This is a genomic window from Nocardia sp. NPDC051750, assembly GCF_044453135.1.
Lineage (GTDB): Bacteria > Actinomycetota > Actinomycetes > Mycobacteriales > Mycobacteriaceae > Nocardia.
This window is the reverse complement of sequence record NZ_JBITCK010000007.1, coordinates 324,777-440,119: the sequence shown is the minus strand read 5'-3', so window position 1 is coordinate 440,119 and position 115,343 is coordinate 324,777. Positions and strand designations below refer to the sequence as shown.

The following is a 115,343-nucleotide window of genomic DNA, read 5'->3' as shown; positions in this document are numbered from 1 at the left end:
CCGAGATCGCGCAGGGTCCGCAGGAATCCGACACCGAGTCCGAGCCCCAGCACCGCACCGACCAGCGCGCCGAAGATCGCGATCAGCATGGACTCCAGATAGATCGCGCGCCGGACCTGCGACCGCTGGGTGCCGACCGCACGCAGCATGCCGATCTCCCGGCGCCGCTCCACCACCGAGAGCGCCAGCGTATTGACGATCCCCAGCACGGCGATCACCACCGCCAATCCCAGCAGGCCGTACAGGATCGCCAGCATATTGTTGATCTGTTTCGCCCGCTCGCCCTTGAATTCCTCGCGGTCCTGTACCTGGACGATCACGAATTCCTCGGTGGCGCGTTCCAGATCGGTTCGCATCGCCGCGAGATCGGTTCCGGGCGCGGCCTTGACCAGCACCGCGGCGTCGGTCCGCAGGGACGGTGGCATCGCCTTCTCATAGACCGCGGGCGGCACGATCAGCGGCCCCAGCACCGGCGAATCCGCGTACACACCGGACACGGTCAGCGGGATCTCCGTGCCGTCCAGGGTGCTGATCACCAGCTGTTCACCGGCACCGACTCCGTGTTCGTTCGCCTCGTCCTCGCTCAGCAGAATATCCGAATCGCCCAATTCCGCCGTACCGCTGAGTGTTTCGATGGTGATCACTTGATTCAACGGCCCGTCGGGTGAGGTGCCGAATTCGTCGTCGTCACCGATCTTCAGCGCTACCCCGCGCAGTCCGACGACCTCGGCGGCTGCGGGTACTTTCGCCCGGACCGCGTCGCTCGCACCGGTCGGCACACCCATCATCTGCGGCCCGGCGAGGACGTAATCTGCTTCGACACCCTGGTCGACGAGCCGGGAGATACTGACCTTCGCCGATTCACCGAGCATCCCGATCGCGGTGACCAGCATCAATCCCAGGGTCAGCGCGAATGCGGTGGCGGCGGTCCGGCGCGGATTGCGGATCGCGTTGTTGCGCGCCATCTGCCCGATCGCCCCGAACGGCCGGAGCAACCAGCCCAGAGCCGCCAGCACGGGTCGCGACAGGGCCGGCGCGGCGAACAGCACCGCGAGGATCAGCCCCAATGCCCCGACGCCGACGACCGCTGCCGCTCCGCCCCCGGTGTTCCGGGCGCCGAGCACCACCAGCACCACACCCACCACCGCCAGCGCCGCGCCGGCGATCGTCCGGGTCCGCAGCGAATCCCCGGCGGAGGCGAATTCCTCCCGCATGGCCTGTACCGGCGGAATCCGGGAGGCGCGCCGGGCGGGCGCGTACGCACTCACCACGGTGACCAGCAACCCGACTACGAAGGCCACCAGCACCGTCCGCGGCAGCACCGTCATCTGTCCGGTCGGCAATCCGAGGTCGAAAGCATTCAGGAGCGCGGCCAGGCCGTAGGCGAGTCCGATACCCGCGAGCAGCCCGAGCACACTGCCGAGCACGCCGACGATCAATGCCTCGGCGACCACCGATCTGCCCACCTGCCCGCTGCCGGCGCCGACCGCCCGGAGCAGCGCCAGTTCCCGCAATCGCTGTGCCACCAGCATCGAGAAAGTGTTGTAGATGATGAAAGTGCCCACGATCAGCGCGATCGCGCCGAAGGCGAGCAGGAAGTAGTTCAGGAAGTTCAGCGCCTCGGAGAGCTCGGCCTTCATTTCCGCGCGGACCTGATCGCCGTTCTGCGCCTTGTAATCCGGGTAGAGCATGGACAACCGGTCGCGCACCGTATCCGCGGGTACCCCCTCGGCCGCGATATCGAGATAGGCCACATGTGTACCGTCGGTGAACAATTCCCGGGCTTGCGCCTCGGTGAACTGCACACCGATGAAACCACCGGTATCGGTGGCCGGGGCATAGAGCCCGGTGAGGGTTACGTCGATCGGACCGCCGTGCGAGGGCACCAATACCTTCGTACGCTCGCCCACCGCCAGCCCGGCGCGTTCGGCCGCGCCGGTGTTGAGCGCGATCTGGCCCGGTTCGACCGGGGGGACTCCGGCGACGAACGGGTCCGGTTCGGCGACCGCCCGTTCGGGCGGCAGATAAGCCTGCCCCCAGCTGGGCGCGCCACCGGTCTGCACCGCCTTCTTACCGGTCGGGTCGAGCAGTACCACCGACCCTTCGATCCCCGGCGCGACCGTCCGGACCCCGTCCATGGCCGCCACATCGTCGGCCACGTCCTGTGGAATGCCGGCCGACTGCCGTTCCTCGGGGCTCAGCCGTACGTCGACCCCTTTGGCCTCGTTCGCGAAAATACCGTCGAAGGTGCGCTGCAACGTATCGGTGAAAACGAACGAACCCGCGATGAAGGCGGTGCCGAGCACCACCGAGAGCAACGTCAGCGCCAACCGCACCTTGTGCGCGGCGAGATTACGCAGGGCGACCGTACGCATCGGATGTGCGGCCACTAGCGCGCCTCCCGCATCCCGCGCCGGGTACCCGCGCTCCGCGCATGCCCCGGGCGGTCCGGCGAACAGCTTCGTGATCGCAGGGTCACCGGACCTCCAGTGCCTTCATCCGGTCCAGCACCGTATCCGCGGTCGGGTCGCGCATCTCGTCGACGATGCGGCCGTCGGCCAGGAAGATCACCCGGTCCGCGTACGCCGCGGCGGCGGGTTCGTGGGTGACGATGACCACCGTCTGACCGAATTCGTCCACCGCGGCCCGCAGTATCGACAGCACCTCGCCGGAGGACCGCGAGTCCAGGTTGCCGGTCGGTTCGTCACCGAAGATGATCTCCGGCTTGCCGGCCAGGGCCCGCGCGCACGCGACCCGCTGCTGCTGGCCGCCGGAGAGTTCGCTGGGCCGGTGGCCGAGCCGGTCGGTGAGGCCGAGACGCTTCAGCACGGTCTGCAACCACTCCGCGTCGGGCTCCCGGCCGGCGATATCGAGCGGCAGCGTGATGTTCTCCAGCGCGGTGAGCGTCGGGACCAGGTTGAATGCCTGGAACACGAAGCCGACCCGGTCCCGGCGCAGGGCCGTCATCTCTTTATCGGACAGGTCGGTCAGTTCGGTATCGCCGATCCGCACCCCGCCCGAGCTCGCGGCGTCCAACCCCGCCAGGCAATGCATGAGGGTGGATTTTCCCGAGCCGGACGGACCCATGATGGCGGTGAATTCCCCGCGGGCGAGATCGACCGATACCGCGTCCAGGGCGGTGACCCGGGTATCCCCGGAACCGTAGACCTTGGTGAGTTCGATGGCACCGGCGGCGACCGCGGACCCGGGACGGGCCGAGTCCGTGTCGACAGCGTGAGCAGTCATGGGTCCAGTCTGTCGGGCCGAAGCGCCCCGCGCCATCCGGGGTAACCCTGACCCGGAGTCCCCTGCCGTCATACCCGGGTAGCGGGGCGTGTGACGTTACCGCGACCATCAGCGCCCGGCCCACGTCGAACCGGGCGTGCCCGACAGCAGAGCCGAGTCCAGCGAGGCCGTGGAAGGCCTGATCGAGCTCGAACAAACGTGCTCAGCGCCGGCGCTGAGTCTTGCGAAACCCTTGGAGGTTTGGACCCGGCCCTGCTTTCGACCCTCGAAGCACATGCGGCGAAGCCGCAAGTCCCGAGGGCTGAAAGCCGGGGCAGGGCGACCGAGCCCTCGCGCACCCAAAACACAGCTCAGTTCAGGGGGGCCGACTTCCACCAGGTGACCATCTCGGGGATGGTGCCGACGATGCCGTCGGTGTACATCAGGTACTGCGCCCGCTCCGGATGGTTGGTGAACACCGTGACCATTTTCGGGCCGTCGCTGTCCCACTTGTAGTTGGTGTAGGTGCGGTCACCATGGGTGTCGCTCGATTTCTCGGCCGTGGCGGGCAGGCCCTTGACCACCGAATCCACATCGGCGGCCGAGTCGTAGACATAGAACCGATAGAACGGGTCGTCGTTGTCGCCGCCGCCGTAGCAGCGCCACTGCCAGGCCCATTTGCCGAAATCGGGTTCGCCGTCGTCCGGGCTGGGGGTGTAGCCGTCATCGGTTTCCCAGCATTTCGCCGCGTGGTACCCGATTTCCCCCTCCTGGTTCGGGGGGACCATCTGGGGGAACTCTTTGCTGATGGCGTCCGAGTTCGCCGGAACCGGCGCGACGCTGGTCTGGGTGCTGGTTTCGGCGGCCCCGGTCTCCTCGCCTTCGCCGCCACCACTGCTGGCCGCGAGCGCCACGACACCGATCACCACCCCGATCAGCACCACCAGCCCGACACAGATGGCCGCGATGAGCCCCGTATTCGATTTGGCCGGCGGCGGCCCGCCGTGCGGCATCGGCGACATCGGCTGCGGGTAGTTGGTGGGCTGGGTGTACGCACCCGAACCGCCGCCGAACTGACCGCCCGCGCTCGGGTAACCCGGCCCGCTCCCGTAAGGCTGCTGATGCATATCGCTGTTCGGCCGCTGACCGATATCGACCGGGGGCTGCTGCTGGAAGCCACTGCCGTACGGCTGCTGCCCCTGTTGGGCCCCACTGGTGTACGGCTGCTGCTGCATCCCACTGGCATACGGCTGCGCCTGCATTCCGCCGGCATACGGCTGCGCCTGGGTGCCGCTGGCATAGGGCTGCGGCGCCGCGGTGCTCGGATACTGGGTCGCGCCACTGTTGTACTGGGTGTTCGGGGGCTGGTAGGTCGGTGCCACCGCGGTCGGCGGCAGGGCCGGCGAGATGCCGGGCGCCCCTGGGGAAGTCAGCGCGAATTTCGCGGCTTCGGCGAACTCACTGCACGAGGTGAAGCGGTCGTCGGGACGTTTGGCCATCGCCTTGGCCAGCACCGCGTCTATCGACGGCGGAAGTTCCGGCCGCGCCGCGCTCAGCGACGGCGGGGGCGCCTGCAGGTGACCCTGGATGACGCCCGCGGGATTGGTGGACGTGAACGGTCCGTTGCCGGTGAGCAGCCAGTACAGCGAACAGGCCAGGGAGTACTGGTCCGAGCGGTGATCGAGATCGGCGCCGGTGAGCTGTTCGGGTGAGGCATAGGCCAGGGTGGCGGTGAACGTGCCGGTCTGCGTGAGGTGCCCGGTGTCGTCACGGAGCCGGGCAATACCGAAGTCGGTGAGGTAGACCCGTTCACCGCGGCCGCCGGTCGACCGGGCCAGCAGGATATTGGCCGGTTTGACGTCGCGGTGCATCACCCCCATCCCGTGCGCGTAGTCCAGTGCGGACGCGGTTTCGGCGATGATCTGCACCGCGCGTTCTGGCGGCAGATTCTGCGGATCGACCGACGCGGCATCGATCCCATCGATGTACTGCATGGAGATCCACAGCTGCTCGTCCTCGAGGCCGCGGTCGTACACCGTCACGATGTTGGGGTGGTCCAGGCGGGCGACCAGATCGGCCTCCCGTTCGAATCTGGCACGCACCTCCTTATCGAAGAACATCTCCCGATTCAGCAGTTTCAGCGCCGTCATCCGCGGCAGCCGCGGATGTTTCGCCAGGTAGACCGAGCCCATCCCACCCCGGCCGAGCTGCCGGTCGATGACATAGCCGGCGAAAACATCGCCGTTGGCCAGCATGTCCACTCCAATTCCCGCCGCGCTACCGGGACCCACCGGCGCGCGGACGTAGACGAAAAGCGTGACCGGACCGCATCGGTTCGGTCACGCGAAATCATCGAAACCATAGCAGGAGGCGATACCTCACCGGCGGCTCTCTCCGGCCGCATACCCGCCCGCAATACGACGGCTACACCGAGGACGGCTCCGCGCACCGGGCCGGAACTGCCCGCCTGCGCTACGTCTGTGCGCGTCCTGGGTATCTCCACGATCGCCCCGGTCCTGAACGCACCGCCCACCTCGGCCTTCGATCCGGCCGTACCCACCGCCTACTCGGTGCTCGCTACGGCCGTGCCCGTACCGCGGATGGGCTCCACCCCACCGTGCCTGTCAGGGCGTACCACCGGGGTCCGCCGGAGGGCGGCCCGCGTCGGGTGACGGTGGAATCCCGCCCGGGCGGCGGCGGAAACTCGGCAGATCGATGACCGCCGGTTCGGCCGGCTCCGAACGGGGCGGCTCAGGAGGTCGCGCCTGTTCGCCCGGAACGGGGCGGCGGGGGCCGGGCCCGGGATGCCGGAATTCGTTCGGGGCAAGTGGTGGATCGCCCGGCGGCGGCCGGTGACCGGCCGCGCCGTGCCGCGGCCCGGGCTCTCCGGCCCGGCGGAACTCGCTGGACGGATGCGGTGGCGCCACCGGGCCGGGCCGGCGGTACTCGGTGGACGGATGCCGCGGCGGCACAGCGCCGGCCTGCCGGTATTCGGTGGACCGGTACGGGGGGCCGCCCCGCACACCGGGCTGACCGAATTCACCGGAGCCGTGGGGACCACCGGGCCCGTGCCGCGTGGGCGGCCGTTGGCCGGGACGCAGTCGCACCCCGGGCCCGGGCGCCCGGCCGCCGCGCGGTCCCGGCGCCCGCAGCGTGTACTGGGCCGCGGCGGCGAACTCGGCACAGCTGAGAAACCGCTCGGCCGGGTTCTTGGCCAGCGCGCGTGCCATCACCTCGTCGAGCCCGGGCGGCAGGCCCGGCCGGATCCGGCTCAGCCGGGGCACCGGCGCCGTGAGATGCGCCTGGATGAGTTCGGCCGGATTGGTGCCCGGATACGGACCGGATCCGGTGAGCAACCAGAACAGGGTGCAGGCGAGCGAATACTGGTCACCGCGATGGTCCAGCTTCGCACCGGTCAGCTGTTCGGGAGCGGCGTAGGCCAGGGTCGCGGTGATGGTGTCGGCCGCGGCGATGGTGGTTTCGGCGTCCCGCACTCCGGCGATACCGAAATCGGTGAGCAGCACCCGTTCCGGCTGACCGATGGGCGGCTTCGCGAGCAGGATGTTGCCCGGTTTCACATCCCGGTGCAGCACACCGTTGGCGTGCGCAAAGTCCAGTGCGATACCGGTCTCGGCGACGATCTGGACCGCCCGTCGCGGGTCGAGCACGTGCAGGTCCACCAGCGAGGCATCCGATCCCGGCACGTACTGCATCGAGATCCACAGCTGTTTGCCCTCGGCGCCGCGGTCGTAGACGGTGACGATATTGGGGTGCTCGAGCTTCCCGGCCAGTTCGGCTTCCCGTTCGAAACGCAACCGGATCTCCCGGTCGGAGTACAGGTCCGGGTTGAGCAGCTTGAGCGCGACCAGCCGGGGCAGTCGCGGATGTCTGGCGAGGAAGACCATGCCCATTCCACCGACACCCAGACGCCGTCGGATGGCATAGCCCGCGAAGTCCTCACCAGGCTGGAGCATCGCCGAAATCCCCCTCGTCGGGTCGTGCACGATTCTACCGGTGTATCTTCCCGCACCGCCCGGGCGCAACACGAGGGCCCGGTGTCGGTAGCGGCCGATACTCTGACCGTATGCGCATTGGAGCACACGTCCGGATGGACAGCGACCCGATCGGGTACGGCGAGCAACTCGGCGCCGATGTCGTACAACTGTTCGTGGTGGATCCGCAGAGCTGGGACAAACCCGCACCCCATCCCGCCACCGAACAGATCCTGGCCAGCTCGATCGATGTGGTGGTGCATTCCTCGTATCAGATCAATGTGGCCAGTACCAACAACCGGTTGCGGATGCCGTCGCGCAACGCGGTGGCCCTGCAGGCACAGGCGGCCGCCGATATCGGCGCGTTCGGGCTGGTCGTGCACGGCGGGCACGTCCGTTCCGACGCGGAGATGGAGGCCGGTTTCGTCAACTGGCGCAAACTTTTCGAGCGCCAGCAGGACAAGGGCGGTTTCGCGGTGCCGATCCTGATCGAGAACACCGCCGGCGGAAATCACGCCATGGCCAGGCATTTCGATACGATCGCGAAACTGTGGGACGCGGTCGGCGAATACGGGGCCGGTTTCTGCCTGGACACCTGCCATGCCTGGGCGGGTGGCGAAGACCTCGTCGGCGTGGTCGAACGGATCCGGGCGATCACCGGCCGGATCGACCTGGTGCACCTGAACTCCTCCCGCGACACATTCGATTCGGGTGCCGACCGGCATGCCAACTTCGCGACCGGCACCATCGACCCGGAACTGCTCTCCGAGGTCTGCCGCACGGCAGACGCCCCGGTAGTCCTGGAAACCCCCGCCGAGGGAATGGCCGACGACCTGGCCTATCTCCGCGAACACATCGGCTAGTCGCCCGACGATGCGCCCGGCCGGATGGCCGCTGGGGGCGGCCGCCGAGCAAGGTCCTCACCGGTGACGCGGAACACTATTCGGTGATCGAACAGCCCCCGCGCCTGGCCTCCTGAATCCCGGCGCAGATCCTCTGTGCGGGGCCTCGCTGGGCGCGGTACAAGCCTCCCCGAGTGGCCTCGGGCTGCGACGATCCATTCTTGGTCCGCCCGGGCAGCGGCGTAGGGCGGGCACGCCGGAGGCGCCACCCGGCCCCGGGTCCAGCGAGGCCCATTGCACCGGCCGGTCCCGCGATGAGCGACACTGGGTCCTATGCAATACCGGCCACCCACAGATCTGCCCGTCGAGACATCAGCAGTTTCGGTGGCCCACGTCGGCTCCTGCGACGGCCTCGGCCTGCGCCGGACCGCGTTCGCTGCGCGGGTCCTCGCGCGCAGCGGTGGCTGCCGGGGAGCTGCCCGGTGAGGCGCCACCGTACGGCACGTGGGCCGCGCGGCCGCCGCCGCGACGAACTACGCGCCCCGGCGCACCGCCGCCCGACCGTTCATCCGACCCCTGCCGCGCTCACCGATAAGCCGTGTGGCGGCGTGATGTGCGTCCGGCCGTGCCCCGGACCGCCGGACGAGCGCCCCTGATCCTCCGGCTCCCGGCACGGGCGACCCGTTGGGCCGGGAGCGGCGTCACCGCATGCCGGGCATGCTCGCGAACAGCACTTCGAAGACCGTCGGGTTGTTCTGGTAGATCCGAGTGGACGGGATGAACGGGTGTACCTCCGCGGTATCGGTGACCACGTAGTCGGCGTGGCTGCCCGGTACCCGGTCGAGCACTCCCTCGCAGCGTGGGCCGCCGGTGGCGGCGACCTTGGGTAGGTCCTCGGGGTATTTGTAGGCTTCGGCGCCGTACATGAAGCCGGCGTTGAAGGACGCGCCGGGGACCCGGCCGCCGACCAGATCCTCGGCCAGTGGCATCGCCGTCGCCAGCCCGCGGATCGTGCAGTCCAGGGCGGGCCGGTATTCGTTGAGCAGTTCCGCCGTGGGCCGGAGCAGGTCGAGCGCGGTCACCAGGCTCTGCTCGTTCTCACCCAGTACCGCCCCGGTGGTGTCTGCGAGGCCGATCGTTTCCAGGAGCAGCGAGTCGAAGTTCTGTTCGTTGTCGGTGAGGGTGTTGCTGAGGGCCGTGGCATTGTCGACGGTGCGCAGCAGGTCGGGGGCCGTATCCGCGTAGAGGTTGGTGACCGCGGCCGCGGACTGGAAGTCGTGGCGCAGCGCGGGCATGCTCGGGTTGATCTCGCGCAGCAGCTTGTCCGCATTCACCAGGAGATCGCCGAACTGGGCGCCGCGGCCCTGCAGGGCGGTGCCGAGTGCGGTGAGGGTGGCGTTGAGTTTGGCCGGTTCGACCATGTCCAGTACTTCGGTGAGCCGTTCGAACAGCGTGTTGAATTCGACGGTCACCGATTCCCCGCGCAGCACCTGTCCGGGTTCCAACCGGCCCGCGGGCTGGGCGGGTTCCACGAAGTTCACGTACTTGGCGCCGAAGACCGTGGTGGACCGGATATCCACGAGCGCGTTGGCAGGGACGAGCCGCATCAGGTCGGGGTTCATATCGAGTTCGATCCGCACCTCCCCGTTCGCGGATTCGACCGTGCCGACACGGCCTACTTCCGCGCCCCGGAATTTCACCTTGGCGTCGGGATCCATGACCAGACCACTGCGTGGCACCACCACGGCGACGTGTTTTTCCGGGGTGAAGCCCCCGAGGAAACTCGTCAGCGATACAACCACGACGAGCACCAGCAGCGCGACCAGGGCCAGCGCCGCCAGTTTGTACTGCACGGCTGCCCAGATCTTGCGCAGTGTCGTGTGTCCATCGGACTGGGTGTGTATGGGTACCACCACTCACCTGCCTTGCGACGTTCGGCACCCCGGCGTGCCGAACTGAACCGGAATTATGTCCAGACAGTTGTCCATGTTATGGGTGATTCGACCCGGGCGGTACGGTTTTCGCCGATTGCGTCCGGATTCCGCTGTATCACGCCATTTTCGCAGGTAGAAAGTGAAAAAGGCCCACTCACCACTGGGTGAGCGGGCCTCGATCATAAGCCGTTACGGCATCGGTTACAGCGCTTTCTCGATCGCCGCGATCAGCGTGTCCGCATCCGGTGCGGTCGTGGGGCGGAACCGGCCCGCCACCGCCCCGTCCCGTCCGATCAGGAACTTCTCGAAGTTCCACTGCACATCACCGGCGGCGCCTTCGGCGTCCGGGGTATCGGCGATCTCCCGGTAGAGCGGATGCCGGTTCTCACCGTTCACATCCGCCTTCTCGAGCAGCGGGAAGTCGACCCCGTAGGTGGTCGAACAGAACTGCTCGATCTCCTCGGCGCTGCCCGGCTCCTGTCCCATGAACTGATTACACGGGAACCCGACCACACTGAATCCGCGGTCACCGTAGGTCTTCTGCAGTTCCACCAAACCGGTGTACTGCGGTGTCAACCCGCATTTCGATGCGACGTTGACCAGCAGCACCACCCGGTCGCCCACCAGTTCACCCAGCGTGGCGGCCGAACCGGACAGTGTGTTCACCGGAATATCTCGGACGTTCATTCGTAGCGCACCTGCCAACTCTTGATTCCGTTGATCCACCCCGAACGCAACCGTACCGGATCCGACACGGATTTCAGGTCGGGCATGGCTTCGGCGATCGCGTTGAACATCAGGTCGATTTCGAGGCGGGCCAGGTTGGCGCCCACACAGTAATGCGTGCCGGTACCACCGAAACCGACGTGCGGGTTGGGGTCGCGCAGGATATCGAAGGTGAACGGATTCTCGAAGCCGGCCTCGTCGAAATTGGCCGAGCTGTAGAACAATCCGAGGCGCTGCCCCTTCTTGATCTCCTGCCCGCCCAGGACATGATCCTCGGTGGCGGTGCGCTGGAACGCGGTCACCGGAGTGGCCCACCGCACGATCTCGTCCGGCGCGGTCCGCGGGCGCTGCTCCCGGTACAGCTGCCACTGTTCCGGGTTGTCCACGAACGCCTTCATCCCGTGGGTGATTGCGTTACGGGTGGTCTCGTTGCCCGCGACAGCGAGCAGGATGACGAAGAAACCGAACTCGTCCGAGGCCAGGCCGTCCCCGTCGACATCGGCGTTGATCAGCTGCGTCACGATATCGTCGGCGGGACAGGAGCGGCGCTGCTCGGCCATGTTCCAGGCGTAGCCCAGGATCTCTGCCGACGCGACCGTCGGATCGCCGTATTCGGGGTCGTCGTAGTTGAGCATCTGGTTCGACCAGTCGAAGACCTTGCGGCGGTCCTCCTGCGGCACCCCGAGCAGTTCGGCGATCGCCTGCAGGGGCAGTTCGCAGGCGACCTGGGTGACGAAATCGCCGCCACCGGTCTTCTTCGCCTCGTGCACGATCTTGTGCGCGCGCTCGGTGAGCGCATCGCGCAATCCCTCCACGGCACGGGGCGTGAACCCCTTGGAGACGATCCGGCGCACCTTGGAATGCTTCGGCGGGTCCATATTCACCAGCAACGCCTCGGTCAGCGCCATCTGGTCGGGGGTGATGTCACCGGGCAGGCGGACGATGGAACCCTTCTGCTGCGATGAGTACAGCTCCGGATTGCGGGAAAGTTCCTTGACGTCCTCGAGGGTGCTGACGACCCAATACCCGCCGTCGTTGAAACCGCCCGATGCCTCGTCGGTCTGGGCATTCCACCAGACCGGCGAGGTCCGGCGCAGTAGCGCGAATTCCTCGACCGGGCTGCGGTCGGCCCACAGGCCGGGGTCGGTGAAATCGAAGCCAGGGGGCAGTGCGGTTGCCATCAGGCGTCCTTTCCTTCTTCCGGCAGCGGACGCAGCGGCGCTTCCGGCTGCACCTCGACCAGCACCAGATGAGCTCCACGCGGCGTACCGACCACCGCGGACACGGCGCGGGCCAGATCGGCCGCGCGCAACATGTACGGATGGCGAGCGAGACCCCAGGACTGCCAGGACTCCAGCAGCGGTCCCACCACTTCGGGCGTGGCGTTCATCCCCATACCCGTCACCGTCGGTCCGGGCCGCACGAGAGAGGCCCGGATACCGGTCCCCTCGAGTTCCATCCGCAATTGCTCGACCATGGCCTCGACCCCGGCTTTGGCCGCACTGTAGGCGCCGTTCCACGGTCTCGGGTGCGGCGCGCAGTCGGAGCTGATCAGCACCACATCGCCGCGCCGGCGTTCCAGCATGCCGGGCAGCACCGCATGCGCCATCCGGTGCGCACCGATCAGATGAATCTGCACCTGATGGGCGAAATCCGCGGGTTCCATGTCCTGGATCAGGCCGAACTCGATATCACCGGCGCCGGAGACCAGGATCTCGGCCGGCCCGATCGCCGCCTCGGCCGCAGCCACGAAGTCGTCGACCGACGACTGATCGGTGACATCGAGCCGATGCGCGAACGCGGTGCCGCCGTCGGCGCGAATCTTGCCGGCCAGATCCTCCAGGATTTCCACCCGGCGCGCGCCGAGCGCCACCGGATGCCCCTGGGCGGCCAGTTCCACCGCGGTGGCCGCGCCGATACCGGACGACGCGCCGGCCACGATGGTGGGCCGCTTCTCGGGGTTGGGTTCGAACCGGGGCATTACCGCACCTCCACAGAGATCGGGAGCTTGGCGAAGCCCCGCACATTGCTCGAGTGCACGCGCTCGATACCGTCCTCGCGCACCCGGTAGGACTTGACGCGCGAGGAGAACTCACGCAGGGCGACCGTGGCCTCCAGCCGGGCCAGGTGGGCGCCGAGGCAGAAGTGCACCCCCGCGCCGAAGCTGGCCAGATTGCCTTTTTCGGCCCGGTCCAGGTCGTAGGTATCGCCGTCGTCGAAGACCTCGGCGTCCCGGTTGGCCGAGCCGATCAGCAGCAGCACCTTGGAGCCGGCCGGGATCACCTTGCCGTGATATTCGAGATCCTCGGTGGCGGTCCGGGCGACCATCTGGCTGGAGGTGTCGTAGCGCAGGGTCTCCTCGACCCAGTCCGAGACCCGGTCCTGATCGGCGGCGACCTTCGCGTACTGGTCCGGATTGTGACCGGCCCAGTAGAGCGCGTTGCCGAGCAGTTTGGTGGTGGTCTCGTTCCCGGCCACGACCATCAGGAACATGAATCCGATGATCTCGTCGTCGGTGAGCATGTCACCGTCGATCTCGGCGTCCAACAGGGCCGAGGTGAGATCTTCGGTGCGGTTCGCGCGGCGCTCGGTGACCATGTTCGCGTAGTAGACGACCAGGTTCAGCGAGGCTTCGATCGCCGAATCCGGGACATCGGTCACACCGTCTTCGCGGTGCATGACCATATCGGCCATCCGGCGGATCTCGGCGCGGTCGGCGGCGGGTACGCCCATCATCTCGGAGATGACATCCATCGGCAGCTTGCCGGCGACCTCCTCGATCCAGTCGAACTCACCGCTCTCCAGGGCGGGCAACAGGTATTCGAGGGTCAGCTCATGGATCCGGGCTTCCATATCCGCGACGCGTTTCGGGGTGAAACCCTTGAACACCAGGCGCCGCATCCGCATATGCCGTGGATCGTCCATGGCCAGGAAGGACATGGTGCGGTGTGCGTCGGGGCCCCACGCGGCAGGATCGAGCGATACGCCGTTGGCGTTGGACAGCTGCGTGGCCTGGCGGAACCCGTTGGTCACGTCGGCGTGCCGGGACAGGGCGTAGAAATCGAGCTCCGCGTTGTAGTACAGCGGGGCCTCCGCGCGCAGCCGGGCATACGTCGGGTACGGGTCCTCGTGGAAGACGTAGTCGTACGGGTCGAATGTCACCGGCTCCAACGATGCTGCCGTCATCGGATCCACCTCTGTTTCGATAACGAGTTCTCGCCGGACGGGAGCGAAGCGCCGCCGGGGGGAGACACATAGCTGGACATGTGTCTGGACGGTACCAGCGGCACGCCGTCGCGACAATGATCGTACGGGAATTGACCGGCCATCTGCGCGAATACAGCAGGCACCCAACAGCGACGAACCTTCGGCCCCATGGCACGCCACCATCGGGCACGATCAGCGTGGATAACGAACGGATAGAACCAGTTCTTGCACTCCCCGAAGATTCCGGACTATATTCCATACACCTGTCCAGACAGTATTGGGGTCTTTTATGAACAGTCTTCTGCCCGGCGACAGTTCCCGACTGCTGATCGGCGGGAGCCTCCTCGCCGGCGGCAACGGCGTGTTCGACAATGTGAACCCGGCGACCGAGGAGGTCATCGGGACCGCGGCCGACGCGGACGCGGCCGATATGAACGCCGCGATCGCCGCCGCCCGGACAGCCTTCGACGAGACCGACTGGTCCCGCGACCACGCGTTCCGGGTGCGCTGCCTGGAACAGTTGCAAGCAGGCCTGAAAGCGCACGCCGAGGAACTGCGGGAGATCACCATCGCCGAGGTCGGCGCGCCCCGCATGTTCACCAGCGGTCCGCAGCTCGAGGGCCCGATCGAGGATCTGAGCTTCGCCACGAAACTGGCGGCGGGCTACGAATGGGAAACCGAACTCGGGGTGGCCGCGCCGATGGGTATCAGCACCCACCGGGTCGTGCGCCGGGAAGCGGTCGGCGTGGTCGGGGCGATCACCCCGTGGAACTTCCCGCACCAGATCAACTTCGCCAAACTCGGGCCGGCGCTGGCCGCCGGGAACACGGTCGTGCTCAAACCCGCTCCCGATACCCCCTGGTGCGCGGCCGCGCTCGCCTCGATCATCACCGAGGAAACCGATATTCCGCCCGGGGTGCTCAATATCGTCACCTCCGCCGACCACAGCCTGGGCGCCCAGTTGTCCGGCGATCCGCGGGTCGACCTGATCAGCTTCACCGGGTCCACCAACACCGGCCGCGCGGTGATGGCCTCGGCCGCCGCGAACCTGAAGCGAACCTTCCTCGAGCTGGGTGGGAAATCGGCATTCATCGTGCTCGACGACGCCGATCTCGGCACCGCGGTCAGCTACGCCGGTTTCTCGCTGTGTGTTCATGCCGGGCAGGGATGCGCCCTGGCCACCCGGCTCCTGGTGCCCCGCGCCCGGTACGAGGAGGCCCTGGAGGCCGCCGCGGCCACCATGCGCGGTATCCGGCCCGGTGATCCGAACAATCCGGGCACGGTCTGCGGCCCGGTGATCTCCGACCGCCAGCGCACCCGTGTACTCGACTACATCGACAGCGCCCGCGCCGACGGCGGCCGGATCGTGGCCGGTGGCGGCCGCCCGGCCGAACACGACCGCGGTTTCTTCGTCGAACCCACCGTCATCGCCGACCTGGACAACAGCGCCAAGGCCGCCCAGGAGGAGATCTTCGGGCCGGTCCTGGTGGTACTGCCCTACGACGGCGACGACGACGCGATCCGGATCGCCAACGATTCGCCCTACGGCCTGTCCGGCGCGGTCTGGGGCAAGGACCCCGAGCGGATCCGCCGGGTCACCGACCGGGTGCGCACCGGAACGCTGGGCGTCAACGGCGGTATGTGGTATAGCGCCGACGCCCCGTTCGGCGGGTACAAACAGTCCGGGATCGGCCGCGAGATGGGCGTCGCCGGATTCGAGGAGTACCTCGAAACGAAACTCGTCGCCACCGCGCAGTAGGCGCGGACACAGGCAGCGCAGTAGACCTGAAAATACTTCCCCACCAGGCTTTCCCTAGCAGCGAGGAGCTCGATCCCATGGCTCGTTTCACCGGCAGGTCCGCCATCGTCACCGGAGCCGCACGCGGTATCGGCGAGGTCTACGCGCAGTCGCTGGCCGCCGAAGGCGCGTCCGTCGTCGTCGCCGATCTGAATGTCGAGGGCGGTACGGCCGTCGCCGAGAAGATCGTCGCCGACGGCGGCACCGCGTCGTTCCATCCGGTCGACGTCTCCGATCCCGAATCGGCCAAGGCGCTGGCCGATTTCACCGTCGAGAAATACGGCAAGATCGACCATCTGGTCAACAACGCCGCCATCTACGGCGGGATGAAACTCGATCTGCTGCTCACCGTGCCGTGGGACTACTACAAGAAGTTCATGTCGGTGAACCTCGACGGCGCGCTGGTGATGACCCGCGCGGTCTGGGAGAACATGGCGGCCAACGGCGGCGGTTCGATCGTCAACCAGTCATCGACGGCCGCCTGGGTGTACAGCGGTTTCTACGGGCTGGCCAAGGTCGGGATCAACGGCCTGACCCAGCAGCTGGCGACCGAACTCGGCGGGTCGAATATCCGGATCAACGCGATCGCGCCCGGCCCCACCGATACCGAAGCCACCAAGACGACCACGCCCGAGAGCATGGTCAAGGATATGGTGAACCGCCTGCCGCTCAAGCGGATGGGCACGCCCGAGGATATGGCCGGCGCCCTGCTGTATCTGCTCTCCGATGACGCCAAATGGGTCACCGGGCAGATCTTCTGCGTCGACGGCGGTCAGGTGATCCGCTGATGAGCGCGGGCGGCAGCACCCGAGTCGGCTTCATCGGCCTGGGCGATATGGGCGCGCCGATGGCGAAGAAGCTGCTGGACTGGTCCGGTGGGCTCACCGTCTGCGATACCCGGCCCGAGGCTCTGGAGCCCTTCACCGACGCGGGCGCCGAGGCTGCCGGCAGCCCGGCCGAACTCGCGGCGAAATGCGGCGTCGTCTGTATCGCGGTGGTCAACGACCAGCAGGTACGAACAGTCCTGACCGGTGAGAAGGGCGTGCTGAGCACCGCCGCACCGGGCACCGTGGTCGCGGTACATTCCACGATCGGCGACGAATCGGCGGTGGAATTCGCCCGGCTGTGCGCCGAACGCGGCGTGGATCTGGTCGACGCGCCGATCAGCGGTGGCGCCGCGGGGGCGAACAACGGCCGGCTGGCGGTGATGATCGGGGGCTCCGAGCAGGCCGTGGCCACGGTGCGGGAACCCTTCGGCTGCTTCGCCGACCTGGTCGTCCACGCCGGCGAGGTCGGGGCCGGTACCCGGATGAAGCTGGCCCGCAACCTGCTGCATTTCATCTCGTTCACCGCCGCTACCGAGGCGCAACGGCTGGCCGAGGCCGCCGGGCTCGATATCACGAAACTGGGCAAAGTGGTCCGCCACTCCGACGCGGTGACCGGCGGGGCGGGTTCGATCATGCTCCGCGATACCACCGCGCCCATCGAAGAGGGCGATTTCTGGTTGCCGATCCTCACCCACGTCCGCCAACTCGGTGAGAAGGACCTGTCCCTGGCGCTGGAACTCGGCAGCCGGATCGGTGCCGAACTGCCGCTGGCCGAACTCGCGCTGACCGGGTTGGGCGACGGCCTCGGTGTGGGCCAGGGCGAGATCGCCGCCGCGCGGCAGGGTGCGGTCTCCGCTCAGCGAGACGGCGACAGCACCGGGCAGGCGCCGCGTGACACCATCGCCGAGCACAGTGTCACCGCTGCCGGGCAGCAGACTGCAGCCGCCGGGCAGCACGGTGCGACCACTGCGGCTCCGCAGGGGCCTGCGGTGCAGAACGACAGTAAGGAATCCGAATAATGGCCGACGCCACCACCCTCCGCCCGCTGTCCGCCGGCGAGGTCACCGAGTGGGACCGCACCACGGATGTCGTGGTCGCCGGGTACGGAATCGCCGGGGTCTGTGCCTCGATCGAAGCTGCGCGGGCCGGGGCGAGCGTACTGATCCTGGAACGCACCAGCGGCTGGGGCGGGGCGGCGGCGCTGGCCGGCGGGTTCATCTATCTCGGCGGCGGAACACCGCTGCAGCGCGCACTGGGTTTCGAGGACAGCCCGGAGAACATGGAGAAATTCATGGTCGCCGCGCTGGGTCCCGGTGTCGACCGAGACAAGATCGCCGACTACTGCCGCGGCAGCGTCGAGCACTACGAATGGCTGGTAGCCAACGGCGTTCCCTTCAAAGAGGAATTCTGGGGCGAACCCGGCTGGGAACCCCCGCACGACGAGGGCCTGATGTATTCCGGCGGAGAAAATGCCGCCCCGTTCAACACCGTCGCCGATCCGGCGCCGCGCGGCCATGTGCCGCAGATGAGCAACAAGCGGACCGGATCCAAGGGTGGCGGCTACATGCTGATGAAACCGCTCGCCGAAACCGCCGAAAAACTCGGTGTCGCGGCCGAATACGACACCCGAATCCAACGGCTGGTCGTCGACGGCGACCGGGTGGTCGGTGTGGTCGCCAAACAGTACGGCAAAGAGCTGACCATCCGCGCCGAGCGCGGGGTCGTGCTGGCCACCGGTAGTTTCGCCTACCACGATCAGATGATCGAGGGGTTCGCACCGCGCCTCATCGGGCGTCCGGGCGCCGCCATCGAGGAGCACGACGGTATCGCGATCCGGGTGGCCCAAGCCCTCGGCGCCGACCTGGCGCATATGGACGCCACCGAGGTCGCCTTTTTCGGTGACCCGCAGATGCTGGTGCGCGGCATCCTCGTCAACGGCCGCGGGCAGCGCTACGTCCCGGAGGACACCTACCCCGGCCGGATCGGCCAGATGACCCTGTTCCACCAGGACAACCAGGCCTATCTGATCATCGGCGAGGCCGCCTACGAGGAATCGCTGACCACCGAGACCTCCACCCCGTTCTTCCGCCAGCCGCCGACCTGGGCCGCGGAAACCATCGCCGAACTCGAATCCGATATGGGCCTGCCCGAACTCGCCCTGCAGACCACCGTCGAGCTGTACAACAAGCACGCCGCGAACGGACAGGACCCGCTACTCGGGAAGAAGCCGGAGTGGACCAAACAGCTCGAGGGCCCCTTCGCCGCGTTCGATATGCGTGGATTCACCGCGGGATTCACCCTCGGTGGCCTGCGCACGGATCTGGATTCGCGGGTACTGCACGTCGGTGGTGCACCGATCCCCGGGCTGTTCGCCGCGGGCCGCTGCACCTCCGGTGTCTGCGCGGGCGGTTACGCCAGCGGAACCTCACTGGGCGACGGCAGCTTCTACGGCCGCCGGGCCGGGATTGCCGCCGCGAAGAACTGAAACGGTACATTCAGACACATGTCCGAAGGTGAACCTGCCGTCGTCGAAGCGACCCGTCGCCGCCTGTCCGCGAAACAGGCCGATACGGTCGACAAACTGACGAAGGCTGCGGTGGAGGTGCTGGCGCGCGAGGGGTTCGCGGGGATGACCATCCGGATGGTCGCCGCCGCGGCCGGTGTCGGCACCGCCACCGCATACACCTATTTCTCGTCGAAGGAACATCTGGTCGCCGAGATCTTCTGGCGGCGGCTGGTGGCCACACCGGCGCCGGCCCTCGAAGATCCCGACCCCACGGTGCGGGTGGTGGCCGAATTGCGCACCATCGCCCTGCTGGTCGCCGATGAGCAGGAGGTCTCCGGGGCGGTCACCAGCGCCCTGCTGGGCCGCGACCCCGATGTGGCCCACCTGCGGGCGCGGATCGGCCTGGAGATACGCACCCGGATCGAACGCGCCCTCGCCCCCGATCCCGACCCTGATGTGGTGGTCTCCCTCGAACTGGTCTACGCGGGCGCACTGGTCCGGGCGGGCATGGGCTATGCCTCCTACGCCGATATTGCCGACCTCATCGAAAAATCGGCGCTGTTGATCCTGCGCTGAACAGCGGAAGAAAGTTGCGGAAGCTGCTATGGACCGACCCAAACAACTCGACTCGTCCCTGGTACCCACCGTCATCAAGTACATGTCCAAGGTCAACACATGGGCGTACAAGCGTACCGGTGGCCGGATCGGCGGAACCTGGCGCGTCGGGTCGGGGTTCCGCAAACCGGTCCCCACGCTGCTGCTGGAACACACCGGCCGCAAATCGGGTAAGCAGTTCACGATCCCGCTGCTGTACCTGCGTGACGACGCGAACATCGTCATCGTCGCCTCCCAGGGAGGACTCCCGAAGAACCCGCAGTGGTACTACAACCTCCTCGCCGCCCCGGACACCACGGTCCAGATCGGCAAGGACCACCTCCCGGTCCGAGCCCGGGTCGCCGACGACGCCGAACGCGACCGGCTGTGGCCGAAACTGCTCGAACTGTACGCGGATTTCGACAACTACCAGTCGTGGACCGACCGCAAGATCCCCGTCTTCATCCTGGAACCCCGCGCCTGACGATCCCACACGTCCAGCGGCAGAGCGCTGATATCCTGCGCCACACTGCTTTTACCTGGTGGCAAAGCCAGAATCCCCGGACTCCGGGACCTGCCGGCGCTACGGGGCAGCGGGGACGTTGGCGCGTTCGGCGCCGAGTGTGGTGTCCGGGCCGTGGCCGGTGTGCACGACCGTCTCGTCCGGGAGCGCGAACAACCGGTCGTTGATGGAGGACAGGATGGTCGGATAGTCCGAGTAGGACCGTCCGGTCGCACCCGGGCCACCCTCGAACAACGTATCGCCGCTGAACACCACACCGGCGTCCGCCAGGTGGAGGCAGCAGGATCCCGGTGAATGGCCCGGTGTGTGCACTACCCGCAGCTGCGCGCCGCCTACCTCGACGGTCTCGCCGTCGGACAAGGCACGGTACTCGACGCCCGGATGGGTCTGTGCCCAGAGCACATCGTCGTCCGGATGGAGATGGATCGGGGCGCCCGTGGCCGCCGACAGTGTCGGCGCGACCGTCACGTGATCGTTGTGGGCGTGGGTGCAGACGATCGCCGTCACCCGGCGGCCGGCCACTGCCTCCAGGATCGGCTGCGCGTCATGCGCCGCATCGATGATAAGGACCTCGCTGTCGTCGCCGACCAGCCAGATATTGTTCGCCACATCCCAGCAACCGCCGTCGAGACAGAACTGCCCCTCGGTGACGACCCGTTCCACGCGCACAGTCACAGGACCACCACCGAGCGCAGCACCGCTCCGCCGTGCATCGTATGGAACGCCTGCTCGACGGCGTCCAGGCCGATCCGCTCGGTCACGAATTTGTCCAGTGGCAGCCGGCCCTGGCGGTACAGGTCGATCAGCATCGGGAAGTCGCGTTCGGGCAGGCAGTCGCCGTACCAGGAGGATTTCAGGGCGCCGCCGCGGCTGAAGAAATCGATCAGCGGCATCTCGAGCGTCATATCGGGAGTCGGCACACCGACGAGTACGACGGTGCCGGCCAGGTCGCGGGCGTAGAAGGCCTGCTTCCAGGTTTCCGGGCGGCCGACCGCGTCGATCACCACGTCGGCGCCGAAACCGCCGGTGAGCTCCTGGATTGCGGCGACCGCGTCCGTGGCGGAGGCGTCGACGGTATGTGTGGCGCCGAGGTCGCGGGCCCAGTCGAGCTTGCTGGCGTCGGTGTCCACGGCGATGACGGTGCCCGCCCCCGCCAGCCGGGCGCCGGCGATCGCGGCGTCGCCCACCCCGCCGCAACCGAATACGGCCACCGAATCGCCACGGCCGACATTCCCGGTGTTCACGGCGGCACCCAGACCCGCCATGACACCGCAGCCCAGCAGTCCGGCGACGGCCGGGTCGGTATCCGGATCGACCTTGGTGCACTGCCCCTCGTGCACCAGGGTCTTATCGGCGAACGCGCCGATACCGAGTGCGGGCGTCAGCTCGGTTCCATCCTCGAGCGTCATCGGGACACTGGCATTGAAGGTGTCGAAGCAGTACCAGGGACGCCCGCGTTTACAGGCCCGGCACCGGCCGCAGACCGCACGCCAGTTCAGGATCACGAAATCACCGGTCTCGACGTGGGTGACCGCCGAACCGACCGTTTCCACCACACCGGCCGCCTCGTGGCCGAGCAGGAACGGGAACTCGTCGTTGATCCCGCCTTCGCGGTAGGTCAGGTCGGTGTGGCACACCCCGCAGGCCTGGATCCGCACCACCACGTCATGCGGGCCGGGATCGGGAATGACGATCGGGACCAGTTCGACCGGGGCGCCGGAACTGCGGGCGATAACACCTCGAACCTGCTGGGGCACTATGTCTCCTCTCGGGCGGCCGTGCTCTGTGCACATGAGCGAGGGGCCCCGCGTCGTTACGCCGCGCTACCGCCTCCGTGCCCGACTCGCTCATGTGGTGGTGATGCACGTTGCCGCATACGTTATCTGCCCGGGCGGGCCGCCGCGCACGCCCCGGCGGTTTCGCGAGGTGCTCATCGGCGGACCCGGCGGTGGGACCGGTCGCTGAACGCAGTACGGCGGGGCGCCCATCGGACGCCCCGCCGTACTCTCGGCAAACACTCAGAGAACTCCCCAGGCTTGCAAGATGTAGGTCACATTCGCGGCAATCGACGTCACGAGATTCGCCAGATTCAGGACCGCGGACCCGGCTTCGATCATCTTCTGTTTTCCTCCTGATCCGTCCCGACCGGAGCCCAAAGTACCGAGGAAGGTCGAGTCGGGCAAACGTCCAATTACCGAGCCGGGCCGGTCATCAGCGACCGAAAATCGCCCGCTACCTTTCGGTCACGTATCCATAATAGTGATCGGACACGTGTCCCACTCAGTGCGCACGGCGCGGTCGAAGTGTCTCCGCGATATGAGAAACGGCCGGTCGGCCGATCGCGCGACAACCCCACTTCCGATCCGGCCCGGGGCAGCGAGAGGCGAACCCGGTCAGCCCGCGATACCGACCTCAGGCTCGGGCCCGGGACCGTCGGCCCGCAATTTGAGCAGCGTCAAGCCCGCGGTACAAGCGAGGATGAGACCGACAACACTGATCACCACGTGCAGCGTCGCGATACCGTAGCCCGCCGCGCCCAGCCCGCCGGCGAAAACCAGCCAGCCACATACTCTGCCCACCGTCGAGCCGGTACCGGGCGAACCGGAATCCACGGGCTCCACATCCGCCTCCCGCATATCGGATACCTCCACTGCGCCTGGCAGGTCGGTGGCGGTGGTCTGGTCTCCCATCATCTACTCCTCGATGGCGCCGATCCGGAAATCACGTCGCGCCTACCACTGCAGTACATCGGCACCGGACAAGTCCGGCGTCCCATGTGTCACTTCAGCAACATAAGCTACGGCCACAACCCGACGATTGTTACGCAACACAAGCCCGCGACACGCGGCCGATATCAATTCGATATCTGAAACATGGCCCTGAGCGTGCGCTATACACCGGTAACCAGCGGAATCGGCAGGGCGGGGGCTGGTTCCGGCAGACACCCTCGATTAAGGTGAGGCCACTGACATATCACAGGAGCGTCACCGATGGACAGCAAAACGAAGGTCGCCGGTCCACTGGCCGCCGCGGGCGCGGTATCCCTCGGGCTGGTGTTCATCGGCGCGTGCGGGATCGGTCAGGAAGACACGTATGTACCACCACCACCGATCCACTCCGGCCCCCAGGCCGTCGAGCAGGCGGGCTACGCGGACCCGACCTCCACCACGGTGGCCCAGGTCCTGATTCCGCCGTCCCCCAGCTGGCGGATGGCCCCCGAACCGCCGCCACGGCGCACGCTTCCGCCGGAATACCAGATCTCGGTCACCTCCTCGGCGCCCCAGTCGACCGGCCCCGGTGATTCGCCGGACGAGGACGAGTCCACCACTCGCCGCCCCACGCTGTCGGCCACACCGGGTCCGGACTCGGCCACCACGTCACTTCCCGCTCCGGAAATCGAACCCGCACATCGCGAATCCCCGGTCCCCACTCCCGTCCCCGGTGTGCCGACCGAAAGCGCCGCGGAGCCGGCACCCGCACCCACCTCCGAACCGCCGGCCACGCCCGAACCGACAACCGGACCCGCGACTCCGGGCAGACAGCCCACTCCGGGCACGGAACCGGCCCGCACCACCCTGGTTCCACCGGCATCGGAAACCGAGCAGACCGCGCCCTACGTGTTCCCGTCTCCGACAGCCGAGACCACCTCGCCGGCAGCCACCACTCCCGAGACCACCGCGCCGCAGACGGCCGCTCCCGACACCTACGCCCCGGAATCCACCGCGCCCGGTACCACCCCCGTCCCGCCTGTCACCATCGTTCCGACGGCGCCCCTGAACTTCGGCTACTGACCGGCGCGGCCGCCGGATCGAGCGTGCCTGCGGGGCCGACGTTCACCCCGATCGAGCCGTGGGCCGGCCACGACCGTGACGAACGGATCCGGTAACTCGCACGCGAGCAGCAGACACGCTGTCAGAGTTCGGCGTAGGCCACCGCCCGCTGCGCGCCGGTCACCATGGGCCGCAGCGAGTTCGTGAATCGCTCGGCGTCCACGGCGGCGATATCGACAATTTTGCCGGTGTGGATCGCATACCGGCCGTCTCCCGCGATATCGATCCAGCACAGCACCCCGAACGGATCGGTTCGGGCCGGGCGGTGCACGGAGACGACGAGTTGGCCGATACCGTCACGCGGCTGCTTCAAACGCATCCGGATACGGGTCGGCACCGCGGGGCCGGAGACCGGCACGGTCACTCTGTCGCGGCTGTCGCGGAGAACCTCGGCACGCGGTGCACGCAACCGCTCACCGGTCCCGGCGGGGGCACCGGGCAGCGCGGCGATCACCCGCACGGGCAGCGAGGTGGCCGCGCCTGCCGCGATACGTATTTCACCGCCGCGGTCAGGTTCGGTGCCCTGACGCTGGGTGGCCACGACCCCGATATGACCGGCCGACGCACCCAGAACCCGGGCGAGGGGCGCACCGGTACCGTCCTGCCCGAATACGGCCACGCTCACCTCCGGTCCGGCCAGCACCCGTAACGCGGCCTCCAGATCGGCGTCGAGGGTGTTGGCGCACCAGTGCCGTAACGCCGGCAGTTGCGCGGTGCGCTCGGCGGAATCCCGGGCCGACAACCGCACCGCCAGCGGGTAGGGGATGCGGTCGCCGACCGTCCGTTCCCAAGCCAGGGCGAACTGGTCCGGGGTGAGGATCCAGTTCACTCCGCTTCGGTCCACTCACCCAGGACCGGCGGCGTGGTCGGATCCAGGGCACCGATCAATTGCCCACCCGCGTCGGACGGTTCCAGGAAGGTGAGGTCTTCGTCGGCGAAGTGCAGTTCGTCGTCTTCGTCGGTGCTCCGTTCCACGCGGACCGGGGCAACCGGCGCACCGGAACGAACGGTATCGGCCGCCATCGCCCCGCCCATCATGCCGCCGATCGCGCCCGCACCCATTCCGGTGATCGCCTCACCACTCGAATGATGTTGCTGCTCCTGACGTTTGCGGTCGTCATCGGCGCTGGACGCGGCCGGACGGACGGGGGCGGCGAATACCGGACCACCCGATGCCGTAGCGGGCGCCACGGGTGGGCCGGCGGCGGACGGAACCGTGGCCGGAGCGGTGGGGGCGGAAGCCGGCAGTTCGGTTCCGGCGGTGGTGGTCGCCTGCGGCTGGTCCACCGGGGCCGGTGCCGCCGCCGCGGGGGACGGGGTACCGGCGACCACCGGCACGCCGGGACGGTCCGGATCGTCTTTTGCCGGCCCGGGGCTCTGCTCCCCTGCCGGAGCAGTCACGGCTTCCGGCGTGGCGAACGAGACCGTTTGCCCCACCGGCATATTCGGGCCAGGGGTGGTAGCGCCGGGGGCAGCGGGCGCCGCCGGTGCTCCCGAGGGACCGGACTGCTGATCGGACAGGCCGGGGAAAGCGGGCACCTGTGCACCGGTCGGGATGAAAGCACCGGTATAGACGCTCTCCATCACCCGGACGGCGTCGGCACGTTCGTCGTCGGCTGCGCGCTGTGCCGCGATATTGCCGGTGGCCGCATGGGGATCCAGCAACGCCGCCGCGAGATCCGGTTCGGCACCGGATGGTTCGGCAACACCGGCGCGCAGCGTTTCCGCGGCATCGCCGGCCTGCCCGAGCCGCCCGGCGACCGTGGCCAGGACATCGGCGAGTTGCCGTCCCGCGGCCTCGAAATCCCGGACCGCCGCCCCGGCCATCCCCGCGGCCGCGCCGCGCCAGCCGTCGGCGATGGCACCGCGGATCTCGGTATGCGCCTCCGCGACAGCGTCGTTCAGTCCGGTGGCCGCACCCTGCCAGAGCTGGCGGCCGGTCTGCAGCACCGACGGGTTCAGCAGCGAGACACCGGCGTGGATCTGATCGTGGGTGAGGTTGTCGAATATTTCGACGGTCGGCGCATAGTCGGGGTCCACGCGATCATGGGCGCCACGCAACCCGGTTCGCGGCAGCTCACGCACCGGACACCCCCGACACCGTGGCCGAGGTGGTGCCGAGCGCGGCCGCCACCTCGGTATCGGCCTGCTGGTACGCGGCCGCGGCGATCCGGAAGGTATGCGCGAGCTGCCGTGCCGCGCCCGCGTAATCACGCAGGGCCGCGATGGCGTCGCCGGCCTTCCCCTCGAACCCGCCGCGCAGCGCCGCGCCGGAGGCGAACCCGCCGAACCCCGGCAGGGTGAGCGCCCCGGTGAGGGATTCGATCTGCGCGTCCACCTGATCGGCGAGCTGCTCGTAGCGCACCGCGCACCGTTCGGGCGCTCCCTCCGCGACCAACACCCCGTCGATCCACAGCTGCCCGTCTTCGACGGCCGAGCCGAGCGCGGCAATAGTATTCGGCTGCATCGCCGGACCCCCTTCCTGTTTCCGCTTCCACTCAGCGTGCTTGTTCCGCTGTCGCTCAGCGTCCGTGGTTCGCTGTCGCTCAGCGCGTCTCACATCCGCCGCGCCGACCCCGCGACGTTCTCCTGCGTCCACTGCACGATATCCGCCGTGACCCGGCCGCGCACGCGCTCGTGCAGCAGATCGTGCCCGGCATCCGGATATTCGCGCAGTTCCACCGAACTGTGCCGGCGCGCCCACTCGCGAACCGCCTCGATCGGCGCCCGCCGGTCGTCGACTCCGTGCACAGCCAGCACTCGCGGCAGCGGCGCGGCCTCTTCCGGTGCGCTACCGAGCGCACGCGGCGGCGTCCCGCACAGCACCAGGCCGGTCAGCGCTCCCGCATCCAGCGCCGTGCCGACCGGGTACTCGACGGGTGTTGCCTGGTCCCCGGCGGCGGGAACCGGCCGGGCGGCACCGAGGGCGGCAAGTGCCGTGATGGCGCCGAGCGAATGTCCCATGAGTGTCAGCGGGAGATCCGGTGTCCGATCCCGCACCAGTTCCACGAAACGCACCGCGTCGTCCACCAGAGCGGCCAATCCGGCCGGCCGGTCGGGATCGCCCTCACTGAGCCCTTGCCCGGCCGCATCCAGCGTCCAGACCGCGAGGCCCGCGGTATTCAGCCGGCGCGCGAATTCGTGATAGTGCCCACTGTGCTGCCCCGAACCGGGCAATAGCGCCAGAGCAGCGCGGGCGCCGTCGACGGGCCGGTCCCGATAGTGCAGCCGGCCGCACGAGCCATCGAAAAACCCCATGACCGAATTCTGGCAAAGAAATATGCGGGACGACCACATCCTGCCTCGCCGTGGAGGCTCTGCCGAGGCAGCGCTCACGGGAACGCGCGCCGGAGTGTCACCGGCTTTGCGGGCGACGCTGTACCGCGCGGGTAGCCGGGTGCCTACACCGACGCGGGTGCCGGCTGCGGATTCGTTGCGGGAGCGGGCTACGGAGCGGGAGCAGGCTGTCCGGGAGCGGCCGGTGCCGACTGCGGTGCAGGTGCGGGGGCCGGCGGCGGGACAGCCGCGTCCGGTACCGGGACGGGCGCGGCGGCCGGCGCGTCCGGAACGGTGAACAGTCCGACCGTGGGCGTCATCACACAGAGCGCGCCGGGGTAGGTGATGGTTCCCCACATCGAGGCGAGGACGGTACCCGGCCCGCTGTTCACGGTCCGGGACAGCGACGGCGTACCGAACTCGGTGACATCGCTGAGCGTATCGAGCCCGGCGCGACCGTTGTTGATATTGATCCAGGCGACCACAATGCCCGAGGCCTGCGGGATTCCGGAGTGCCGGGGAGTGGCGTGGAAGGTCAGCGTGCCGGGGACGCCGTGCAGGTTCGAGCTGGGGCCGTTGGAGGTACCGGCCGCGAAGGTGGTGGTGATGACCCCGTTGCTACCGCAGCCGAAGGTGGGGGCCGCGTAGACGAAGGGGGCGTAGAGGGAAACATCGCTGATCTCGCTGGCCGCCACGATGTCGTGGTAGCTGCGCAGGGCGTCGACCCCGGGACGAGCTGCCGGATCGCCGGCGGTCTGCTCGGTGAGCGCGATCAGCGCCGCTTCGCCGGGCGTGGGTTCGGGGGCGGCTGCCGCCGGCGTGGTGAATGTGAGCGCGGCGCTGATACCGAGGGCGGCCGCCGTGGCCGCGGTACGCGCGACGATTCCGTTGTGCACTGCTGAACTCCCTATATCCGCTCGCGGCGATGGCGTGCCGGACCCGCCGGCTATCCCCCGCCCACCGCTGCAAGGTACCAGCCTCAGGTGGACACCGCCTGGTCACACTCTCCTCTCGGCTGGGCTGATCGACGGTCCATCACGGGTGCATGTGATGCACTCGACGCGGCACGATTGGTCATGGGTGTAAATTCGATGCGGGACAATCGAGACATATTTGGAGATGTGTATGAAATTAACTCTGTCTCCCGACGAGGTCGCCTTCCGCGACCAGCTGCGGAAGGTCTACTCCACGGCGATCCCCGCCGAGATCCGGGAACGCGTGAAGTACGGTCACGAGCTGTCCCGCGAGGACGTCGTGACGGCGCATCAGGCCCTCAACGCGCACGGCCTGGCCGTGCCGAACTGGCCGGTGGAATGGGGCGGTAAGGACTGGACCCCGATGCAGCGGCATCTGTGGCAGGACGAGATGCAGCTGGCCAGCGTGCCGGATCCGCTGACCTTCAACGCCACCATGGTCGGCCCGGTGATCGCGCAGTTCGGCTCCGAAGAACTCAAGAAACGCTTCCTGCCCGCCACCGCCAACCTGGACATCTGGTGGTGCCAGGGCTTCTCCGAACCCGATGCGGGCTCGGACCTGGCCTCACTGCGCACCACCGCGGTCCGCGACGGCGACTCCTACATCGTCAACGGCCAGAAGATCTGGACCACCCTGGCCCAGTGGGCCGACTGGATCTTCTGCCTGGTCCGCACCGACCCGAACGCCCCGAAGAAGCAGGCCGGGATCTCCTTCCTGCTCTTCGACGTGAAATCGCCCGGCGTGACCATCCGCCCGATCAAACTCATCGACGGCGGCTACGAGGTCAACGAGGTCTTCTTCGAGAACGTGCGCGTCCCCGCCGACCAGCTGGTCGGCGAGGAGAACATGGGCTGGACCTACGCCAAGTTCCTGCTCGGCAACGAACGCACCGGTATCACCGCCGTCGGCCGGACCAAGGTGAAGATCGGGGTGGCCAAGGAATACGCGGCCGCCACCAAGTCCGGTTCGGGAACCCTGCTCGAGGATCCGCTGTTCGCGGCCCGGATCGCCGAACTGGAGAACGAGCTGCTCGCGCTGGAACTGACCCAATTGCGGGTCGTGTCCAATTCGGCCGAGGGTAAGCCGAACCCGGTCTCGTCGGTGCTGAAGATGCGCGGTTCGGAACTGCAGCAGGCCGCGACCGAACTCCTGCTCGATATCGCCGGACCGGATGCCCTGCCGGTCGGCGCCGGGGATATCGCCTCGCCGGAATGGGCGCAGCGCACCGGTCCGAGCTATCTCAATTACCGCAAGACAACCATCTACGGAGGTTCCAGCGAGGTGCAGCGCACCATCATCGCCTCCTCGATCCTCGGATTGTGAGGTCAGGTTATGGATTTCGATCTCACCGATGAACAGGTCATGCTCCGCGATACGGTGCGTGACCTGCTCAATCGCCACTACGACCCGGAAGCCCGGATCGCCGTCACCGGTACCGACCTGGGCTGGAGCCGGGAGGTCTGGGGTCAGCTCGCCGAACTGGGTGTGCTCGGACTGAGCTTCGCCGAGAAGGACGGCGGGATGGACGCGGGTCCGGTGGAGACCATGCTGGTGCTCGAGGAGATCGGGCGCCGGCTGGCGCCGGAACCGCTGCTGGACGCGGTGCTGGTGCCGGGCGGTCTGATCAGTGCGGCCGGTACCGCCGACCAGCGGCAGCGGATCCTGCCGGAGGTGGCCGCCGGGTCGAAACTGCTCGCCTTCGCGCACGGGGAGCCCGGTACCCGCTGGCCCGATCACGCCATCGAGACCACCGCCACGGCTCAGGGCGATGCCTACGTCCTGACCGGTGTCAAGAATCCGGTACCGCACGGTGACTGCGCCGACGAACTGGTGGTCAGCGCGACGCTGCCGGGCGGCGGTCTCGGATTGTTCCTGGTTGCGGCGGACGCCACCGGAGTGACCCGGACCCCGTTCGCGACGGTCGACGGCCTGCGCGGGGCCCAGGTGGAATTCGCCGGGGCGCCGGCGGAACTGCTGGGCACCGCCGACGATGCCACCGCGACCGTGAACGCGGTGCTCGTCCAGGCCCAGGCGGGTCTGTGTGCCGAGTCGGTCGGGGCGATGGAGGAGTCGCTGCGGCTGACCACCGACTATCTGAAGACCCGTAAACAGTTCGGGGTGACGCTGTCGAAGTTCCAGACGCTGACCCAGCGCGCCGCGAATATGTACGTCTCGCTCGAACTGGCCCGCAGTATGAGCTACTACCTGACCGCCTCGCTGGTCGACGCCCCGGGCGACCCGGTGCTCGCCTCCCGGGCCCGGTTGCAGCTGAGCCGCTCGGCCCGGCACATCGGGCAGGAAGCGATCCAGATGCACGGCGGTATCGGGGTCACCTCCGAATACCCGGTGGGTCACTATGTGGCCCGGCTGACCGCGGTCGAGCGCACCCTCGGCAGCAGCCTGGAGCATCTGCGGATTCTCACCGCCCGGGTCGGTGACTACGCGCAGCCGGAGCTGTAGTCCGCACTCCGGCCGGACCCCGCCGATCGCTCAGCGGGTGTCCGGCCGGAGCAACTCGGTGACCTCCGCGTCGGCGAGTTGATGGAAATCGCGATAGGCGCCGCCCACCCCGGCCAGGGCCGACGGTGCCAGCGGGCACACCACTTCGTCGGCTTCGGCTCGAATCCGCGGTAGGGCTTCCGGGGCCGAGACCGGCACCGCCACCACGAGCCACCGGGGTTCCTGAGCGCGGGCCACCCGGCATGCCACGACGACGGACGCACCCGTGGCGATACCGTCGTCGACGATCACCACGGTGCGACCCCGCAGCGGGATGGGCGCGATATCGCCCCGCCAGACCACGCTGCGCCGCGCCAATTCTTCGCGCTCCTCCGCTTCGATCGCGTCCAGTCGCGCGGGATCCAGCCCGGTCTGGCGCACGACATCGGTGTTGATCACCCGGACCCCGTGTTCCCCGATCGCCCCCGCCGCCAGTTCGGGCTGCCAGGGCACCCCCAGTTTGCGGATCAGCAGGATATCGAGGTCGCCGCCGATCACCTCGTGCACTGCCGCCGCCACCGGGACACCGCCGCGCGGCAGGCCCAGCACCAGCGGATCCGCCGTACGCAGGTGCGTCAGTTCGCTTCCCAGCGCACGCCCGGCAGACACGCGATCGGCATAGAGCATTACCCTCCGACGCTACTCGTCTCCGGCGCGCCCACGGTGAACCTGCGCAGCGCGAGGCTCGGATTTTTCCGGCGGACCTGCTCCAGCAGGTCCGGCTCGAGCCGGGCCAGGGCCATTCCCGGTTCATCGGCCAGTTCCTGGAGCACCCGGCCGGCCGGGTCGATGATCATGGAGGAACCGGCGCCCCGCGGCCCGCACTGGTCGGCCGCCGCCAGATAGACGGTGTTCTCGATCGCCCGGGCCCGCAGCAGCGTGGTCCATTGGTCGACCTTGCCCGGACCCGGGATCCACTGCGCCGGGAGCAGCAGCACCTGCGCGCCGGCGGCGGCCAGCCGCCGGAAGCCCTCCGGAAAGCGCAGGTCGAAGCAGGTTTGCAGGCCGAACGTCAGACCCTCGGCGGTGAACAGGGGCGGGTCGGTGAGCGGCCCGGGGCGCACGACCTCCGATTCGCGCTGCCCGAAGGCGTCGTAGAGATGCACCTTGCGGTAGTGCGTGCGCAGCGCACCGTCGGGACCCAGGACGACCAGGGTGTTGTAGATCCGGCCGTCGTCCGGTTCGGTCGTCTCGACCATTCCGGCCACCAGGTGCACGCCGGTGGCGGCCGCGAGCTCGCCCAGTGCGGCGACGAACGGCCCGTCGAGCGGCTGCGCGGCCGCGCGCAACCGCTCGTCCAGCCGGCCCAGGGCGAACATCGAGTACTCCGGGGCGACCACCATCCGCGCGCCCTGGTCGGCCGCGGTACGCACCTGGCCGGTGAGCGCCGCAAGGTTCGCGTCGATATCGATATGGGGTGCGAACTGGACCACGGCGAGATCCGTAGCGTCCGCAGGCGGCTGATCGGCGGCGTCGGCATCCATGCTGACACCGTATGGCCCGGTGCGGCGGACGACCAGGCCGTACCAGTAAACTCCTGGTCAATGAGCACCAATCAGGGCGACGACAGCCTCGGCGGAGACCCTGGCGACATCACAGCCGAAAACGCCGAATCCGCCGGACCGTCCTTCGCCGATCTCGGGATCGATGACCGAATCCTCTCGGCCATCGCCGATGTCGGCTACGAATCTCCCTCCCCCATCCAGGCGGCGACCATCCCCCCGCTGCTGGAAGGCGCGGATGTGGTGGGTCTCGCGCAGACCGGTACCGGGAAGACGGCGGCCTTCGCGATCCCGATTCTGATGGGTCTGCTGGAGGAGCGTCCCGTCGGCAAACAGCCCGCCGCCCTGGTGCTGGCGCCGACCCGGGAACTCGCCATCCAGGTCGCCGAGGCATTCGGCCGTTATGCCACGCATATGCCCAACACCCATGTCCTGCCGATCTACGGCGGCCAGAGCTACGGGGTGCAGCTCTCCGGTCTGCGCCGTGGCGCGCAGGTCGTGGTGGGCACCCCCGGCCGGGTGATCGACCATCTGGAGAAGGGCACGCTGGATCTGTCCCAGCTGCGCTACCTGGTGCTCGACGAGGCCGACGAGATGCTGAAGATGGGTTTCCAGGAGGATGTCGAACGCATCCTCGCCGATACCCCGGCGCAGAAGCAGGTGGCGTTGTTCTCGGCCACCATGCCGGCCGCGATCCGCAAGATCTCCAAGCAGTATCTGCGCGAACCGGTCGAGATCACGGTCAAGTCGAAGACCAGCACCGCCACCAATATCAGCCAGCGCTGGGTACTGGTATCGCACCAGCGCAAACTCGACGCGCTGACCCGGATCCTCGAGGTCGAGGCGTTCGAGGCCATGATCATCTTCGTGCGCACCAAGCAGGCCACCGAAGAGCTGGCCGAGAAGCTGCGGGCCCGTGGATTCTCCGCCGCGGCGATCAACGGTGATATCGCCCAGGCACAACGCGAGCGCACCATCGGCCAGCTGAAAGCGGGCACGCTGGACATCCTGGTGGCCACCGATGTCGCGGCCCGCGGCCTCGATGTGGACCGCATCTCGCATGTGGTGAACTACGACATCCCGCACGACACCGAGTCCTATGTGCACCGGATCGGCCGCACCGGTCGCGCCGGCCGTAGCGGCGAGGCTCTGCTGTTCGTTGCGCCCCGGGAACGCCATCTGCTCAAATCCATCGAGCGCGCCACCCGCCACCCGCTGACCGAGATGCAGCTGCCGAGCGTGGACGATGTGAACGCGCAGCGGGTCGCGAAATTCGGCGACGCCATCACCGAGAATCTCAGCTCGGACAATCTGTCGCTGTTCCGCAAGCTCATCGAGGACTACGAGCAGGAGCACAACACACCGCTGGCCGATATCGCCGCGGCCCTCGCGGTCGCCGGACAGGACGGCGAGAGCTTCTTCCTCGAACCCGAACCGGAGCCGGTGGAACGCCCGCGCCGGGAACGCGCACCGCGCCAGTTCGACGAGGGCGGATTCGAGGATCGCGGCGGCCCGAGCCGGCATCGCGGCACCGGCGCCGAACTGGCCACCTATCGCATCAGCGTCGGCAAACGGCATCGGGTGGTGCCGGGCGCGATCGTGGGCGCGATCGCCAACGAAGGCGGCCTCCGGCGCAGCGATTTCGGGCATATCAGTATCCGGCCCGATCACAGCCTGGTGGAACTCCCGGCCCAGCTGCCGCCGGAGACCCTGGAAGCGCTGCGGCGCACCCGGATCAGCGGTGTGCTGATCCAGTTGCAGCTCGATTCCGGCCCGCCCGGACATCGCTCGATCGGCCGTGGCCCCCGCCGCGACGGTCCGAAACGCCAAGAGCGCCGCAAACCGCGCTCGTAGAATCCACGGTCCGTACCACCAGGTCGGAGGCGGTGATTACAGTGGGCCGCGTCCGGTGCGCGCGCCCGCGCCCGCCGGGTGTGTCACTGGGTCGCAGGAGGGCCGTGGGTGTTCGTTGTCGGTGATCGGGTGGTGTGTGGCGCCACGGATCTGGAGCGCGCAGCGCGCTGTGAATTCGCGCTGCTGCGCGCACTCGACGCCGAACTGGGCACCGTCGCCCCCGCCGAGAGCGGGACACCCACTGATACAAGCGGTTTCGGTCATTTCGCCGCACTGGTGAGCAACGCCGCCGGGCATGCGGAGTTCGACCGGCTGCGCACTGAGATTCGACTGCGGCACGGCGCCGGCGTGGTGGAGCTGCCCCCGCCCGGCGACCACGCCGACCCGCTCGGCGCACTCGCGGCCGCACACACCGCATCCGTCGCCGCGGTACGCGCCGGGGCCCCGGCCGTTCTCGGCCCGGTCTTCTTCGACGGTGACTTCTTCACCCGCGTGGACCTCGTCACGCGGACTCCGCTCGGGCTCCGGCTACACGGAGCCGCCCCCGGGCCGGCACAGAGGGTGGCCACTGCGCTGCGGCTCAGCGCCGGTGCACAAGTCCTCGAGGCGCTGTCCATACCGGTCGATCTGCGGCTGCAGATCCACGCCGGTACCGAAACCCACACCGTCGACCTCGCCGACGCGCAACCGGTGTACCGGGCCGGCCGGCGGCGGATGCAGCAGATCCTGGACGAGCATTCGACCGAACTCCTGCCGGTGCAGTGGGGCGATCCGCGCTTCCGGGCCTGCGGCCGCTGCACCGTCTGCACCGCTGCCGCCGCCGAGGCCCGCGATCTGCTGCTGGTCGCCGGGATGGATCCGGCCACCCGGAGCCGATTACGAGCGGCGGGAATCAGCACCATCGACCGGCTCACCACCCGCACGGTAACCCCGCCGGAGATCCCCGGGCACGTCCTCACCCGGCTGCGAGCCCAGGCGGTTGTCCAACTCCGGCAGGAACATTCCGGCCGCGGCGAATGGCTACCGTCCGACCCCGCCGCCCTGGATATGCTTCCCCCCGCCACGCCGGGTGATCTGGCACTGCACACCCGGCAGGTGGCCCCGGATCGACTCCGGGTAGTGGTGGCCTCCCGCGAAGCCATCCGGCTGACCTGCGAACTCCCGCTGGAACCACCGGCCGGGCAACGCACCCCGCAGCACCACACAACCCTGCGCGACGGAGCCCGCCGGGCCTTCACCGATCTGCTCGCCGCACTGACCGAACCGCTGCTGGCCGACCCCGACCTGCATATCTTCCACTACACCGCCGACGCCCGGACCCTGCTGCTGCACACCAGCGGACGCCTCGGGACCGGGGAAGAAACCGTGGACGCGCTATTGCGGACGGGCGCCCTGGTGGACCTCTACCCGATCGTGCGCGGCGCACTGGTGCTCGGCACACGCTCCTACGCCCTGCACGCGGTGGTGCCCGTCCTCGGCGGTCACACCAGCGAATCGGAGGGTTCCGCCGTACTGTGGCTTGCCGACCGGTTGCGCAAGGAAGCCACCGAATCCGCCCCGCCGTATCCCCGCGCACGCACCGGCGCCCTGGACCGCCTGCTCCGTGAAACACCCTCGGCGCGTTCATCGCCCACCGAAGCCGCGCTGGCCGAGTACGCTGCCGGGCCGGTGACTCGCCCCCATACCGCACAGCCGGCGCCCACCCCCGAAACCACGTCGGGTACCGGAACAGCGGCACAACCGGCCCCTCACCCTGGGACGACCTCGGGACCCGAATCAGCGGCACGGCCTGCCTCTTCGCTGGAAACCACCTCGGGGACCGAAACGTCCGAGTCCGAACAGGAGTTGCGAAGCGCGCCGCCGGACCCGCACCGTATCGCCGCGCTGACCGCCGCCCTGCTCGGATACCACCGCCGGGAACAGCAGTCGGCCTGGTGGGCACATATCGATCGGCTGACCCACCCGCTGTCCGAGTGGTCGCCCGATCCCGGGGTGATGGTGGCCGATACCTGTGTGGTGGATACGAAATGGCATATCGGCCCGGGGGACACGATGCGCCGTTTCCTCCGGCTCAGCGGCCGGCTCACCGGCAACGGTCTCGCCCCCGGCACCGCCGTGTCCATCATCTACGAACCCGTTCACCGCGCTCCCCGGCCGATCCGGACTACCGGACCGGCCACGGTCCTCGGCTGTTCGATGGATGCCGATCTCACCGATACCGTGCGTCTGGAGGAAACTCTGGCCCCCGGGGCCGTGGCACACGACGAACTCCCGGTCGCCCTGGCACCGGCCCTGCCCGGCCTCCCGGTCACCGCGGCGGAGGCACTGGAGGATATCGGCGAGCAGCTCCTCATGACCCTGCCCGCCCTCCCGGACACCGCGGTATTCGACCTGCTCACCCGCCGCCCACCTCGCCTGCGCCCCGCCCTCGGTTCCGTAACACGCGGACCAGTTGTCGCCCCACCTGCAGGTTCCGGCCCCACAGCCGGCCCGATCACCGCTCCCGGTCAACACATCGTTCCCGAATCCGACCGGCCTTCCCCCGCCGACTCGGCCGCCTGCCCTCGCGCCGCCACATCCGCGGCCGAATCCACCGCGCCGGTCGTACCGGGCCACGAATCCGCACCCGAGGCACCGGGCCGGCGGCCCGCCGCGCCGATATCCGGTCATTCCGCTCGGCTCGCGTCCGGGGACGATCACTCGACCGCGAACACCGCACCCACGACACCCACATTCGAATCCGCGACGCCCGCTACGTCAGGACCCGGATTCGCGTCCGATGCGCCCGGGGCCGGCGTCCCGCGAACCGCCGCACCGGTGTCGGTGCACCCGGGTCTGCCGCCGGCCGACGGCGGCCCGGCGGCAGCGATCACCGCGACATTGCGCGAGCTGGATCGCTCCTACCTCGCCGTGCAGGCGCCCACCGGCACCGGGCGCACGGCCATCCTGGCCGACGTGCTTGCCGAACTGGTCATCCGGGACAACTGGCGGATCGGTATCGTCGCGCCCACCTCTGTCCCGGTGGAGAACCTTCTCGACGCGATAGTACGGGCCGGTGTGCTGCCGGAACTGGTCGCGAAAAGCGATGCGGCGGCCGTGGCGCCCGAATGGCTGGTGCTCGACAGTGCCCGGTATCCACGGTTCCTGTCCAATGCGATCCGCGGTTGCGTATTGGGCGGCACCCCGGATGATTTCACCGATCCCGCCCGCGTGCCGCGGGACGCGCTGGATCTGCTGGTGATCGCGGATGCGAACACCGTGTCCCTGGCGATGGCCGCGGCGCTCTCGGTGAGTGCCCGTAATCTGCTGCTGACCGGCGACCCGGCCGAGCGGTATCGGCCGGAAGCGGGCCCGCATCCGCAGCCGGTGGACGTTCCGGCCCTCACCTGGCTGACCGGCGGACGGCGCACCCTGCCGGCTTCCCACGGCTATTTCCTGGATCGAACCCACCGGATACATCCACAGGTGAGCGACCCCGTCTCCCACCTCTATTTCGACGACCGGCTGCGGGCCGCCCCGGTGCCCCCGCATGCGGACGTGACCCTCGAACCCGGTATCACCACCGTGCTCGTCGAACACCACGGCAACACCACCGCGGCCGAGGCCGAGGCCCGGGAGGTACTCCAGCGGATTCGTGATCTGCTGGGCCGCCGCTGGTACGATGGGTCCCGTATCCGGCAGCTGCAACCGCACGATATCGTCGTCGTCTCACCGCACCGGGCACAGGTGAGCCTGATCCGAACCCACTTGTCCCGGGCCCGTATCGACGAGGTGCTCGTGGGCACGCCGGAGCTGTTCCGCGGCCGGGAAGCCGCCGTCGTGCTGGTGTCACCGGCCACCTCCAGCCCCGAGGACGCGCCCGGCCCGGTCGGCGCCCTGCTGTCGGACGCTCTGGTGCACGATGCCCTGTGCCGGGCCCGCCGGCACGCGATAATTGTCCGCTCCCCCTTGCTGACGGAATTCCTCCCGGAGACACTCGGCGAATTATCGGCGCTCTCGCGTTTTATCCGGCTGTAATCAAGGAATTCGGAATCGGACCAGGCCCCGCAAGAATCGGAAGTCCGGCCGGAACAACGCCGAAAACCCCGGCTGCCGATATTTTTCGCGAACTGCGGAATATCGGCCGGCACATCACCCGAAACATTTCCCTTCACCCCGATAGGTGGGTACCGCGACACGTGAGCCGTCGCTGTCGATCAGATACAGCCGATCGAAACGTTCACACAGCTCACCGGCCTTGGCGTGGCGGAACCACACGCGGTCGCCGATTTCCGGCACGCCCGCACCCGACAGCGGTGTCTGCACCTCCCCGGCGCCCTCGGTGCCGAGTAGTCGCAAACCTTTGGGCCACACAGGTTTCGGCACTCTGCTCGACCCCGCAGGACCGGACGCGATATATCCACCGGCGAAAACGGTGGCGATATCGGAAGCGGGCCGGCGCAGTACGGGAAGTGCGAAATACAGCGCGGGCCGCGGCCGGAAGGAACGGTAGTCGTCGAACAGGGTCGGTACGTAAAGCCCGGAGCCGGCAGTGATCTCGGTGACCCCCGCCGCCGCGGCACTGAGCTCGACCGAACCGGTCCCCCCACTGTTGACGATCTCCAAGGGTCCGGTGATCGCCGTGACGGCATCCAGCACGGCGGCCCGGCGTCGCTCGATCTCCCGCGCCGAGGCCTTCTTCACGAGACGTACCGCGAGCGACGAATCCGGTAGTCCGGCGATCTGCGCCTCGTAGGTCATCAGCCCGACCACCCGGAACCCGGCCGCTCGGGCTCGGTCCGCCAACGCCGCGGCCTGTTCCGGTGTGCGTACGGGCGAGCGGCGCACACCTAGATGAAGAGGTCCGATGCGCAGCGAAGCGTCCACATCCAGGCAGATCCGGGGGGCCACCGTATCGCTGCCCACGGCCGCGCGGATCAGGTCGAGCTGGGCGGCGTCGTCCACCATCAGCGTGATCGCGTCGAGCAACCCGGTGTCACCGGCGAGTTCGGCGAGTGCAGCGCGGTCGGCGGTCGGGTATCCCAGCAGCACATCGCGGGCACCGGCCCGGGCCAGCCAGATGGCCTCGGGCAGGGAGTAGGACATGATGCCCGCGAAACCACCCGCGGCCGTCAGTTCGGGGCCCAGTACCTCCGCGAGCACCGCCCGGCAGCGCACCGATTTGCTGGCCACCCGCAGTGGCCGGCCGGCGGCGCGGCGTACCAGGTCCGCGGCGTTGGCGCGGAGAGTGTCCAGGTCCACGGCGGCCAGCGGCGGTTCGAGATCGGCGGTGGCCGCCTCCAACGAGGCAATCGGCGAGGTCGCGCTCACCCCGCCCACTCAACCATTGGACTGGTCACACGTCCAGCTCTATCGGGAGATCAGGCGTCGACTGCCCGGGTGACCAGGTTCGACACCAGGTCGTCGAAGGCCACCAGGATCGCTTCGTCGTCACAATCGGCCAGCCACCGCAGCACCGACCCCTGCACCACGGTGATGACATAGCCGGCCACCGAATCGATCGGCTCGATCCAGCGCGTACCGGAGCGATCCGCACACATCTCGAGCCACTCCACCACGTGACTCTCCTGCACGCGCTGGCGTTCCGAAATCACCGGATCGGGAACATAATCGGCGCCCGAGTCCCAGTGCCGGCACAGCGTCTGCACCGTCTTCTCGTAGGCGTGGATCTGCTGTAACGGCCGGGACTTGACGAGCGGCCAATAGGCACTCACCCCGGCATGTAACAACACCCGCAAGGCCCGGACCCCGGTGATATCCAGCACCGCGTCAGCGTTATCGACCGCTGCACGCACGGCCGATCGCATCCGGCCCTCCGCTATTTCTCCACGTACGCCCAACGCAAGCTCCCTCGGCAAACATCTCGCACACTTCGGTACCGATAAGCACCGACACCGAAGCGGCCGGCCGGATCGGTAGACACAGAGTCGGGAAATTGCGGCCCAACCAATCCGTCATCTCAATATTAGAAACGTTTTCGGGGTTTGAGAACAGTAACGCCGGGAAACCCGTACCCGAAGCCTGTTTTGTGACCCCTCCGCAACCGGGAAGTGTCCATACGGCATCCCGGCGATCGCGGCGTCGCCGTCGACCTGCCGCCACCTGGGCAGAGGCCATCGGCAAGTCTACGACCGCACCCGGATGATCTCCGACCGCTGTGCGCGATCACACAACGCGGGCCCGACCCGGCCGGTTAGCCTGATGCGGTGACCAGCTCTCCCCTCGCCGATCATCTCCGGATCAGCGGCACCTTCAACTTTCGAGACCTCGGCGGTCTGCCCGTCCGCGGCGGCGGGACGATCCGACCCGGAGTCCTGCTCCGCTCGGCCCAGCTCAGCCGCCTCGACGACACCGGCCACGCGACCCTTCGGGAACTCGGCGTCGGCGCGGTACACGACCTGCGCGGACATCGAGAGATCGAACGCGCCGGCGCCGACCGGCTGCCGCCGGAGGTCCGGCTCCGCGTCACCCCGTACGACGACGGGAAGGGCACCTCCCCGCCACACGAGGCCGGCGCGGGCCGCCAGGACAGCCCGGGCGCGGCGCTGGCCTACATGATGGACGTGTACCGGAAGTTCCCGGCCCGGCCCGAGGCGCATGCGGCGATCCTGTCGATGGCCCAAGCCATCGTCGCCGACCGTGGCGCGGTCCTGGTGCACTGCGCGGCCGGTAAGGACCGCACCGGCTGGACCGTGGCCACTCTGCTGCAGGCGGTCGGGGTCGACGAATCGGACATCCTCACCGACTATCTGCTCAGCAACCACGCCGTGGCGGAACTGCGCTCCTCGCTCAAAGACGAGTTCGGCGCGGACCTGCCGCAGGCGGTACTCGAAGTGCGCGAGGAATACCTGCGCGCGGGCCTGGCGGCGAGCACGGAGCTGCACGGCGATTTCGATTCGTACCTCACCGCGGTGGGCTTCAGCCCGGATCTCCGGGCACGGCTGCGCGACCGGCTGGTCGCCTGAGCTCAGGCGCTCCGCCGGACCAGCCCGTCCCGGCCGATACTGACCTGGTCGCCGGTGCGGAACCAGCTGCCGGTGAACCGGTCGGCGGTGCGCTGCGGATCGTTCCAGTACCGCCGGGTCACATTGGGTCCACGGCAGAGCAGCTCACCGTGCCCCGATGCGGCCCGCGGCCCGCACAGCGCCAGTTCGGTGCCGCCGAACGGAAAACCCAGCACCGTGCTGTCCACACCGTCGGCCGGGCCCGCGGTGGGCCCGAGGGCGAGGCCGATCCCACTGGTCTCGGTGGCCCCCCATACCGACCATTGCCGTGCCGACGGGAAGATCTCGCAGACATCCTGCGCGAACGCCGGACCGGCCGCCCGGCCCTCGGACCCGGTGGTGAGACGGTGATCGGCCGTGCTGATCCGGATCACACCCTCGGTCCGCAATCCACCGGCCCGGCCCGCCGCGAGTTCCGGGAGCAGTCCACCGAGGATGCGAGCGCTCCCGGCCACGGTATCGACCTGTTCGGTGGCGATGGCCCGGGCGACCCCCGCGGCGCCGTGCGCCAGGACCACCGTGCCGCCGACGGCGAAGGTCGGCAGGAGCTGATCCACACACCCGCTGGCATGGGCGAGCGGCTGCAGAACCAGATTGCGCATCCCGTCGGTGGGCAGATCGAGCGCCGCCACCATCGACCGGATGGCCGACAGCAGATTCTCGTTGGTGAGTTCGACACCGGTCGGTGTCCCGTCCGCGCCGGCGCCGGCGGTGTAGCAGAGCAGCGCCAGATCATGGAGCGCCGCGCCGTCGTCGATGAACGCGGCGCCGTCGGGAAGATCCGCCGACCACGGCCCGGCACCGCGGGTCGCGCCGCATCCCCGCTGCGGTGAACCCAGTACGAAATCGGCATCGCTGTCGGCGAGGACCTGCTCGGCCACCCCGCCCGCCAGCCCGTCGTGCACCAGCACCGGCACCGCGCCACTGAGCAGCGCGCCCAGGAACGCCTGTACCCAGCGCACCCCGGGCGGCATATGCACGGCGACCCGGTCGCCGTAGCCGATCCCGTGCTCCTGCAGCCCACCGGCGACCCGCGACGCGGAATGCCAGAGTTCGCGGTAGGTGAGCCGGCCCCGGCCGACCTCGACCACCGCGTCCCGGTTGGCGAACGCGTGGACCTGCAGGTCGAGCAGTTCGGTCAGGGCGGGGCTGAGATTGCCGTACCGCAGGATGCCGTCCGCGCCACGGGAGAGCGGCGCCGCCGACCCGAGGTCGGCGACAGGAAATTCCACGAGTTCGAGCCCGTCGCCATGGGAACCGGGCATCGTGAGGGGAAACGGACTGACCGATGGCCCGATGGTCGTGGTCGTACCGGCTTGCATCGAACCTCCGCGCAGTCGAACAGTGAGGCACCTGTGATTACGAACAGTCAGGCACCTGTGACTATATGACCCAGATCACAAAAATGGGTGCGGAGTTCAGGAATCAGGCCGAATCGAGATCCAGAAGTCTCTTACCGGCAACTTCCCCGCAACTCAGCGACCGAGATAGGTCGCGTTACCGGGCCCCACCTCGAGGAAACTGCGGACCGCGCGCGGCAGATCCTCGGTCTCGAAGAGTTCGCCGGAGACCTGCGGCGTCACCGAATCCGCGTGCGCGACGCCGCCGGAGCGCCAGGCCTCGACGATCTGTTTGGTGGCCGCATGCGCACGCGTCGGCCCCTCGGCCAGCCGATGGGCGAGCGCTACCGCGGCGGCATCCACATCCTCGTGGATCTGGTTGACCACACCCCACTGCAGCATCGTGGCCGCGTCGTACAGGTCGCCGGTCATCACCAGCTCCCGCGCCCGCCCCGACCCGGCCCGCTCGGCCAGCCGCTGCGGCCCACCCATCGACGGGGTCAGCCCGACCACGATCTCCACCAGCCCGAACTTCGCCTTGGGCGCGGCCAGGATCAGATCGCAGGCCAGGGCGATCTCGAACGCGGCAGTGAGCGTGAGCGCGTGGGCGGCGAACAGCACCGGGCACGGCAGCGCCTCGATCGGATGGCTGATCCGGTCGAACAGCTCCTGCCACAACTGCGCACCCTGTTCGGCGGTCAGCCCGTCGAAACTGTGCACATCGACGCCACCGGAGACAACCTTGCCCTCCGCCCGGATCAGCAGCGCGCGCGGCGGGCGCGCGGAGAGTTCGGCCATATCCGCGGCCAGCGCGTCGAACATCGCCGTGTCGAACAGGTTGAGCGGCGGCGCCGCCAATGTCAGGGTGGCGACCTCGGCGCCGCCGGAAGTAACCGAACGTTCCAGTCGAGTGGGTTTGGTAGCGCTCATGGAAGCAGCTTATGGCCCACCCCTGCCAGACTGATGACATGACCGAAACGGAACAGGGCAGCTACGTCGAACCGGGCGAATTCAAGCGGGATACCAACTACATCACCACGCGGATCACCGCCGACGGCCGCGACGGTTACCCGGTGGAACCGGGTCGCTACCGGCTCGTGGCCGCCCGGGCCTGCCCGTGGGCGAACCGCACGCTGATCGTGCGCCGCCTGCTGGGCCTGGAATCGGCGATCTCACTGGGCCTGTGCGGCCCCACCCATGACAAGCTCAGCTGGACCTTCGACCTCGACCCCGGCGGCGTCGATCCGGTCCTGGGCATCCCCCGGCTCCGCGACGCGTACCTGGCGCGGTTCCCCGACTATCCCCGCGGTATCACGGTGCCGGCGGTGGTCGATGTGCCGACCGGTCAGGTCGTCACCAACGACTACGCCCAGATCACCCTGGACTTCTCCCTCGAATGGACCGAACACCACCGGGCCGGAGCCCCGCAGCTCTACCCGCAGCACCTGCGGACCGAAATCGACGAGGTGAACGCCAGGGTCTTCCGCGAGGTGAACAACGGCGTGTACCGCTGCGGTTTCGCCGGCTCCCAGGACGCCTACGACGCGGCCTACGACCGGCTGTTCACCGCCCTGGACTGGCTCACCGACCGCCTCGCCGGGCAGCGCTATCTGGTCGGCGACACGATCACCGAAGCGGATGTCCGGCTGTTCACCACCCTGGTCCGCTTCGATCCGGTCTACCACGGCCATTTCAAATGCAACCGGAGCAAACTCACCGAAATACCGGTGTTGTGGGCTTACGCCCGGGACCTGTTCCAGACTCCGGGCTTCGGCGACACGATCGACTTCGCGCAGATCAAGGACCACTATTACAAGGTCCACACGGATATCAACCCCACCCAGGTGGTCCCCAAGGGCCCGGACCTGTCCAACTGGCTCTCCCCCCACGGCCGCGAAGCACTCGGCGGCCGCCCCTTCGGCGACGGCACCCCACCGGAGGCCCCGTCCCCGGCCGAGGTGGTGCCGGCCGGACACGGCCCGCTGTGAATCGCGAACGACGGTAGCCCGCACTCCGTGAGTGGGTGCGGCGGGCCCGCATCGGAACCCTGGGAGCGGGTAATCCGTTGTCAGTCCGTACGAACGTAGGGTCCGTGCCATACAGTGCACAGTGCCCGCAAAGGAGGATGACGCCGTGCGTAACGGGGCAGTGGAAAAAGCCGTGATCGAGGCTCTCGACCATGGTTCCCGGCTACAAGCACCCGCCGTCGCCAAGTACGTCGCGCGACTGCGGCGGGCCCATCCCGAGGAGACGCCCGCACAGATCGTCGAACGCCTGGAGCGCCAATATCTGCTGGCGGTGACCGGCAGCGGTAGCGCGGTCGGAGCGTCGGCCGCGGTGCCCGGGGTCGGTACGATCGCCGCCCTCGCCGCGGTGAGCGCCGAGACCACCTTCTTCATGGAGGCTTCGGCGCTGTTCACCCTCGCGGTGGCCGCGGTGCACGGGGTCAAGCCGGAGGACACCGCGCAGCGGCGAGCCATGGTGCTGGCCGTGGTTCTCGGTGACAGCGGTATGGAGATCGTGCAGAAGAGTGTCGGGAGTTCGGCGAAGAACTGGGGCACCGTCTTCGCGAACAAGATTCCGGGCCTGTCCGGGATGAACGATTCCCTCCTCAAACGATTCATCGTCCGGTTCCTCACCAAACGTGCGGCGCTGATGGCGGGCAAGATCGTGCCCGCCGGTATCGGTGCCGTGATCGGCGGTGTCGGTAACCGGGCCCTGGGCAAGGCCACGATCAACAACGCCCGCAAGGCATTCGGCACGGCGCCCCACCGGTTCGCCGACGAAATGATCGTGGACGCCGATATCGCGCCCGCACTCGATATCGCGCCCGCGCCGGAGAAGCCGGGCAGCGCGCCGGCACCGCACGATCCGGAACTCCGGTCGCCGGAACCCGCGCCGCTGCCCATCGAGCACCGCCGGCCCCCGGCCGATCCCCGATGACTCCGGCGATCACGGTCCGCGGCCTCACCAAGCGCTACCCGGACTTCGCTACCGGCGCACAGGATGTGTCGTTCGATATCGCGTCGGGGACGTGCGCCGCACTTGTCGGGCCGCCCGGCGCCGGAAAGTCCACGGTGGTGTCGGTCCTGCTGGGGCTGCTTCCACCCACCGCGGGATCGGTGACTTTGGCCGGCGGGCGCGGCAGTTCGGCGGTCGGCGCCGTCCTCGCTCCCCGCGGGCTGCACCCCCGGCGCACCGTCCGCGACCATCTGCGGGTTTACGCCGCCGCCGGCGGTTATCCGGACCGCCGGGTAGCGGCCGTGCTGGAAACCACCGGCCTGGCCGATCGCGCCCGCACCGTTCCCGACGACCTGACACCCGGCGAAGCGACCCGCACCGCACTGGCGACCGCACTGCTCGGCGACCCGCGCCTGCTGATCCTCGACGATCCGGCGGCCGGTATGCAGCTGGGCGAGATTTCCTGGTTGCAGGGTTTCCTGCGCAGCCACACCCGCCGCGGCGGCACCGTCCTGTTCACCGCGCAGAGCCTGGTCACGGCGCTGCCGATCGCCGACCATCTGGTCGTGCTGAGCGCCGGAACGGTCGCCTATCAGGGCAGCCCGACCCGGCTGCGCCGACGCAACCCGGACCGGCTGGTGGTCGCGTCATCGTCGTCGATCGCGGTGGCCACGGCGCTGGCGGCCCGCGGCTTCACCGACGCGGTCATCCGGCCCGATGATCAACTCGCCGTGGCGGGCGCGACCGAGGACGATATCGTCGAGGCCGCCCGCGCGGCGAAGGTCCGGCTGGACGGGATCATGGCCGACCATATCCATCCCGACCGGGTGCTCGCCTCGCTCACGCACGCCGCGGCGGCCCGGCCGGCCGGCCCCGGTATGCCGTCCGCCTCTCTGCCGTACGGGGTTTCTCGATGATCGACCTGGTACCCGCGGAACTGATTCCGCCCGTACGCTCCGAATACCGCAAAGCCGTCACCCTGCGCTACCCGCAAGTCCTCGCCGGGCTGGCGCTGGCGGTGGCGGTCGTGGCTCCCGCCATGAGCGCGTATCTGGCGGGACCACGCGACCCGCAGAGCGATCCGGTGACCGGTACCGCGACCATCGGGCTCTACCTGGCACTGTTCGCTGTGATCATCGGATCGGCGGTGTTCGGCGCGGCGGGCGCGGCCGGCGAACACCAGCACGACACCCTGGTGATCACCGCCCTGTTCACCGTCGACCGGGACCGGCTGGCCGGAGCGAAGTTCCTTGTCACCGGCCTAGCGGCACTCGCGACCGGGCTGGCCGTCGAGATCGTCGCTGTGCTCGTCATGCTGCTGTTCGGACGGGACAAATTCGAGTTCACCGGTTCGTTGTTCGCGGTCCTCGGGGGTGGGCTGGTGGCCGCTGTCTGCTGGGCGGTGATCGGCACCGGGATCGGCTTGCTGCTGCGGTCGCCGGCGCTCGCGATCGGGTCGGTACTCGGCTGGATGCTGCTCGCCGAACCGCTGCTCTGGGTGGTGACCGCGGGTATCGGTATCCCGGGGGCCTCGACTCTGCTGCCCGGATCGGCCACGCTGAGCACCGTTTTCTCCGGGTCCTTCACCGACAGCGATCTGATCGCCCCGGCGCCCGCGGCGATCGTGGTGCTGCTGCTGTGGGCCGTCGGTATCGGCGCCGCGAGCTGGTGGTCGCTGCGCCGAGCCGAACTCTGACGCGACCCAGTACACCCGGCGGGAACAAGTCCCTGTCGGTGAGCGTCGTTATGGTCGACGGCAGGTGCAGTGGGAGGCGGTATGAGCGGGTCAGGCCCGGAGGCGGCAGCGAAGCGTAACCACGCAGGGCCCCCGCACATACCCAATGGACACAGCATGAGCGGGTCAGGCCCGGAGGCGGCAGCGAAGCGTAACCACGCAGGGCCCCCGCACATACCCGATGGACACGAGATGAGTGGCAGCAGTGCGCGGGTGGGGTGGATCCGCAGGCTGTGGTCGGAATGCCGGCAGCACCGCGGCACCCTGGCCGGTATCGCGCTGGCGCTGATAGCGGGTGCGGCGGCCGAGATCGTGGCCCCGCTGCTCACCAAATGGGCGGTGGATTCGGCAACCACGGGCGCGACCCAGGTCATCGGCATCGTCGCCGCGCTGCTGGCAATGCTCGCGGCCGGCCGGTTCGCCGCCTCGTTCGGGCGGCGCATGCTGGCCGGGAAACTGTCCCTGGATGTTCAGCACGGGCTGCGGCTGCAGTTGCTCGGATCGCTGCAGCGGCTCGACGGCGCAGGTCAGGACGCCCTGCGCACCGGCCAGGTGGTTTCCCGTTCCATCACCGACCTGCAGCTGGTGCAGAGCCTGCTGGCCATGGCCCCGCTGTCGGGGATGTCGCTGCTGCAATTCGTCCTCGCCGCCGGCGTCATGCTGTGGCTGTCACCACCCCTGGCCGCGGCCGCGCTGCTGATGGTGCCGCTGGTGATCGCGGTGGTGTACCGGATGCGGCCCCGGTTACATGCGGCTACCTGGTCTGCCCAGCAGCGCGCCGCCGAACTGGCCCAGCACGTGGAGGAGACGGTCACCGGGGTCCGGGTGGTCAAGGGATTCGGCCAGGAAGCCCGCATGGTCGATGTGCTGGAGCAGCACGGACGGCGGCTGTTCGGCGAACGGATGCGCGCTGCCGGGATCAATGCCCGCTTCTCGCCCACACTGGCCGCGATCCCGCAGGCCGGGTTGGTGGTGGTGATCGCGCTCGGCGGCTGGCTGGCGTTGCACGGCTCAATCGGCCTCGGCACCTTCCTCGCCTTCAGCGCCTATGTCACGACCATGACCACCACCGCTCGCACCATGGCCTCGGTGATCATTCTGGCCCAGCTCACCCGGGCCGCTGCCGAACGCGTGTACCAGGTGATCGATGCCGGTCCGGCAGTGGCCGACCCACCGCATCCGGTCCCCGTACCGGACGGGCCGCTGGGGATCGAACTCGACTCGGTGACCTTCGGCTTCGACCCCCGCCAGCCGATCCTGCGGGATCTCGATCTCCAGGTGCGGCCCGGCGAGACAGTGGCGGTGATCGGCCCGGCGGGATCCGGGAAGACCACCCTGTCGCTGCTGCTGCCCCGGTTCTACGCCCCTGACTCCGGCCGGATCCGGCTGCTGGGCGCCGACGCGGAGACGGTCGATATCGCCGAGGTCGCCGCGGGGCAATTGCGCGCGGCCGTCGGGGTGGTGTTCGACGACCCGTTCCTGTTCAGTTCGAGCGTCGCGGCCAATATCGCGCTGGGCCGGCCGGAGGCCACCGACGCCGAGATCCGGGAAGCCGCCCGGCAGGCCGCCGCCGACGAATTCATCGAGGCGCTGCCGGACGGCTACGACACCGTCGTCGGCGAACGCGGTCTCACACTGTCCGGCGGCCAGCGGCAGCGCATCGCCTTGGCCCGGGCGCTGCTGGCCCGGCCGCGCATCCTGGTACTCGACGACGCCACCTCGGCGGTGGACGCGGTGACCGAAGCCGCCATTTTCGGGGCACTGCCCGACCGGGGGGCACGCACCACGATCATCCTGGCGCATCGCGAATCCACCCTCGCCCACGCCGACCGGGTGATCCGCCTGCCGGACCCGGAGACGGCGGTGGCCGCCGGTCCGGTCACCGCGGCCGACCGGGTACCGGTCACGAACTCGACGGACCGGCTCGCCGCCGCCGCGAACCTGAGCGAAACACCCGAACTCCGGCGCGAAATCGAACGCCTACCAGCGGCTGACGAACAACCCCGGCTGGATCCGGCCCGGCTGCGGAAACCGGATCCAGGGTTCCGGCTGGCCCGGCTGTTGCGGCCGGTGCGCACGCTGGTGCTGGCCTCGGTCGCACTGCTGGCCCTGGACGCGCTCATCGGGATCGGGTTCCCGCCCCTGGTACGGCATGCGATCGATAACGGCGTGGCGGGATCGGACCCCTCCGCCCTCCTCGTGTCCGCGCTGCTGGGGACAGCGCTGGTCCTGGCCGGCTGGATAGTGGCCGCGGCGACCACCCTGCTCACCTCCCGGACCGGGGAGCGGGTGCTGTACGGACTGCGGATCCGCAGTTACGCCCACCTGCAGCGGCTCGGGCTGGACTACTACGAGCGGGAACTGTCCGGCCGGATCATGACCCGGATGACCACCGATGTCGACGCGCTGTCCACCTTCCTGCAGACCGGTGTCTCGACCGCCATGGTGAGCGCGTTGTCGCTGGCCGGGATCGCGGTGGCGCTCCTGGTGATCGACCTGCGGCTGGCCCTGGTGGTATTGCTCGGAGTACTCCCGCCGCTGATCATCGCCACCGTGATCTTCCGCCGGGTGGCCTCGGTCGCCTACACCATCTCCCGGGAACGCGTCTCGACCGTGAACGCCGACTTCCAGGAGAACGTCGCCGGGCTGCGGGCCGTCCAGGCCTACCGGCACGAACGCCGCGCCGCGCACCGCTTCGCCGAATATTCCGCGGGCTACCGGCGCAGCCGGATGCGCGCCCAGCGGGCCATCGCGTTGTATTTCGCCTTCATGGCCTCGTGGACCGATCTGGCACTGGCCCTGGTGATACTCACCGGCGCGCACGCGGTGGCCGCCGGTCAGACGAGCGCCGGCACCCTCATCGCCTTCGTGCTGTACCTGGAACTGCTGTTCGGCCCGGTACAGCAGTTGTCGCAGGTCTTCGACGGATACCAGCAGGCGCGGGTCGGGCTTCGGCGGATCGGCGACCTCCTGCGCACTCCGTCGTCCATCCGGGCCGACCCGGCCGGCGCCGATCCGATCACCACCGGTCTGCGCGGCGATCTGGCGCTCGACGCGGTGCGCTTCAGCTACCCCGGCACCGAGCGGCCCGCGCTGGACGCGGTGGATCTGACGGTGGCACCCGGACAGTCGCTCGCCTTGGTCGGCGCGACCGGGGCCGGTAAATCGACCATCGTCAAACTGCTGGCCCGGCTCTACGACCTCGCCGACTCAGATACCGGCGTCGTCCGCGCGGACGGCGTGGACATCCGGGACTATCGGCTGGACCGGTACCGGTCCAGGCTCGGGATGGTCCCGCAGGAAGCTCACCTGTTCACCGGCGATGTGGCGAGCAACATTGCATTCGGGAAACCATCCGCCACCGAATCCGAGATCGCCGCGGCCGCCCGGGCGGTGGGCGCGGCGGAGATGATCGCCGGGTTGCCTGGTGGGATGCACCGCGCTGTCGGCGAACGCGGACGCGGGCTCTCGGCCGGCCAACGCCAGCTCATCGCGCTCGCCCGCGCCCAGCTGGTCGACCCCGATATCCTGCTGCTCGACGAGGCCACCGCCACCCTCGATCCCGATGCCGAGGAGAAAGTGCTGGCAGCGACGGGTTCGCTGGCTCGGGATCGGACGACCGTGGTCGTCGCGCACCGATTGGCCACCGCGGCGCGCGCCGATCGCATCGCCGTCGTCGCCCGTGGTCGCATAGTCGAAGTGGGTACGCATCAGGAGTTGCTGGCGGCGGGCGGGGAGTATGCCCGCCTCTGGACAGCTGCCGGTAATGCGGAAGGAATATTCTCGGTACGAGACGGGTCGTCAACTATGAGGTCGGGGTAGAGAGCGGTAGTCGGTGGCGTTACCGATGGGCACGGGGGCCTATCCTCGTCAGAGGGCGTATCGGTACCTATCCGCCGATCCCCGGTGCCGGGCACGTCACAAACGTCGCAGCGCGAAGAACGAAATGAGGCGAACACCTGCTGTGAGCAGCTCAAAATCCCAGTTCGGTCAGAACCAGTGGCTGGTCGACGAGATGTATCAGAAGTTCAAACAGGATCCATCCTCGGTCGACGCCAGCTGGCACGAGTTCCTCGCCGACTACACCCCCGAGACCTCCGGTGAACCCGGTAGCAACTCCCAGCCCGCGGCGCCGGCGGCGCGGCCCGCGGTGAACTCCGCCCCCGTACCGGCCGAGGCGTCCTCCGTGCAGACCCGCGCCACTGCGCCTGCCGCGCCGGCCAGTGCGGCCACTCCGGCCGCCGCGCCGAAACCGGCCACGCCTGCCACCACCGCCGCGAAGACGGCCGCGACAGCGCAGCAGCAGCGCGCGCCCAAGACCACCCCGGCACCGACGTCCAACGCCGCCCCCACCTCGGGCGCCCCCAAGCCGCCGGCCGCCGAAGAGAAGAAGATTCTGCGCGGTGCCGCCGCGGCGGTCGCCAAGAACATGTCGGCGTCGCTGGCCATCCCGACCGCTACCAGTGTGCGGGCCGTACCGGCCAAGTTGATGATCGACAACCGGATCGTCATCAACAATCACCTCGCCCGTACCCGCGGCGGAAAGATCTCGTTCACCCATCTCCTCGGGTACGCGATCGTGCAGGCCGTGAAGGCCTTCCCGAATATGAACCGGCATTTCGCCGAGGTCGACGGGAAGCCGAACGCGGTGACCCCCGCCCACACCAACCTGGGCCTGGCCATCGACCTACCCGGTAAGGACGGCAGCCGCTCCCTGGTGGTCGCGGCCATCAAGGGCTGCGAGGAGATGACCTTCGGGCAGTTCCACACCGCCTACGAGGACATCGTCCGCCGCGCCCGCGACGGCAAACTCACCGCCGAGGATTTCAGCGGGGTCACCATCTCGCTGACCAACCCGGGGACCATCGGCACCGTGCACTCCGTCCCGCGGCTCATGCAGGGCCAGGGCGCGATCATCGGCGCGGGCGCCATGGAATACCCGGCCGAGTTCCAGGGAATGAGCGACGAGCGGATCGCCGAGGTCGGCATCGGCAAGCTCATGACCCTGACCTCGACCTACGATCACCGCATCATCCAGGGCGCCGAATCCGGTGACTTCCTGCGCACCATCCACAAGCTGCTCATCGCCGACGAGTTCTACGACGAGATCTTCCACGGCCTGGGCGTGCCGTACGAGCCCATCCGCTGGCGTAAGGACATCCAGGAGCGCGGGGTCGACAAGAGCACCCGCGTGCTGGAGATGATCGCGGCCTACCGCAACCGCGGCCACCTCATGGCCGATACCGATCCGCTCCGCCTGGTCAAAGAGAAGTTCCGGAGCCACCCCGATCTGGATGTCATCCAGCACGGGCTGACCCTGTGGGATCTGGACCGCGAGTTCAATGTCGGTGGTTTCCACGGCCAGGAGCGCATGAAGCTGCGCGATGTGCTGTCGGTCCTGCGCGAGGCCTACTGCCGGCATGTAGGTGTGGAATACACCCACATCCTGGAACCCGAGCAGCTGAAGTGGATCCAGGACCGGGTCGAGCAGAAGCATGTGAAACCGACGGTCGCCCAGCAGAAGTACATCCTGAACCGGCTCAACGCGGCCGAGGCGTTCGAAACCTTCCTGCAGACCAAGTACGTCGGCCAGAAGCGGTTCTCGCTGGAAGGCGCCGAATCGGTGATCCCGATGATGGACGCCGTGATCGACCAGTGCGCCGAGAGTTCGCTCGACGAGGTCGTCATCGGTATGCCGCACCGCGGCCGGCTCAATGTGCTGGCCAATATCGTCGGCAAGCCCTACTCGAAGATCTTCACCGAGTTCGAGGGCAATATGAACCCGGCCGCCACGCACGGCTCGGGCGATGTGAAGTACCACCTCGGCGCACGCGGCACCTACCTGCAGATGTTCGGCGACAACGAGATCGAGGTCTCGCTGACCGCCAACCCGTCGCACCTGGAAGCGGTCGACCCGGTGCTCGAGGGTCTGGTGCGCGCCAAGCAGGATCTGCTGGACAAGGGCGACGGCGACGAGGGCTTCTCGGTCGTGCCGCTGATGCTGCACGGTGATGCCGCGTTCGCCGGTCAGGGCGTGGTCGCCGAAACGCTGAACCTGTCGGGTCTGCGCGGTTACCGCGTGGGCGGCACCATCCACATCGTGGTGAACAACCAGATCGGCTTCACCACCGCGCCGGAGAACAGCCGCTCGACCGAGTACTCCACCGATATCGCCAAGTTCATCGGCGCCCCGGTCTTCCATGTCAACGGCGACGACCCGGAGGCCTGCGACTGGGTGGCCCGCCTGGCTGTCGATTTCCGGCAGAAGTTCCGCAAGGACGTGGTGATCGACCTGATCTGCTACCGCCGCCGCGGCCACAACGAGGGCGACGACCCGTCGATGACACAGCCGTACATGTACGACGTCATCGACACCAAGCGCAGCGTCCGCAAGAGCTACACCGAGAGCCTGATCGGCCGCGGTGATATCTCGCTGAAAGAGGCCGAGGACGCCCTGCGCGATTACCAGGGCCAGTTGGAGCGGGTCTTCAACGAGGTCCGTGAGCTGGAGAAATACCCGCAGGGTCCGAGCGAGTCGGTGGAGGACGCACAGCAGATCCCGTCCACCGTGCTCACCGCCGTCGACAAGTCGGTGCTGCAGCGGATCGGTGACGCGTTCCTGAACGTGCCCGACGGCTTCAGCGTGCACCCGCGCGTGCAGCCGGTGCTGGAGAAGCGCCGCGAGATGGCGTACGAGGGCAAGGTCGACTGGGCATTCGCCGAGTTGCTGGCCTTCGGCACGCTGATCGACGAGGGTCGCGCGGTGCGGCTGACGGGTCAGGATTCCCGCCGCGGCACCTTCACGCAGCGGCATTCGGTGATCATCGACCGCAAGACCGCCGCCGAGTACACCCCGCTGCACAACATCAACAGCGCCAACCCGGGCTGGTTCGCCGTGCACGATTCGGCGCTGAGCGAGTATGCCGCCGTCGGCTTCGAGTACGGCTATTCGCTGGGTAACCCGGACGCACTGGTGTTGTGGGAGGCGCAGTTCGGTGACTTCGTGAACGGCGCGCAGTCGATCATCGACGAGTTCATCTCCTCGGGTGAGGCCAAATGGGGCCAGCTGTCGGAGGTCGTGTTGCTGCTGCCGCACGGGCACGAGGGTCAGGGCCCCGACCACACCTCGGGCCGGATCGAGCGGTTCCTGCAGCTGTGCGCGGAGGGTTCGATGACGGTCGCCGTGCCGTCCACCCCGGCGAACTACTTCCACCTGCTGCGCCGGCACGCGCTGGACGGTATCCGCCGCCCGCTGATCGTCTTCACCCCGAAGTCGATGCTGCGCAACAAGGCCGTGGTCAGCGATCTGAAGGATTTCACCGAGTCCAAGTTCCGCTCGGTATTCGACGAGCCCACCTACGAGCAGGGCATCGGCGACCGCGGCGCGGTCAAGCGCATCCTGCTGACCAGCGGCAAGCTGTACTACGAGCTGGCCGCCGCGAAGGCCAAGCGCAAGCGTGACGATGTCGCCATCGTCCGCGTCGAGCAGCTCTATCCGATGCCGAAGTTCCGGTTGAACGAGGCGCTGGAGCGGTACTCGAACGCTACCGAAATCGCTTGGGTCCAGGAGGAGCCGGCGAACCAGGGTGCCTGGCCGTTCTACGGCCTGAACCTGCCGGAGCTGCTACCCCAGCGGCTCGGCCGCCTGCGCCGGATCTCCCGCCGCGCCATGTCGGCCCCGTCCTCGGGTTCGAACAAGGTGCACGCGGTGGAGCAGGCCGAGATCATCGACGAGGCCTTCCTGCCGACCTCCTGATCAACGACTCGCCCGACGCCGGGCCGCGACCCCTCCCGAGGTGGTTCGCGGCCCGGCGTCGTGATTCTCCGGCGGGTTTCCATGAGCTGCTGCGAAGGCCTCGCTGAGATCTGATCGATCGGCTCGCTCCACCGGGCCATCCATCGAAGCGGATATTACGAATCATCTGTATTATGAATACGAGCATTTCGCAATATCCAAGGAGCCCGATGGCAACCACGGTGAACATCCCCGACGAGGTCTTGAATGAAGCGCTCCGGCTGACCGGCCTTCCGACAAAGAAGGCGGTGATCAATCTGGCGATGTCCGAACTCGTCCAAGGTTACCGGCAACGCGAAGCGCTGAGCAGACTGTCTCGGATGGACCACAATCCTTTCCTCACTGCGGACGAACTTGCAGACGAACGGCGTAACGCGGAGTGACATCGCCGTTCGCGCGGCCCCTGTATCTGATCGACCACTCGCTGATGTCGCACTATCGAACCAGCAGTTCAGCAAAGCTCGCAATCGATCGGCTGGCAGTCGAGGGCGTCCTGTGCTCGTCGATGGTGACCATGGACGAGGCTCGCTTCAGCGCTCGGAACAGGCAGGATCTGATATTCATCACCGAGTTGTACGGCTCGGTCTTCCACTGGCTGGAAACCGATGGCGGAGTCGAGGAAGAGGTGGGCCGGATCCGGACCGCACTGTGGAAGATCGGTGCGGGACGTGGCGCGCAGACCACCGATATCCAGATCGCGGCAACGGCTTTGCGTCACGACGCCGTTGTCGTCCACAACGACCGCGACTTCTGCACGATTCACCGCGCGGTACCCGCACTGAACCAACTACGACTGAAACCCTGACTCCGCCGCCGGGGACAGCTGCCGGATGACCCGGCACGGATTGCCCGCGGCGAACACCTGCGCGGGCACATCCCTGGTCACGACACTGCCCGCGCCGACGACCGTGTTCGCCCCGATCGTGACGCCAGGGCACACGATGACACCCGCGCCGAGCCAGACATTGTCGCCGATGGTGATCGGCGCCGCGGTCTCCCATCGCCGCCGGCGGAGCTCGTGGTCATCCATCGGGTGCAGGGCTGTCAACAGCTGCGCACGCGGGCCGATCGAGACATCGTCACCGATCACAACCGGCGCACAATCCAGCACGATCGCGTCGTAGTTCAGAAAGCTGTTGCGCCCCAATTCTATCGAATGGCCATAATCGCACTGGAACCTCGGCATGATCCACGAGCCCTCACCGAGGGCGCCGAGCAGTCCCTCGAGAATCACGCGGCGCTCGGTCTCTTCTCCTGATCTCGTCTCATTGAAGCGATCGAGCAGGCTCTGGCAGGCACGACGTTCCGCGACCAGTTCCGGATCACTGTCCCGGTAGAGTTCCCCACTCAGCATCCGCTGTTTCTGCGTCATCACCCCGGCGATCCTGCCGGAATCGATCTGCCGGGTCCGGATCGGCGCGGCCCAGTTTGGTCAGACCTGTCCAGCCGCGTTTCCGGAGCAGTTCGACCAGCCGGCGGGCCGGTGGCGCGGTGTCGAACGCCATCGAGTCCAGTAGCTCGGCGAACGGCGGCTCCAGCTCGGAGTCGTCGAGGTAGTCCTCCCCGCGCTCGTCGGCCAGCTGTGTGAGGTAGGCGGCCATCGAATCGGCCAGGTCGACGAGTGCCGGGTCGTCGTCGGTGAGGTCGAGAGCCCGGCCGAGGGTGAGGTAGAAGTCGGCGAGACGCGGGTCGGCCAGCTGGTCCTGTTTGCGGGCGATCCACTCCGGGATCCGCTCGGGCGAGTGTGCGGCCAACGGGATCCACCCGTCGCGTTCGAAGCGGACGATCCGCTCGTCGACCCCCAGCGCGCGGAGCCGTTCGAGGAAACCGATCACGTCCGGTGGCAATACCAGGCCGTCTCCGGCAGTGAGGCCGGCGATCCGCTCGCGGCGGCGCTGCCGCTCCCGGATCTCCGCGCGCAGGCGCGCATCGATATCGGCGACCGCGGCGGCGAACTCCGCCTCGTCGGCTCGTAGCAGTTCCCGTACGCGTGCCAGCGGAACACCGGCCTCGGCGAGGGTCCGGATCTTGATCAGTGCGATGACGGCGCCGGCGTCGTATCGGCGGTAGCCGGAGTGGTCGCGCTCCGGCTCCGGCAGCAGCGCCTTGGCGTGGTAGTGCCGTACCGCACGAACCGTCACTCCGGCATACGACGCCAGCTCGCCGATGGTCAGCATCGGGTCAGTGTCCCTGACCAGGCGGTCTGCCGGGAAGCAGCCCGGTGAGGTCCGTGACGATCCGGGCGATTTCCGGCGCGTGGGTCACGACCAGCTGATGATCGGCCTCCAGCCAGATGGCGGCGATCTGCGGGTGCGTCCGGACCAGCCGCTCGATACCGGCACGCCAATTCCGGTTGCGCCCCTGCGTGGCCCCGTCGATGCCGGTGCCCGCCATCGATGTCGACATGATCATGCTGATCGGCGCGGTCACGTCGTGGTACAGGCCGAGGAGTGTTCCGGTCCGGAGCACATCGAGTTCGAGGTTCAGTTCGAGTATTTCCCGCGCGGTCAGGCGCACGCGCCGGGCCGCGTCGTCCGCGGCACCGCTCCCGGGCGGGGCGACCGAGCTTTCCCACATCGCAAGAAAATCCGGTACATCGGCCGCCGGGATGAAGGGCTCGGGCACCGGGTTCCCCCCGTCGATGAGTACCAGGCCGGCGACAGCGCCGGGATGATCGGCGGCGTACTGCACGGCCAGATCCGCACCCAGTGAGTAGCCCGCCAACACGGGCGCCGCAGACAGACCGAGGGCTTCGAGTTCCGCGATCACTGCGGTCAGATCCCCGAGGAATGCCGCAAAGGAGTACTGCTCGGCAGCCGAGGTCGAACCGTGTCCGCTGAGGTCGAAAGTCACCACATCGTGGTCGCATCGCAGCAGTTCGATCAGCTCCTGCAGTCCGGCCTGGGTGGAAGACAGCCCGGGGCACAGGACGAGGGGGCGTCCACGGCCGCCACAGCTCGCCGAAATCGCGACTCCGTCGTGGTGGACCGTGAAGTGGTGGACGGCGCTACTTGTCATGCGAACCATAGTGCGAGGTTGCCCCTGCGTCAGGGTCAACCTCCGCGCGCAGCCGGGTGCATGCCCGGACCCGCTGCGGCTCGGCCCGCCCGCCGGATGCCGCGACGAGGAGGAGCCGGAATACCCGCTGAGGATGGTGCCGCCGTGTTCGGCGGTGGAAGCCGTACGCGAATGCACGTAGGAGCAACACTTTCGGCTACGTCGCTCGCCGTACCCGGTTGCGCATGGAAGGGGAGCACGCGACACCGCGGATGACGTACTGTCACGACATGGAGTTGCGGGCGGTGTCACGACAACTGTCCGCCGGGTTCGCGCGACGGCCCGAGTGGTTTCCGGATGTGGCGCTGGCGCTGTTCGTCACGGTGATCCAGGTGCTCAGCGCGATGATTCCGGTACCGGTCGAACCGGCCTCGACACCGGTTTCGGGTGTCGGGTATTTCCTGTTGATCATCAGTGGGCTGGCGGTGGTGGCGCGCAGGCGGCGGCCCGTCGCGGTGTTCGCGATCACCGGCGTGGCCAGCCTGATCTATTTCGCGTTCGATTTCCCCGACCGGATGTCCTACCTCGGGCTCTTCGTCGCCCTGTACACGCTCGCCGCCTACGGCGACGGGCAACGGTCGCTGCGGATCGCGGGGGCCGGGATCGCGGTGCTGTCGGTGGGCTGGTTGATCGCCGGTGCGGATGTGGAGCCGGTCTCGGCCATCGGCTGGGTGTTCTTCCGGATCGGCGCGTCGGTGATCAGCACGATGCTCGGCGAATCGGCCAGGTCGCGCCGGGTGATGGCCGCCGACGCGCAGGAGCGGGCGGAGCGGGCGGAACGCTCGCGCGAGGCGGAGACGCGGGCGCGGGTCGATGCCGAACGGCTGCGGATCGCCCGGGAAGTGCACGACACCGTCGCGCACGCCATCGCCATCATCAATGTCCAGTCCGGGGTGACCGCGCATGTACTCGGCAAACGGCCGGAGCAGGCGCGGGAGGCGCTGCGCACCATCGAACAGACCAGTTCGCGGGCCCTGCACGAAATGCGCGCCGTTCTCGGTGTGCTGCGCGACGGGGACGAGCGCGAGCCCTATCCCGGTCTCGACCAGATCCACGAACTCACCACCAAGGCCCGCGATGCGGGGCTCGAGATCGAATTCGAACAGCCGGCACCGGTTCCGGCGTTACCGAGCGCGGTCGGCAGCGCCGCCTACCGGATCGTGCAGGAATCGATCACCAATGTGATCCGGCACGTCGGCGCCACGCGGGTGACTGTGGCGGTCGAACCCGATGGCGACGCGCTGCACATCCGGGTGATCGACGCGGGTCGCCGCGATCCCGGCAGCGATGCTCGTACCGGCGACTCGGGCACGTCCGGCCGCGGGATCGTCGGCATGCGGGAACGCTGTCAACTGCTCGGGGGCGATCTGGAGGCGAAGGCCCGTCCTGGCGGGGGATTCCAGGTCGTCGCCAGTCTGCCGCTCGCGCCGGTCGGGTCACGCCTGTGACCGCCACCCACCCGATCACGGTTCTCCTCGCCGACGACGAACACCTGGTCCGGTCCGGTTTCAAAGTCCTGCTCGATCTCGAAGAGGACATCACGGTCGTCGGTGAGGCCACGAACGGTGCGGAAGCCGTGGAGCTGGCTCGCGCGACCCGCCCCGATGTCGTTCTCATGGATATCCGGATGCCGAAACTGGACGGGATCCGCGCCACCGGACAGATTGCCGGGATCGCGGGCTTGGAGCAGGTCAAGGTACTGATCCTGACGACCTACGACACCGACGACAATGTTTTCGAGGCCTTACAGGCGGGAGCGAGCGGATTCCTGCTCAAGGACGCCGGTCCCGCCGAACTCCTGCACGCCATCCGGGTGATCGCCGCCGGTGAAGCGCTGCTGGCGCCGCGGGTCACCCGCCGTCTCATCGGCCAGTTCACCGCGCAGCGCCGGGCGAACAGGTCCGCCGAGGACCGGCTCGCGGTGCTGACCGATCGCGAGCGCGAGGTGCTGGCGCTGGTCGGCCGAGGTATGAACAACGACGAGATCGGTGCCGCGTTGTTCCTCAGCCCGGCCACCGCCCGCACCCATGTCAGCCGCGCGATGGTGAAACTGGGGGCCCGTGATCGCGCGCAGCTGGTCGTGATCGCCTACCAGACCGGGTTGTGTGATACCGCGTCGTAATTCCGTCGCGGACCGATCGAAACGTCGTCACCGATCCTGACCGGCGCCACCCGATGGTGTCTCGGTTACGACAACGGGCGTAGCCGAAAGCAGCTGCGGTACACGCATTCACGTAGCCGCCGACGATCTCCGGCGGACGCGGATACCGTCCGTCGAGCGGAAATATCGACGGTGTGCACACCGATCCCGAACCGTCACTTCCGATCCCTCGATTCCGGCCAGGGAACTTGCCGTCACACAGTCCGGTTCCGCCGAGGCGAGCCGGGCGTCCGGATCGCGTGCGCGACTGCGGCACCGTCCGGGTCACGACGGCACTGTGTCCGGAGCCATGACGCCTATCGCCGATCGCCACGCAGACGGCGACAGGCAGCAGTCGGGAGCCGTGAAACCCGGTCCGCTGGAACGAACTCGGTGCTTCCGGACAACCGCAACCCACCCCATCGACGACTCACCGCCGGTACGCGCTGTGCGGGAACAGAAACACCACGAAGGGCACATCATGCGAGGGAAAGTCCCACTGCGAATGCGTATTCTGGCCGCGCTCACCCCCGAGACGGACTGGGATTCGATCACTCCGGAACAGGTCGTCGAGATCCGCGACGCACAGAACCGGATGCGCCGGTCGCCGCTGCTGCGGGCGGTGACCGGCAGGCCCGATCGCGCGGCCGCGATCACCAGATCCGAACTCGAGCTCCCACAGCGCCGGCTCCCCCTCCGCGTGTACCGGCCGGTCCACGCGGATTCGCGGCTGCCGCTGGTGGTCGCCTTCCACGGCGGCGGTTTGATCAGCGGTGCCGCCGACCAGGACGACTGGCTGCTCAGCCACCTGGCTGCCCACTGCCCGGCCGTCGTCGTGGCCGTCGACTACCGGCTCGCGCCCGAACATCCGGTGCCCGCGCCCGTCCAGGACGCCTTCGACGCGGTCCCGCGCCTCACCGGAGCGGCCGCGCAATGGGGCGCGGATCCGGCGCGACTCGCGCTGCTGGGGTCCAGCGCGGGAGCCACTTTGGCGGCACTCACCGCGATCAGAGCCGTCGAACTGGGGCTGCCGGTGCGGACACAGGTGCTGATCAACCCGCAGCTGGATTGGAGCGACCGCGCGTACGAGTACCCCTCGTTCACCGAGAACGCGGATGCTCCGACCGCCCCACCGGCGCAGTGCCGCGCGGTCCGGCGTCTCGCGGTGCCCGAATCCTTCGATCCCGCGGTGATCTCGCCGCTGCACAGCGAGGATCTCGCCGGCGTCGCGCCCGCGCTGATCCAAGCCGCGGGCCTGGATCCGCTGGAGGACCAGGCACCGGCCTACGCCGACCGGCTGCGGCGGGCCGGAGTCGAGGTGCGACTGACCCGCTACCCGCGCGCCACACACGCGTTCCTGAGCATGCAGGGGGTAGTCCCGGCGGCGAAGCCGGCCCGCGCGGAAATCCTTGCCCACCTGCGCAACCGGCTGGCACCGGCGGTCGCCGAGGAGCCGAGCCGAACCGATTTCCGGGGTGCGAACCGTGGACAGGTACCGACAGTGAACGGTGCGAACGCTTCGGGTTCGATCGGGAAGGCGCGGCGATGACGATCACCGATCCGGCCGCGGACCGCTCCGCCACGCCGGCGCACACCGATTCGCCGGCGGAGCCCGGGGTGACCGAATTGCTCCGCGGTCAGGCGTGGAGTTTCGCTGCTGTGGTTGCGACGCAGATCATCGGCGCCCTCGCGGGTCTCGCGCCGTTGCTGGCCGTCGTCGAACTGGGGCGTACCCTGCTGTCGCCGGGGCCGGTCGACGAGAACCATGTATGGCTCGTGGTGCTCGGGGGCGCGCTCGGCCTGCTGGTGCGACTCGTATTCACCGGTGCGTCGTCGGGTATCGGGCATCTGCTCGACACCCGGGTGCAACTTTCGCTGCGCCGCCTGCTGGCGCAGCGGCTGGGGCGGGTGCCGATCGGCTGGTTCTCCCGCCGTCGTACCGGGGAGCTGGCGAAAGTGGTCGGCGAGGATGTGAGTGCGGTGCACCCGTTCATCGCCCACGCACCCGGGGAACTCGTTTCCGCGTTCGTGGTGCCGCTGGTATCGCTGATCTACCTGTTCACCGTCGACTGGCGACTCACCCTGATCACCCTGATCCCGGTCGCGCTGGCGATCGCGCTGGTTCCGCTGATGATGACCCCCACCCGGCTGCGCGAACAGCGGGCTTTCGACGCCGCGCAGGGACGGATCGCGGATTCGGTGCTGGAGTTCGTCCGGGGTATCGCCGTGGTCAAGGTGTTCGGCGAATCCGGTCGTGCGCATCGCAGGTTCCTCACCGCCGCGGACGATTTCGCCGATATCTTCCTGCGGATGGTGCGCGGTCTCGCCGGGATCGGCGCCGCGATGCAGGTGGCGGTCTCGCCCCCGTTCGTACTGCTGATCGTGCTGATCGGCGGGGCAGCCCTGATCACGTCCGGTGGGATGCCGCCGGCCGATCTGCTGCCGTTCCTGCTGCTCGGCCTGGGGTTGACGGCTCCGGTCGCGGCGCTGGGCCACGGTTTCGACGATATGCAGGCCGCCGGGCGCGCGGTCGGCCGGATCCGTGAGGTGCTCGCGGAGCCGCCGCTCCCGGAACCCGTGCGTCCGGTTCCGCCCCAGGGGCATCGGGTGGAGCTGCGCGGCGTGCGCTTCGGCTACGACGCCGGGCACGAGGTGCTGCGCGGGATCGATCTGGTGCTCGAACCGGGCACGGTCACCGCGGTCGTCGGTCCCTCCGGCAGCGGGAAATCCACTCTGGTGCAGCTGCTGCCGCGGTTCTTCGACCCGGTCGAGGGTTCGGTGCGCCTGGGCGGGGTCGATCTGCGTGAACTGGCCGCCGGGGACCTCTACCGGACGGTTTCCTTCGTCTTCCAGGATGTCCGCCTGCTGCGCGCGACGGTCGCCGAGAACATCGCGCTGGCCGTCCCGCAGGCCGGGCGCGACGAGGTGGTGCAGGCCGCCCGGCAGGCCCGGATCCACGACCGCATCCTCGAACTCCCCCGCGGCTACGACACGGTGCTCGGCGTGGACGCCGGGCTCTCCGGTGGCGAGGCCCAACGGATCTCGATCGCCCGCGCGCTGCTCGCCGACACCCCGGTACTCGTACTCGACGAGGCGACCTCGTTCGCGGACCCGCAAACCGAAGCCGCGGTCCGGCGAGCGCTGATATCGGGACGCGGCGACCGGACCCTGCTGGTGATCGCCCATCGGTGGGAGACGATCGCCGACGCCGACACGGTCGTGCTGCTGGCGGACGGCGCGATCGCCGAACAGGGCAGCCCCGCCGAATTACTGGACCGCAACGGTCACTTCGCCGCGTTCTGGCAGACCCATCGAGTTGCGAGGAGCGAATCGCGATGATCCGAATACTGCTGCGGGTGCTGGGGCAGTCGTATGCCCGGCCGGTGCGCCGCACCATTGCCCTGATGACCACGGCGGCGGTCGCCGAGGGCTTGTCCTACGCCCTGCTGGTTCCGGTGCTGCGGGCACTGTTCGGCAGTGATCCCGGGGATGCCCGGCCCTGGCTGATCGCGTTCGGGGCGGCGGTCGCGGTCTTCGCGATGCTGCGCTATCGCAGCGACCTGGCCGGTTTCCGCGCCGGGACCACGCTGCTGCGCGGGGTGTATCACCGCCTGGGCGACCATCTGGCCCGCCTGCCGATCGGCTGGTACACGGCCGACCGGGTCGGCGAGGTCTCGAAGCTGGCCGGTGCCGGTGTGCTGCAGGCGATGAGCGTGATCGCCCATCAATTGGCGCCGCTGATCTCGGCCACGGTGACTCCACTGACGATCGTCGGCGTGCTCTTCGTCTTCGACTGGCGGCTCGCGCTGGTTGCGGCGGCCGCCGTCCCGGTCGTCGTGCTGATCCAGCGCCGGAGCGGCCGCGCCATGGCGGCGGATGATGCCGAACGCCATGCCCGCGACCAGGAGGCCACCGGGCGGGTGATCGAATACCTGCAGGCCCAGCCGGTGCTGCGGGCGGGTGGCCGGACCGCCGAACGTTTCCGGATGCTCGACGACGCCCTGCGTGGGGTCGAACGCGCGACCCGCGGGTATATCCGCTCGGCACTGGCCGGCATCGTAGGTCTGACGCTGGTCGTCCAGGCGACGTTCACCATCCTGCTGGCGCTGGGCACCTACCTCGCGCTCGGCGGCGATATCGGCGCCGCCGAACTGCTGGCGGTGCTGGTACTGGCCGCGCGCTGCGCGGATCCGCTGCTGGCCCTGGCCGAGATGGGTGGGCAGTTGCGGGCCGCCCGGGCCGAACTGTCCCGGCTCGACGCCGTCCTGCGCACCGAACCGCTACCGGAACCGACGGCACCGATCCGGCCGCAGCGCCATGATCTGGCGTTCGAATCGATCACCTTCGCCCACGGCGGACGCACCGTGCTCGCGGATGTTTCGTTGTCCGTCCCGCGAGGGCAGCGGCTGGCGATCGTCGGCCCGTCGGGTGCGGGTAAGAGCACGCTGCTGCAGCTACTCGCCCGGTTCTACGACGTGGACGCGGGTGCGGTCCGGGTGGGCGGCGTGGATGTGCGCGCGATCGATACCGAGGTCCTGATGGCGCAGTTCGCCATAGTCTTCCAGGATGTCTATCTCTTCGACGGCACCATCGAGGAGAACATCCGCCTGGGCCGGCCCGGCGCCACGGACGCCGAGGTGCGGGCGGCGGCGACCGCGGCACAGCTCGACGAGGTGATCGACCGGTTGCCCGACGGTTGGAACACCGACGTCGGCGAAGGCGGCGCCCGGCTGTCCGGCGGGGAACGCCAGCGGGTTTCGATCGCCCGGGCCCTGTTGAAGGACGCGCCGATCGTGCTGCTGGACGAGGTCAGTTCGGCCCTGGATCCGGTGAACGAGGAAGCGGTCCACGAAGGGATCGAGCGGCTGATGGCGGGCCGGACGGTGGTGCTGGTCGCCCACCGGCTGCGGACCGTGCAGGATGCCGACCGCGTTGTGTTCCTCGACGGCGGCCGAATCGTCGAGGACGGCAGCCACACCGACCTGCTGCGCGCGGGCGGCCGGTACGCGGACTTCTGGGAACTCTCACTGTCACCGGCCGCGGGGTGACGGGCCGGAGGCCAGGGGGTCGCTGATCAGCCGGTGACCCCCTGGCCCCGCCGACCGGTCAGGTCATCCATCGAATGGACCATCCCCGCAGGCGCGGGGAGCACTACGTCCCGGACGGCTTCGAGCTGGCGATCCTGGGGTCATCCCAACATGCGCAGAGAATAACTATGCGCTTCGCCCACGGGGACAAAGCAGCCGCTCCGGTGCGGACGCCCGCGATCCCGGGCATTCCGTAAGCACGGAACTTCGGCAGATCAGAACCGGAGCGCAGCGGCGAGGGCGGGGTTCACCGCCATCGACAGCGCCAGCAGCGACTCCACCAGCAGGTCGATCAATTCGTCCCGGGTAATGCTTTCCTCACTCAGCCAGGACAGCGTGGTTTCCTCGGTGAACGCGACCCAGCCCCGGATCGACAGCAGCAGGCGGGGATCTTCGCGCTCCTGATCGGACAGTGGCACCTCGGCGAGGATGATGTCGACGATCGCTCGCCGGGTTTGCGCCACCATGTCCGCCAGGGCGGGATCAGAACTGGTGGGGCCGCGCAGAAGCGCCACGTAGGAGCTTCGGTTCTCGCTCACATAGTCGATATAGCGGCCCACCGAATCACGCAGCATATCGGCCAAGCCCAGGCTGGGGTCCGGTACGACCCGTACCAGCAGTTCCGCATTCGCCTGTTGCACTACTGCCAGTTGAAAGTCCTGTTTGGTGGGGAAATAGTGAAACAGCAGTCCGCGGGAAATACCGGCCTGAGCTGCGATTTCACTGACCGATATGTCCTCGATTGCCCGCTCGCCGAGCATTTTGACACCGAGGGTGATCAGCTGCGTCCTCCGCTCGTCCGGACTCAGACGGACACGTTTGGCGGTTTCTCCCGGACTGGTGCTCACTCGTCCATCCTACTGAACGTTGCTCAATACTGTTGACTCCGGCTCAATAGGGTCTTAGTCTGTGTACATGAGTCGCAAGGTTACAGACAAAGCTGTCGCTGCTGACCAGCCCCGCCATCTGCGGACCATCATCATCGGTAGCGGTTTCGCCGGCCTCGGCCTCGCCGTCCGGCTGACCCAGCAGGGCCGGGACGATTTCCTGGTCCTGGAGCGCGGCAGCGATGTCGGTGGCACCTGGCGGGACAACACCTATCCGGGTGCCGCGTGCGATGTGCCGTCGCACCTGTACTCCTACTCGTTCGCGCTGAACCCGGACTGGTCCCGCTCGTTCTCCCGGCAGGGCGAGATCCAGTCCTATATCCAGGGCGTCGCCGAGAAGTACAACGTGCGCGATAAGCACCTCTTCGACTGCGATGTCACCAGCGCCCGCTGGAACGGCGACACCGCCCAGTGGGAGATCACCACCAGTAAGGGCAATTTCACCGCCGATACCGTGGTCTCCGCGGTCGGCGCGCTGTGCGAGCCCAACCTGCCCGATATCAAAGGGATCAACAGCTACGAGGGCGAGATCTTCCACTCGGCCCGCTGGAACCACGATTCCGATCTCGCCGGCAAACGCGTCGCGGTGATCGGCACCGGCGCCTCCGCCATCCAGATCGTCCCGGCGATCGCCGGGAAGGTCTCCCACCTCGACGTCTACCAGCGCACCGCGCCGTGGCTGCTCCCCCGGCTCGACCGGCCGTACACGCTGCCGGAGCGGCTCGCGTTCAAACATATTCCCGGTGTGCAACGGCTGTCCCGCGCCGCCATCTACGCCGCCCGCGAAACGCAGGTTGTGGGCCTGGCGAAATTCCCGGCACTGATGCGCGGGTTCGAGGCGCTGTCCAAGGCCAAACTGCAGCTCGAGATCCGCGATCCCGAACTCCGCAAGAAGGTCACCCCGGACTACCGGATCGGCTGCAAGCGCATGCTGATCTCGAACGAGTACTACCCGGCGCTGGACCGCGACAATGTCGACGTGGTCACCGACGGTATCGCCGAGATCCGCGCAAACTCGATCGTCACGAACGACGGCACCGAGCGCGAGGTCGACGCGATCGTGGTGGCCACCGGTTTCCACGTCACCGATTCCCCCACCTACCAGACCATTTTCGGCCGCGACGGCCGCAGCCTCTCGGAGGTCTTCGACGAGATCGGGCAGCAGGGGTACAAGGGGTCGGCGATCGCCAACTACCCGAATCTGTTCTTCCTGCTCGGCCCGAATGTCGGGCTCGGCCACACCTCGATGGTGTACATGATCGAATCGCAGATCAACTACATCGCCGACGCGCTGGCCACCTTCGAACGCCGGAACCTGCGTACCGTCGAGGTGCGCCGCGCGGCACAGGACGCCTTCAACGCCGGCCTGCAGCGCAAACTCGCCAAGAGCGTGTGGAGTACCGGCGGCTGCGCCAGCTGGTACCTCGACAAGCACGGCAACAACACCACGCTGTGGCCGGACTTCACCTTCGAATTCCGCCGCATCACAAAGAAATTCGATATCGCCGCCTACGATACGAGCACGGCGGCCGCCGACCCCGCACGTCCCGATTTGAAAGTAGTGACTGCACCGTGAGCAACGAGGCTTATTTCCGTAACAAGGTTTGTGTCATCACCGGAGCCGGCTCCGGAATCGGCCGGGCGCTGGCCGTGAACCTGGCACGTCGCGGGGCGAAGCTGGCGCTGTCCGATATCGACACCGAGGGCCTGGCCGAAACCGTGCGCCGGTGCGAACAGCTCGGCGCCGAGGTGAAATCGGATCGGCTGAACGTGGCCGAACGCGAGGCCGTCCTGCTGTACGCGGACGCGGTGAAACAGCATTTCGGTGTCGTGCACCAGATCTACAACAACGCCGGTATCGCCCACCACGGCGATATCGTGAAAACCGATTTCAAAGACATCGAACGCATCATGGACGTCGACTTCTGGGGTGTGGTGAACGGGACCAAGGCGTTCCTGCCCTACATCCTGGAATCCGGTGACGGGCACGTCGTGAATGTCTCCAGCCTGTTCGGGCTGATCGCCGTCCCCGGCCAGGCCGCCTACAACTCGGCGAAATTCGCGGTCCGCGGGTTCACCGAGGCGCTGCGCCAGGAAATGCTGGTCGACAAGGCCCCGGTCAAGGTCACCTGTGTCCATCCCGGCGGCATCAAGACCGCGGTCGCCCGCAACGCGACCTACAGCGACGGTATCGACGGCGCGGACGCCAGCTCGAAGTTCGACAAATATCTCGCCATCCACAGCCCGGAAATGGCGGCGGAGACCATTGTCGACGGGGTGCGCAAGGGCCGCGGCCGGGTATTGATCGGCTGGGAAGCCAAACTGCTGGATCTGTTCGTCCGCACCGCCGCGTCGGGTTACCAGCGCATCTCGGTGGCCGTCGAACGCCGTTTCCTGCCCTGATCGCGAGAAAGACCGATATGCGAGATATCGCGCTGCCATTACCCCTGATCCGGGCGGTGATGGGTCCGTTGTACCGAGTGTCGTTCGATTCCCGGTTGTCGTTCCGGGTGCAGCGGGCCCTGATCGATGCCGCCTCTGTGCTGCAGCCGGTGCCCGCGGGGGTGCGGGTGGAGAAGTTGCGGCTGGGCGGACGCCCGGCCGAGCGGCTGGCCCCGCGAACACCCGCCGCGACCGAACCCGCCGCCGTGCTCTATCTGCACGGCGGCGGTTACGCCGTCGGATCGCTGGCCACTCACCGGTCGCTCAACGGCCGGCTCGCCGCCGGAACCGGACTGCCGGTCTATGCCATCGATTACCGGCTGGCACCGGAACACCCGTATCCCGCCGCGCTGGACGACGCCGAGGCCGCCTACCTCGAACTGGTCGGCGAATACGGCTATGCACCCGATCGGATCGCGATCGCCGGAGATTCGGCCGGCGGTGGGCTGTCGCTCGCCCTCGCCCAGCGACTGATTGCCCGGCACCGGTATACGCCCGCCGCGCTGGGTCTGATCGCGCCCTGGGTGGATCCGAACGAGATCTCCGAACGCCCCCGCGACCTGGTGGTCAACGGCCCCTGGTCGCGCGCCTGCGCCGCGGCCTACCTCGGCGAAGGCGACGGCAACGACACCGGTTATGCCCCGCTGCACGGCGTGCTGGCCGGGTTGCCGCCGGTCTACGTGCAGGCCGATGTCGACGAGCTGCTGCACCCGCAGTGCGTCGACCTCACCGCCGCGCTGCGCGCCGTCGGTGTCCCGGTGGAGTTCACCGAGAGCCGGGGCCTCTGGCATGTCGCCCAGCTACAGGCCGCGCTGGTCGGTCCCGCGGCCACCGTACTGACCGAAATGGCCGGTTTCCTGCGGCGGGCCATGGATCAGCAACCGGCGAGCGACCTAGGATGAATAGCTGATCAGGACTCGTCAGCCCGGGCCACACCGTGTACTCCTGCGCATTCACGGGTGGCCCGCCGCCGGACCGCGCCGGTGGCGTAAATTACCGACCAGTTAGCAAACAGGGAAAGGCAACGATGCGCGAGTTCGAAGCCCCGGCTTCCTACACCATCCCCGAGGACGCGAACAATTCCGACGCCGTGTTCCGGCACGCGAAGGAATCCCCGGCCGCGGTCATGTTCAACGTCCCCGACGGCCGGGGCGGCTGGCGCGATGTGCGGGCGGTGGAGTTCGCGAAAGCGGTCACCGATGTCGCCAAAGGGCTCATCGCCTCCGGTATCGACCTGGGCGACCGGGTCGCCATCATGGCCGCCACTCGCTACGAGTGGGCCCTGCTCGACTACGCCATCTGGGCGGCCGGCGGCTGCACCGTGGCCATCTACGACAGCTCCTCCGCCGAACAGGCGCGCTGGATTTTGCAGGATTCGGCGACCGTGCTGCTGGTCGTCGAGAACGACAAGCACCGCGGCGTCATCGCCGAGATCGACCCGGCCGAACTGCCGCAGCTGCGCGAAACCCTGCAGATCGACCAGGGTGCGATCGATACGCTGATCGAACGCGGCGCCGAGCTCGACGACCAGGCTGTCCACGATCGCCGCGCCCAGGTGGACGCCGCGTCCCCGGCCACCCTGATCTACACCTCCGGCACCACCGGCCGGCCCAAGGGCGTCATGCTGAGCCACGCCAATCTCTGGGCGGAATCCCGGTCCGATCGGATCGCGCTCGCCTCCTTCCTGTCGCCCGGCAAGAAGACGCTGATGTTCCTGCCGCTGGCGCATGTTTTCGCCCGCGCCGTAGGGCTCGCGGCCTTCGACGCCAAGGTCACCGTCGCGCACACCTCCGACTGGAGCACGCTGGTCCAGCAGTTCGCCGAACATCGGCCGGACTTCGTGCTGTCGGTACCGCGCGTTTTCGAGAAGGTCTACAACGGGGCCAAGCAGAAGGCGCACGACGAGGGCAAGGGCAAGATCTTCGACGCCGCCGCGGCCACCGCGATCGAATACAGCGAGGCCCTGGAAAAGGGCAAGCCGGGTCTGCTGCTACAAGCCAAGCACGCGCTGTTCGACAAGCTCGTCTACGGCAAACTGCGGGCCGCACTGGGCGGCAACTGTCAGGCCGCGGTCTCCGGCGGCGGCCCCCTCGGCGCCCGGCTGGGACATTTCTTCCGCGGTATCGGCGTCACCATCTTCGAGGGCTACGGGCTCACCGAGACCACGGCCGCCATCTCGGTCAACACCCCGGAACATATCCGCGTGGGATCGGTCGGCCGCCCGATCGAGGGCCATGCCGCGAAGATCGCCGAGGACGGCGAACTGCTGCTGCGCGGGTCGGTGGTGTTCGGCGGCTACTGGGGTAACGCAGACGCCACCGCGGACGCGTTCGAGGACGGCTGGTTCAAAACCGGCGATCTGGGCACGATCGACTCGGACGGCTTCATCTCCATCACCGGCCGCAAGAAGGAAATCCTGGTCACCGCCGGCGGCAAGAACGTCTCCCCCGCGGTGCTGGAGGATTCGCTGCGGGCCCATCCGCTGATCAGCCAGGTGATGGTTGTGGGCGACGGTAAACCGTTCATCGGTGCGCTGATCACCCTGGATCCCGAGGCGCTGCCGGGCTGGAAGGAACGCAACAACATCGCCGCCGATGTCGATATCGCGGAACTGGTCGAGAACCCGATGCTGATCACCGAGGTGGAGGCCGCGGTCGCCGAGACCAACAAGAAGGTTTCCAAGGCCGAGCAGATCAAGAAGATCAATATCCTCACCGTGGACTGGACCCAGGAAACGGGCGAACTCACCCCGAAGATGTCGCTCAAGCGCGCGGTAGTGATGAAGCAGTACGCCGGCGAGGTGGACAAGATCTACAGCTGACCCGCACACTCCGGGTACGGCCCCGGTCGGCTACGTAGCCGACCGGGGCCGTACCCCTTCCGGGCGCGTGCCGTTCGTCAGCCGAGCGTAAAACGCTCCCCGTGCGGATGCGAATTACCATGGCATACGGAAAGATTCACCACTGGCACGGCCGTACAACGTGGACCGGGAGTGAAGTATGCCAGGTGAGCCGGCGGTGGAGACCGCACCGCTATCGACCGGGGAACGGCGATACGATCCTCGGCCCAGCCGATCGCGGACGGCCTGATATGGCCCGAAATTCTCGCGGCGGCGTCGAAAACTACTGGAACACAGACCATCCGGTGCTGAGAATCCTCCGGCAAAGACGGGACTCCGGGAGCCGGCCGGGCGACCGCCGCGATACCGCCAAGGTTGCGTTGACCGTCGCGGGCGGCGGAATGCGGGGAGCGATATCCGCCGCAATGTGCGCCCAACTCGACGACTCGGGATTCCGGGACGCGTTCGATGTCGTCTACGGATGTTCCGCCGGCGCGATCAACGCCGCATATTTCATTTCTCAACCGGCCGGCACCTGCTGGTATCCGCTGTCGATCTACTACGAAGACCTGGCCACCGACCGGCTCATCCGGTACACGAGGCCACTGTACGGCCGGTCGATCCTCGACCTCGATTACGTTTTCGACGAAGTTCTCGACTCGAAAAAACCGTTGGACTACGACACCGCGGTGAAATCACCGCAAGGATTGGTTGTTCTGACAACGGATCTGGATACCCGGGAGACCTTCCCCGCCCGCGACTTCTCCACTGGAGGGGAATTGAAAGCGTTCCTCCGGGCCGGTGCGCGACCCCCCTTGGTGGTGAAAGGCGAATCCGCTATCGGCGGGCGACGTCTCGTGGACGGCGCTCTCCTTGCCCCGCGTCAATTCCGATTCGCCGTCGCGGACGGCTGTACCCATGTCCTCTCCCTGGGTACACGCCGGCTGGGACGTCCGCAGGCGGGCATCTCACTCGGCACTCGCGCCTACGCGCACTGCCTCGAGCGGGTACGGAGCGGGCTGGGCAAGGCCTACCTCGACGCTCTCCGCCTTCGTGCCCGGGATCGAGAACATCTATCCCGGCAACGCTTCGCCTCGGACGGACCCGGGCCACATGTGCTGAATATCGCCCTCCTACCGTGGATGCAGGGTGTTCGATTCCACGACACCGATCCGAACCGGATCTTCGGCAGTATCCGGGACGCGTATTCGGTCTCCTACTGCGCCACCGAAGGAATCGGAGTCGACCGCCTGCGCGACGGACTGGTCAGCGCGCTGACGAAGTTCTCGATAGCCGGCCACGGTGGGCCGCACGCCCCGGCACGCACGGGGAATCCGGTGTCCACAACCGAGACCGGCGGCGCGGGATTGGTGGCCTCGGCACCATGACGAGAGCAACGACCTCCGGCAACCCGGTGGAGACGAGGGTGGCGGAGATACGCACAGGCCCCAGCGGGCCCCATATCGCCGCATTCTTCGATTTCGACGGCACCATCGTCGAGGGGATCACACCCGTACGGCGCGCCCTGCCCCGTCGGCTCGGCCGGGACGCCGCCGTCCCGCTGCTGCCGGGACTGACCGGGCGGAAAGACGCCGCACATCGCAGGCGGTTGGAACGGCTGATTTCCCATACTTGGCGGGGCCGGCCGGTAGCAGACTTCGACGAAGCCCAGGAGCGGTTGTACGATCGAATTGCCGGCAATCTCTATCCGGAGGCGTGGGAACTCATCCGCGCACACCAGCACATGGGCCACACGGTAGTGCTGACAACGTCGGCAACACGGGTCCAGACCCATCTGATCGCCGCGGAACTGGGAATCGATCATGTGCTGTGTACCGAGCCGGTCGTTTCCGCGGGAAAATTCACCGGCGAGATCGACGGCGAGATCGTCTGGGGGGCACACAAAGCCGATCTCGTGGCGAAATTCGCTATTGCCCATGACCTGGACCTCGGCACAAGCTTCGCTTACTCGAACGGCCGGGCGGATATTCCCATGCTCCGGCTGACCGGTCATCCGACCGCGGTGAATCCGGACTCCGGACTCACGAATGCGGCGACCGAAACAGGTTGGCGTATTCTTCGCTGTCGTCGCCGACGGCCGGGTCCTTATCGGATCGGTCGCACTCTCGTCGGTCTCTTCGCTCTGCTCGGTGCGGCCGGCGCAGTCTTTCTGTCTTCGCCGATCGGTGACCGCCGAGCGGCAATCGACAGACTGTACCGGTGGGCTCCCGCGGCGGCGCTGCGTTGCGCGGGCCTGCGCATCCGGATAACAAACGCCGAGAAGCTGCGTACACCCCGTCCCGCGGTTTTCGTGTTCAACCATCAGAGCCGGATCGATGCTTTGCTGATCCCGTACCTGCTGCGCGGGTCGTTCACGCCAGTGGTGACAGCAAAGGCACGACGCTATCCGATCTTCGGCCTGCTGCTGAGCTACGGCGGCTCCCTGTTCATCGACCGTTCCACACCGCGTGGCGCCAGACAGGCACTGGATTCCCTGGTGACCGCTCTCCGCGAGGGCAGGTCGGTAGCCATCGCGCCCGAGGGCCGGGTCTCGTCGACTCCCCGCCTGCAGGAGTTCAAGAAGGGCGCCTTCCACCTCGCCACGCAGGCCGGTGTTCCCATCGTGCCGATCGTCATACGCAATGCCGGGCAAGCCCTCTGGCGGAAATCGATTGTCGTCCAACCCGGGACCATCGATATCGTGGTTCTCGATCCGATCGATACCAGCTCATGGGAACCCGCCACCCTGGGCGGGGAGATCGCGGCAATCCACCGCCTGTACGGCGAAACACTTGCCCACTGGCCGGGCGGCCGCACAGCGACCTCCCGATAGGCGGCACCCCTCCGCGGACCACGCACAACCGGAGCCGCACCTCAATGGGCGAGCGAATCCTCCTTCCGCAATTCCGTCGGCCCACCGGGCCCGGCGACAGGGTTGCGGATGAACAACGCCGAAGCGATCACACCGATCAGCAGCAACGCCGCCGGCAGGAAGGTTGCTTCGCTCAGCGCGGTACTGAAGACCTGACGGATGGGTTCGGGTACCTGCTCGCTGCCCATCCCTTCGCCCGCCGGTGCGTCACCCATGCCACCGGCGCTCATCCGCGCCGCGACCAGGGCACTGATGGCCGCGCTGCCGAGCACCGAACCCACCTGGCGGGTCGTGTTGTAGACCCCGGCGCCGGCACCGGCCTGGTGGATCGGCAGATTATGGGTGGCCGTGGTCGCCAGCGGTGCCCAGATGAACGAGTTGGACAGGCCCGCGACCGCCCCCGCGATCACCATCCAGGTGATATTCGCGTGCGGGTTCCGCATCACCAGGGCGAACCAGGCGACGGATATCGCGAACAGCAGGAACCCCGTGGTCGGGATGAGCCGGGGATGCCAGCGCCCGGACAGTTTGCCCACCACCGGAGCCGCCACGCCGGAAATGACGGCCATAGGAGCGAGCACCAGGGCGGAACGGGTGGGCGTCATACCGTGCACGGCCTGCAGGTAGAAGTAGATCGGCACCATCAAGGCGGTGATCGATGCGCCCATGCTGGCGATCGCCAGGTTCGACAGCGAGAAATTGCGATCACGGAAGAGTCCCAGCGGAAGCAGCGGTTCTCCCTTGCCGCGGGCCTGGGTCAGCCCGAATACGGCCAGCACCACGATCCCGGCGACGATCATCGCCCAGATCTTCGCCGACCAGTCGCTCGCGTTGCCCTCCTGGATCCCGAACACCAGCAGGAACATGCCCGCCGCGCTCAGCACGACACCGAGCAGATCGAATTTGTGCTGATGGGTCGGCAACGAGGGCACCAGCCAGACCGCGAGCGCGAACGCGACGACACCGACCGGCACATTGACGATGAAGATCCATTCCCAGCCGAGGCCGTCGACCAGCAGCCCGCCCAGAATCGGGCCGATCAGGGTCGCCAGACCGGCGACAGCACCCCACAGGCCCATGGCCGCGCCCCGCCCGTCCGGCGGGAAGGTCCGGGTGATCACCGCCATGGTCTGCGGGGTCATCAGCGCGGCACCCAGGCCCTGCACCGCCCGCGCGGCGATCAGCGTCTCGATATCGCCGGACAGGCCGCACCACAGCGAAGCGAGGGTGAACACCAGCAGACCGAGCAGGTAGATGTTCTTCGGACCGAATCGGTCGCCCAGGCGCCCGGTGATCAGCAGCGGCACCGCATAGGTGAGCAGATAGGCGCTCGTCACCCAGATGACCTGGGAGATATCGGCATGGAGTTCGGTCATGATCGCCGGATTCGCGACGGCCACGATCGTCACATCCAGCAGGATCATGAAGAACCCGACGACCAGTGCGCCCAAGGCCAGCCACGGATTACGTTGAGTGGGCATCGATTCCATTCCTGTCCCAGCGGCGCCGAATGCGCCGGCTCGTGGATCCGTCGCGGTGCGCCGCACGATCGCACCGCCCGGCCCCGCCACCGGCCGACCCAGCAGGGCGCGCGGCAGCGGCAAACGGTTCATGCCGTGGTCACTCCGGACTCCTGGTACGACACCGCGGGCCGCGCCAACATTCCGGGCATACCGGACCGATCGTAACCCCCGCTACAGACCGTGTGCGTCCAGCCAGGTGCGGGCCAGCTCCGCCGGGTCGGCGCTCTGGTCACGGACCCGCAGCACCAGCGTCACCAACTCGTCGGTGGTCAGTTCACCCGCGACATAGTTCAGCTTCTCCGACTGCCGCTCGTCGAGCATCCCCTTGCGGACCAGGGCGAGCGGGTTCTCGGTGCGGATCGCGTCCCCGGGGTCGGCCAGAACGGTCAGTCCGTCGGTGCCCGCGGGGAGGAATTCGGCCGGACCGCCCAGGACCGCCACCTGGATCCGGCCGTCCAGCAGCGCTGGGCGCAGTTCCGCGGGGTCGGCGAACTGCTGGGTCGCCATGAACTCGCAGCCCGAGATACGCGCCGCGGCCGTGGGCAGTTCGAGCACCCCCGGAACCGCCGCGGTCCCGGCAACGAGACCGGAACACTGTCCGGTGAGATCCTCGACCGTCTCGATGCCGCGCTGTCCGGCGGTGGCGGTGGTGATCAGCACCCGGGGTTCGAAGTCGGTCCCGTCGGCGGGGTCGGAGGTCGCCGTGTCCTGCGGCAGCGACCCGTTCAGTTCCTCGGTCACCGCGTCCACGGTCTCCGCGTCGGCACCGGTGTTCAGTTCCGCGAGCAGCGCCCCGTTGTGATCGGCCGCCACCGTGACCGTTCCCGCGCCCAGTGCCGCGAGAACATCCGCCCGGCCGCCGAGTCCCGCTTCGACCCGCACCGCCGTCCCGGTCCGGGCCAGCGCCTGCGCATAGATCTCCGCGAGCACTCGCGACTGCGCCGATTCCTGCGCCCCCACCACTACCGGCTCGGGGTCGTCGGCACCGCACGAGACCGCCAGCACCGCCAGCGCCGGTACCAGCATCCGGCCAACGGCACGCACCGACGCAGCCAGCCCCATAGCGAAACCTCTACTTCCTGTGTTTATGGCGCCGCCTGCGGCGGCGCGGGTTCCGGCCCCCCTTGGGCCCTGCTTTCAGCCCTCGAGACTCGCGGCTGCGCCGCATGCGCTTCGAGGGCTGAAAGCAGGGCCGGGCCGAAACCTCCAAGGGCCTCGTAAGACTCGGCACCGCCGCTGGGCGCGTCAGGTTCGGCGGGGCGACACGACGAAAACTACAGCACCCGGCAATTGGTGTCTGCCGGGTGCTGTAGTTGCGGTTACCGCCCGGGTAAGGCGGAACGATCTATCAGGCGACGCCTTCCGCGCGAGCGGCGGCGGCGACCGCTTCGGCGACCGCCGGGGCGACCCTGGGGTCGAGGGGGCTGGGCACGATCTTGTCGACCGCGAGTTCGTCGGCGACCACGCCGAGGATCGCGTCCGCGGCGGCGATCTTCATACCTTCGGTGATACGCCGGGCACCCGCGTCGAGCGCACCCTTGAACACACCGGGGAAGGCCAGCACATTGTTGATCTGGTTCGGGAAATCGCTCCGGCCGGTCGCGACGATCGCGGCGTACTTGCGGGCCACCTCCGGGTGGATCTCCGGGTCCGGGTTGGACATGGCGAACACGATTGCCTCCGGTGCCATCGAGGCGATGAGTTCTTCGGCGATGGTGCCCGCGGACAGACCCAGGAACACATCGGCACCGGTGAGCGCGTCCGCCGCGGTACCGGTGAGGCCGCGCGGGTTGGTGCGCTGCGCCAGATCCGCCTTCACCGCGTTGAGGTCGCTGCGGTCGCGGCTGACGATGCCCTTGGAGTCCAGCACCGTCACATCGGCGACACCGGCGGCGAGCAGAATATTCGTGCAAGCCACACCCGCGGCACCCGCACCCGACACAACCACTTTCAGGCCGGCGGTGGGCCGGCCCTGCACCCGGGCCGCACCGTTGAGCGCCGCCAGCACCACGATGGCGGTGCCGTGCTGATCGTCGTGCATGACGGGGCAGTCGAGCGCTTCGATGACCCGCTTCTCGATTTCGAAGCAGCGGGGCGCGGAGATGTCCTCCAGGTTCACGGCGCCGAAGCTGGGCCGCAGCCGGATCAGGGTCTCGACGATCTCGTCGACATCCTTGGTATCGAGCACGATCGGAATGGAATCCAGCCCGGCGAACTTCTTGAACAGCGCCGATTTGCCTTCCATCACGGGCAGCGAGGCGCGCGGACCGATATCACCGAGACCGAGCACCGCGGAACCGTCACTGACCACGACCACGAGACGGTCGGTCCAGGTGTAGCGCTTGGCCAGTTTCTCGTCCTCGGCGATCGCGCGGCTCACCTGCGCGACACCGGGGGTGTAGGCGATCGAGAGGTCGCGCTGCGTTTCGAGCGGCGAGCTGAGCTCGACCGATAGCTTGCCGCCGAGGTGACCGGCGAAGATCTCCTCGTGAGTGATCGCCGCGAGGTCTTCGGCCTCGTTCTTGCTGGCGGTGGCATTCGGTGCGTCAGTCACAGAGGACACGATTTCACTCCTGCTGGTTGCGGTCGTAACCGGTGGACGGTTACCGCCGGGTATTTGGTGTTATCTGCGTCATATCGGGCTCATCCCCGCGTGCACGGGGAGCGCAACTTCCTGACCAGGCGGTTTTACCGGCGAGGCGATAACCCGGAGATCCGGGCAACACCTGCCGCCGAGACGGCGACGGCACTGCCTGCGGACAGCGGCGGGTTCAGGAAGGTTTCGGACAGGGTTGTCCAGCGGAACTCGGCAGACGCCCGGCTCCGGCCGCGACGGTGCGTCGCGTGGCGGTGGGCGCCGGATATCCCCGACCCGGCGGTGGCAACGATCGGGAATCCGCAACATTGTGCCAGGTCCTTGGGCATATGCCAAACCGGACGCGGCAAATCGGATATCGGGCACCACGCGCTCAGCGTAGGCGGCGGGCATTACCTTCCCGTAAGCGGAAACTCCCGGCTGTCCGGCAAGACAGGTGAGCCGGTTCATCCCCATAGCCGATCGATCAGACCCGACCGAACGTGCCCAGCGGCGGCGCCGAGTCCAGCGAGGCCCTCGGAGGTTCCATAACCCCGATCGAACCTGACGCGCCCAGCGGCGGCGCCGAGTTCAGCGAGGCCCTTGGAGATTCCATAACCCCGAACGAACCAGACACGCCCAGCGGCGGCGCCGAGTCCAGCGAGGCCCTTGGAGGTTTTGGCCCGGCCCTGCGTTCAGCCCTCGAAGCGCATGCGGCGCAGCCGCGAGTCTCGAGGGCTGAAAGCAGGGCCCAAGGGGGCCAAAACCCCGCGCGCGCCAGCGCGCCAAAGATTCAGCCCCACCATTGGGTCCACAGCAGGAGGGTGGCAGCTCCGACCATCAATGCGGCGACAGCCAGAGATGCTGTGCCGCGTTTCCGGTCCGAATAGAGCTGTGCCGCAACGGCGACAGCCGCGATCACGATATGCCAGCCGATCGATTCGGCACCGGGGCCCGGGAAGCCGCGGCGAGCGCCGATCAGGGCCGCGCCCACAACAACGCAGGCCAGCACCACGAGGCCCGCCGCCACCGCACCGCTCACTCCGCGGACGAGTTTCATGAGGTGAGTACCGGGACGCCGGTCGCGCGGCCGGTCAGTTTCTCGAATTGGGCCGGGTCGGTGGTGCACGCGCCCAGTTCGATCGTTTTGTTCGCGCCGTGGTAATCCGAGGAACCGGTCGTCAGCAGGCCGTATTCGCCCGCCAGGTCACGGAGCACGGCGCGATCGTGCGCGTTGTGGTCGGGGTGATCGACTTCCAGCCCGCCCAGGCCCAGCGGCACGAGAGCCGGGATTTCGGCGAGGTCGAGCAGGCGGCCGCGACTGCGGGCCCGGCCGTGCGCCAGCACACTCACCCCGCCGGCGTCGGTGATCATCTGCACTGCCCGGCGCAGGGGCGTATCGGCCTTCTCCACGTAGTACGGCCCGTTCGCGGCCAGCAACTGGGTGAACGCCGCGTTCACGCTCGGAACCACACCGGCCTCCACCAGGGCACGGGCGAGATGCGGGCGGCCCGCCGCGGGACCGGCGGCGGCGAGCACCGCGTCCGGGTCCACGGGTAGCCCGTCCGCGGCCATTTGTTCGGCCATGGCCCGTAGCCGCTGCACCCGTTCACCGCGCAGTCGCTCACGTTCGGCGGCGAAACCGCTGTCGGCGGGGTCGAACAGATAGGCCAGCAGATGCACCGAGACCGGCCAGCCGTCGACACCGCGGCCCATACACGACATCTCCATGCCGCGGACCAGGGAAAGTCCGGCCGGGCGGGCGACCTCCGCTTCCGCCCAGCCGGCGGTCGTATCGTGATCGGTGATCGCGACAACGTCCAGGCCGGCGCCGGCCGCCTTGCGCACCAGGTCGGCCGGGGTGTCGGTCCCGTCGGAGGCGGTGGTGTGGGTATGCAGGTCGATGCGCACGCCGTCCAGTCTGTCAGTGCCGGTTTCCGGTACCGTTCGCGCGGGCGGGCTAGCATCGACGGGTGCCTTCCCTTCCGCTGCCGTTCCACGGGCCCGGAAAGGTGCGGCGTTCCGCTTCGGTGCCCTATATCCGGGTGCCCACCGCCCGCGCGATCGTGGACTGCGCCGTCTACGTGGACGGCGAGCGACTACCCGGGCGATTCACCCACCAGAGCGCGCTGTCCGCCGCCCGCGAGCGCGGCGGATTCGTCTGGCTGGGCCTGCACGACCCCGACGCCCGGCAGATGGCGGAGGTCGCCGAGACGTTCGGGCTGCACGCGCTGGCCGTCGAGGACGCGGTCCAGGCACATCAGCGGCCGAAACTGGAACGCTACGACCGGACCCTGGTCGTGGTGATGCGCACCGTCGCCTACCGGGAACACGAAATCCACAGTGTCAGCGAAATCGTGGAAACCGGTGAGCTGCTGATATTCATCGCGCCCGATTTCGTGATCGCGGTCCGGCACGGCGAACATTCGCCGCTGGCGGTAGTCCGGCGCCAGTTGGAATCGGATCCCGGCCGGTTACGTCTCGGCCCCGGTTCGGTCCTGCACGCGATCGCCGACCATGTGGTCGACTCCTATATCGAGGTCGTGCAGTCGGTGGAATTCGATGTCGACGCGATGGAGGAGGAGATCTTCACCCCGCGCTCCCCGATCACTGTCGAAGCGATCTATCAGCTCAAACGGGAAGTGGTGGAACTGCGGCGCGCGGTGAATCCGCTGGCCCTGCCGTTGTACTCGCTGGTGCACAACACCGATCTGCCGCTGGACGCCGAGATCCGCCGCTATTTTCGCGATGTCGCCGACCATCACACCGCGGTCGCCGAACGTATCTCCGATTTCGACGACGCGCTGAGCTCGCTGATCAATGCCGCACTCGCCAAGATCACGGTCCAGCAGAACACGGATATGCGAAAAATATCGGCGTGGGTGGCGGTGGCCGCGGTACCGACCATGATCGCCGGTATCTACGGAATGAACTTCGAGCACATGCCCGAACTCAAAACCACCTGGGGCTATCCCGTGATATGGCTGGTCATCATTACGATCTGCGGCTCACTGCTGGCCCTTTTCCGTCGCAACAACTGGCTCTGAAGATTCGACCCACGCCGGAGGTTCCCGAAGTTACAGCGAGGCGGCGCCGCGACCGGGGTCCAGGATATCGATCCCCGCCTCGTTCCAGGCGTCTCGCAATGCCTGCGCCCCGCGCACGCGCACCCAGGCTGCCTCGGTGGCCGTCACCGGGGTCACCGCGAAATACCGCACCGGTTCAGCGGGGTCGGGCAAGTCCACCTCCGGGATTTCACCGGGTCCGAGCAGCACAGCCGTGAACGGCGCGTCCCGCCAGAGCGGCTCACCCAGGTCCAGCAGCGCGTCGGCCTGCAGGACAACACCTTCCACCGCGGGCGCGGCGGCGAGCACACCCAGCGATCGGGCCACCCCAGCACTCCCGGACCCGGCCCGCAGGGTGAGCACCAGTTCCGCCCGCGGGCCGCGCACCGGGTCGGCGAGCACCTCGGCCGGATCGCCCATCGGATGCCGCGATCCGCCCACGGTCACGTAATGCACTACGCCGTCACCCGGTATCCGGAGAATCTCGATGGGCTCCAGGCCGAGAAATGTCACCGACGCGGTATCCACAGCGGCGGCGTCCACCGCGAAATGGCCCACCACCGCGGCGCGCACCCGCTCGATCACGTCCATCCGCTAAATAGCCAGCCGGGCGAGCATATCCCGGGCCTGCTCGGCGGTTTTCGGATCGCACAGCACGTCGTAGCGCCCGGCGACCAACTGCATGGTCGACGCGAAATCACGCTGGCCGCGCGTGGCGGCGTACGGAATCGTGGTGGAAATAACTCCGAAAATAATGCCGCCGACCAGACCCACCAGCAGCGGCCCGGCCATCCCGTTGGTCGTGAACAGGCTCAGCAGCAATCCGAGGAACAGCCCGAGCCACGCCCCCGACACAACACCCCCGCCGATCACCTTTCCCCAGTTCAGCCGGTACAGCACCCGCTCGACCTGCATGAGATCGACACCGACGATGGTCACGTTCTGCACCGGGAACTGATTGTCCGCCAGATAATCCACGGCACGTTGCGCCTCGGCATAGGTCGGATACGAACCGACCGGCCACCCCGAAGGCGGCGTGGGCAGACCCTGTCTGCCGCGATTCGAGCTCCCAAGGGGGTTCGTCATACCTATATTGTGCCGCCTCGAATCGGACATGCTATTCGGGGGCGGTGAAGGTGGTCGTGCGCTTCATTCCCGCCGCCCGGCCTTTTTCCGCGATGACCACCGCCATTTTCGCGCTGGCCTCGTCGATCATTTCGTCGCCCAGCATCGCCGCGCCGCGGGCGCCGCCGTCGGCCGAGGTGTGATAGGCGTAGGCCTCCAGAATGAGTTCGGCGTGGTCGTAATCCGATTGCCGCGGGCTGAAGATTTCGTTGGCGGCATCGACCTGGCTCGGGTGCAGGACCCATTTGCCGTCGAAACCCAGTGCCGCGGTGCGGCCGGCCGCGCGGCGGAAACCGTCGATATCGCGGATCTGCAGGTAGGGGCCGTCGATCGCCTGGAGACCGTGGGCGCGAGCGGTGAGCAGGATCGTCATCAGGATGTGGTGGTAGGCGTCGCCGGTGTCGTAGCCCTCGGGCTGCTCACCCACCACCAGGGTGCGCATATTGATACTCGCCATGAAATCCGCGGGGCCGAAGACCAGGGTCTGCACGCGGGGACTGGCGGTGGCGATCTCGTCGATATTGCGCAATCCCAGCGCGTTCTCGATCTGCGGCTCGATCCCGATCCGGCCGGGTTCGATCTCGTTCGCGCGCTCCAGCTGGCTCAGCAGCAGATCGAGGGCCCGGACCTGGCCGGCGTCGGTGACCTTGGGCAGCAAGATGGCGTCGAGCGCGGTTCCGGCGCCGTCGACTACCGAGATCACATCGGCGTAGGTCCACTGGGTGGTCCAGTCGTTCACCCGGACCACCCGCAACTGTTCACCCCAGCCGGAATCGTTGAGGGCGGCCACGATATTGGCCCGGGCGGCGGCTTTCGCGCCGGGGGCGACGGCGTCCTCGAGGTCCAGGAAGACCTCGTCGACCGGCAGCCCTTTGGCCTTGGCGATCATTTTCGGGTTGCTGCCCGGCACGGCAAGCACGGAACGGCGCGGCTTCATCAACACTCCTGGGGTCGGCCCGGTCCGGCCCCGGAACATCTAGCCTGGCATCCATGGCAGCTACCAGGGTCTATATCGCCAGGCTCACCGGCCTGGCGGTGCTGGGGCCGGACGGCGAGTCTATCGGCCGCGTACGCGACGTGGTGGTGGCCGTCCGATACGACCGCCAGGAACCGCGCGTCCACGGGCTCGTGGTGGAGTTGCCGACCCGGCGCCGGATCTTCGTCCCGATGCTGCGGGTGACCACGATCGAGCCCGGTTCGGTAACGCTGAACACCGGGAATGTCAGCCTGCGGCGCTTCGCGCAGCGGCCGGGGGAACTGCTGGCGATGGCGCAGATTGTGGACTCCGCGGTGCGGGTGGACGATCCGGACCTGCCCGATCTGGCCGGTGTGGATGTTCTCGTGGTGGATCTCGGTATCGCCCTGACCCGCACCCGGGATTGGCGGGTTTCGCGGGTCGCGGTGCGCGGACATCGCCGGCTGGGCCGGCGCCGCGCGGTACATGTGGTGGATTGGGCCCGGGTACAGGGTCTCACCCCGTACGAGCTGGGGCGGCCCGGACAGGATGTCAGCACGTTGCTCGAGCAGTTCGAGAGCCTGCGGGCGGCCGATGTCGCGCACCGGCTGCGGGAGCTGCCGGCCAAGCGCAGGCTGGAGGTGGCCGTCGCGCTGGACGACGAACGGCTCGCCGATGTCGTCCAGGAACTGTCCGGCGACCACCAGCTCGAACTACTCGGCCAGCTCGAGATGACCCGGGCCGCCGATGTGCTCGAGGCAATGGACCCCGACGACGCCGCCGATCTGCTGGGCGGCCTGCCGGAGAACGAGGCCGAATCCCTGCTGACGCTGATGGATCCGCAGGAGTCCGAACCGGTGCGCCGGCTGCTGGAACATTCGCCGGATACCGCGGGCGGGCTCATGACGCCCGAGCCGGTGGTCCTGAGCCCGTCCACGACGGTGGCGGAGGCGCTGGCGCGGGTCCGGGATCCCGATCTGACCCCCGCGCTGGCGTCGATGGTGTTCGTCGTGCGGCCGCCGACGGCCACCCCCACCGGGCGCTATCTGGGCTGTGTCCATCTACAGCAGCTGTTGCGCGAACCGCCGGCGCATCTGGTCAGCGGAATCCTGGACACCGATCTGGCGACGTTGCGCCCGGAACTGCCGCTCGCCGCGGTGACCCGGTATTTCGCCAGCTACAACCTGGTGTGCGGGCCGGTGGTGGACGAGCAGAACCATCTGCTGGGCGCCGTCAGCGTGGACGATGTGCTCGACCATCTGCTGCCCCCCGATTGGCGTGAGGACGAGCAGCTGTACGAGGGTGTGCGGCCGTGACCGAGAAGAGCACCGTGAGCCGGGCGGCGGCCAACGCCCGGCAGCGCCTGGAGACTCCCGTCGGGTCCCGGTTCCGTTTCGATTGGGATGCCGAAGCGCTGGCCCGCGGCAGCGAGCGGATCGCCCGGTTCCTGGGCACCGGACGCTATCTGGCGCTGCAGACGGTGGTGGTGATCGTCTGGATCCTGCTGAACGTCTTCGTGATCGCGCTGCGCTGGGATCCCTACCCCTTCATCCTGCTGAACCTGGCGTTCTCCACCCAGGCGGCCTATGCCGCTCCACTGATCCTGCTGGCGCAGAACCGGCAGGACAACCGGGACCGGGTATCGCTCGAGGAGGACCGGTTACGGGCCGCGCAGACGAAGGCGGATACCGAGTTCCTGGCCCGGGAGCTCGCCGCACTGCGCCTGGCCGTGGGCGAGGTGGCGACCCGGGATTATCTGCGCCGGGAACTGGACGAGGTCCGGGATGCGCTCGAGCGGATCGAGACCGCGGCGGGCGTCGGCCCGACGCGCGGCCCGGACAAAGCAACCAAGCCGAAACGCAAGAAAACCTCCGGTCACAAGCCGGTTACAGGGTCGGTTTCACCGCCAGTCGCCGACGATTGACCGGAAATCCACAATATGCTCCTGACCGGTGGGTAACCTGGATCACGTTGTCCCGAGCGCGCCATCCGGGAATGTCCGAGACGGTCGCTCACCTGTGACATAGAGGAACGGTGGAGCCGAATGCGGATACCTACCCCTGTGGCACTGTCGGCTCTCGTCATGGCGGGCCTGGTAGCCGGTGGTTCAGCAGCACATACGACCTTGTCGACGACACCTCCGGAGGCTCCCGGGGCCCGGCTCGCCACGGACGCCGAACGCATCGGGGCGGCATCCGGGGAGGCAGCACCCCCATTGACCCAGACACTCGGGATGCTCCCCGTCGAGCCCACCACACCGCGAAAACTTCGCGCGCTCAGCCCCACCCCGTACGGATTCTCGCCGCTCACCGGGACCTTTCCGTTACACAGCATCACCCTCCCCCGGGGCGGCGGCGCCCTCGGGATCCCGGAAATCGTGCTGGCCGCTTATCGCAACGCCGAACTGGCCCTACAGTCCTCGGCACCGAACTGCGGGGTCACCTGGAATCTGCTCGCCGGAATCGGCCGGATCGAATCCGGCCATGCGAACGACGGGCGCACCGACGCCGCCGGCACCACCGACCCGCCGATTTTCGGACCGGCGCTCGACGGCACCCTGCCGGGCAACGAGGTCATCCGGGGTACCGACGGCGGATACGTCCGCGCCCTCGGCCCCATGCAGTTCCTGCCCGGCACCTGGTCGCACTATGCCGCCGACGGTAACGCCGACGGCCACGCGGATCCGCACAATGTTTTCGACGCCGCACTGGCCGCGGGCAAATATCTGTGTTCGGGCGGGCTGAACCTGCGTGACCCGCAACAGGAATTGCGGGCGGTGCTGCGCTACAACAACTCGATGTCGTACGCGGCCACTGTGCTGAGCTGGTCCGCAGCCTACCGCACCGGCGGCCGGTCGGCTCCCGTCACCCCGTCCCCCGGCCTCGTGCCGCCCGGCAGTGTCCCCACGCAACTGCCGCCCGGCTCCCCGGATATCCTGGCCGCGCAGACCGATAGCGCGGTCCCGCCGCCCCCGCCGGAGTTCGCGATCCGGACTCCGCGCCCCGAACCGATGATCCGGATCCCGGGGCTGCCGCCGATCCCGTGCGGGCTGCTGTGCCCACCGGCACCGGGGTCACCGAAGGCCGGCCAGGCCCTTCCGGCTCCCGCTCCCGCACCGGACGCACCGGCTCCCGGCGCCCCCGTGGCTCCCGCCCCCGGCGAACCGGCACCCGCCCCGGAAAACCCTGCGCCGCAAGGTGGTCCGGATAACCGGGCAGCACCACCCGCCCCGCCACCGGCACCGGCACCTCCGACGATCACCCTGCCGGGCGGGCTGGTTCTACAACTGCCTATCGCACTGATCCCGGGCCCCGCGACCCCGGCGCCGGCCGATGCGGTACCGGCGCCGCCACCGGCCGCCGCGGCACCTGCAGACCCGGCAGCGCCCACAGCCCCGGCACCTGCAGACCCGGCAGCGCCGGCGCCCGCGCCGGCGGCACCACCCGCCTGACAGCACCCACCGGCCTGGCGCACTGCTCCCTCCCGCGCCGAGTTCGAGGCCCGGTCGCCGACCGGGCCTCGACGCTGTGCGTACGTACCGGTTCCCAAGGGGTGCCGCCGCATTCCCTTCCCATTCCGCGCCGAAATAATGGTCACGAGGCAGTAACGAACTGGTCTCGGATGCGGTAGTCTCGACAGCGAAGGTCACGGCCGGGCAACGCCGGCCGCGATCGCAGGCTGTGGTTCAGATGAAGGGCTTGAGTACGTGGGGCGTCACCGTAAACAGCAACCTGCCAGCGTTACGCGCAATTCGGTTATCGCGCTCACCGGTCTGGTACCGGCCGGAGTCGTGGCAACCAATGCCGCGGCGGCCGTGGCCACCGATCCCACCGCGGCCTCGGTGGAAATGCATATGGCGGCCCTCAGCGCCGCCCCCGTGCAGACGATGGCACCGGCCGTGGTCGACGACACGGCGGTGCACGCCATGGCCAAACAGTCCCCCGAGGCGCCGATCGAGGTGAAAACGGTCGCGCTGGACCCGAACCGCGCCCGTAACGACCTGCCGGTGGCCGCGTCCGGGATTCCCGGTATCGCCGAGGCCGCCTACATCAACGCCGAGCAGATCCTGGCCGATGAGGATCCCGGGTGCAATATGCCCTGGACGATGCTGGCCGGTATCGGCCGGGTGGAGTCCACCCATATGTACGACGGCAAGGCCGATACCGACGGCAACGCGCTCGCCCCGGTATTCGGCCCGGCACTGGACGGCAGCCTCGCGGGCAACAATGTCATCCACGATTCCGACGGCGGCGCCCTCGACGGCTACAGCGGCTACGACCGCGCGGTGGGTCCCATGCAGTTCCTGCCGGAAACCTGGACCCACTACGCCGCGGACGGTAACCGCGACGGGATCTCCGATCCGCAGAACTACTACGACGCGACGCTGACCGCCGGGAAGTACCTGTGCTCCGGCGGGCTGGACATGACCGATCCCGCCCAGCAGACCAGGGCGATCCTGCGCTACAACAACTCGATGGCCTATGTCGCGAACGTCATGGCCTGGGCCCAGTCCTATAAGACGGGTATCGCACCGCGGCCCGCGGAACTCCCCCGGATCTGACGGCACTACCATCGGCAGCATGCCAGTGGTAACGGAAGCGGAGGTGCGGGGCGCCCTCGCGAAGGTGGACGACCCGGAGATCCGCAAACCGATCACCGAACTGGGCATGGTGAAAAGCATCCGGATCGACCCGGACAGCAACGTGCACATCGAGGTGTACCTGACCACCGCCGGTTGCCCGTTGCGCACCGAGATCACCCAGCGGGTCAGCACCGCGGTGACCGATGTCGCCGGGGTCGGCGCGGTTTCGGTCGAGCTCGATGTCATGAGCGATGAACAGCGGACCGAACTGCGCAAGCAGTTGCGCGGCGATTCCGCCGAACCGGTGATCCCGTTCGCCCAGCCCGGTTCGCTCACCCGCGTGTACGCGGTCGCCTCAGGTAAGGGTGGGGTCGGTAAATCGAGCGTCACGGTGAACCTGGCCGCCGCCCTCGCCGACCGCGGCCTGGCGGTCGGCGTACTGGATGCCGATATCTACGGCCACTCCATCCCCCGGATGCTCGGCACCGATGCCCGGCCCACCCAGGTCGAGCGGATGATCATGCCGCCGGTCGCCCATGACGTGAAAATGATCTCGATCGCGCAGTTCACCAAGGGCAATACCCCCGTGGTGTGGCGTGGCCCGATGCTGCACCGGGCCCTGCAGCAGTTCCTCGCCGATGTGTTCTGGGGCGATCTGGACGTGCTGCTGCTGGATCTGCCGCCCGGCACCGGCGATGTGGCGATCTCCATCGCCCAGCTCATCCCGAACGCGGAGATCCTGGTGGTCACCACCCCGCAGATCGCCGCCGCCGAGGTCGCCGAACGTGCCGGGGCCATCGCGCTGCAGACCCGGCAGCGGATCGCCGGGGTCGTCGAGAACATGTCCTGGCTGGATCTGCCCGACGGCAGCCGGATGGAGCTGTACGGCTCCGGGGGCGGGCAGGCCGTCGCCGACCGGCTCACCCGCGCCGTCGGCGCCGAGGTACCGCTGCTCGGTCAGATCCCGATCGAACAGGCAGTGCGGGAGGCCGGCGACGAGGGCACCCCCATCGTGCTGCGCGACCCGGACAGTCAGGCGGCTGTGGCACTGCGCGCGGTCGCCGACAAGCTGGCGGTGCGCCGCCGCGGCCTGGCCGGTATGTCCCTCGGGATCGATACCACCCGTCACCTCTGAGCACCCTGTCACCGGGGGCACTTAAACTCGACCCATGCTCACCCTGCTGCTGTACGTCCTGATCGTGGGTTTGGTGGCCACGGTGCTGTTCCTGCTGGCCGGCGCGGTCTTCGGCCGGTCGGAGGAGCTGGGACCGCTGCCGGAGGGGACGACCGCGACCGTACTGCCGGTGGACGGCATTTCCGGCGCCGATGTCCGGGCGCTGCGCTTCCAGCAGGTCGTGCGTGGGTACAAGGCCGGCGAGGTCGATTGGGCACTGGCCCGGCTGGCCGCCCGGATAGACGAGCTCCAGACGCAACTGGCCGAGGCGCAATCCGCCGCGGCCGGTCACGCCGGCGGTGCGGAGCGGCGGTGACCATCGACACCCTGGTTCGCTGTCCGTGGTCGGTCGAGTCCCAGATCTACCGTGACTATCACGACGAGGAGTGGGGCCGCCCACTGCACGGGAACGACGCCCTGTTCGAACGGCTGTGCCTGGAAGCGTTCCAATCGGGCCTGTCCTGGATCACCATTCTGCGCAAACGCCCCGCTTTCCGGCTGGCCTTCGCCGGATTCGCCATCGACCGCGTCGCCGAATTCGGTGACGCCGACCGTGCCCGACTATTGGCGGACCCGGGGATAGTGCGCAATCGCGCCAAAATTGACGCCTGTATCGCAAATGCGAAAGTGGTACGCGCGCTCGATATCGATCTGGACGAACTGCTGTGGTCGTTCGCTCCGGCGCCGCGGCCGCGACCGCACGCGATCGCCGAAATTCCCGCCGTGACTCCCGAATCCACCGCACTGGCAAAAGAATTGAAGCGGCGCGGATTCCGCTTCGTCGGACCGACCACCGCGTACGCACTCATGCAGGCAACCGGAATGGTCGACGACCACCTGGCCGAATGCTGGGTCGATACCCGGCACACCCGCCCCGGCTGACCGGTCACATTTGGACGTCGGGTGTCCGCCGTGTCCTGCGATAGGGAAGAATAGACCGAGTGCGGTCCGTCGCTTCAGCCGACGGACCGCCCGGTTGGTGACAACCGGGGATCCGAGCAAGTGCGCAGCATACCGCGCAGATCTGGAGGGAGCAGAGGATGGCGGCCATGAAGCCCCGTACCGGGGACGGTCCCCTCGAGGCAACCAAGGAAGGCCGTGGGATCGTTATGCGGGTCCCACTCGAGGGTGGCGGGCGTCTGGTCGTAGAACTCACGCCCGACGAAGCCGCGGCACTCGGTGACGAATTGAAGAGTGTCACCGGCTAGTCACACTGCCGAGGAGTCGGCGCTGGCCGCGGTCGCCGGGGTGCTGAGCTGCCCCGTATGCGGCCGCGGTCTGCTGTGCGCGGACCGCGTCCTGCGGTGCGACCTCGGGCACAGTTTCGATATCGCCCGGCAGGGTTATGTCAGTCTGCTCACCGGTGCCGCCACCAAACTGACCGGTGACACCGCGGAAATGCTCGACGCTCGCGCGGCTTTTCAGGGTTCCGGGTTTTTCGAGCCGATCGCCGAGGCGGTTGCGGCGGCCGTTGTGGCGTCCCGGGTGCCCGGCACCGTCGAGCAGGCCGGGGCAGCTGCGCCCCGGGTGTCCGGCGCCGACGAGGTGATCGCGGAGATCGGCGCGGGCACCGGCTACTACCTGGCGCGCGTCCTGAACGCGGTCCCGGCGGCCCGGGGAATCGCGGTGGATATCGCCAAACCCGCCGGCCGCCGGAGTGCCCGTGCCCACCCCCGCGCGGCGGCCGTGGTAGCCGATGTCTGGCGCGGGCTGCCCGTGCGCGACCACACGCTGACCGCGGCACTGTCGGTGTTCGCGCCGCGCAACCCGGAGGCCGTCGCCCGATCGCTCGTGCCCGGCGGCCGGTACCTGGTGGTCACTCCCACTGTCCGGCACCTGGCGGAGTTGATCGGCCCGATCGGTATGGTCACCGTCGACCCGGACAAGGAGCGGCGGCTCGCCGACGGTATGTCCGGATTGTTCACCCGGCTGGACAGCACGGCGGTCGAGTATTCGATGACCGTGACCCGCGCCGATATCGCGCGTCTGGTGGCGATGGGCCCGTCGGCGCATCATGCCGCCGCGGCGTCCGAACGGATCGACCGGCTGCCCGAGCCCTTCGAGGTGACGGCGTCGGTCACGGTGGGCACCTATGCCGCCTTTCACGCGCCGGCCGGCGGCTGATCTCACCACTGCCCTGCCGCCGCTGTGAGTTACGGGCAATCGCGCTGCCACACAGGGCAATCCACTCGCGACGCCGACCTGATGGCCGGGTAACACCATCCTGATGTCCTTGATGCATGCGGTTACCGACATTCGGAAAACAGAAGACCACCACCATCTACGACCGGATCGGCGGCTACGAAGCACTCGAATCAGTTGTCGCCGATTTCTACACCCGGGTTCTCGCCGACGAAGAATTGGCCGGTTTCTTCACCGGGACGAATATGGCCCGGCTACGCGGTAAACAGGTCGAATTCTTCGCGGCGGCGCTGGGCGGCCCCGAACCCTATACCGGCGCACCGATGAAACAGGTGCACCAGGGCCGGGGTATCACCATGCACCATTTCGAACTGGTGGCCGGGCACCTGACCGAATCGCTCAGCGCGGCCGGGGTGGACGAGGCGACGGTCGGCGAGATCATCGGCGCGGTCGCGCCGCTGGCGGGCGATATCACCTCCGGTCCGGCGCCGGCGTAACGGGACCGGCGCCGTTCAGGGCTTACACACCGTGCGATACACCCGCACGGTCTGCTCGGCGATCCGGTACCAGTCGAATTCGGCCAGCGCGCGGCGGCGCCCGGCCGCACCCAGCTCGGCCGCGCGCACCGGGTCCGCGGCCAGTTCGTTGATCGCGGCCGCCAGGGCGTGCTCGTAGGCGGCGGTCTCCCCGGCGTCGAAATGCACCAGGCGACCGGTGCGGCCGTCGGCGACCACCTCGGGGATCCCGCCGACATCCGAGGCGATCACGGCGGTCGAACACGCCATGGCCTCGAGGTTGACGATGCCCAGCGGCTCGTACACCGAGGGGCAGACGAAGACCGTGGCCGCGGCCAGCAGCTGGCGGATCTGCTCGGTGGGCAGCATCTCCCGGACCCAGAACACGTTCGCGCGGCTGCGATGCAACCCGGCGACGGCGCCGGCGACCTCCGCTTCCAGTTGCGGAGTGTCCGGGGCGCCCGCACACAGCACCAGCTGGATCTCCGGGTCGACCTCGCGCGCCGCGGCCAGCAGGTGCCCGACCCCCTTCTGCCGGGTGATCCGCCCGACGAACACCGCCAGGGGGCGGTCCGCCCGCACCCCGAGTTCGTCCAGGATCCGGCGGCTGTCCGGTACCGGCGGGCCCGGGTGCCAGACACCCGCATCGATCCCGTTGCGCACCACATGGACCCGATCCGGGTCCAGAGCGGGATAGGCGTCGAGGACATCGCGGCGCATCCAATCGCTCACCGCGATCACCGCGTCTGCGTGTTCGAGCGCATTGCGTTCCGACCAGGAAGACAGCCGGTAGCCGCCACCCAGTTGTTCGGCCTTCCACGGCCGGCGCGGCTCCAGCGAATGGGTGGTGACCACGTGCGGGATGCCGTACAGGGTGGCCGCGAGGTGCCCGGCGAGACCCGAGTACCAGGTATGCGAATGGACCACATCCGCCGCGCCCACCGCATCGGCCATCCGCAGCTGAGCCGACATCATCCGCAGGGCCGGATTGGCCCCGTCCAGCGCCGGGTCCGCGCCGTGCACCTGCGCGTCCGGGCGCGGCACGCCCATACAGTGCACGGTCACCGTACTCATCCGCCGCAGCCGGGCCACCAGCTCCGTGACATGCACACCTGCCCCGCCGTACACCTCGGGCGGATATTCCCGGGTCAACATGGCCACCCGTAGCGGATCGCCCGCGGATACCTCGGGTACCGCGTCCGCACCGCTGGAACCGAAACTCACGGATTCACGGTAGACGCCGAGCGGTCGACACCCCCCGACCACCTCGTTCGGTAGGTTTGGCTCTGTGAGGAGCCAGCCGCACGTCCTGGGAATCGTGCTCGCCGGTGGCGAGGGCAAGCGACTCTTTCCGCTGACAGCCGACCGGGCCAAGCCGGCCGTCCCGTTCGGCGGGGCCTACCGCCTCATCGACTTCGTCCTGAGCAATCTCGTCAATGCCGGTTTCCTGCGGCTGTGCGTACTCACTCAGTACAAATCGCATTCGCTGGACCGGCATATCTCCCAGACCTGGCGGCTATCCGGTTTCGCCGGGGAATACATCACCCCGGTACCGGCGCAGCAGCGGCTCGGGCCGCGCTGGTACACCGGCAGCGCCGACGCCATCATGCAGTCGCTGAATCTCATCTACGACGAAGACCCCGACTACATCGTGGTGTTCGGCGCCGATCACGTCTACCGAATGGATCCGGAGCAGATGGTGGCCGACCATATCGATTCCGGGGCCGGTGTCACCGTCGCCGGTATCCGGGTGCCCCGCAGCGAGGCGGGCGCTTTCGGCTGTATCGATTCCGACGAATCCGGGCGGATCCTCGGATTCCTGGAGAAACCGGCGCATCCGCCCGGGATTCCGGACGACCCGAATTCGACGTTCGCCTCGATGGGCAACTATGTGTTCACCACGAAGGTGCTGGTGGATTCGATCAAGGCCGATGCGGAGAATTCCGATTCCGATCACGATATGGGCGGCGACATCATCCCCGGTCTGGTCGCCGCGGGTCAGGCCTCGGTCTACGATTTCGCCGATAACGACGTCCCCGGCGCCACCGACCGCGACCGCGGCTACTGGCGCGATGTCGGCACCATCGACGCCTTCTACGAGGCGCATATGGACCTGGTGTCGGTGAACCCCGTGTTCAATCTCTACAACCGGCACTGGCCGATCCGCGGCGCCGCCGAAAACCGGCCGCCCGCGAAATTCGCCCGGGGCGGGCTGGTCCAGGAATCGATTGTCGGAGCCGGCAGTTTTCTGTCCGCGGCGACCGTCCGCAATTCGGTACTCAGTGCGAACGTCCTGGTGGACGAGGGCGCCACGGTCGAAGGCAGTGTCCTGATGCCGGGTGTGCGGATCGGGCGCGGTGCGGTGGTCCGGCGCGCGATCCTGGACAAGAACGTCATGGTGTCCGAAGGCGAGATCATCGGGGTCGATTCGGAGCGCGACAGCAGCAGATTCGCCATCAGCCACGGCGGTGTGGTCACCGTCGGAAAAGGCACGTGGGTCTGAGCTTCCTCGAGACCCCGCGCCGGGACACCGGCGATCGCCGCAACAGAGCCGGCGAGCAGGCTCCTCGCGGTGCGGGCGGCGATCGACGACTGTGGGAGCGCGCCCGGCCGTGAGACCTCGGTCACCCGGGAAACCGGCCCCTGTCCCGTATAAGGGCAGGGGCCGGCCTCCACCGTCCGGCGTCGTGTCAGCGCACGTCCCGGGCCCGCATACCTATCAGCCCCGCGGCCAGCACCACCGCGGCGACCGCGGTGACCACGATCGTGGGAGTCGCGCTGTACTCCATTCCCGGTACCTTCGGCGCGTGACTGAACGGTTCCAGATTCCGCAGCCATTGCGGAGCACCGGAGATCGAACCGAGCAGGAACACCGCGATCGCGGCGGTCAGCAACCCCCACGCCAGCGGTGTCCAGCGCGGCACCAGTCCGAAGAGTGCGACCGTAAGGGCCGCGAACAGCCAGATCGCGGGCAGTTGCACCAGTGCGGCGGCGAGCATCCCGGGCAGTGTGCCGCCGATATCGCCGGCCGCGATCCCGTAGGCCAGCCCGCCCAGCACACCGGCGGTCAGCATGATCACCACCGGCCCGCCGAGGGCGAACACCAGGTGCGAGGCCACCCACCGGATTCTGCCGACCGCGCCGCTGAGCACGGATTCGGCGTGGTGGCCGTTCTCCTCGCCGAACATCCGCAGCGCCGCCGATACCGCATACGCGGCACCCGCGATCCCCAGCATCGTGAACGCGTAGCTCACGAAAGAATCCTCCAGCGAATCCGTACCGCCCATCCGGGTGATCAAGTCGCGCAGGGTTTCGTTGCTGCCGAAACTGTCACCGATCCCGTTGATGACACTTCCGATCACCAGCCCGTACAGACCGACCCCGATCCCCCATCCCAGCAGGGCGCCGCGCTGTAACCGCACGGCCAAGCCGAAGGGACCGGTCAGACCCGGTCCGGCGACGGCGGGCCCGAGACGTTCGGCGAGCAGGCCGGCGCCGACGTCGCGGCGGCGCAGCAGGGCGAAAGCCACCACGACCGTCACGGTGAGCAGCACCGAATGCAACAGCAGGACCCACCACCGGTCGCCCGCATAGGGACGGACCTGCAATGACCAGCCCTGCGGCGACAACCAGGTCAGCGGATTCACCGGGCCGTCCCCGGCCTGGGCATCGCCCACCGCCCGCAGCGTGAAGGTCACCGCGAGCACCGCGAAGGCCAGACCCCGCGCGAGCCGGGCACCGGTGCACACCTGCGCCGTCACCGCCGCAACGGCGGCGAACACCATGCCCGATCCCGCGAGAGCGAGTCCGAAGGCCAGCGAACCACTCGCCGGAACTCCGGTAGCGGTCAGGCTCACCGCACCGATCAGCCCGGCCAGCAGCGCGCCGCCGAGGGCCAGGATCAACGCGGCCGTCAGATTCGCGTATCGCCCGACCGAGGTGGACGCCAGGACCTCGGTGCGTCCCGTCTCCTCCTCGGCCCTCGTGTGCCGGATCACGGTGAGGATCGTGGCCACCGCGATCAGAGTGTGGAACATCCCCGCCTTCCAGATGCCGACAGCGCCGATCGATGTGTCGTAGACCGGGCCGTACATCGCCAGCTGCGCGGGACTCGCCAGAATCGTGGCGGCGAACGAGGCGCGGTCGGCCGCGGTCGGATACACCGATTCGATACTGGCCACATACACCGAGCCCAGCGGCACCGACAGCAGCAGAATCCACAGCGGCGCGACGATCCGGTCGCGTCGCAGATACAGCCGCAGCAACCGGAGGGTGCCGGTGAAATCGGTGCCCGCGGAGGCGGAATCGAACATGCTGTGCCGGGCTCCGGCCACCGCCGTGGTCATTTCCGCACCTGCTGCAGTTCGCCGGCCTCCTGGCCGTTCACCGAATAGTGCCGCATGAACAATTCTTCCAGCGTCGGCGGCCGGCTGATCAGGCTGCGGACCCCGGTATCGCCGAGGATGCGGATCAGTTCGGCGAGGTGGTCCCCCTCGACCTGACAGCGCAGCGTGTGGTCGGCCATGCTGACATCCGCAACCCCGGGCAGCGCCGCGATATCACCGGGGTCGCCGGTCAGTTCGGCGGTGATGGAGGTGCGGCTCAGATGCCGCATCGAGGCCAGCGTCCCGCTCTCCACCGTGCGCCCGGACCGGATGATCGTGACCCGCTCGCACAGGGCCTCCACCTCCGACAGGATATGGCTGGACAGCAGCACGGTCGCACCGCGGTCGGCCGCTTCGGCGACGCATTCGCGGAAGACCTGCTCCATCAGCGGGTCCAGGCCCGAGGTCGGCTCGTCGAGCAGCAGCAGCCGGGCGTGGGACGAGAACGCCGAGATGAGCGCGACCTTCTGCCGGTTTCCCTTGGAGTAGGTCCGCGCCTTCTTCCGGGGATCCAGCTCGAAGCGCTCGATCAGTTCGGCGCGCCGGGTGCTGTCCAGCCCGCCGCGCATGGTGGCGAGCAGATCGATGGTCTCCCCGCCGCTGAGCGAGGGCCACAGGGTCACATCACCCGGAACGTAGGCGATCTCGCGGTGCAGTGCCACCGCGTCGGCCCAGGGGTCGCGGTCCAGCATCCGCACCTCACCGGAGGTGCGGGACAGCAGTCCCAGCAGGATCCGGATGGTGGTGGATTTACCCGCTCCGTTGGGGCCCAGGAAGCCGTGGACCTCCCCCTCTGCCACCTGCAGGTCCAGCCCGTCGAGTGCGCGGACTTGCCCGAAATGTTTGTGCAGATCCCGGATGTCTATTGCCGAAATCATCGAATCTCCTTGTGAGACATTGGAATGCAGATTCTCGAAGTAGAGGTGTTCGGGTCGGCAGACCGCCGATGCCCGATGGGCGCGAAGGGGCGGTCGCGCCGATCAGTTCGCGCGCGGCGTCGTCCGCCGGGTGCTCCCGGCGGCCACGCCCGCTTGTTCGCCGGCCCAGCCCAACCGGGACGTCGCGCCGATCCCACTGCCGACGTGGGGCCCGAATCCCCGAGTGTCCGCCGCGTGCTGGCCGGCCCGGCGACGCCGGACCCGGATCACGAGCGGGGCGCTGTGTCCGTATCGCCCGCGTGCGGCCCGCGCCCGGCCGGATCCCGGCCGGACTCCGGGGTCGCGCCGGGCCGGCGCCGCGCCGCGAGCAACGCCTCCACCATCGACGAGTCGGTGAGCAGACCGTCGGTGTAGAGCTCGAGGGCGGGCAGCATCATCTGGTCGGCGTAATCGCGCAGGGCCTGCCGGTAGTCGACAACCCCGTCCGGCGGGGTGTGTGTCTGCAGGAACATCAGCATGCCGCCGCCGTTGGCCGTGGCCAGGTACCGCGCCATGGCCTTCATATCCCGCGGTTTGCGCAGCACACCCGAGGCCACGCCCGCTTCCAGGTACTGCTCGACATCCTCGACCATGTGCTCGAACAGGGTCCCGGCCAGGTCACCGCCCGCCTGAAAGCTCCGCATCATGTACGCGATGATCGGAGCGAACTCCTCGATCTCGGCCAGCTGCTGCAGCAAGTTGCCGGTGGACGGCTGGTTCATGTAGCTCATCTTCGATTCACGGATCACTCCCCGCACGTAGTCGTCGCATTCGATACGCAGGCCGTCCTTGGACCCGAAATGGTGGTTGACCAATCCGGGCGACACTCCCGCGGCCTTCGCGATGGCCCGGACTCCGACACCGAAGCCCTGTTCGCCGAACAGCGCGACCGCCGCGTCTCGAATACGCGCCCGGGTGGTCAGATCATCGCTTGAACGCATGTTCAATACGTTAAACAGTCGTTCAGCCCGGACACAAGAGTCCGGGCCGTAGAGATTCCGTAAAGAAGACCCGGGCATGCCTGACACGCAGCACCGATTACGCGCCCTCGGCACTTCGGTAGTGCGTTTCACCTGCGAAGATCAGCAGGATTGCGGATGGCGCGGAGAACCGGATCCCGCACCGCCCTGCGCCCGAAGCACTGTCAACCGCCCGAAACACGACCCGGCGAGGCGGCCGCGCACCGGGCGAGTGGCCACTGGCCTGTTCCCACCCAGCTGTCGATACAGCCGATCGCGCCGCCGGCCGTACACCACCCAAGCGCGGGTCCAACAGCCATTTCACGCGGCACGAAGCGGACCAGGATGGAACAGGGCACACACCACGCCGTAGGACCGATTCGTCGACGAACCCGGTCGCACACAGGGCCGGTCGCGCTCTACCCCTTCGAAGCGCAGAGCAGCCCGTCGCCGAGCGGGATGAGGACGCTGGTCAAACCGGGATCCTCGGCGACGAAGCGGGTCGCCGAACGGACCGCCTGGGTGGCCGCGTCCCGGTGCGCCGGATCGGGGACCCGCCCGCCCAGTAGCGCGTTGTGCAGCAAGACGGCCCCACCCGGCCGCAGCAACCGGACCGCCTCCGCGATGTATTGCGGATGTTCGATCGGAGCGCCGTCCACGAAGACCAGGTCATAGGCACCGTCGGCCAGTCGCGGCAGCACATCCAGGGCGCGGCCGTTGATCAGCCGGGTCCGGGCGAGGGGGATATCCGCCGCACGGAACGATTCCTTGGCGGCGCGCTGATGCTCCGGTTCGGAGTCGATGGTGGTCAGCGTGCCGTCCTCGCGCATACCGTCGAGCAGCCACAATCCACTGACCCCGGCACCGGTCCCGACCTCGACCACCGCCCGCGCGTCCAGCAGCTGCGCATACATGCTGAGCAGGGCACCGACCGACGGCGGCACCGGAGCCGCCCCGAGTTCGGTGGCCCGTTCGCGGGCACTGATGAGTACCTCGTCCTCCACGACGGATTCCTCCACGTAGGCGAGATTTCGCTCCAGGTTCGCTGCCACGCAGACGAGGCTATGCCAAACACGGCAAAGCTGGTCGCAACATTCTCAGGTGTCCCTCAGGATCCCCATACCCGGCCCACACGGGAGCAGGGAAGAGTGGGCCCCACGCGTCAGAGCGCCAGGCCCGAAGGCGGCAGCGCAGCGTCACCACACAGGGCTCGCGCTCATGCGTAGCAAGTACAGCAAGACCAGCCGACCGAACGCGGCGGCCGGGAACAACGGGATACGTCTCCGCCGTTGTAACCGGTAAAGGTGGCCCGAGCCGGGTCACCCTTCGAGCCTACGCCTCGGTCCCGATCAGGAGGTCGTCACCATCCACATGGTCGATGCGGTACGCGAGTCCGCCACCTTGCCCGAGCTGCCCCGGGCCCGCCGTTCGGCAGCGCACACCGGGTACGAGCTGCCCGGGCCGGACGAATTCGGCCAGGCGGCGTTTACCGGGCCGGACGGCGCGGTAGCCGCGAACCGAGACCTGATGGCAGCCGATCCCGCATCGCCGGACGCCCACATGGAGGTGCCCGATATGTCCACTACCGACGACCGAGCCGAAGACTTCGACGCCATCCCCGGGGATCCCGACCTCGACGAGGCTCTGACCGGCACCGCCGCCTTCGATGCCACCGGCGACCGCACGGTGATGCCCTCCTGGGACGAACTCGTCCGCGAGCACGCCGACCGCGTCTACCGGCTGGCCTACCGCCTGTCCGGCGACGCACAGGACGCCGACGACCTCACCCAGGAGACGTTCATCCGGGTGTTCCGTTCCCTGTCCAGCTACCAGCCCGGCACGTTCGAAGGCTGGCTGCACCGCATCACCACCAACCTCTTCCTGGACATGGTCCGCCGGCGCAGCCGGATCCGGATGGAGGCGCTGCCCGACGATTACGACCGGGTACCCGCCGAGGGCCCCGGCCCGGAACAGGTCTTCCACGACGCCAGGCTCGATCCCGACCTGCAGTCCGCGCTCGATTCGCTGGCACCCGAGTTCCGTGCGGCGGTCGTGCTGTGCGATATCGAGGGACTGTCCTATGAGGAGATCGGCGCGACGCTCGGCGTGAAGCTGGGTACCGTCCGTAGCCGGATCCATCGCGGACGGCAGGCACTGCGCGAGTATCTTGCGCATAATGGAGTGCAGGAGCGTTTCGCCGCCGAGGCGAGCTTCGGGTAGAACACGAGGCAAGCTTCGGGTGATGCGGCGACCATGACGCCGGATCCCGGCAGTCAGCGATGTCGGTTGGGAAGGATGGACAGCGAATGAGTGGCGACTCCAGTACGCCCGGTCGTCGTCCCCCGCAGTTCCACTCCACCGAGCATCTGGCGAGCGAGGCGGTCGCCGCCTATGTCGATGGTGAGCTGCGGATGAACCCGTATCTGCGCGCGGCGCAGCACCTTTCGGTGTGCCCCGAGTGCGCGGCCGAGGTTGAGGCACAGCAACAAGCTCGGATAGCACTGCGCCGGGCCACTCAGGTTTCGATTCCGACGGGCCTGCACGACAGCCTGTCGCGTATTCCGCTCGCCGAACCCCCGGGCGGGCCGAATTCCCCCGGAAATCCTCGTAACGAGGCCGTATTCGGTTTTTCCGGCCAGTCCTTTTCCGCGACCTTCGACAGCTTCCGGTGGTCGGTGTGGTGGCGCAAGTAGAGTTTGCCGCGTGAGTTCCGAATCGACGCACAATTCCCCTGCCGATACTCCTGATTCGGCGGACGAAAACGGCACAACGGCCGATAACGGCACGCTGCGCCCACCCGGGGCGCCGGTGTTGGCTCCGCGACCGGTCTACCGGCCCCATGTGGACTCACACACCGCGCATGCCTTCCGCCGCCCCACGGGGCAATCCGGATCGTTCGCGCCGCGTGCCGCCGGTAGCGAAACCGAATCGGCCCCGATCGCTCCCAAAGGACCGCCCGCCGCGGTGCTGGCCGAGGCATTCGGCCGGCCGGCCGGTTCCACCGAACTGCTCCAGCGTGATCCGGACGCCGGCCCGGAATCCGCCCCGGCCGCGGGTCCGTCCGATCCCTGGCGCGACCCGGACGCGCAGGCCCGGCTGGGCCCGCCCGCGCTCCCGCAACCGACCGCCGTGGAATGGCCGCAGGGCAAGAAGCTCTCGGCCCGCCAGGTGCTGTTCGGCTCCCGGGTCGCCCCCTCGGCCCTGCTGATACTGGCCGCCGTCGCCCTCGTGATCGGTCTCGTGGGTGGTCTCGCGGGACGGCTCACCGCCGAAACGGCCTCGACACTGACCTCGCGCAAAGTAAGCCTGGAGCAGAGCGACAGCGATCAACCGCACGGGCCGATCGCCCAGGTCGCGGACGCGGTGCTGCCGTCGGTGGTCTCCATCCGCACCACGGTCGGTGAGAACGGCGCCACCGGGTCCGGCGTGGTCATCGACGGCGACGGCTATATCGTCACCAACAACCACGTCGTCTCGATGGCCGCACAGGACACGTCCGGCCGGGCCAGGATCCAGGTCACGTTCTCCGACGGCACCCGGACTCCGGCCAATATCGTGGGTCGCGACCCGAAGAGCGATCTCGCGGTACTGAAGGTCGATGTGAAAAATCTCACTGTTGCGCAGTTGGGTAAATCGGATGATGTCCAAGTCGGCGACGCGGTGCTGGCCATCGGTTCGCCTCTCGGCCTCAGCAAGACGGTCACCTCCGGCATCGTCAGCGCCCTGCACCGGCCCGTGAAACTCGAGGGCGAGGGCAGCGATACCAAGGCCGTGATCGACGCTGTCCAGACCGATGCCTCGATCAACCCCGGTAACTCCGGCGGCGCACTGGTGGACGCGGACGGCCGCGTGATCGGCATCAACACCGCCATCCGCAGCGAGAGCGGCGGTTCGGTCGGCCTCGGGTTCGCGATCCCCGTCGACCAGATGACCGAGGTGGCGCAGACCCTCATCCGCGACGGATCGATCCACCATCCGAGGATCGGGGTCAGCGCCCGCCAGAAGACCGTTGCCAACGAAGTGATGAGCGGCGCGGAGGTCGCGGATGTGGAGCCCGGCAGCCCGGCCGCGAATGCGGGCATCGTCGAGGGCGATGTGATCGTGCGGGTGGGCGACCGGGAGGTCACCAACCCGGACGAGCTGGTGGTCGCGGTGCAGATGAACGATATCGGGCAAACGGTGAACGTCCAGCTCATCCGGGAAGGCCGGCAGGTGGATATTCCGGTGACGCTCGCCTCCGACTGATCCACCACCCGCGGCGCCGGGTAATCTGATGAGGTGTTCAGCAGTATCGGGTGGGGCGAGATGCTCGTCCTTCTCGTCGCAGCCCTCGTCATCCTCGGCCCGGAACGTCTACCCGGCGCCGCGCGGTGGACTGCGCGCAGTGTGCGCCAGGTGCGCGATTACGCCACCGGCGCGACATCGCAATTGCGCTCCGAACTCGGGCCGGAATTCGAAGATCTGCGAAAGCCACTCGCCGACCTTCAGGAATTACGTGGGATGTCTCCCCGGTCGGTGGTGACGAAGCATCTTCTGAACGGCGACGATTCCCTTTTCAAGGATCTGGACGGCGCATTGCCGGACAGTAAGAACGTTCTCGGCGCCAGTAGTGGGATGCCGGATTACCCGAAGAGGCAATCGAGTAAACCACTGGAGCACAACGAACGTCCGCCGATCGATACCGACGCCACCTGATTCGTCAACTGCTCTAGACGCCGTTCAGGGGCCTACTGTCTACACTTCGCACATGTCGGCCGATGACGTGGCGCGGATATTCGCGATCGAAGACAAAGTCGAGCGACTCAAGGCCGCGACGGAGGGTGTCGCAGCGGCTCAGCAAACGATCAACGAGCTCACCCGAATTCGGCGTGCGGTGATCAGGGAGTTGCACGCCGAAGGGTGGACTTTCGCCAGAATAGGGGCTGCCGCGGGCCTTTCCCGCGCCCGCATCCACCAGGTGAGTACGCAGGGCCCGGCGCCGGAAGGTCTGTTCTTCGGGCACGGCCCGCTCACCCTCCTGGTCCCGGATACCCGGGCGGGCAGGCTCATGGGCGCACCGGATCCGGCGGCAGCGCCCCGGCTGGCCGAGCAGCTCAAAGAACTGGGATTCGGGGTGACCATCGAACCGTTCGCACCCGGGCGCCCGATCGATCTGATGCGCGACGGCCTCATCGTGCTGGGCGGCCCGGAACTCTCCCCCAGCCTGCGCCAGCTCATCGCCAACGATCCCCGCCTACGGCGGGCGGTGGCCCGGCCGGGCGACGGCCGACGCGGTATCGAAGACCGGGCCGCCCGCCGCATCTACCGCCCGGCCAGCCCCGATCCGCACGATATCGCCTATCTGGCGCGCCTCCCGCGGCTCGATGGCCGGGGGACGATCCTGGTGATCGACGGACTGCACCCGCCTGGCTCGCTCGGCGCGGTCCGGCTGCTGGCGACCCGCTTGGCAACCCTGCACGAGCGTGCGGCCAACCGCCGGTTCTCGGTCCTGATCGGGGTCCGCTACGAACGCGGCACCGGCGAACCGGTGGACGCGGATCTGCTGACGCCGGTCTACCTGCACGACCCGGTGGATTCCCGCTCCCGGCCGCCGGTGCGCCAGCGCCGCTGAGACCGGTATCCGCGATTTCCGCGGACGAGCGAAACCGAACCGGGCACCACATAATCCGACACGCCCGGAATACGCGATAGCGACAACGCATATTCGCCTGTCAACGATATTGCTACGCTGGCGTTACACGGGCCGATCGCCATTGTCGAATTGGCAGGTGTTTCGGCGTCCCGGGAAAACACCTTCGCACCGATAGGTGCATACCCGTGACGATGTCCGGCTCCGACAAGGTAATTCGTGGAGGCGCAGGTGGATGCGTTGATCATCGTGGCGGTAGTTCTGGTCGCGGCCGGATTGCTGGCATCGGTGTTCTTGTGGTTACGCAAACCGGGCTCCCCGGAGACCGAATATGTCACGGTCGCCGAACTGCGGGCCCGTCTGGAACACGAACACGATGTTCCGGGGGAATCCGACGAAGCCGGCGACAGACCTTCCGAAGACCTCGAACCGAGACCGGAACCAGCCACCACCACCGAACCGGACAACACCGCACCGGAGCCGGCGACCGCCACTCCGGCAACCCCCGCCGAATCCGGGGCCGCGGCCGAATCCGGGGCCGCGGCTGAACCGGCGACTACGGGCGGTCCGGAGACATCGGAACCCGCGCCCGCCGGCCAGGAGGCTCCGGATTCGAGCCGAACACCCGCCGGTCCGCGCCAGGAGCAGGCCGGCGACTCCGGCACCGGCTCGGAAGGAACGGTAGAGCGGCCCGCCGCAGGTTCCGGCGAACCCGGCGACTCAGCGTCCGGCACGGGGTCGGCGGACAAGTAACCCGGAACCTGAGCCCTGATCCGCGCCCGGCCGCCCGTGCTCAGGCCGCTGCGACGTCCGGGCGGATCGTGTTCATGGGCGGCCGGTCGACCAGATCCACGGCGGTGCTGTGCGGGGTGAACTCGTCCCCGATCAACGGGAACTGGGTCAGCGCCGCCCCGGAATCCGGTACGCCGCTGCGACCGAGCACCGTGCCGAGAATCTGCCGGCTCATCACTCCGAGATCGGCCAGCGGGCGGTTGCGGTGGGTCCGTACCCCCAGATTGACCTGCCCGATGGCATGCAGGCCCAGCCGGTCGTAGGTATCCAGCAACAACCCGATCTCCACCCCGTATCCGGGGGCGAACGGGACGGCGGTGAGCAGTTCCCGGGTCCCGGCGTACTCCCCGCCCAGCGGCTGCAACACCGAGGTCAGGCCGGGCCGCAACGCGGCCAGCAGGGGCCGGGCCACGAGTTCGGTGACCCGGCCGCCGCCGTGTGCGTCCACCCCGCCACCGTGCCGCAGCGGACGCCGGTAGTACGCCTTGACCAGATGCAGGTCCGGGGTGGTCAGCAGCGGGCCGAGCAGTTTCGGGACGAACGCCGGATCGGGGTCGATCAGATCGGAATCGACGAACGCCACCAGATCGCCGGTGGTCACCGCGAGCGACCGCCACAGCACTTCGCCCTTACCCGCGATCGGTTCGAGCTCGGGCACGGCCTGTTCCCGGCTGATGACCTCGGCGCCGGCCGCCCGGGCACGTTCGGCGGTCGCATCGGTCGATCCCGAATCGAGGACCACCAGCTCGTCCACGAGTGTGCCGAGCAGCGGCCGGATACTGGCCACCACCTCGGCGACCGTTTCCTCCTCGTTCAGCGCCGGCAGCACCACGGAAACGGTGCGTCCGGCCTTCGCGGCGACCAGATCGGCCACCGCCCATTCGGGGGTGTCCCACGTATTCGTCGTCGCCCAACCGGGCTCGTGGTGGTGTGAGAGTTTCATACGAGACCTCGCAGAGTTCGTACCGGGGGCCGGATACCCTGGATCGCGGCAATCATGTCGACTACCCGCCGGGTCGCGGCGACCTCGTGCACCCGGAATACGCGGGCACCGGCCGCCGCGGCCCATGCTGTTGCTGCCAATGTGCCCTCCAGCCGTTCGGAAAGACCGACACCTAACGTCTCTCCGATGAAATCCTTGTTGCTCAGCGCCATCAAGACTGGCCACCCGGTTTTTACAAGAACGTCCGCTGCCCGCAACAGTGCGAGCCCGTGATAGGTGTTTTTGCCGAAATCGTGGGTCGGATCGATGAGAACGGAATCGCGGCGCACTCCGGCCGCCACGGCTGCTTCGGCGGCGCGCACCACGGTATCGGTCACCTCCGCCACCACATCGGCGTAACGCACTCGATGCGGGCGGGTGCGCGGCACGGCACCGCCGGTATGACTGCAGACGATGCCCGCCCCGGACTCCGCGGCCACCGGCACCAGATCCGGATCGGCACCCGCCCAGGTGTCGTTGATCAGATCGGCCCCCTCGGCCACCGCCGCCCGCGCCACCTCCGCACGCCAGGTATCGACGCTGATCAGCAGCTCGGGATATTTCTCCCGGATCGCGGCGACGAACGGCACCACCCGCCGCGTCTCCTCCGCCGCGTCCACCAACTCCCCGGGGCCGGCCTTCACGCCGCCGATATCGACGAGATCGGCACCCTCGCCGACGGCGCGGTCCACGGCCGCCAGCGCCGCACTGTCGCTGAAGGTGGCGCCACGGTCATAGAAGGAATCCGGGGTTCGATTCACAATGGCCATGACAAGGGCGCGATCCGTCGCGACCGCCCGGCCGCACAGCGTCGGTGACGGACGCACGGGCTCGAACATGATCACGAGTCTATGGCGCCGCCTCCCGCGCCCGGGGCCGAGGCCACCTCAGCGTCGCGCTGGAATGACAAATGTGGAACTTGTCATAACCGTGGCGCGACTTCCGGGCCCTAGGTCGCCTCCCTGTCCGGAGCATCGGACGAGGGATAGCCCAACGCGGTGAAGGCTTCCGTGAGATCGGCCGTGACGGTAACGCGGTCGAGAGCATCCTGCGGTACGAAACCACGGTCCCGGAGCTCCGCAAGCCAGGCGAACAGGCCGGTGTAGTGCCCGCCGGGGTCCAGGATCGCCATCGGCTTGGCGTGCTGGCCGAGATGGCCGCCGGTCCATGCCTCGAAGAACTCCTCGAGCGTGCCGATTCCGCCGGGCAGGGTCAGGAAGGCGTCGGCGCGGTCCTCCATCACCTGTTTGCGTTGCCGCATGGTGTCGGTGACCACCAGTTCGTCGGAATCCACATCGGCGACCTCGCGGTGCACCAGATGTTTCGGTATGACGCCGATGGTGTGCGCGCCACCGGCACGTGCCGCCGTGGCGACCGCGCCCATCATCGACACATGCCCGCCGCCGGAGACCAGCTGCCAGCCGCGCCGGGCGATCTCGGTGCCCACCCGCGCCGCCAAGTCCAGGTGGGCGGGGTCGGCGGTGCTGGCGGAGCAGTACACGCACAGCGCGAACGCCTGTGGGTTCATCGCGCTACCTCTGTTCCGGCCTTGTCGGTGAGGTACGCGCGCAGCATGTCGGTCACCGCGGTGATCTGCGCCAGCGGGACGTGCTCGTCCCGTTTGTGCGCGAGATTCGGATCGCCGGGCCCGAAATTCACCGCCGGGATACCGCGGGCCGCGAACCGGGAGACATCGGTCCAGCCGTATTTCGCGCGCACCCCGGCCGAGCCGTGGGCGCGCACCGCGTCGAGGAGGCCGCGGGCCGCGGGAGCGGTCAGCCCGGGTAGCGCGCCGGGGGCCGCGTCGGTGACCGTGAACTCGAGTTCCAGATCGGCGAAGAGCTCGCGGACGTGCTCGATCGCCTGTTCCACCGTCCGGTCCGGCGCGAACCGGAAGTTCACCTCCACCGCGGCCGTATCGGGCACCACATTGCCGGCTACTCCGCCCTCGGCGCGTACCGCCGACAGTCCCTCACGGTAGCGGCAGCCGTCGATATCGACTTCCCGCGCGCGGTACTCCGACATGCGGGTCAGGACCGGCCCGAGCCGGTGGATCGCATTGTCGCCCAGCCACGACCGCGCCGAATGGGCCCGCACCCCCGCCGTGCTCAGCCGTACCCGCAGCGTGCCCTGGCAGCCGGCCTCGATCCAGCCGCCGGATGGTTCCCCGAGAATCGCCAGATCCGCTTCCAGCCATTCCGGGAACTCGCGTTCGATAGTGTTCAGGCCGTTGAATTCGGCGGAGATCTCCTCGCAGTCGTAGAAGATCAGAGTCAGATCATGGGCCGGCTCGGCGATGGTGGCGGCCAGATGCAGGAAGACCGCGTCCCCCGATTTCATATCGACCGATCCACAGCCGTAGAACACCTCCGCGCCGTTTTCGGTGGTGAACCGGCCCGGCACATTGTCCGCGATGGGGACGGTGTCGAGATGCCCCGCCAGCACGACCCGGGTGGGCAGCCCGCGATTCGTGCGCGCGAGCACCACATTGCCGCGGCGGACCACCTCGAAACCGCTGGTCTGGGTGCGTAGCGCCGATTCGACGGCCGCGGTGATCGCGGCCTCCGCCCGGGAGACGCTCGGAATATCGACGAGGGCCGCGGTCAGCGCGACGGGGTCGGCGTGCAGGTCGAGGTTCACGATACGAGCGTAGAGGGGCCGCACCACTCCGGGCCCGCTGGTGGGTAGGCTGCGGTGTCGTGAGCACTCAGGGAGCAACCGCTATCGGCATCGCCACTGTGACCGCGGACGGAACCGTTCTGGATACCTGGTTCCCCAGCCCGCAGCTGGGCGAGTTCACCGAAACCGGCACGGAGCGGCTCACCGAGGCGCCCGCCGACCTGGCCGAACTCGTGGGTCCCGATCCGGCGCGGGGCGTCGAGGTGGTCGCGGTACGCACCACCATCGCCGACCTCTCCGCCGCCCCGGTGGACGCGCACGATGTCTACCTGCGCCTGCATCTGCTGTCCCACCGTCTGGTCCGCCCGCACGCGGTGAGCCTGGAGGGTCAGTTCGCACTGCTGGCCAACGTCGTCTGGACCAACCACGGCCCGGCCGCGGTGGAAGGTTTCGAAACCACCCGGGCCAAGCTGCGGGCCCGCGGTCCGGTCACCGTGTACAGCATCGACAAATTCCCGCGCATGGTCGATTACGTGGTCCCCGCCGGTGTCCGCATCGGTGACGCCGATCGGGTGCGCCTGGGCGCCCATCTGGCCGCCGGCACGACCGTGATGCACGAGGGTTTCGTCAACTTCAATGCCGGGACTCTCGGCACGTCCATGGTCGAGGGCCGTATCTCGGCCGGTGTCGTGGTGGGCGACGGCTCCGATATCGGCGGCGGCGCCTCCACCATGGGCACCCTCTCCGGCGGCGGGAAAACCATCATCTCGATCGGCGAACGCTCACTGCTGGGCGCGAACTCGGGCCTGGGTATCCCGCTCGGTGACGACTGTGTGCTCGAAGCCGGCCTCTACCTGACCGCCGGCACCAAGGTCACCACGCCGGACGGCAAGGTGATCAAGGCCGCCGAGCTGAGCGGCACGAACAACCTTCTGTTCCGCCGCAATTCGCGGACGGGTGCGGTGGAGGTGGTCCCGCGCTCGGGCACCGGCATCGAACTCAACGAGGCCCTGCACGCGCACAACTAGTTCCGGCGGGCAATCCGGCGTGGGTCGAGGGTTCGCCCCACGCCGGATCGCGCATCCAGCACCGGATATCTCAGGTACCGAAGGCGACACCCGTGTGGATGCGTTGCCGCCGCCGACGTCTCATTCGCCGGGTTGTCCGGGCCTGTCCAGCTGTTTCTTCTGCACCTTGCCCATCGCATTGCGGGGCAGCGCCGCCACGAAATGGATCTCGCGCGGGCGTTTGTGGGCCGAGAGATGCCCGGCCACATGGTCGATGAGTTCCTGTTCGCCGGGCGCCACGCCACGCGGGACCACGAAGGCGACGATCCGCTGGCCGAGGTCGGCGTCGGGCAGGCCCACCACCGCCACTTCGGCGACCGCCGGATGCCCGAGCAGCGTCGTTTCCACTTCGCCCGCCCCCACCCGGTATCCGCCGGATTTGATGAGGTCGACGGATTCGCGCCCGACGATCCGGTGGAACCCGTCCGCGTCGATCGCCGCGACATCGCCCGTGCGGAACCAGCCGTCGTCGGTCCAGCACTGCGCGGTGGCCTCCGGGCGGCCGAAGTATCCGTCGAACAGCATCGGCCCGCGAACCTGCAGTCCGCCGATGCTCGTGCCGTCGTGGGGCACGAGCTGTCCGGTTTCGTCGCGCAATCGCGTCTGCACGCCGTCCACCGGCACACCGACCCAGCCGGGCCGCCGCTCGCCGTCGGCGCGGGCGGACAGGGTGATCATTGTTTCGCTCATCCCGTAGCGTTCGATCGGGGCGTGGCCGGTGAGTTCCGCAAGCCGCTCGAATACCGGCGCGGGTAGTGGTGCACTGCCGGAGATCAGCAGCCGGGCGGCGTTCAGCTGTTTCGCGGCATCGGGGTCCTCGGTGATCCGGGTCCAGACCGTGGGCACGCCGAAGTACATGGTGCCCGCGGCCGCCGCGTAGTTGGCCGGGGTCGGTTTTCCGGTGTGCACGAGCGGGCTACCGATCCGCAGTGGGCCGAGCAGCCCGAGGATCAGACCGTGCACGTGGAACAGCGGCAGACCGTGGACCAGCACATCGGCGGCCGTCCACGACCACGCCTCGGCGAGTGCGTCCAACCCGGCCGCGATCGCGCGGCGGCTCAGCACGACGCCCTTCGGTGGTCCGGTGGTGCCGGAGGTGTAGAGCACGAAAGCCGGTGCGCCCGGGTCGGGTTCGGGGTAGGTGTGCCAGGACCGCGCGTGCTGCCGCACCGGCACGACCGGCAGCCCGGTCCCTTCCGGCGCCTCGCCCAGCCAGGCCTGCGCACCGGAATCGGTGAGCATATGGTCGAGTTCGGCGGTACCGGAGTCGGGCGGCACCGGCACCACGGTGACCCCGGCGATCAGGCAGCCGATGACGGCGAGCACCGTCGACGCCGTGGGCCGGGCCAGTACCGCGACCCGTTCGGCCCGCGCGACCCGTTCCGCGACGGAGGTGGCCGCGCCGAGTAGGTCGCTGCGGGACAGTGTCACACCGTCGATGGTGACGGCATCGGGAATATCCATTCCCGCGGCAACAGCTTGGGGATCCAGCGAACGGAGCAGACGGGAGCCGAGGGACATGCGCCCAACCTACTGGCCGGCGCCGCACCGGCTGCGGGGACCTGTCCGATCGCGCCGCGTACCGGTGAGCGAGACAATCCCGGGCCTCCCCTCTAGTGACACTTGACACATTTGTGACACAACGAGAAGGTGATCGGACAACCTTCGCATGCCTTCGAACGGTGCTATCCATGACCAGCTCTCCCGCCGAGGAGCCGACTATTCCGTCCGGCACCGGCACCGGTCACCGACCGGCCACCACTCCAGCCCAGGACCAGGAGCTCGATTTCCGGAAATACATCGACGGCGCCGCCGTTCTCGGTGCCGCCGCCAATGTGATCATGCAACTCGCCACCCCCGGGGTGGGGTACGGCGTCTTGGAAAGTCCGGTCGACAGCGGCAAACTCACCGTGCACCCGGTCAAGCGCACCCGGACCACCCTGACCTACCTGGCGGTGGCGATGCTCGGCACCGAGCCGGAGCGGGTCGCGTATCGCAAGGCGGTGGATACCTCCCATCGCCAGGTCCGGTCGACGGCACAGAGCCCGGTGCGCTACAACGCGTTCGACCGGGATCTCCAGCTCTGGGTTGCCGCCTGCCTGTATTGGGGTGCCCGCGACCTGCGGGAACGTATGCGCGGTCCCATCGACCCCGAAGTGCAGAAAGCGATCTACCGCAATTCCGCACGGCTCGGCACCACCTTGCAGGTGCACCCCGATATGTGGCCGGCCGACGAGGACGCGTTCGACCGTTACTGGGCCGAGAATCTGGCCCAGACGAAAATCGATCCGCCTGTCCGCGAGATGCTGAACGAGATCGTCGATCTGCGGATGTTCCCCCGCCCGGTCCAGCTCCTGGGCGCGCGGTTCAATCGCTGGGTCACCGCGGGCCTGCTACCTGCGCATCTGCGCGAGGAAATGGGTATGCAGTGGTCCGACCGAGACGAAAACCGATTCAACCGGATGCTGCGGGTACTCGGCCGGGTTTCGGCGGTGCTGCCCACACCGCTGCGCAATTTTCCGATCAACGCCTATCTCCTCGACTTCCGGATTCGCCGGAAGCTCGGAATGAAATTGGTCTGATCAGGGATTCCCGATCCGGTTCGAGGTGAATTCAGGAATCTTGGGCAGGCACCCGGAACGAGACCACGACATGATCGCGCGCGTATTTCCGAAGGGCGGCATCGTCGCCCAGCGGGATCACCGTCTGCGGCGTCAGCGCCAGCGACAAGGCGGTACGCGCGATCATCTCGGCGACCGGAAGCGGGTCGTAGGCCGGCAGCTTCCCTTCGCCCTGCAGCCGGGTGACGAACTCGGCAAGATAATCGCGACCGAGTTCGATCACGGGCGCGCCCTGGGTGGTGAGGTACGGCAGCACGATCTCGGGCTCGGTGTCGAGCAGCCGATCCAGCAGTTCGTTGCTGCGCAGACCGTCCAGGAAGGCCACGAACAGTTCGACGATCTGGTCCTCGGCACCAGCGTCACGATCCACCTGGCGCTGCACCGCGGCGTCGACACCCTCGATGAACTCCCGGGTCTGCTGCAGCCCGACGGCTTGGATCAGATCCGATTTACTGGAGAATCGGCGGTACAGTGTGGCCAGCGAGAGCCCGCCACGCCGGGCGACCTCGACCATGCTGGTGCGTTTTATCCCGAAATCGAGAAACGCCTGCAGCGCGGCGGACAGCACCGACTGATCCTGGTCTCGGCGCGGCGATCGCACCAACGGCAGCAAATGAGCCAACGCACCCATCTCGGCACCCTTCCGCGCTCGGTGATGCAATGACCCAGTAAGCATTGCACAATTGCGGTGACGGTTGACGCGACTTCGAGTCAATGAGATGGTTATCATATAATCTTCTCATCAGAAAGAGGTCACCGATGACCGCTCCCTGGCCGACGTCACAGAGCGAGCCCGAACCCCGCCCGCTCTACGCACCCGATTTCGATATCGAGGACCATATCGTCGGGATCACTGCCTTCCTCGGCGGCACCGCGAACGTGATCATGCAGCTGGGCTTGCGGCCGGTCGCCTACGGCGTCATGGAGAGCGACGTCAAGAGCGGCAATGTGATGGTGCACCCCTTCAAGCGGTTACGTACCACCCTGACCTACCTGGCGGTCGCCATGATGGGCACCGAGGAGGAACGCAACGCCTACCGGCTCGCGGTCAACACCTCCCACCGCCATATCCGCACCAAACCCACCAGTCCGGTCAAATACAACGCCTTCGATCCCAAACTCCAGCTCTGGGTCGCCGCCTGCCTGTACTTCGGATTCGTGGACCTCCTGGAAAAAGTCCGGGGCCCGATGGACGAGGCCACCGCCGATACTTTCTACGCGCACAGCATCCGGCTCGGCACCACCCTGCAGGTGCGCCCGGAGATGTGGCCGCCGAACCGCGCCGCGTTCTGGGATTTCTGGGAAGACAACCTGGACAACCTGGAAATCGACGACACCACCCGCGCCTACTTCAACGACCTCATCGACCTGAAGATGCTGCCGCTTCCGGTGCGCTGGATGTCGGCGAAGTTCCACCGGTTCGTCGTCTCCGGCTGCCTCCCCCCGCAGATCCGCGACGCGATGTACATGGATTGGACCGAGAGCAACCAGCGCTGGTTCGACCGCACCATGAAGATCATCGGTTTCACCCTCAAATTCCAACCGCGCATGCTGCGGAAATTCCCGATGAACTACTACCTGTGGGATATGCGCCGCCGCATGCGCAAGGGCAAGCCGCTGGTCTGAACAGGGCTCAGTGCCCCGCCAGCGCGCGGAGGAAGAAAGTCAGGTTGGCGGGACGTTCGGCCAGGCGGCGCATGAGGTAGCCGTACCACTGCGTGCCGTACGGAACGTAGACACGCACGAAATCTCCCCGCCCCGCGAGGCGCAGTTGCTCGTCGGCACGGATGCCGTACAGCATCTGGTACTCCAGTTCACCGGGACCGCGGCCGGTGTGCGCGGCCAGATCGGCCGCCGCGGCGATCAGCGCCGGGTCGTGGGACGCCACCAGCGGCCGGGCCGCACCGGACATCAGCGCGCGCAGGCACCGCAGATACGCGCTGTCCACATCCGCGCGGCGCTGATACGCCACCGTCTCCGGTTCCCGGTAGGCGCCCTTGCACAGCCGGACCCGCGCACCCGCGTTCGCGAGATCGCGGCAGTCGTCCTCGCTGCGGTACAGATACGCCTGCACCACCGTGCCCAGCCAGGGGAACTCCGGACGTACCTGCCGGATCGCGGCCAGGGTCGACGCGGTGGTCGTATGGTCCTCGGCGTCCACGGTGACCCACACTCCCGCCTCCGCGGCCTTGGTGCAGAGAACACGCAGATTCTCGACCGCGAGCGCCGGCCCGTCCGCGCCCACGGACTGCCCGAGCGCGGACAGTTTCACCGAAACCTCCAGCGGCGCCGCCCCGCTCGGTACCGCGCCGGTATCCAGCGCCGCCAGATCGTTGATCAACGCCAGATATTCGGCGACCGCGCTCTCCGCCTGCGCCCGATCGGTGGTGTATTCGCCGAGGAAATCCACGCTCACCGCCCGCCCGCTCGACAGCAGCTCGCGGGCCGCCGCGACCAGCGCGGACCTCGTCTCACCCGGTACGAAACGCCGGACCATGGGCGCGGACACCGGACTGGTGGTCAGCGTCTGTTTCACCCGATCCGACCCGGCCGCCGCCAAGATGGCCGGGCGCAACGGATTCACCGATCCTCCCGCCCGCAGCGGACCGGCACCGCCCGGTGCCGGTTCATTCCCGCTCCATATGCGGATAGCGGTGATCGGTGTGCGGAACGAAGGTCTCCTTCAGCGCCCGCGGGGCCACCCAGCGCAACAGGTTCAGCGGCGAGCCCGCTTTGTCGTCGGTGCCGGAGGCCCGGGCCCCGCCGAACGGCTGCTGCCCCACCACCGCGCCGGTGGGTTTGTCGTTGATATAGAAATTGCCGGCGGCGAACCTCAGCTGCGCGGACGCCAAGTCCACCGCATGCCGGTCCTGTGCGAAAACAGCGCCGGTCAGCGCGTACGGGGCGGCGGATTCCACCTCCGCCAGGATCGACTCGAAGGCACCGGGCTCGCTGTCGTCGTAGAGGTACACCGACAGGATCGGCCCGAAATATTCGGTGGCGAACGATTCGTCGCGTGGATCGTCGGCCAGCAGCACCGTCGGACGGACGAACCATCCCTCGCTGTCGTCACAGCTGCCGCCCACCGGCATCGGCACACCCGCCGACCGGGCTCGTTCGATCGCGCGCGCACTCTTGTCGTACGCGCGCCGGTCGATCACGGCCCCGCCGAAATTCGACAGGTCCGCGACGTCACCGTAGTTCAGCGACTCGGCGATCCCCAGAAAATCATCACCCATCTCCCGCCACAGCGACCGCGGCAGATAGGCACGTGAAGCGGCCGAACATTTCTGGCCCTGATACTCGTACGCACCTCGGACCAGCGCCGTGCGCAGGGCGACCGGATCCGCCGAGGGATGCGCGACGATGAAATCCTTACCGCCGGTTTCCCCGACCAGCCGCGGGTATCCGCGATACCGGTCGAGGTTCGCGCCCACCTGGCCCCAC

The 115,343-nt window shown here is 68.1% G+C and carries 100 protein-coding genes and 1 pseudogene (2 of these 101 cut by a window edge); 53 read left to right on the top strand and 48 right to left on the bottom strand.

The genetic code is table 11. The annotated features are described in order from the left end of the window. The 4 genes from ACIA75_RS29945 to ACIA75_RS29930 form a co-directional block, all read right to left on the bottom strand. Positions 1–2,375, bottom strand: the 5' portion of a protein-coding gene (locus tag ACIA75_RS29945; RefSeq protein WP_397110334.1) for an ABC transporter permease. The gene continues 139 nt to the left of window position 1, outside the view; only the first 2,375 of its 2,514 coding nucleotides appear in the window; it begins with the start codon at positions 2,373–2,375; its stop codon lies off the left edge, out of view. A gap of 100 nt (positions 2,376–2,475) precedes the next feature. Continuing rightward, positions 2,476–3,246, bottom strand: a complete 771-nt coding sequence (locus ACIA75_RS29940; RefSeq protein ID WP_397109924.1) for an ABC transporter ATP-binding protein — start codon at positions 3,244–3,246, stop codon at positions 2,476–2,478. Positions 3,247–3,596: 350 nt separating this feature from the next. Continuing rightward, the gene (locus ACIA75_RS29935) at positions 3,597–5,480 is read right to left on the bottom strand and encodes a protein kinase (protein ID WP_397109922.1); all 1,884 of its coding nucleotides are present in this window, start codon (positions 5,478–5,480) and stop codon (positions 3,597–3,599) included. Between the two features lie 369 nt (positions 5,481–5,849). Then, on the bottom strand, positions 5,850–7,199 hold the full coding sequence (locus ACIA75_RS29930; protein WP_397109920.1) for a serine/threonine-protein kinase: 1,350 nt from the start codon (positions 7,197–7,199) through the stop codon (positions 5,850–5,852). A 110-nt stretch (positions 7,200–7,309) separates the two neighbouring features. Between ACIA75_RS29930 and ACIA75_RS29925 the strand changes: the two genes are divergently transcribed. Beyond that, positions 7,310–8,080 carry a deoxyribonuclease IV gene (locus ACIA75_RS29925; protein WP_397109918.1) on the top strand — a complete coding sequence of 257 codons (771 nt, stop codon included), beginning with the start codon at positions 7,310–7,312 and terminating at the stop codon, positions 8,078–8,080. Positions 8,081–8,760: 680 nt separating this feature from the next. On the opposite strand, the gene ACIA75_RS29920 is transcribed toward ACIA75_RS29925, so the two are convergent. The 5 genes from ACIA75_RS29920 to ACIA75_RS29900 form a co-directional block, all read right to left on the bottom strand. Then, on the bottom strand, positions 8,761–9,912 hold the full coding sequence (locus ACIA75_RS29920) for an MCE family protein (RefSeq protein ID WP_397110332.1): 1,152 nt from the start codon (positions 9,910–9,912) through the stop codon (positions 8,761–8,763). Between the two features lie 282 nt (positions 9,913–10,194). Continuing rightward, complete coding sequence (locus ACIA75_RS29915; RefSeq protein WP_397109916.1) at positions 10,195–10,680, bottom strand: glutathione peroxidase; 486 nt, start codon at positions 10,678–10,680, stop codon at positions 10,195–10,197. Next, entirely contained in the window at positions 10,677–11,900 is a 1,224-nt protein-coding gene (locus ACIA75_RS29910; RefSeq protein ID WP_397109914.1) for a cytochrome P450, read from the bottom strand. The genes ACIA75_RS29915 and ACIA75_RS29910 overlap by 4 nt, the downstream gene beginning before the upstream one ends. After that, on the bottom strand, positions 11,900–12,700 hold the full coding sequence (locus ACIA75_RS29905; protein WP_397109912.1) for an SDR family oxidoreductase: 801 nt from the start codon (positions 12,698–12,700) through the stop codon (positions 11,900–11,902). Before ACIA75_RS29905 ends, ACIA75_RS29910 begins: the two co-directional genes overlap by 1 nt. Continuing rightward, a complete protein-coding gene (locus ACIA75_RS29900) occupies positions 12,700–13,905 on the bottom strand; it encodes a cytochrome P450 (protein WP_397109910.1) in 1,206 nt (401 codons plus the stop codon). Before ACIA75_RS29900 ends, ACIA75_RS29905 begins: the two co-directional genes overlap by 1 nt. A 310-nt stretch (positions 13,906–14,215) precedes the next feature. Between ACIA75_RS29900 and ACIA75_RS29895 the strand changes: the two genes are divergently transcribed. From ACIA75_RS29895 to ACIA75_RS29870, 6 genes and pseudogenes are all read left to right on the top strand, one after another. Further along, positions 14,216–15,685 (top strand): aldehyde dehydrogenase, encoded by a 1,470-nt coding sequence (locus ACIA75_RS29895; protein ID WP_397109908.1) that lies wholly within the window; start codon positions 14,216–14,218, stop codon positions 15,683–15,685. Between the two features lie 77 nt (positions 15,686–15,762). Next, complete coding sequence (locus ACIA75_RS29890; protein WP_397109906.1) at positions 15,763–16,512, top strand: SDR family oxidoreductase; 750 nt, start codon at positions 15,763–15,765, stop codon at positions 16,510–16,512. Further along, positions 16,512–17,390, top strand: a pseudogene (locus ACIA75_RS29885) (NAD(P)-dependent oxidoreductase); the annotation flags it as partial. The gene ACIA75_RS29890 and the pseudogene ACIA75_RS29885, both read left to right, overlap by 1 nt. A 179-nt stretch (positions 17,391–17,569) precedes the next feature. Further along, entirely contained in the window at positions 17,570–19,036 is a 1,467-nt protein-coding gene (locus ACIA75_RS29880) for an FAD-dependent oxidoreductase (RefSeq protein ID WP_397109904.1), read from the top strand. Between the two features lie 18 nt (positions 19,037–19,054). Further along, positions 19,055–19,633 (top strand): TetR/AcrR family transcriptional regulator, encoded by a 579-nt coding sequence (locus ACIA75_RS29875; protein WP_397109902.1) that lies wholly within the window; start codon positions 19,055–19,057, stop codon positions 19,631–19,633. A gap of 28 nt (positions 19,634–19,661) precedes the next feature. Next, entirely contained in the window at positions 19,662–20,135 is a 474-nt protein-coding gene (locus tag ACIA75_RS29870) for a nitroreductase family deazaflavin-dependent oxidoreductase (protein WP_397109900.1), read from the top strand. 99 nt (positions 20,136–20,234) lie between these two features. Here the strand turns inward: ACIA75_RS29870 and ACIA75_RS29865 are convergent, their stop codons facing one another. The 3 genes from ACIA75_RS29865 to ACIA75_RS29855 form a co-directional block, all read right to left on the bottom strand. After that, positions 20,235–20,849: an MBL fold metallo-hydrolase gene (locus ACIA75_RS29865; protein WP_397109898.1), complete on the bottom strand. Its 615-nt coding sequence runs from the start codon at positions 20,847–20,849 to the stop codon at positions 20,235–20,237. Continuing rightward, positions 20,846–21,931 carry an S-(hydroxymethyl)mycothiol dehydrogenase gene (locus tag ACIA75_RS29860; protein WP_397109896.1) on the bottom strand — a complete coding sequence of 362 codons (1,086 nt, stop codon included), beginning with the start codon at positions 21,929–21,931 and terminating at the stop codon, positions 20,846–20,848. Before ACIA75_RS29860 ends, ACIA75_RS29865 begins: the two co-directional genes overlap by 4 nt. A gap of 636 nt (positions 21,932–22,567) precedes the next feature. After that, the gene (locus ACIA75_RS29855; protein WP_397109894.1) at positions 22,568–22,864 is read right to left on the bottom strand and encodes a hypothetical protein; all 297 of its coding nucleotides are present in this window, start codon (positions 22,862–22,864) and stop codon (positions 22,568–22,570) included. Positions 22,865–23,164: 300 nt separating this feature from the next. Here ACIA75_RS29855 and ACIA75_RS29850 point away from each other — a divergent pair, with 300 nt between their 5' ends. After that, positions 23,165–23,965, top strand: a complete 801-nt coding sequence (locus ACIA75_RS29850; RefSeq protein WP_397109892.1) for a hypothetical protein — start codon at positions 23,165–23,167, stop codon at positions 23,963–23,965. A gap of 121 nt (positions 23,966–24,086) precedes the next feature. On the opposite strand, the gene ACIA75_RS29845 is transcribed toward ACIA75_RS29850, so the two are convergent. The 5 genes from ACIA75_RS29845 to ACIA75_RS29825 form a co-directional block, all read right to left on the bottom strand. Continuing rightward, positions 24,087–24,833: an ESX secretion-associated protein EspG gene (locus tag ACIA75_RS29845; protein WP_397109890.1), complete on the bottom strand. Its 747-nt coding sequence runs from the start codon at positions 24,831–24,833 to the stop codon at positions 24,087–24,089. Further along, positions 24,830–26,089 (bottom strand): hypothetical protein, encoded by a 1,260-nt coding sequence (locus ACIA75_RS29840; protein WP_397109888.1) that lies wholly within the window; start codon positions 26,087–26,089, stop codon positions 24,830–24,832. Before ACIA75_RS29840 ends, ACIA75_RS29845 begins: the two co-directional genes overlap by 4 nt. Continuing rightward, positions 26,082–26,471 (bottom strand): hypothetical protein, encoded by a 390-nt coding sequence (locus ACIA75_RS29835; protein ID WP_397109886.1) that lies wholly within the window; start codon positions 26,469–26,471, stop codon positions 26,082–26,084. The genes ACIA75_RS29840 and ACIA75_RS29835 overlap by 8 nt, the downstream gene beginning before the upstream one ends. Positions 26,472–26,560: 89 nt before the next feature. Beyond that, a complete protein-coding gene (locus tag ACIA75_RS29830; RefSeq protein ID WP_397109884.1) occupies positions 26,561–27,262 on the bottom strand; it encodes an alpha/beta hydrolase in 702 nt (233 codons plus the stop codon). 188 nt (positions 27,263–27,450) lie between these two features. After that, on the bottom strand, positions 27,451–28,176 hold the full coding sequence (locus tag ACIA75_RS29825) for a hypothetical protein (RefSeq protein WP_397109882.1): 726 nt from the start codon (positions 28,174–28,176) through the stop codon (positions 27,451–27,453). A gap of 229 nt (positions 28,177–28,405) precedes the next feature. On the opposite strand from ACIA75_RS29825, the gene ACIA75_RS29820 reads away from it, so the two are divergent. Next, positions 28,406–29,578, top strand: coding sequence for an acyl-CoA dehydrogenase family protein (locus tag ACIA75_RS29820; RefSeq protein ID WP_397109880.1), 1,173 nt, complete (start codon positions 28,406–28,408; stop codon positions 29,576–29,578). Positions 29,579–29,587: 9 nt separating this feature from the next. Beyond that, the gene (locus tag ACIA75_RS29815; RefSeq protein ID WP_397109878.1) at positions 29,588–30,715 is read left to right on the top strand and encodes an acyl-CoA dehydrogenase family protein; all 1,128 of its coding nucleotides are present in this window, start codon (positions 29,588–29,590) and stop codon (positions 30,713–30,715) included. A gap of 30 nt (positions 30,716–30,745) precedes the next feature. Here the strand turns inward: ACIA75_RS29815 and ACIA75_RS29810 are convergent, their stop codons facing one another. Both ACIA75_RS29810 and ACIA75_RS29805 read right to left on the bottom strand, forming a co-directional pair. Next, positions 30,746–31,381: a phosphoribosyltransferase gene (locus ACIA75_RS29810; RefSeq protein ID WP_397109876.1), complete on the bottom strand. Its 636-nt coding sequence runs from the start codon at positions 31,379–31,381 to the stop codon at positions 30,746–30,748. Next, positions 31,381–32,238, bottom strand: a complete 858-nt coding sequence (locus ACIA75_RS29805; RefSeq protein WP_397109874.1) for a carbon-nitrogen hydrolase family protein — start codon at positions 32,236–32,238, stop codon at positions 31,381–31,383. Before ACIA75_RS29805 ends, ACIA75_RS29810 begins: the two co-directional genes overlap by 1 nt. Before the next feature lie 60 nt (positions 32,239–32,298). On the opposite strand from ACIA75_RS29805, the gene ACIA75_RS29800 reads away from it, so the two are divergent. Beyond that, positions 32,299–34,110 carry a DEAD/DEAH box helicase gene (locus ACIA75_RS29800; RefSeq protein WP_397109872.1) on the top strand — a complete coding sequence of 604 codons (1,812 nt, stop codon included), beginning with the start codon at positions 32,299–32,301 and terminating at the stop codon, positions 34,108–34,110. A 108-nt stretch (positions 34,111–34,218) separates the two neighbouring features. Then, complete coding sequence (locus tag ACIA75_RS29795; protein ID WP_397109870.1) at positions 34,219–38,127, top strand: AAA domain-containing protein; 3,909 nt, start codon at positions 34,219–34,221, stop codon at positions 38,125–38,127. Between the two features lie 114 nt (positions 38,128–38,241). On the opposite strand, the gene ACIA75_RS29790 is transcribed toward ACIA75_RS29795, so the two are convergent. Together ACIA75_RS29790 and ACIA75_RS29785 are read right to left on the bottom strand one after the other, a co-directional pair. Beyond that, a complete protein-coding gene (locus ACIA75_RS29790) occupies positions 38,242–39,429 on the bottom strand; it encodes an amino acid deaminase/aldolase (protein WP_397109868.1) in 1,188 nt (395 codons plus the stop codon). Between the two features lie 41 nt (positions 39,430–39,470). Further along, complete coding sequence (locus ACIA75_RS29785) at positions 39,471–39,917, bottom strand: TetR family transcriptional regulator (protein WP_397109866.1); 447 nt, start codon at positions 39,915–39,917, stop codon at positions 39,471–39,473. A 399-nt stretch (positions 39,918–40,316) separates the two neighbouring features. Between ACIA75_RS29785 and ACIA75_RS29780 the strand changes: the two genes are divergently transcribed. Then, positions 40,317–41,075 carry a tyrosine-protein phosphatase gene (locus tag ACIA75_RS29780; RefSeq protein ID WP_397109864.1) on the top strand — a complete coding sequence of 253 codons (759 nt, stop codon included), beginning with the start codon at positions 40,317–40,319 and terminating at the stop codon, positions 41,073–41,075. A 2-nt stretch (positions 41,076–41,077) separates the two neighbouring features. On the opposite strand, the gene ACIA75_RS29775 is transcribed toward ACIA75_RS29780, so the two are convergent. Then, on the bottom strand, positions 41,078–42,379 hold the full coding sequence (locus tag ACIA75_RS29775; protein ID WP_397109862.1) for a class I adenylate-forming enzyme family protein: 1,302 nt from the start codon (positions 42,377–42,379) through the stop codon (positions 41,078–41,080). A 210-nt stretch (positions 42,380–42,589) separates the two neighbouring features. Continuing rightward, positions 42,590–43,384, bottom strand: a complete 795-nt coding sequence (locus ACIA75_RS29770) for an enoyl-CoA hydratase/isomerase family protein (RefSeq protein ID WP_397109860.1) — start codon at positions 43,382–43,384, stop codon at positions 42,590–42,592. 38 nt (positions 43,385–43,422) lie between these two features. On the opposite strand from ACIA75_RS29770, the gene ACIA75_RS29765 reads away from it, so the two are divergent. The 8 genes from ACIA75_RS29765 to ACIA75_RS29730 all read left to right on the top strand — a co-directional run bounded on the left by ACIA75_RS29765 (position 43,423) and on the right by ACIA75_RS29730 (position 55,750). Then, positions 43,423–44,442 (top strand): glutathione S-transferase family protein, encoded by a 1,020-nt coding sequence (locus ACIA75_RS29765; RefSeq protein ID WP_397109858.1) that lies wholly within the window; start codon positions 43,423–43,425, stop codon positions 44,440–44,442. A 145-nt stretch (positions 44,443–44,587) separates the two neighbouring features. Beyond that, positions 44,588–45,397, top strand: a complete 810-nt coding sequence (locus ACIA75_RS29760) for a hypothetical protein (RefSeq protein ID WP_397109856.1) — start codon at positions 44,588–44,590, stop codon at positions 45,395–45,397. Next, positions 45,394–46,332: an ATP-binding cassette domain-containing protein gene (locus tag ACIA75_RS29755; RefSeq protein ID WP_397109854.1), complete on the top strand. Its 939-nt coding sequence runs from the start codon at positions 45,394–45,396 to the stop codon at positions 46,330–46,332. The genes ACIA75_RS29760 and ACIA75_RS29755 overlap by 4 nt, the downstream gene beginning before the upstream one ends. Then, complete coding sequence (locus tag ACIA75_RS29750; RefSeq protein ID WP_397109851.1) at positions 46,329–47,111, top strand: ABC transporter permease; 783 nt, start codon at positions 46,329–46,331, stop codon at positions 47,109–47,111. Before ACIA75_RS29755 ends, ACIA75_RS29750 begins: the two co-directional genes overlap by 4 nt. A 231-nt stretch (positions 47,112–47,342) precedes the next feature. After that, on the top strand, positions 47,343–50,972 hold the full coding sequence (locus ACIA75_RS29745; RefSeq protein WP_397109849.1) for an ABC transporter ATP-binding protein: 3,630 nt from the start codon (positions 47,343–47,345) through the stop codon (positions 50,970–50,972). 124 nt (positions 50,973–51,096) lie between these two features. Beyond that, positions 51,097–54,906 carry a multifunctional oxoglutarate decarboxylase/oxoglutarate dehydrogenase thiamine pyrophosphate-binding subunit/dihydrolipoyllysine-residue succinyltransferase subunit gene (locus ACIA75_RS29740; RefSeq protein ID WP_397109847.1) on the top strand — a complete coding sequence of 1,270 codons (3,810 nt, stop codon included), beginning with the start codon at positions 51,097–51,099 and terminating at the stop codon, positions 54,904–54,906. 209 nt (positions 54,907–55,115) lie between these two features. Then, complete coding sequence (locus ACIA75_RS29735) at positions 55,116–55,328, top strand: type II toxin-antitoxin system VapB family antitoxin (protein WP_357237476.1); 213 nt, start codon at positions 55,116–55,118, stop codon at positions 55,326–55,328. After that, positions 55,325–55,750, top strand: coding sequence for a type II toxin-antitoxin system VapC family toxin (locus ACIA75_RS29730; protein ID WP_397109844.1), 426 nt, complete (start codon positions 55,325–55,327; stop codon positions 55,748–55,750). The genes ACIA75_RS29735 and ACIA75_RS29730 overlap by 4 nt, the downstream gene beginning before the upstream one ends. Here the strand turns inward: ACIA75_RS29730 and ACIA75_RS29725 are convergent. The 3 genes from ACIA75_RS29725 to ACIA75_RS29715 are packed head-to-tail and all read right to left on the bottom strand — an operon-like array spanning position 55,733 to position 57,963. After that, positions 55,733–56,317 carry a sugar O-acetyltransferase gene (locus ACIA75_RS29725; RefSeq protein ID WP_397109842.1) on the bottom strand — a complete coding sequence of 195 codons (585 nt, stop codon included), beginning with the start codon at positions 56,315–56,317 and terminating at the stop codon, positions 55,733–55,735. The genes ACIA75_RS29730 and ACIA75_RS29725 overlap by 18 nt on opposite strands. Continuing rightward, entirely contained in the window at positions 56,268–57,122 is an 855-nt protein-coding gene (locus ACIA75_RS29720; RefSeq protein ID WP_397109840.1) for a MerR family transcriptional regulator, read from the bottom strand. Before ACIA75_RS29720 ends, ACIA75_RS29725 begins: the two co-directional genes overlap by 50 nt. A gap of 4 nt (positions 57,123–57,126) precedes the next feature. Continuing rightward, a complete protein-coding gene (locus ACIA75_RS29715) occupies positions 57,127–57,963 on the bottom strand; it encodes an alpha/beta fold hydrolase (RefSeq protein WP_397109838.1) in 837 nt (278 codons plus the stop codon). Positions 57,964–58,232: 269 nt separating this feature from the next. Between ACIA75_RS29715 and ACIA75_RS29710 the strand changes: the two genes are divergently transcribed. The 5 genes from ACIA75_RS29710 to ACIA75_RS29690 all read left to right on the top strand — a co-directional run bounded on the left by ACIA75_RS29710 (position 58,233) and on the right by ACIA75_RS29690 (position 65,190). After that, positions 58,233–59,450, top strand: coding sequence for a sensor histidine kinase (locus ACIA75_RS29710; protein ID WP_397109836.1), 1,218 nt, complete (start codon positions 58,233–58,235; stop codon positions 59,448–59,450). Continuing rightward, positions 59,447–60,124, top strand: a complete 678-nt coding sequence (locus ACIA75_RS29705) for a response regulator (protein ID WP_397109833.1) — start codon at positions 59,447–59,449, stop codon at positions 60,122–60,124. The genes ACIA75_RS29710 and ACIA75_RS29705 overlap by 4 nt, the downstream gene beginning before the upstream one ends. Before the next feature lie 523 nt (positions 60,125–60,647). Further along, a complete protein-coding gene (locus tag ACIA75_RS29700) occupies positions 60,648–61,691 on the top strand; it encodes an alpha/beta hydrolase (RefSeq protein WP_397109831.1) in 1,044 nt (347 codons plus the stop codon). Next, complete coding sequence (locus ACIA75_RS29695) at positions 61,688–63,481, top strand: ABC transporter ATP-binding protein (RefSeq protein ID WP_397109829.1); 1,794 nt, start codon at positions 61,688–61,690, stop codon at positions 63,479–63,481. The genes ACIA75_RS29700 and ACIA75_RS29695 overlap by 4 nt, the downstream gene beginning before the upstream one ends. Continuing rightward, positions 63,478–65,190 carry an ABC transporter ATP-binding protein gene (locus ACIA75_RS29690; protein ID WP_397109827.1) on the top strand — a complete coding sequence of 571 codons (1,713 nt, stop codon included), beginning with the start codon at positions 63,478–63,480 and terminating at the stop codon, positions 65,188–65,190. Before ACIA75_RS29695 ends, ACIA75_RS29690 begins: the two co-directional genes overlap by 4 nt. 254 nt (positions 65,191–65,444) lie before the next feature. On the opposite strand, the gene ACIA75_RS29685 is transcribed toward ACIA75_RS29690, so the two are convergent. Beyond that, positions 65,445–66,077 (bottom strand): TetR/AcrR family transcriptional regulator, encoded by a 633-nt coding sequence (locus ACIA75_RS29685; RefSeq protein WP_397109825.1) that lies wholly within the window; start codon positions 66,075–66,077, stop codon positions 65,445–65,447. 67 nt (positions 66,078–66,144) lie between these two features. Here ACIA75_RS29685 and ACIA75_RS29680 point away from each other — a divergent pair, with 67 nt between their 5' ends. The 6 genes from ACIA75_RS29680 (at position 66,145) to ACIA75_RS29655 (ending at position 74,230) form a co-directional block, all read left to right on the top strand. Then, the gene (locus ACIA75_RS29680; RefSeq protein ID WP_397109823.1) at positions 66,145–67,692 is read left to right on the top strand and encodes a flavin-containing monooxygenase; all 1,548 of its coding nucleotides are present in this window, start codon (positions 66,145–66,147) and stop codon (positions 67,690–67,692) included. Further along, positions 67,689–68,519: an SDR family NAD(P)-dependent oxidoreductase gene (locus tag ACIA75_RS29675; RefSeq protein WP_397109821.1), complete on the top strand. Its 831-nt coding sequence runs from the start codon at positions 67,689–67,691 to the stop codon at positions 68,517–68,519. Before ACIA75_RS29680 ends, ACIA75_RS29675 begins: the two co-directional genes overlap by 4 nt. A gap of 17 nt (positions 68,520–68,536) precedes the next feature. Then, a complete protein-coding gene (locus tag ACIA75_RS29670) occupies positions 68,537–69,460 on the top strand; it encodes an alpha/beta hydrolase (protein ID WP_397109819.1) in 924 nt (307 codons plus the stop codon). A 125-nt stretch (positions 69,461–69,585) separates the two neighbouring features. Then, the gene (locus ACIA75_RS29665) at positions 69,586–71,379 is read left to right on the top strand and encodes an AMP-dependent synthetase/ligase (RefSeq protein ID WP_397109817.1); all 1,794 of its coding nucleotides are present in this window, start codon (positions 69,586–69,588) and stop codon (positions 71,377–71,379) included. A 323-nt stretch (positions 71,380–71,702) separates the two neighbouring features. Continuing rightward, positions 71,703–72,785, top strand: coding sequence for a patatin-like phospholipase family protein (locus ACIA75_RS29660; protein WP_397109815.1), 1,083 nt, complete (start codon positions 71,703–71,705; stop codon positions 72,783–72,785). Further along, entirely contained in the window at positions 72,782–74,230 is a 1,449-nt protein-coding gene (locus ACIA75_RS29655; RefSeq protein WP_397109813.1) for an HAD-IB family hydrolase, read from the top strand. Before ACIA75_RS29660 ends, ACIA75_RS29655 begins: the two co-directional genes overlap by 4 nt. A 41-nt stretch (positions 74,231–74,271) precedes the next feature. Here ACIA75_RS29655 and ACIA75_RS29650 read toward each other — a convergent pair whose 3' ends face one another. The 5 genes from ACIA75_RS29650 to ACIA75_RS29630 all read right to left on the bottom strand — a co-directional run bounded on the left by ACIA75_RS29650 (position 74,272) and on the right by ACIA75_RS29630 (position 80,278). Next, positions 74,272–75,750, bottom strand: a complete 1,479-nt coding sequence (locus tag ACIA75_RS29650; RefSeq protein ID WP_397109811.1) for a DHA2 family efflux MFS transporter permease subunit — start codon at positions 75,748–75,750, stop codon at positions 74,272–74,274. 213 nt (positions 75,751–75,963) lie between these two features. Continuing rightward, positions 75,964–76,854 carry a glycine betaine ABC transporter substrate-binding protein gene (locus ACIA75_RS29645; RefSeq protein ID WP_397109809.1) on the bottom strand — a complete coding sequence of 297 codons (891 nt, stop codon included), beginning with the start codon at positions 76,852–76,854 and terminating at the stop codon, positions 75,964–75,966. A gap of 286 nt (positions 76,855–77,140) precedes the next feature. After that, the gene (locus ACIA75_RS29640) at positions 77,141–78,346 is read right to left on the bottom strand and encodes an NADP-dependent malic enzyme (RefSeq protein ID WP_397110330.1); all 1,206 of its coding nucleotides are present in this window, start codon (positions 78,344–78,346) and stop codon (positions 77,141–77,143) included. A gap of 814 nt (positions 78,347–79,160) precedes the next feature. After that, on the bottom strand, positions 79,161–79,427 hold the full coding sequence (locus ACIA75_RS29635) for a hypothetical protein (RefSeq protein WP_397109807.1): 267 nt from the start codon (positions 79,425–79,427) through the stop codon (positions 79,161–79,163). Further along, positions 79,424–80,278, bottom strand: a complete 855-nt coding sequence (locus ACIA75_RS29630) for a PHP domain-containing protein (protein ID WP_397109805.1) — start codon at positions 80,276–80,278, stop codon at positions 79,424–79,426. The genes ACIA75_RS29635 and ACIA75_RS29630 overlap by 4 nt, the downstream gene beginning before the upstream one ends. Before the next feature lie 62 nt (positions 80,279–80,340). On the opposite strand from ACIA75_RS29630, the gene ACIA75_RS29625 reads away from it, so the two are divergent. Further along, entirely contained in the window at positions 80,341–81,414 is a 1,074-nt protein-coding gene (locus ACIA75_RS29625) for a magnesium and cobalt transport protein CorA (RefSeq protein WP_397109803.1), read from the top strand. A 30-nt stretch (positions 81,415–81,444) separates the two neighbouring features. Here the strand turns inward: ACIA75_RS29625 and ACIA75_RS29620 are convergent, their stop codons facing one another. From ACIA75_RS29620 to ACIA75_RS29610, 3 genes are read right to left on the bottom strand one after another with little or no spacing between them, the layout of a single operon-like run. Next, positions 81,445–82,023 carry a suppressor of fused domain protein gene (locus ACIA75_RS29620; RefSeq protein WP_397109801.1) on the bottom strand — a complete coding sequence of 193 codons (579 nt, stop codon included), beginning with the start codon at positions 82,021–82,023 and terminating at the stop codon, positions 81,445–81,447. Positions 82,024–82,026: 3 nt separating this feature from the next. Next, the gene (locus ACIA75_RS29615; protein ID WP_033243303.1) at positions 82,027–82,518 is read right to left on the bottom strand and encodes a general stress protein; all 492 of its coding nucleotides are present in this window, start codon (positions 82,516–82,518) and stop codon (positions 82,027–82,029) included. 31 nt (positions 82,519–82,549) lie between these two features. Beyond that, positions 82,550–83,494, bottom strand: a complete 945-nt coding sequence (locus ACIA75_RS29610; RefSeq protein ID WP_397109798.1) for an HpcH/HpaI aldolase/citrate lyase family protein — start codon at positions 83,492–83,494, stop codon at positions 82,550–82,552. Between the two features lie 53 nt (positions 83,495–83,547). Between ACIA75_RS29610 and ACIA75_RS29605 the strand changes: the two genes are divergently transcribed. From ACIA75_RS29605 to ACIA75_RS29560, 10 genes are all read left to right on the top strand, one after another. Beyond that, on the top strand, positions 83,548–84,828 hold the full coding sequence (locus ACIA75_RS29605; protein ID WP_397109796.1) for a magnesium transporter MgtE N-terminal domain-containing protein: 1,281 nt from the start codon (positions 83,548–83,550) through the stop codon (positions 84,826–84,828). After that, positions 84,825–85,436 (top strand): DUF1003 domain-containing protein, encoded by a 612-nt coding sequence (locus tag ACIA75_RS29600; RefSeq protein ID WP_397109794.1) that lies wholly within the window; start codon positions 84,825–84,827, stop codon positions 85,434–85,436. Before ACIA75_RS29605 ends, ACIA75_RS29600 begins: the two co-directional genes overlap by 4 nt. Positions 85,437–85,574: 138 nt before the next feature. Further along, positions 85,575–86,963 (top strand): lytic transglycosylase domain-containing protein, encoded by a 1,389-nt coding sequence (locus ACIA75_RS29595; protein WP_397109792.1) that lies wholly within the window; start codon positions 85,575–85,577, stop codon positions 86,961–86,963. A 255-nt stretch (positions 86,964–87,218) separates the two neighbouring features. Then, positions 87,219–88,073 (top strand): lytic transglycosylase domain-containing protein, encoded by an 855-nt coding sequence (locus ACIA75_RS29590; RefSeq protein WP_397109790.1) that lies wholly within the window; start codon positions 87,219–87,221, stop codon positions 88,071–88,073. Between the two features lie 19 nt (positions 88,074–88,092). Then, positions 88,093–89,229 (top strand): Mrp/NBP35 family ATP-binding protein, encoded by a 1,137-nt coding sequence (locus ACIA75_RS29585; protein ID WP_397109788.1) that lies wholly within the window; start codon positions 88,093–88,095, stop codon positions 89,227–89,229. 34 nt (positions 89,230–89,263) lie between these two features. Continuing rightward, on the top strand, positions 89,264–89,584 hold the full coding sequence (locus ACIA75_RS29580) for a DivIVA domain-containing protein (RefSeq protein ID WP_397109786.1): 321 nt from the start codon (positions 89,264–89,266) through the stop codon (positions 89,582–89,584). Next, positions 89,581–90,150 carry a DNA-3-methyladenine glycosylase I gene (locus tag ACIA75_RS29575; RefSeq protein WP_397109784.1) on the top strand — a complete coding sequence of 190 codons (570 nt, stop codon included), beginning with the start codon at positions 89,581–89,583 and terminating at the stop codon, positions 90,148–90,150. Before ACIA75_RS29580 ends, ACIA75_RS29575 begins: the two co-directional genes overlap by 4 nt. Positions 90,151–90,308: 158 nt before the next feature. After that, positions 90,309–90,476, top strand: coding sequence for a DUF3117 domain-containing protein (locus tag ACIA75_RS29570; protein WP_064484472.1), 168 nt, complete (start codon positions 90,309–90,311; stop codon positions 90,474–90,476). Next, positions 90,463–91,392: a putative RNA methyltransferase gene (locus ACIA75_RS29565; protein WP_397109782.1), complete on the top strand. Its 930-nt coding sequence runs from the start codon at positions 90,463–90,465 to the stop codon at positions 91,390–91,392. The genes ACIA75_RS29570 and ACIA75_RS29565 overlap by 14 nt, the downstream gene beginning before the upstream one ends. A 116-nt stretch (positions 91,393–91,508) precedes the next feature. Further along, positions 91,509–91,907, top strand: coding sequence for a group 1 truncated hemoglobin (locus tag ACIA75_RS29560; protein ID WP_397109780.1), 399 nt, complete (start codon positions 91,509–91,511; stop codon positions 91,905–91,907). Between the two features lie 15 nt (positions 91,908–91,922). Here ACIA75_RS29560 and glgA read toward each other — a convergent pair whose 3' ends face one another. Next, entirely contained in the window at positions 91,923–93,080 is a 1,158-nt protein-coding gene (glgA, locus tag ACIA75_RS29555) for a glycogen synthase (RefSeq protein WP_397110328.1), read from the bottom strand. Positions 93,081–93,213: 133 nt separating this feature from the next. Here glgA and glgC point away from each other — a divergent pair, with 133 nt between their 5' ends. After that, entirely contained in the window at positions 93,214–94,428 is a 1,215-nt protein-coding gene (gene glgC, locus ACIA75_RS29550) for a glucose-1-phosphate adenylyltransferase (RefSeq protein ID WP_397109778.1), read from the top strand. A gap of 187 nt (positions 94,429–94,615) precedes the next feature. On the opposite strand, the gene ACIA75_RS29545 is transcribed toward glgC, so the two are convergent. From ACIA75_RS29545 to ACIA75_RS29530, 4 genes are all read right to left on the bottom strand, one after another. Next, positions 94,616–96,271, bottom strand: coding sequence for an ABC transporter permease (locus tag ACIA75_RS29545; protein WP_397109776.1), 1,656 nt, complete (start codon positions 96,269–96,271; stop codon positions 94,616–94,618). After that, the gene (locus ACIA75_RS29540; RefSeq protein ID WP_397109774.1) at positions 96,268–97,188 is read right to left on the bottom strand and encodes an ATP-binding cassette domain-containing protein; all 921 of its coding nucleotides are present in this window, start codon (positions 97,186–97,188) and stop codon (positions 96,268–96,270) included. Before ACIA75_RS29540 ends, ACIA75_RS29545 begins: the two co-directional genes overlap by 4 nt. Before the next feature lie 266 nt (positions 97,189–97,454). Then, complete coding sequence (locus ACIA75_RS29535; RefSeq protein ID WP_397109772.1) at positions 97,455–98,168, bottom strand: TetR family transcriptional regulator; 714 nt, start codon at positions 98,166–98,168, stop codon at positions 97,455–97,457. 437 nt (positions 98,169–98,605) lie between these two features. After that, positions 98,606–99,238 (bottom strand): O-methyltransferase, encoded by a 633-nt coding sequence (locus ACIA75_RS29530; RefSeq protein WP_397109770.1) that lies wholly within the window; start codon positions 99,236–99,238, stop codon positions 98,606–98,608. A gap of 475 nt (positions 99,239–99,713) precedes the next feature. Between ACIA75_RS29530 and sigE the strand changes: the two genes are divergently transcribed. From sigE to ACIA75_RS29500, 6 genes are all read left to right on the top strand, one after another. Next, positions 99,714–100,406, top strand: coding sequence for an RNA polymerase sigma factor SigE (sigE, locus tag ACIA75_RS29525; protein ID WP_397110326.1), 693 nt, complete (start codon positions 99,714–99,716; stop codon positions 100,404–100,406). An 86-nt stretch (positions 100,407–100,492) separates the two neighbouring features. After that, positions 100,493–100,879 (top strand): hypothetical protein, encoded by a 387-nt coding sequence (locus ACIA75_RS29520; protein WP_397109768.1) that lies wholly within the window; start codon positions 100,493–100,495, stop codon positions 100,877–100,879. Positions 100,880–100,889: 10 nt separating this feature from the next. Next, a complete protein-coding gene (locus ACIA75_RS29515) occupies positions 100,890–102,431 on the top strand; it encodes a trypsin-like peptidase domain-containing protein (protein WP_397109766.1) in 1,542 nt (513 codons plus the stop codon). Between the two features lie 33 nt (positions 102,432–102,464). Next, entirely contained in the window at positions 102,465–102,881 is a 417-nt protein-coding gene (gene tatB, locus ACIA75_RS29510; protein WP_397109764.1) for a Sec-independent protein translocase protein TatB, read from the top strand. 52 nt (positions 102,882–102,933) lie between these two features. Next, on the top strand, positions 102,934–103,797 hold the full coding sequence (locus tag ACIA75_RS29505) for a hypothetical protein (protein ID WP_397109762.1): 864 nt from the start codon (positions 102,934–102,936) through the stop codon (positions 103,795–103,797). A 237-nt stretch (positions 103,798–104,034) separates the two neighbouring features. Continuing rightward, complete coding sequence (locus tag ACIA75_RS29500) at positions 104,035–104,568, top strand: hypothetical protein (RefSeq protein ID WP_397109760.1); 534 nt, start codon at positions 104,035–104,037, stop codon at positions 104,566–104,568. A 40-nt stretch (positions 104,569–104,608) separates the two neighbouring features. On the opposite strand, the gene ACIA75_RS29495 is transcribed toward ACIA75_RS29500, so the two are convergent. The 4 genes from ACIA75_RS29495 to dapE form a co-directional block, all read right to left on the bottom strand. Further along, positions 104,609–105,550 carry a glucosyl-3-phosphoglycerate synthase gene (locus ACIA75_RS29495; protein ID WP_397109758.1) on the bottom strand — a complete coding sequence of 314 codons (942 nt, stop codon included), beginning with the start codon at positions 105,548–105,550 and terminating at the stop codon, positions 104,609–104,611. After that, positions 105,547–106,428: a dihydropteroate synthase gene (gene folP / locus ACIA75_RS29490; protein WP_397109756.1), complete on the bottom strand. Its 882-nt coding sequence runs from the start codon at positions 106,426–106,428 to the stop codon at positions 105,547–105,549. Before folP ends, ACIA75_RS29495 begins: the two co-directional genes overlap by 4 nt. 110 nt (positions 106,429–106,538) lie before the next feature. Next, entirely contained in the window at positions 106,539–107,117 is a 579-nt protein-coding gene (locus tag ACIA75_RS29485; RefSeq protein WP_397109754.1) for a TIGR00730 family Rossman fold protein, read from the bottom strand. Beyond that, positions 107,114–108,229, bottom strand: coding sequence for a succinyl-diaminopimelate desuccinylase (dapE, locus tag ACIA75_RS29480; RefSeq protein ID WP_397109752.1), 1,116 nt, complete (start codon positions 108,227–108,229; stop codon positions 107,114–107,116). Before dapE ends, ACIA75_RS29485 begins: the two co-directional genes overlap by 4 nt. A 59-nt stretch (positions 108,230–108,288) precedes the next feature. Here dapE and dapD point away from each other — a divergent pair, with 59 nt between their 5' ends. Further along, complete coding sequence (gene dapD / locus ACIA75_RS29475) at positions 108,289–109,236, top strand: 2,3,4,5-tetrahydropyridine-2,6-dicarboxylate N-succinyltransferase (protein ID WP_397109750.1); 948 nt, start codon at positions 108,289–108,291, stop codon at positions 109,234–109,236. A 120-nt stretch (positions 109,237–109,356) separates the two neighbouring features. On the opposite strand, the gene ACIA75_RS29470 is transcribed toward dapD, so the two are convergent. After that, entirely contained in the window at positions 109,357–110,796 is a 1,440-nt protein-coding gene (locus ACIA75_RS29470; protein ID WP_397109748.1) for an acyl-CoA synthetase, read from the bottom strand. A 170-nt stretch (positions 110,797–110,966) separates the two neighbouring features. Here ACIA75_RS29470 and ACIA75_RS29465 point away from each other — a divergent pair, with 170 nt between their 5' ends. Further along, positions 110,967–111,857: an oxygenase MpaB family protein gene (locus tag ACIA75_RS29465; protein ID WP_397109746.1), complete on the top strand. Its 891-nt coding sequence runs from the start codon at positions 110,967–110,969 to the stop codon at positions 111,855–111,857. Positions 111,858–111,888: 31 nt separating this feature from the next. Here the strand turns inward: ACIA75_RS29465 and ACIA75_RS29460 are convergent, their stop codons facing one another. After that, positions 111,889–112,527, bottom strand: coding sequence for a TetR/AcrR family transcriptional regulator (locus ACIA75_RS29460; RefSeq protein WP_397109744.1), 639 nt, complete (start codon positions 112,525–112,527; stop codon positions 111,889–111,891). Positions 112,528–112,655: 128 nt separating this feature from the next. On the opposite strand from ACIA75_RS29460, the gene ACIA75_RS29455 reads away from it, so the two are divergent. Further along, positions 112,656–113,522: an oxygenase MpaB family protein gene (locus tag ACIA75_RS29455; RefSeq protein WP_397109742.1), complete on the top strand. Its 867-nt coding sequence runs from the start codon at positions 112,656–112,658 to the stop codon at positions 113,520–113,522. 7 nt (positions 113,523–113,529) lie between these two features. Here the strand turns inward: ACIA75_RS29455 and ACIA75_RS29450 are convergent, their stop codons facing one another. Together ACIA75_RS29450 and pruA are read right to left on the bottom strand one after the other, a co-directional pair. Next, complete coding sequence (locus tag ACIA75_RS29450; RefSeq protein ID WP_397109740.1) at positions 113,530–114,480, bottom strand: proline dehydrogenase family protein; 951 nt, start codon at positions 114,478–114,480, stop codon at positions 113,530–113,532. Positions 114,481–114,523: 43 nt separating this feature from the next. Beyond that, positions 114,524–115,343: the 3' portion of an L-glutamate gamma-semialdehyde dehydrogenase gene (pruA, locus tag ACIA75_RS29445; RefSeq protein WP_397109738.1), read on the bottom strand. 818 nt of this gene lie beyond the right edge of the window; the window shows 820 of its 1,638 coding nt (coding positions 819–1,638); its start codon lies beyond the right edge, outside the window — the gene reads right to left on this strand; its stop codon occupies positions 114,524–114,526.

What these genes read in the sequence shown, in the direction of transcription:
- ACIA75_RS29535 (WP_397109772.1), bottom strand. Translation starts at nt 98,168, where the DNA reads ATGCGTTCAAGCGATGATCTGACCACCCGGGCGCGTATTCGAGACGCG.
- ACIA75_RS29815 (WP_397109878.1), top strand. Translation starts at nt 29,588, where the DNA reads ATGGATTTCGATCTCACCGATGAACAGGTCATGCTCCGCGATACGGTG.
- ACIA75_RS29570 (WP_064484472.1), top strand. Translation starts at nt 90,309, where the DNA reads ATGGCGGCCATGAAGCCCCGTACCGGGGACGGTCCCCTCGAGGCAACC.
- ACIA75_RS29805 (WP_397109874.1), bottom strand. Translation starts at nt 32,238, where the DNA reads ATGGATGCCGACGCCGCCGATCAGCCGCCTGCGGACGCTACGGATCTC.
- ACIA75_RS29875 (WP_397109902.1), top strand. Translation starts at nt 19,055, where the DNA reads ATGTCCGAAGGTGAACCTGCCGTCGTCGAAGCGACCCGTCGCCGCCTG.
- ACIA75_RS29645 (WP_397109809.1), bottom strand. Translation starts at nt 76,854, where the DNA reads ATGGGGCTGGCTGCGTCGGTGCGTGCCGTTGGCCGGATGCTGGTACCG.
- ACIA75_RS29670 (WP_397109819.1), top strand. Translation starts at nt 68,537, where the DNA reads ATGCGAGATATCGCGCTGCCATTACCCCTGATCCGGGCGGTGATGGGT.
- ACIA75_RS29520 (WP_397109768.1), top strand. Translation starts at nt 100,493, where the DNA reads ATGAGTGGCGACTCCAGTACGCCCGGTCGTCGTCCCCCGCAGTTCCAC.
- ACIA75_RS29740 (WP_397109847.1), top strand. Translation starts at nt 51,097, where the DNA reads ATGAGGCGAACACCTGCTGTGAGCAGCTCAAAATCCCAGTTCGGTCAG.
- ACIA75_RS29710 (WP_397109836.1), top strand. Translation starts at nt 58,233, where the DNA reads ATGGAGTTGCGGGCGGTGTCACGACAACTGTCCGCCGGGTTCGCGCGA.
- ACIA75_RS29700 (WP_397109831.1), top strand. Translation starts at nt 60,648, where the DNA reads ATGCGTATTCTGGCCGCGCTCACCCCCGAGACGGACTGGGATTCGATC.
- ACIA75_RS29720 (WP_397109840.1), bottom strand. Translation starts at nt 57,122, where the DNA reads ATGCTGACCATCGGCGAGCTGGCGTCGTATGCCGGAGTGACGGTTCGT.
- ACIA75_RS29745 (WP_397109849.1), top strand. Translation starts at nt 47,343, where the DNA reads ATGAGTGGCAGCAGTGCGCGGGTGGGGTGGATCCGCAGGCTGTGGTCG.
- folP (WP_397109756.1), bottom strand. Translation starts at nt 106,428, where the DNA reads ATGTTCGAGCCCGTGCGTCCGTCACCGACGCTGTGCGGCCGGGCGGTC.
- ACIA75_RS29895 (WP_397109908.1), top strand. Translation starts at nt 14,216, where the DNA reads ATGAACAGTCTTCTGCCCGGCGACAGTTCCCGACTGCTGATCGGCGGG.
- ACIA75_RS29770 (WP_397109860.1), bottom strand. Translation starts at nt 43,384, where the DNA reads ATGAGCGCTACCAAACCCACTCGACTGGAACGTTCGGTTACTTCCGGC.
- ACIA75_RS29650 (WP_397109811.1), bottom strand. Translation starts at nt 75,750, where the DNA reads ATGCCCACTCAACGTAATCCGTGGCTGGCCTTGGGCGCACTGGTCGTC.
- ACIA75_RS29635 (WP_397109807.1), bottom strand. Translation starts at nt 79,427, where the DNA reads ATGAAACTCGTCCGCGGAGTGAGCGGTGCGGTGGCGGCGGGCCTCGTG.
- sigE (WP_397110326.1), top strand. Translation starts at nt 99,714, where the DNA reads ATGGCAGCCGATCCCGCATCGCCGGACGCCCACATGGAGGTGCCCGAT.
- ACIA75_RS29470 (WP_397109748.1), bottom strand. Translation starts at nt 110,796, where the DNA reads ATGTCCCTCGGCTCCCGTCTGCTCCGTTCGCTGGATCCCCAAGCTGTT.
- ACIA75_RS29545 (WP_397109776.1), bottom strand. Translation starts at nt 96,271, where the DNA reads ATGACCACGGCGGTGGCCGGAGCCCGGCACAGCATGTTCGATTCCGCC.
- ACIA75_RS29870 (WP_397109900.1), top strand. Translation starts at nt 19,662, where the DNA reads ATGGACCGACCCAAACAACTCGACTCGTCCCTGGTACCCACCGTCATC.
- ACIA75_RS29585 (WP_397109788.1), top strand. Translation starts at nt 88,093, where the DNA reads ATGCCAGTGGTAACGGAAGCGGAGGTGCGGGGCGCCCTCGCGAAGGTG.
- ACIA75_RS29755 (WP_397109854.1), top strand. Translation starts at nt 45,394, where the DNA reads ATGACTCCGGCGATCACGGTCCGCGGCCTCACCAAGCGCTACCCGGAC.
- ACIA75_RS29580 (WP_397109786.1), top strand. Translation starts at nt 89,264, where the DNA reads ATGCTCACCCTGCTGCTGTACGTCCTGATCGTGGGTTTGGTGGCCACG.
- ACIA75_RS29810 (WP_397109876.1), bottom strand. Translation starts at nt 31,381, where the DNA reads ATGCTCTATGCCGATCGCGTGTCTGCCGGGCGTGCGCTGGGAAGCGAA.
- ACIA75_RS29855 (WP_397109894.1), bottom strand. Translation starts at nt 22,864, where the DNA reads ATGGGAGACCAGACCACCGCCACCGACCTGCCAGGCGCAGTGGAGGTA.
- ACIA75_RS29930 (WP_397109920.1), bottom strand. Translation starts at nt 7,199, where the DNA reads ATGCTCCAGCCTGGTGAGGACTTCGCGGGCTATGCCATCCGACGGCGT.
- ACIA75_RS29910 (WP_397109914.1), bottom strand. Translation starts at nt 11,900, where the DNA reads ATGGCAACCGCACTGCCCCCTGGCTTCGATTTCACCGACCCCGGCCTG.
- ACIA75_RS29610 (WP_397109798.1), bottom strand. Translation starts at nt 83,494, where the DNA reads ATGAAGCCGCGCCGTTCCGTGCTTGCCGTGCCGGGCAGCAACCCGAAA.
- ACIA75_RS29665 (WP_397109817.1), top strand. Translation starts at nt 69,586, where the DNA reads ATGCGCGAGTTCGAAGCCCCGGCTTCCTACACCATCCCCGAGGACGCG.
- ACIA75_RS29615 (WP_033243303.1), bottom strand. Translation starts at nt 82,518, where the DNA reads ATGACGAACCCCCTTGGGAGCTCGAATCGCGGCAGACAGGGTCTGCCC.
- ACIA75_RS29775 (WP_397109862.1), bottom strand. Translation starts at nt 42,379, where the DNA reads ATGCCCGGTTCCCATGGCGACGGGCTCGAACTCGTGGAATTTCCTGTC.
- ACIA75_RS29830 (WP_397109884.1), bottom strand. Translation starts at nt 27,262, where the DNA reads ATGGGGTTTTTCGATGGCTCGTGCGGCCGGCTGCACTATCGGGACCGG.
- ACIA75_RS29725 (WP_397109842.1), bottom strand. Translation starts at nt 56,317, where the DNA reads ATGACGCAGAAACAGCGGATGCTGAGTGGGGAACTCTACCGGGACAGT.
- ACIA75_RS29765 (WP_397109858.1), top strand. Translation starts at nt 43,423, where the DNA reads ATGACCGAAACGGAACAGGGCAGCTACGTCGAACCGGGCGAATTCAAG.
- ACIA75_RS29460 (WP_397109744.1), bottom strand. Translation starts at nt 112,527, where the DNA reads ATGGGTGCGTTGGCTCATTTGCTGCCGTTGGTGCGATCGCCGCGCCGA.
- ACIA75_RS29850 (WP_397109892.1), top strand. Translation starts at nt 23,165, where the DNA reads ATGGACAGCAAAACGAAGGTCGCCGGTCCACTGGCCGCCGCGGGCGCG.
- ACIA75_RS29715 (WP_397109838.1), bottom strand. Translation starts at nt 57,963, where the DNA reads ATGACAAGTAGCGCCGTCCACCACTTCACGGTCCACCACGACGGAGTC.
- ACIA75_RS29800 (WP_397109872.1), top strand. Translation starts at nt 32,299, where the DNA reads ATGAGCACCAATCAGGGCGACGACAGCCTCGGCGGAGACCCTGGCGAC.
- ACIA75_RS29820 (WP_397109880.1), top strand. Translation starts at nt 28,406, where the DNA reads ATGAAATTAACTCTGTCTCCCGACGAGGTCGCCTTCCGCGACCAGCTG.
- ACIA75_RS29680 (WP_397109823.1), top strand. Translation starts at nt 66,145, where the DNA reads ATGAGTCGCAAGGTTACAGACAAAGCTGTCGCTGCTGACCAGCCCCGC.
- ACIA75_RS29925 (WP_397109918.1), top strand. Translation starts at nt 7,310, where the DNA reads ATGCGCATTGGAGCACACGTCCGGATGGACAGCGACCCGATCGGGTAC.
- ACIA75_RS29690 (WP_397109827.1), top strand. Translation starts at nt 63,478, where the DNA reads ATGATCCGAATACTGCTGCGGGTGCTGGGGCAGTCGTATGCCCGGCCG.
- ACIA75_RS29540 (WP_397109774.1), bottom strand. Translation starts at nt 97,188, where the DNA reads ATGATTTCGGCAATAGACATCCGGGATCTGCACAAACATTTCGGGCAA.
- ACIA75_RS29735 (WP_357237476.1), top strand. Translation starts at nt 55,116, where the DNA reads ATGGCAACCACGGTGAACATCCCCGACGAGGTCTTGAATGAAGCGCTC.
- ACIA75_RS29485 (WP_397109754.1), bottom strand. Translation starts at nt 107,117, where the DNA reads ATGAACCCACAGGCGTTCGCGCTGTGCGTGTACTGCTCCGCCAGCACC.
- ACIA75_RS29455 (WP_397109742.1), top strand. Translation starts at nt 112,656, where the DNA reads ATGACCGCTCCCTGGCCGACGTCACAGAGCGAGCCCGAACCCCGCCCG.
- ACIA75_RS29915 (WP_397109916.1), bottom strand. Translation starts at nt 10,680, where the DNA reads ATGAACGTCCGAGATATTCCGGTGAACACACTGTCCGGTTCGGCCGCC.
- ACIA75_RS29890 (WP_397109906.1), top strand. Translation starts at nt 15,763, where the DNA reads ATGGCTCGTTTCACCGGCAGGTCCGCCATCGTCACCGGAGCCGCACGC.
- ACIA75_RS29940 (WP_397109924.1), bottom strand. Translation starts at nt 3,246, where the DNA reads ATGACTGCTCACGCTGTCGACACGGACTCGGCCCGTCCCGGGTCCGCG.
- ACIA75_RS29605 (WP_397109796.1), top strand. Translation starts at nt 83,548, where the DNA reads ATGGCAGCTACCAGGGTCTATATCGCCAGGCTCACCGGCCTGGCGGTG.
- ACIA75_RS29495 (WP_397109758.1), bottom strand. Translation starts at nt 105,550, where the DNA reads ATGAAACTCTCACACCACCACGAGCCCGGTTGGGCGACGACGAATACG.
- ACIA75_RS29785 (WP_397109866.1), bottom strand. Translation starts at nt 39,917, where the DNA reads ATGCGATCGGCCGTGCGTGCAGCGGTCGATAACGCTGACGCGGTGCTG.
- ACIA75_RS29560 (WP_397109780.1), top strand. Translation starts at nt 91,509, where the DNA reads ATGCGGTTACCGACATTCGGAAAACAGAAGACCACCACCATCTACGAC.
- ACIA75_RS29900 (WP_397109910.1), bottom strand. Translation starts at nt 13,905, where the DNA reads ATGACGGCAGCATCGTTGGAGCCGGTGACATTCGACCCGTACGACTAC.
- ACIA75_RS29835 (WP_397109886.1), bottom strand. Translation starts at nt 26,471, where the DNA reads ATGCAGCCGAATACTATTGCCGCGCTCGGCTCGGCCGTCGAAGACGGG.
- glgA (WP_397110328.1), bottom strand. Translation starts at nt 93,080, where the DNA reads ATGTTGACCCGGGAATATCCGCCCGAGGTGTACGGCGGGGCAGGTGTG.
- ACIA75_RS29505 (WP_397109762.1), top strand. Translation starts at nt 102,934, where the DNA reads ATGTCGGCCGATGACGTGGCGCGGATATTCGCGATCGAAGACAAAGTC.
- ACIA75_RS29935 (WP_397109922.1), bottom strand. Translation starts at nt 5,480, where the DNA reads ATGCTGGCCAACGGCGATGTTTTCGCCGGCTATGTCATCGACCGGCAG.
- ACIA75_RS29905 (WP_397109912.1), bottom strand. Translation starts at nt 12,700, where the DNA reads ATGCCCCGGTTCGAACCCAACCCCGAGAAGCGGCCCACCATCGTGGCC.
- ACIA75_RS29465 (WP_397109746.1), top strand. Translation starts at nt 110,967, where the DNA reads ATGACCAGCTCTCCCGCCGAGGAGCCGACTATTCCGTCCGGCACCGGC.
- ACIA75_RS29750 (WP_397109851.1), top strand. Translation starts at nt 46,329, where the DNA reads ATGATCGACCTGGTACCCGCGGAACTGATTCCGCCCGTACGCTCCGAA.
- ACIA75_RS29620 (WP_397109801.1), bottom strand. Translation starts at nt 82,023, where the DNA reads ATGGACGTGATCGAGCGGGTGCGCGCCGCGGTGGTGGGCCATTTCGCG.
- ACIA75_RS29695 (WP_397109829.1), top strand. Translation starts at nt 61,688, where the DNA reads ATGACGATCACCGATCCGGCCGCGGACCGCTCCGCCACGCCGGCGCAC.
- ACIA75_RS29655 (WP_397109813.1), top strand. Translation starts at nt 72,782, where the DNA reads ATGACGAGAGCAACGACCTCCGGCAACCCGGTGGAGACGAGGGTGGCG.
- ACIA75_RS29880 (WP_397109904.1), top strand. Translation starts at nt 17,570, where the DNA reads ATGGCCGACGCCACCACCCTCCGCCCGCTGTCCGCCGGCGAGGTCACC.